Origin of the sequence: Pseudomonas sp. RGM2987, assembly GCF_022952855.1 — a bacterium.
Classification (GTDB): Bacteria; Pseudomonadota; Gammaproteobacteria; order Pseudomonadales; family Pseudomonadaceae; genus Aquipseudomonas.
Genome location: NZ_JALJDX010000220.1, coordinates 57,352 through 172,694, shown reverse-complemented (window position 1 = coordinate 172,694; position 115,343 = coordinate 57,352). Strand labels below are relative to the sequence as shown.

The 115,343-nt window shown below is 62.5% G+C and carries 92 protein-coding genes and 1 pseudogene (2 of these 93 only partly in view); 55 read left to right on the top strand and 38 right to left on the bottom strand.

The annotated features are described in order from the left end of the window. The 6 genes from RGM2987_RS25210 to RGM2987_RS25185 all read left to right on the top strand — a co-directional run. Nucleotides 1-617, top strand: partial view of a sugar ABC transporter permease gene (locus RGM2987_RS25210; RefSeq protein WP_245145569.1) — the 3' portion only. It extends 277 nt beyond the left edge of the window; 617 of the gene's 894 nt are visible here — the last part of the coding sequence; the start codon falls outside the window, past its left edge; the stop codon is at nucleotides 615-617. Nucleotides 618-627: 10 nt separating this feature from the next. After that, nucleotides 628-1,458, top strand: coding sequence for a carbohydrate ABC transporter permease (locus tag RGM2987_RS25205; RefSeq protein ID WP_245145563.1), 831 nt, complete (start codon nucleotides 628-630; stop codon nucleotides 1,456-1,458). 38 nt (nucleotides 1,459-1,496) lie between these two features. Then, nucleotides 1,497-2,600 (top strand): sn-glycerol-3-phosphate ABC transporter ATP-binding protein UgpC, encoded by a 1,104-nt coding sequence (ugpC, locus tag RGM2987_RS25200; RefSeq protein ID WP_245145562.1) that lies wholly within the window; start codon nucleotides 1,497-1,499, stop codon nucleotides 2,598-2,600. 15 nt (nucleotides 2,601-2,615) lie between these two features. Then, complete coding sequence (locus RGM2987_RS25195; RefSeq protein ID WP_245145561.1) at nucleotides 2,616-4,097, top strand: mannitol dehydrogenase family protein; 1,482 nt, start codon at nucleotides 2,616-2,618, stop codon at nucleotides 4,095-4,097. A 210-nt stretch (nucleotides 4,098-4,307) separates the two neighbouring features. Continuing rightward, on the top strand, nucleotides 4,308-5,795 hold the full coding sequence (xylB, locus tag RGM2987_RS25190; RefSeq protein ID WP_245145560.1) for a xylulokinase: 1,488 nt from the start codon (nucleotides 4,308-4,310) through the stop codon (nucleotides 5,793-5,795). Between the two features lie 12 nt (nucleotides 5,796-5,807). After that, nucleotides 5,808-6,746 (top strand): carbohydrate kinase, encoded by a 939-nt coding sequence (locus RGM2987_RS25185; protein WP_245145559.1) that lies wholly within the window; start codon nucleotides 5,808-5,810, stop codon nucleotides 6,744-6,746. A 79-nt stretch (nucleotides 6,747-6,825) separates the two neighbouring features. On the opposite strand, the gene RGM2987_RS25180 is transcribed toward RGM2987_RS25185, so the two are convergent. Beyond that, nucleotides 6,826-7,107: a DUF1652 domain-containing protein gene (locus RGM2987_RS25180; RefSeq protein ID WP_245145568.1), complete on the bottom strand. Its 282-nt coding sequence runs from the start codon at nucleotides 7,105-7,107 to the stop codon at nucleotides 6,826-6,828. A gap of 383 nt (nucleotides 7,108-7,490) precedes the next feature. Further along, on the bottom strand, nucleotides 7,491-8,498 hold the full coding sequence (ilvA, locus tag RGM2987_RS25175; RefSeq protein WP_245145558.1) for a threonine ammonia-lyase, biosynthetic: 1,008 nt from the start codon (nucleotides 8,496-8,498) through the stop codon (nucleotides 7,491-7,493). Between the two features lie 449 nt (nucleotides 8,499-8,947). On the opposite strand from ilvA, the gene RGM2987_RS25170 reads away from it, so the two are divergent. Next, a complete protein-coding gene (locus RGM2987_RS25170; protein WP_245145570.1) occupies nucleotides 8,948-9,349 on the top strand; it encodes a hypothetical protein in 402 nt (133 codons plus the stop codon). Nucleotide 9,350: 1 nt separating this feature from the next. On the opposite strand, the gene RGM2987_RS25165 is transcribed toward RGM2987_RS25170, so the two are convergent. Beyond that, complete coding sequence (locus tag RGM2987_RS25165) at nucleotides 9,351-10,496, bottom strand: PQQ-dependent sugar dehydrogenase (RefSeq protein ID WP_245145557.1); 1,146 nt, start codon at nucleotides 10,494-10,496, stop codon at nucleotides 9,351-9,353. Nucleotides 10,497-10,533: 37 nt separating this feature from the next. Further along, nucleotides 10,534-10,875 carry a hypothetical protein gene (locus RGM2987_RS25160; RefSeq protein WP_245145556.1) on the bottom strand — a complete coding sequence of 114 codons (342 nt, stop codon included), beginning with the start codon at nucleotides 10,873-10,875 and terminating at the stop codon, nucleotides 10,534-10,536. 202 nt (nucleotides 10,876-11,077) lie between these two features. Between RGM2987_RS25160 and RGM2987_RS25155 the strand changes: the two genes are divergently transcribed. Next, nucleotides 11,078-11,968, top strand: a complete 891-nt coding sequence (locus RGM2987_RS25155) for a Ku protein (RefSeq protein ID WP_245145555.1) — start codon at nucleotides 11,078-11,080, stop codon at nucleotides 11,966-11,968. A 33-nt stretch (nucleotides 11,969-12,001) separates the two neighbouring features. Next, nucleotides 12,002-13,972, top strand: coding sequence for a DNA ligase D (ligD, locus tag RGM2987_RS25150; protein WP_245145554.1), 1,971 nt, complete (start codon nucleotides 12,002-12,004; stop codon nucleotides 13,970-13,972). A gap of 151 nt (nucleotides 13,973-14,123) precedes the next feature. Here the strand turns inward: ligD and lpxO are convergent, their stop codons facing one another. Beyond that, nucleotides 14,124-15,023 carry a lipid A hydroxylase LpxO gene (gene lpxO, locus RGM2987_RS25145; protein WP_245145553.1) on the bottom strand — a complete coding sequence of 300 codons (900 nt, stop codon included), beginning with the start codon at nucleotides 15,021-15,023 and terminating at the stop codon, nucleotides 14,124-14,126. 403 nt (nucleotides 15,024-15,426) lie between these two features. Here lpxO and RGM2987_RS25140 point away from each other — a divergent pair, with 403 nt between their 5' ends. Continuing rightward, nucleotides 15,427-17,013: an ABC-F family ATPase gene (locus RGM2987_RS25140; protein ID WP_245145552.1), complete on the top strand. Its 1,587-nt coding sequence runs from the start codon at nucleotides 15,427-15,429 to the stop codon at nucleotides 17,011-17,013. Between the two features lie 485 nt (nucleotides 17,014-17,498). Further along, a complete protein-coding gene (locus RGM2987_RS25135) occupies nucleotides 17,499-18,692 on the top strand; it encodes an MFS transporter (protein WP_245145551.1) in 1,194 nt (397 codons plus the stop codon). Here RGM2987_RS25135 and RGM2987_RS25130 read toward each other — a convergent pair. Together RGM2987_RS25130 and RGM2987_RS25125 are read right to left on the bottom strand one after the other, a co-directional pair. Further along, nucleotides 18,686-19,723 carry a dienelactone hydrolase gene (locus RGM2987_RS25130; protein ID WP_245145550.1) on the bottom strand — a complete coding sequence of 346 codons (1,038 nt, stop codon included), beginning with the start codon at nucleotides 19,721-19,723 and terminating at the stop codon, nucleotides 18,686-18,688. The two genes, RGM2987_RS25135 and RGM2987_RS25130, sit on opposite strands and share 7 nt — an antisense overlap. Nucleotides 19,724-19,902: 179 nt before the next feature. Next, the gene (locus RGM2987_RS25125) at nucleotides 19,903-20,511 is read right to left on the bottom strand and encodes an FMN-dependent NADH-azoreductase (RefSeq protein WP_245145549.1); all 609 of its coding nucleotides are present in this window, start codon (nucleotides 20,509-20,511) and stop codon (nucleotides 19,903-19,905) included. Nucleotides 20,512-20,641: 130 nt separating this feature from the next. Between RGM2987_RS25125 and RGM2987_RS25120 the strand changes: the two genes are divergently transcribed. Both RGM2987_RS25120 and RGM2987_RS25115 read left to right on the top strand, forming a co-directional pair. After that, complete coding sequence (locus RGM2987_RS25120) at nucleotides 20,642-21,550, top strand: LysR substrate-binding domain-containing protein (RefSeq protein ID WP_245145548.1); 909 nt, start codon at nucleotides 20,642-20,644, stop codon at nucleotides 21,548-21,550. Continuing rightward, on the top strand, nucleotides 21,547-21,897 hold the full coding sequence (locus RGM2987_RS25115) for an MmcQ/YjbR family DNA-binding protein (protein WP_245145547.1): 351 nt from the start codon (nucleotides 21,547-21,549) through the stop codon (nucleotides 21,895-21,897). Before RGM2987_RS25120 ends, RGM2987_RS25115 begins: the two co-directional genes overlap by 4 nt. On the opposite strand, the gene RGM2987_RS25110 is transcribed toward RGM2987_RS25115, so the two are convergent. Continuing rightward, nucleotides 21,894-22,319, bottom strand: coding sequence for a DUF1294 domain-containing protein (locus RGM2987_RS25110; RefSeq protein ID WP_245145546.1), 426 nt, complete (start codon nucleotides 22,317-22,319; stop codon nucleotides 21,894-21,896). The two genes, RGM2987_RS25115 and RGM2987_RS25110, sit on opposite strands and share 4 nt — an antisense overlap. Beyond that, nucleotides 22,316-23,146: an undecaprenyl-diphosphate phosphatase gene (locus RGM2987_RS25105; RefSeq protein ID WP_245145545.1), complete on the bottom strand. Its 831-nt coding sequence runs from the start codon at nucleotides 23,144-23,146 to the stop codon at nucleotides 22,316-22,318. The genes RGM2987_RS25110 and RGM2987_RS25105 overlap by 4 nt, the downstream gene beginning before the upstream one ends. Nucleotides 23,147-23,418: 272 nt before the next feature. On the opposite strand from RGM2987_RS25105, the gene RGM2987_RS25100 reads away from it, so the two are divergent. From RGM2987_RS25100 to RGM2987_RS25060, 9 genes and pseudogenes are all read left to right on the top strand, one after another. Next, the gene (locus RGM2987_RS25100) at nucleotides 23,419-25,053 is read left to right on the top strand and encodes a methyl-accepting chemotaxis protein (protein WP_245145544.1); all 1,635 of its coding nucleotides are present in this window, start codon (nucleotides 23,419-23,421) and stop codon (nucleotides 25,051-25,053) included. 135 nt (nucleotides 25,054-25,188) lie between these two features. After that, nucleotides 25,189-25,284, top strand: a pseudogene (locus RGM2987_RS25095) (nicotinamide mononucleotide transporter); the annotation flags it as partial. A gap of 26 nt (nucleotides 25,285-25,310) precedes the next feature. Continuing rightward, on the top strand, nucleotides 25,311-25,835 hold the full coding sequence (locus RGM2987_RS25090) for an AAA family ATPase (RefSeq protein WP_245145543.1): 525 nt from the start codon (nucleotides 25,311-25,313) through the stop codon (nucleotides 25,833-25,835). 341 nt (nucleotides 25,836-26,176) lie between these two features. Beyond that, a complete protein-coding gene (locus RGM2987_RS25085) occupies nucleotides 26,177-26,629 on the top strand; it encodes a hypothetical protein (RefSeq protein ID WP_245145542.1) in 453 nt (150 codons plus the stop codon). A 1-nt stretch (nucleotide 26,630) separates the two neighbouring features. Further along, nucleotides 26,631-27,209, top strand: coding sequence for an adhesin (locus RGM2987_RS25080; RefSeq protein ID WP_245145541.1), 579 nt, complete (start codon nucleotides 26,631-26,633; stop codon nucleotides 27,207-27,209). A 62-nt stretch (nucleotides 27,210-27,271) separates the two neighbouring features. After that, nucleotides 27,272-28,246, top strand: coding sequence for a heme utilization protein (locus RGM2987_RS25075; RefSeq protein WP_245145540.1), 975 nt, complete (start codon nucleotides 27,272-27,274; stop codon nucleotides 28,244-28,246). Between the two features lie 66 nt (nucleotides 28,247-28,312). Further along, nucleotides 28,313-28,993, top strand: coding sequence for a C39 family peptidase (locus RGM2987_RS25070; RefSeq protein ID WP_245145539.1), 681 nt, complete (start codon nucleotides 28,313-28,315; stop codon nucleotides 28,991-28,993). A 57-nt stretch (nucleotides 28,994-29,050) separates the two neighbouring features. Continuing rightward, complete coding sequence (locus RGM2987_RS25065; protein ID WP_245145538.1) at nucleotides 29,051-29,797, top strand: hypothetical protein; 747 nt, start codon at nucleotides 29,051-29,053, stop codon at nucleotides 29,795-29,797. A 44-nt stretch (nucleotides 29,798-29,841) separates the two neighbouring features. Next, the gene (locus RGM2987_RS25060) at nucleotides 29,842-31,125 is read left to right on the top strand and encodes a hypothetical protein (protein WP_245145537.1); all 1,284 of its coding nucleotides are present in this window, start codon (nucleotides 29,842-29,844) and stop codon (nucleotides 31,123-31,125) included. Nucleotides 31,126-31,524: 399 nt separating this feature from the next. Here RGM2987_RS25060 and RGM2987_RS25055 read toward each other — a convergent pair whose 3' ends face one another. Continuing rightward, nucleotides 31,525-32,850 (bottom strand): sigma-54 dependent transcriptional regulator, encoded by a 1,326-nt coding sequence (locus RGM2987_RS25055; RefSeq protein WP_245145536.1) that lies wholly within the window; start codon nucleotides 32,848-32,850, stop codon nucleotides 31,525-31,527. 341 nt (nucleotides 32,851-33,191) lie between these two features. Here RGM2987_RS25055 and RGM2987_RS25050 point away from each other — a divergent pair, with 341 nt between their 5' ends. The 3 genes from RGM2987_RS25050 (at nucleotide 33,192) to nhaB (ending at nucleotide 36,530) form a co-directional block, all read left to right on the top strand. Next, nucleotides 33,192-33,458 carry a hypothetical protein gene (locus RGM2987_RS25050; protein WP_245145535.1) on the top strand — a complete coding sequence of 89 codons (267 nt, stop codon included), beginning with the start codon at nucleotides 33,192-33,194 and terminating at the stop codon, nucleotides 33,456-33,458. 185 nt (nucleotides 33,459-33,643) lie between these two features. Further along, nucleotides 33,644-34,933 carry a hypothetical protein gene (locus RGM2987_RS25045; protein ID WP_245145534.1) on the top strand — a complete coding sequence of 430 codons (1,290 nt, stop codon included), beginning with the start codon at nucleotides 33,644-33,646 and terminating at the stop codon, nucleotides 34,931-34,933. A gap of 94 nt (nucleotides 34,934-35,027) precedes the next feature. Further along, a complete protein-coding gene (nhaB, locus tag RGM2987_RS25040; protein WP_245145533.1) occupies nucleotides 35,028-36,530 on the top strand; it encodes a sodium/proton antiporter NhaB in 1,503 nt (500 codons plus the stop codon). Between the two features lie 202 nt (nucleotides 36,531-36,732). On the opposite strand, the gene RGM2987_RS25035 is transcribed toward nhaB, so the two are convergent. The 10 genes from RGM2987_RS25035 to pssA form a co-directional block, all read right to left on the bottom strand. Further along, on the bottom strand, nucleotides 36,733-37,506 hold the full coding sequence (locus RGM2987_RS25035) for an enoyl-CoA hydratase (RefSeq protein ID WP_245145532.1): 774 nt from the start codon (nucleotides 37,504-37,506) through the stop codon (nucleotides 36,733-36,735). Between the two features lie 11 nt (nucleotides 37,507-37,517). Beyond that, nucleotides 37,518-38,645 (bottom strand): acyl-CoA dehydrogenase, encoded by a 1,128-nt coding sequence (locus RGM2987_RS25030; protein WP_245145531.1) that lies wholly within the window; start codon nucleotides 38,643-38,645, stop codon nucleotides 37,518-37,520. Between the two features lie 9 nt (nucleotides 38,646-38,654). Next, nucleotides 38,655-39,842 (bottom strand): acetyl-CoA C-acyltransferase, encoded by a 1,188-nt coding sequence (locus RGM2987_RS25025; protein ID WP_245145530.1) that lies wholly within the window; start codon nucleotides 39,840-39,842, stop codon nucleotides 38,655-38,657. A 14-nt stretch (nucleotides 39,843-39,856) separates the two neighbouring features. Continuing rightward, a complete protein-coding gene (locus RGM2987_RS25020; protein ID WP_245145529.1) occupies nucleotides 39,857-40,618 on the bottom strand; it encodes an SDR family NAD(P)-dependent oxidoreductase in 762 nt (253 codons plus the stop codon). Between the two features lie 16 nt (nucleotides 40,619-40,634). Then, the gene (locus RGM2987_RS25015) at nucleotides 40,635-42,299 is read right to left on the bottom strand and encodes an AMP-binding protein (protein WP_245145528.1); all 1,665 of its coding nucleotides are present in this window, start codon (nucleotides 42,297-42,299) and stop codon (nucleotides 40,635-40,637) included. Between the two features lie 263 nt (nucleotides 42,300-42,562). Continuing rightward, the gene (locus RGM2987_RS25010) at nucleotides 42,563-44,023 is read right to left on the bottom strand and encodes a glycosyltransferase family 39 protein (protein ID WP_245145567.1); all 1,461 of its coding nucleotides are present in this window, start codon (nucleotides 44,021-44,023) and stop codon (nucleotides 42,563-42,565) included. Between the two features lie 67 nt (nucleotides 44,024-44,090). Then, nucleotides 44,091-44,384 (bottom strand): lipid-A-disaccharide synthase N-terminal domain-containing protein, encoded by a 294-nt coding sequence (locus tag RGM2987_RS25005; protein ID WP_245145527.1) that lies wholly within the window; start codon nucleotides 44,382-44,384, stop codon nucleotides 44,091-44,093. A gap of 1 nt (nucleotide 44,385) precedes the next feature. Continuing rightward, nucleotides 44,386-45,129 (bottom strand): glycosyltransferase family 2 protein, encoded by a 744-nt coding sequence (locus RGM2987_RS25000; RefSeq protein ID WP_245145526.1) that lies wholly within the window; start codon nucleotides 45,127-45,129, stop codon nucleotides 44,386-44,388. Nucleotides 45,130-45,356: 227 nt separating this feature from the next. Next, nucleotides 45,357-46,373, bottom strand: a complete 1,017-nt coding sequence (locus RGM2987_RS24995) for an AraC family transcriptional regulator (RefSeq protein ID WP_245145525.1) — start codon at nucleotides 46,371-46,373, stop codon at nucleotides 45,357-45,359. An 11-nt stretch (nucleotides 46,374-46,384) separates the two neighbouring features. Next, nucleotides 46,385-47,728, bottom strand: a complete 1,344-nt coding sequence (gene pssA / locus RGM2987_RS24990; RefSeq protein ID WP_245145524.1) for a CDP-diacylglycerol--serine O-phosphatidyltransferase — start codon at nucleotides 47,726-47,728, stop codon at nucleotides 46,385-46,387. A 219-nt stretch (nucleotides 47,729-47,947) separates the two neighbouring features. On the opposite strand from pssA, the gene RGM2987_RS24985 reads away from it, so the two are divergent. Next, entirely contained in the window at nucleotides 47,948-48,517 is a 570-nt protein-coding gene (locus RGM2987_RS24985) for a TetR/AcrR family transcriptional regulator (RefSeq protein WP_245145523.1), read from the top strand. Between the two features lie 56 nt (nucleotides 48,518-48,573). Beyond that, entirely contained in the window at nucleotides 48,574-49,053 is a 480-nt protein-coding gene (locus RGM2987_RS24980) for a nuclear transport factor 2 family protein (RefSeq protein WP_245145522.1), read from the top strand. Between the two features lie 279 nt (nucleotides 49,054-49,332). On the opposite strand, the gene RGM2987_RS24975 is transcribed toward RGM2987_RS24980, so the two are convergent. After that, nucleotides 49,333-50,403, bottom strand: coding sequence for a M42 family peptidase (locus RGM2987_RS24975; protein ID WP_245145521.1), 1,071 nt, complete (start codon nucleotides 50,401-50,403; stop codon nucleotides 49,333-49,335). Between the two features lie 224 nt (nucleotides 50,404-50,627). On the opposite strand from RGM2987_RS24975, the gene RGM2987_RS24970 reads away from it, so the two are divergent. After that, nucleotides 50,628-51,029 (top strand): hypothetical protein, encoded by a 402-nt coding sequence (locus RGM2987_RS24970; RefSeq protein WP_245145520.1) that lies wholly within the window; start codon nucleotides 50,628-50,630, stop codon nucleotides 51,027-51,029. A gap of 35 nt (nucleotides 51,030-51,064) precedes the next feature. On the opposite strand, the gene RGM2987_RS24965 is transcribed toward RGM2987_RS24970, so the two are convergent. From RGM2987_RS24965 to RGM2987_RS24950, 4 genes are all read right to left on the bottom strand, one after another. Beyond that, nucleotides 51,065-53,488 (bottom strand): TonB-dependent receptor, encoded by a 2,424-nt coding sequence (locus tag RGM2987_RS24965; protein ID WP_245145519.1) that lies wholly within the window; start codon nucleotides 53,486-53,488, stop codon nucleotides 51,065-51,067. Nucleotides 53,489-53,555: 67 nt separating this feature from the next. After that, nucleotides 53,556-54,503: a FecR domain-containing protein gene (locus tag RGM2987_RS24960; RefSeq protein WP_245145518.1), complete on the bottom strand. Its 948-nt coding sequence runs from the start codon at nucleotides 54,501-54,503 to the stop codon at nucleotides 53,556-53,558. After that, nucleotides 54,500-55,009, bottom strand: coding sequence for a sigma-70 family RNA polymerase sigma factor (locus tag RGM2987_RS24955; RefSeq protein WP_245145517.1), 510 nt, complete (start codon nucleotides 55,007-55,009; stop codon nucleotides 54,500-54,502). The genes RGM2987_RS24960 and RGM2987_RS24955 overlap by 4 nt, the downstream gene beginning before the upstream one ends. Nucleotides 55,010-55,283: 274 nt before the next feature. After that, nucleotides 55,284-55,805, bottom strand: a complete 522-nt coding sequence (locus RGM2987_RS24950; RefSeq protein WP_245145516.1) for an SgcJ/EcaC family oxidoreductase — start codon at nucleotides 55,803-55,805, stop codon at nucleotides 55,284-55,286. 213 nt (nucleotides 55,806-56,018) lie between these two features. On the opposite strand from RGM2987_RS24950, the gene RGM2987_RS24945 reads away from it, so the two are divergent. Genes RGM2987_RS24945 through RGM2987_RS24930 form a run of 4 tightly spaced genes read left to right on the top strand, consistent with a single transcriptional unit; the run spans nucleotide 56,019 to nucleotide 60,641 of the window. Continuing rightward, nucleotides 56,019-57,203, top strand: a complete 1,185-nt coding sequence (locus RGM2987_RS24945) for a sensor histidine kinase (protein WP_245145515.1) — start codon at nucleotides 56,019-56,021, stop codon at nucleotides 57,201-57,203. Next, on the top strand, nucleotides 57,200-57,868 hold the full coding sequence (locus RGM2987_RS24940) for a response regulator transcription factor (protein WP_245145514.1): 669 nt from the start codon (nucleotides 57,200-57,202) through the stop codon (nucleotides 57,866-57,868). Before RGM2987_RS24945 ends, RGM2987_RS24940 begins: the two co-directional genes overlap by 4 nt. Next, nucleotides 57,865-60,177, top strand: a complete 2,313-nt coding sequence (locus RGM2987_RS24935) for an ATP-binding protein (RefSeq protein WP_245145513.1) — start codon at nucleotides 57,865-57,867, stop codon at nucleotides 60,175-60,177. The genes RGM2987_RS24940 and RGM2987_RS24935 overlap by 4 nt, the downstream gene beginning before the upstream one ends. Further along, nucleotides 60,174-60,641, top strand: a complete 468-nt coding sequence (locus tag RGM2987_RS24930) for a response regulator (RefSeq protein WP_245145512.1) — start codon at nucleotides 60,174-60,176, stop codon at nucleotides 60,639-60,641. Before RGM2987_RS24935 ends, RGM2987_RS24930 begins: the two co-directional genes overlap by 4 nt. Before the next feature lie 189 nt (nucleotides 60,642-60,830). Here the strand turns inward: RGM2987_RS24930 and RGM2987_RS24925 are convergent, their stop codons facing one another. The 4 genes from RGM2987_RS24925 to RGM2987_RS24910 all read right to left on the bottom strand — a co-directional run bounded on the left by RGM2987_RS24925 (nucleotide 60,831) and on the right by RGM2987_RS24910 (nucleotide 66,751). Beyond that, on the bottom strand, nucleotides 60,831-61,271 hold the full coding sequence (locus tag RGM2987_RS24925; protein ID WP_245145511.1) for a CBS domain-containing protein: 441 nt from the start codon (nucleotides 61,269-61,271) through the stop codon (nucleotides 60,831-60,833). Nucleotides 61,272-61,454: 183 nt separating this feature from the next. Continuing rightward, nucleotides 61,455-61,841: a nitrite reductase small subunit NirD gene (gene nirD / locus RGM2987_RS24920; RefSeq protein WP_245145510.1), complete on the bottom strand. Its 387-nt coding sequence runs from the start codon at nucleotides 61,839-61,841 to the stop codon at nucleotides 61,455-61,457. After that, nucleotides 61,841-64,402 (bottom strand): nitrite reductase large subunit NirB, encoded by a 2,562-nt coding sequence (nirB, locus tag RGM2987_RS24915; RefSeq protein ID WP_245145509.1) that lies wholly within the window; start codon nucleotides 64,400-64,402, stop codon nucleotides 61,841-61,843. Before nirB ends, nirD begins: the two co-directional genes overlap by 1 nt. Before the next feature lie 786 nt (nucleotides 64,403-65,188). Next, nucleotides 65,189-66,751: a L,D-transpeptidase family protein gene (locus RGM2987_RS24910; RefSeq protein WP_245145508.1), complete on the bottom strand. Its 1,563-nt coding sequence runs from the start codon at nucleotides 66,749-66,751 to the stop codon at nucleotides 65,189-65,191. 129 nt (nucleotides 66,752-66,880) lie between these two features. On the opposite strand from RGM2987_RS24910, the gene RGM2987_RS24905 reads away from it, so the two are divergent. Together RGM2987_RS24905 and RGM2987_RS24900 are read left to right on the top strand one after the other, a co-directional pair. Beyond that, complete coding sequence (locus RGM2987_RS24905; RefSeq protein ID WP_245145566.1) at nucleotides 66,881-67,594, top strand: murein L,D-transpeptidase catalytic domain family protein; 714 nt, start codon at nucleotides 66,881-66,883, stop codon at nucleotides 67,592-67,594. A gap of 126 nt (nucleotides 67,595-67,720) precedes the next feature. Further along, nucleotides 67,721-68,677: a class I SAM-dependent methyltransferase gene (locus RGM2987_RS24900; RefSeq protein WP_245145507.1), complete on the top strand. Its 957-nt coding sequence runs from the start codon at nucleotides 67,721-67,723 to the stop codon at nucleotides 68,675-68,677. Here RGM2987_RS24900 and RGM2987_RS24895 read toward each other — a convergent pair. The 4 genes from RGM2987_RS24895 to RGM2987_RS24880 form a co-directional block, all read right to left on the bottom strand. Further along, on the bottom strand, nucleotides 68,646-73,769 hold the full coding sequence (locus tag RGM2987_RS24895; protein ID WP_245145506.1) for a DUF6543 domain-containing protein: 5,124 nt from the start codon (nucleotides 73,767-73,769) through the stop codon (nucleotides 68,646-68,648). The genes RGM2987_RS24900 and RGM2987_RS24895 overlap by 32 nt on opposite strands. Before the next feature lie 148 nt (nucleotides 73,770-73,917). Beyond that, nucleotides 73,918-74,520: a LysE family translocator gene (locus RGM2987_RS24890; RefSeq protein WP_245145505.1), complete on the bottom strand. Its 603-nt coding sequence runs from the start codon at nucleotides 74,518-74,520 to the stop codon at nucleotides 73,918-73,920. 54 nt (nucleotides 74,521-74,574) lie between these two features. Further along, entirely contained in the window at nucleotides 74,575-75,411 is an 837-nt protein-coding gene (locus RGM2987_RS24885) for an AraC family transcriptional regulator (RefSeq protein ID WP_245145504.1), read from the bottom strand. Nucleotides 75,412-75,566: 155 nt separating this feature from the next. Further along, nucleotides 75,567-75,992 carry a heme-binding protein gene (locus RGM2987_RS24880; RefSeq protein ID WP_245145503.1) on the bottom strand — a complete coding sequence of 142 codons (426 nt, stop codon included), beginning with the start codon at nucleotides 75,990-75,992 and terminating at the stop codon, nucleotides 75,567-75,569. A 242-nt stretch (nucleotides 75,993-76,234) separates the two neighbouring features. Here RGM2987_RS24880 and RGM2987_RS24875 point away from each other — a divergent pair, with 242 nt between their 5' ends. Both RGM2987_RS24875 and RGM2987_RS24870 read left to right on the top strand, forming a co-directional pair. Next, entirely contained in the window at nucleotides 76,235-77,320 is a 1,086-nt protein-coding gene (locus RGM2987_RS24875) for an aromatic ring-hydroxylating dioxygenase subunit alpha (protein WP_245145502.1), read from the top strand. Beyond that, on the top strand, nucleotides 77,317-78,267 hold the full coding sequence (locus RGM2987_RS24870) for a PDR/VanB family oxidoreductase (RefSeq protein WP_245145501.1): 951 nt from the start codon (nucleotides 77,317-77,319) through the stop codon (nucleotides 78,265-78,267). Before RGM2987_RS24875 ends, RGM2987_RS24870 begins: the two co-directional genes overlap by 4 nt. A 148-nt stretch (nucleotides 78,268-78,415) precedes the next feature. On the opposite strand, the gene RGM2987_RS24865 is transcribed toward RGM2987_RS24870, so the two are convergent. Further along, on the bottom strand, nucleotides 78,416-79,129 hold the full coding sequence (locus RGM2987_RS24865; RefSeq protein WP_245145500.1) for a GntR family transcriptional regulator: 714 nt from the start codon (nucleotides 79,127-79,129) through the stop codon (nucleotides 78,416-78,418). An 83-nt stretch (nucleotides 79,130-79,212) separates the two neighbouring features. After that, on the bottom strand, nucleotides 79,213-80,244 hold the full coding sequence (locus tag RGM2987_RS24860; protein WP_245145499.1) for an Ldh family oxidoreductase: 1,032 nt from the start codon (nucleotides 80,242-80,244) through the stop codon (nucleotides 79,213-79,215). A gap of 197 nt (nucleotides 80,245-80,441) precedes the next feature. Between RGM2987_RS24860 and RGM2987_RS24855 the strand changes: the two genes are divergently transcribed. Both RGM2987_RS24855 and RGM2987_RS24850 read left to right on the top strand, forming a co-directional pair. Further along, nucleotides 80,442-85,274, top strand: coding sequence for a DUF6543 domain-containing protein (locus RGM2987_RS24855; protein WP_245145498.1), 4,833 nt, complete (start codon nucleotides 80,442-80,444; stop codon nucleotides 85,272-85,274). 170 nt (nucleotides 85,275-85,444) lie between these two features. Continuing rightward, nucleotides 85,445-86,449, top strand: a complete 1,005-nt coding sequence (locus tag RGM2987_RS24850) for a FecR family protein (protein WP_245145497.1) — start codon at nucleotides 85,445-85,447, stop codon at nucleotides 86,447-86,449. A 50-nt stretch (nucleotides 86,450-86,499) separates the two neighbouring features. On the opposite strand, the gene RGM2987_RS24845 is transcribed toward RGM2987_RS24850, so the two are convergent. Further along, the gene (locus tag RGM2987_RS24845) at nucleotides 86,500-88,854 is read right to left on the bottom strand and encodes an acylase (protein ID WP_245145496.1); all 2,355 of its coding nucleotides are present in this window, start codon (nucleotides 88,852-88,854) and stop codon (nucleotides 86,500-86,502) included. A 240-nt stretch (nucleotides 88,855-89,094) separates the two neighbouring features. On the opposite strand from RGM2987_RS24845, the gene RGM2987_RS24840 reads away from it, so the two are divergent. After that, on the top strand, nucleotides 89,095-89,475 hold the full coding sequence (locus tag RGM2987_RS24840; protein ID WP_245145495.1) for a fe2+ zn2+ uptake regulation protein: 381 nt from the start codon (nucleotides 89,095-89,097) through the stop codon (nucleotides 89,473-89,475). Between the two features lie 9 nt (nucleotides 89,476-89,484). On the opposite strand, the gene RGM2987_RS24835 is transcribed toward RGM2987_RS24840, so the two are convergent. Next, nucleotides 89,485-89,673 carry a hypothetical protein gene (locus tag RGM2987_RS24835; protein ID WP_245145494.1) on the bottom strand — a complete coding sequence of 63 codons (189 nt, stop codon included), beginning with the start codon at nucleotides 89,671-89,673 and terminating at the stop codon, nucleotides 89,485-89,487. Between the two features lie 252 nt (nucleotides 89,674-89,925). Here RGM2987_RS24835 and RGM2987_RS24830 point away from each other — a divergent pair, with 252 nt between their 5' ends. The 15 genes from RGM2987_RS24830 to RGM2987_RS24760 all read left to right on the top strand — a co-directional run bounded on the left by RGM2987_RS24830 (nucleotide 89,926) and on the right by RGM2987_RS24760 (nucleotide 114,140). Beyond that, nucleotides 89,926-91,920, top strand: coding sequence for a methyl-accepting chemotaxis protein (locus RGM2987_RS24830; protein ID WP_245145493.1), 1,995 nt, complete (start codon nucleotides 89,926-89,928; stop codon nucleotides 91,918-91,920). 162 nt (nucleotides 91,921-92,082) lie between these two features. After that, on the top strand, nucleotides 92,083-92,529 hold the full coding sequence (locus RGM2987_RS24825) for a DUF411 domain-containing protein (RefSeq protein ID WP_245145492.1): 447 nt from the start codon (nucleotides 92,083-92,085) through the stop codon (nucleotides 92,527-92,529). A 99-nt stretch (nucleotides 92,530-92,628) separates the two neighbouring features. Then, a complete protein-coding gene (locus RGM2987_RS24820) occupies nucleotides 92,629-93,660 on the top strand; it encodes an alpha/beta hydrolase (RefSeq protein ID WP_245145491.1) in 1,032 nt (343 codons plus the stop codon). Between the two features lie 11 nt (nucleotides 93,661-93,671). After that, a complete protein-coding gene (locus RGM2987_RS24815) occupies nucleotides 93,672-94,634 on the top strand; it encodes a D-2-hydroxyacid dehydrogenase family protein (RefSeq protein ID WP_245145490.1) in 963 nt (320 codons plus the stop codon). A 646-nt stretch (nucleotides 94,635-95,280) separates the two neighbouring features. Then, complete coding sequence (gene glgA, locus RGM2987_RS24810; RefSeq protein WP_245145489.1) at nucleotides 95,281-96,852, top strand: glycogen synthase GlgA; 1,572 nt, start codon at nucleotides 95,281-95,283, stop codon at nucleotides 96,850-96,852. A 7-nt stretch (nucleotides 96,853-96,859) separates the two neighbouring features. Further along, nucleotides 96,860-98,662, top strand: a complete 1,803-nt coding sequence (gene treZ / locus RGM2987_RS24805) for a malto-oligosyltrehalose trehalohydrolase (protein WP_245145488.1) — start codon at nucleotides 96,860-96,862, stop codon at nucleotides 98,660-98,662. Next, entirely contained in the window at nucleotides 98,659-100,737 is a 2,079-nt protein-coding gene (gene malQ / locus RGM2987_RS24800; RefSeq protein WP_245145487.1) for a 4-alpha-glucanotransferase, read from the top strand. Before treZ ends, malQ begins: the two co-directional genes overlap by 4 nt. Further along, nucleotides 100,734-103,520 carry a malto-oligosyltrehalose synthase gene (locus RGM2987_RS24795; RefSeq protein WP_245145486.1) on the top strand — a complete coding sequence of 929 codons (2,787 nt, stop codon included), beginning with the start codon at nucleotides 100,734-100,736 and terminating at the stop codon, nucleotides 103,518-103,520. The genes malQ and RGM2987_RS24795 overlap by 4 nt, the downstream gene beginning before the upstream one ends. Nucleotides 103,521-103,539: 19 nt before the next feature. Next, a complete protein-coding gene (locus RGM2987_RS24790; protein WP_245145485.1) occupies nucleotides 103,540-103,893 on the top strand; it encodes a DUF2934 domain-containing protein in 354 nt (117 codons plus the stop codon). Between the two features lie 223 nt (nucleotides 103,894-104,116). Continuing rightward, a complete protein-coding gene (gene glgX / locus RGM2987_RS24785; protein WP_245145484.1) occupies nucleotides 104,117-106,276 on the top strand; it encodes a glycogen debranching protein GlgX in 2,160 nt (719 codons plus the stop codon). Nucleotides 106,277-106,524: 248 nt separating this feature from the next. Next, a complete protein-coding gene (locus RGM2987_RS24780; protein ID WP_245145483.1) occupies nucleotides 106,525-107,289 on the top strand; it encodes a PIG-L family deacetylase in 765 nt (254 codons plus the stop codon). Nucleotides 107,290-107,712: 423 nt separating this feature from the next. Beyond that, a complete protein-coding gene (locus RGM2987_RS24775) occupies nucleotides 107,713-108,513 on the top strand; it encodes an endonuclease/exonuclease/phosphatase family protein (RefSeq protein ID WP_245145482.1) in 801 nt (266 codons plus the stop codon). 179 nt (nucleotides 108,514-108,692) lie between these two features. Further along, nucleotides 108,693-111,146, top strand: a complete 2,454-nt coding sequence (locus tag RGM2987_RS24770) for an autotransporter outer membrane beta-barrel domain-containing protein (protein ID WP_245145481.1) — start codon at nucleotides 108,693-108,695, stop codon at nucleotides 111,144-111,146. Between the two features lie 274 nt (nucleotides 111,147-111,420). Then, on the top strand, nucleotides 111,421-112,329 hold the full coding sequence (locus tag RGM2987_RS24765; RefSeq protein ID WP_245145480.1) for an autotransporter outer membrane beta-barrel domain-containing protein: 909 nt from the start codon (nucleotides 111,421-111,423) through the stop codon (nucleotides 112,327-112,329). A 185-nt stretch (nucleotides 112,330-112,514) separates the two neighbouring features. Further along, a complete protein-coding gene (locus RGM2987_RS24760) occupies nucleotides 112,515-114,140 on the top strand; it encodes an NADP-dependent glyceraldehyde-3-phosphate dehydrogenase (protein ID WP_245145479.1) in 1,626 nt (541 codons plus the stop codon). Between the two features lie 7 nt (nucleotides 114,141-114,147). Here RGM2987_RS24760 and RGM2987_RS24755 read toward each other — a convergent pair whose 3' ends face one another. After that, complete coding sequence (locus tag RGM2987_RS24755) at nucleotides 114,148-115,041, bottom strand: DMT family transporter (protein WP_245145478.1); 894 nt, start codon at nucleotides 115,039-115,041, stop codon at nucleotides 114,148-114,150. A gap of 132 nt (nucleotides 115,042-115,173) precedes the next feature. Between RGM2987_RS24755 and RGM2987_RS24750 the strand changes: the two genes are divergently transcribed. Further along, a protein-coding gene (locus tag RGM2987_RS24750) for an Lrp/AsnC family transcriptional regulator (RefSeq protein WP_245145477.1) crosses the window boundary here: on the top strand, nucleotides 115,174-115,343 show its start. The gene runs 268 nt beyond the window's last position; the window shows 170 of its 438 coding nt (coding positions 1-170); its start codon is at nucleotides 115,174-115,176; its stop codon lies beyond the right edge, outside the window.

The window sequence follows — 115,343 nt, the reverse complement described above, 5'->3', positions numbered from 1 at the left end:
TGATCAGTGCGCTGCTGGAGGCCAGTGAGTTTTTTGGCCGCGGCATCGTTCGCGTGCTGCTGATTTCGCCGTTCTTCATCATGCCCACCGTGGGCGCGCTGATCTGGAAGAACCTGATTTTCCATCCGGTCTCGGGGATCCTCGCCGCGGTGTGGAAACTGTTCGGTGCCGAACCGGTGGACTGGCTGGCCCATTACCCGCTGCTGTCGATCATCATCATTGTCAGCTGGCAATGGCTGCCCTTCGCGATCCTGATCCTGATGACCGCCATGCAGTCCCTCGACCAGGAGCAGAAAGAAGCCGCACGCCTGGACGGCGCCGGGCCGATCGCGATTTTCTGGCACCTGACCCTGCCGCACCTGGCCCGGCCGATCGCCGTGGTGCTGATGATCGAGACGATTTTCCTGCTGTCGGTGTTCGCCGAGATCTTCACCACCACCAACGGTGGCCCCGGCTACGCCTCGACCAACCTGGCCTACCTGATCTACAACCAGGCGCTGGTGCAGTTCGACGTCGGCATGGCGTCGGCCGGTGGCCTGATCGCCGTGGTGATCGCCAACATCGCCGCCATCATCCTCGTGCGGATGATCGGCAAAAACCTCACCGACAAGCCTTGAGGCCGCAGCCATGACACTTCAACAATCCCGTCGCCTGCAAAGCCTGCTGCTGGGCACGCTGGCCTGGGCCATCGCGATCCTGATCTTCTTCCCGATCTTCTGGATGGTGCTGACCAGCTTCAAGACTGAAATCGATGCCTTCGCCACGCCGCCGCAGTTCATCTTCGCGCCGACGCTGGAGAACTACCTGCACATCAACGAACGCAGCGACTATTTCAGTTTTGCCTGGAACTCAGTGGTGATTTCCTTCAGCGCCACAGCCCTGTGCCTGCTGATCGCCGTGCCGGCGGCCTACTCCATGGCGTTCTACGAAACCCAGCGCACCAAGCGGACCCTGCTGTGGATGCTCTCCACCAAGATGCTGCCGCCGGTGGGCGTGCTGATGCCGATCTACCTGCTGGCCAAGAGTTTCGGCCTGCTGGACACGCGCCTGGCACTGATTGTCATCTACACGCTGATCAACCTGCCGATCGTGGTCTGGATGATTTACACCTACTTCAAGGACATCCCCCGCGACATCCTCGAAGCGGCGCGCCTGGATGGCGCCACGCTGTGGCAGGAAATGGTCCGGGTGCTGCTACCGATTGCCAAGGGCGGCCTGGCTTCCACGGTCCTGCTGTCGCTGATCCTGTGCTGGAACGAGGCCTTCTGGTCGCTGAACCTCACCTCCTCCAAAGCCGCACCACTGACCGCGCTGATCGCCTCCTACTCCAGCCCCGAAGGTCTGTTCTGGGCCAAATTGTCCGCCGTCTCGACCCTGGCCTGTGCGCCGATCCTGATTTTCGGCTGGATCAGCCAGAAACAGCTGGTGCGCGGTTTGTCCTTCGGCGCCGTGAAATAACGCGCCCTACACAATCATCAGAAGTGGAGCCCATCATCATGGCCAACCTGAAAATCAAGAATCTGCAGAAAGGCTTCGAAGGCTTCTCCATCATCAAGGGCATCGACCTTGAGGTGAACGACCGCGAGTTCGTGGTCTTCGTCGGTCCGTCGGGCTGTGGCAAATCCACGCTGCTGCGGTTGATCGCCGGCCTGGAAGAAGTCAGCGACGGCACTATCGAACTGGACGGCCGGGACATCACCGAAGTCAGCCCGGCCAAGCGCGACCTGGCGATGGTGTTCCAGACCTATGCGCTGTATCCGCACATGAGCGTGCGCAAGAACATGTCCTTCGCCTTGGACCTGGCGGGCGTGCCCAAGGCTGAGGTCGAGAAAAAGGTCAATGAGGCGGCGCGCATCCTCGAACTGGGGCCGATGCTGGAGCGCAAGCCCAAGCAACTGTCCGGCGGCCAGCGCCAACGGGTAGCGATCGGCCGGGCCATCGTGCGCAATCCGAAAATCTTCCTGTTCGATGAGCCGCTGTCCAACCTGGACGCCGCGCTGCGGGTGCAGATGCGCCTGGAACTGGCGCGCCTGCACAAGGAATTGCAGGCGACCATGATCTACGTGACCCACGATCAGGTCGAAGCCATGACCCTGGCCGACAAGGTGGTGGTGCTCAACGGCGGGCGCATCGAGCAGGTCGGCTCGCCGCTGGAGTTGTACCACCAGCCGGCCAACCTGTTTGTCGCCGGATTCCTCGGCACGCCGAAAATGGGCTTCCTCAAAGGCAAAGTCACCGCGCTGGACAGCCAGGGCTGTGAAGTCCTGCTGGATGCTGGCACCCGTATCCATCTGCCGTTGAACGGCGCCAACCTGAACGTCGGTGGCCCGGTGACCCTGGGGATCCGTCCGGAACACCTGAACCTGGCGCAAGCGGGCGATTGCACGCTGCAAGTCACCGCCGACGTCAGCGAGCGACTGGGTAGCGATACTTTCTGCCACGTCGTCACGGCGTCCGGCGAAGCCCTGACCATGCGCGTTCGTGGCGACCTGGCAAGCCGCTTCGGCGAACAGCTGAACCTGCACCTGGACGCTGAACACTGCCATTTATTCGATGCCGAGGGCGTAGCGGTCACCCGTGCGCTGCGCGCCGCCGCCTGATTGCCGAGACTTGCGATGAAACTCAACCGACAAAACCTGCACAACCTCACCCCGGGGATCGCCCTGCCCGCCTACCCGCTGGGCGATATTCGCCAGGGCATCGTCCACATCGGCGTCGGCGGCTTTCACCGGGCCCACCAGGCGTATTACACCGATGCGCTGATGAACACCGGCGAAGGTCTGGACTGGGCCATCTGTGGCGTCGGCCTGCGGGCCGAAGACCGTCGCGCCCGGGACGACCTGGCCGGTCAGGACTATCTGTTCACCCTGTATGAATTGGGCGATAGCGATGACACCGAAGTGCGAGTGATCGGCGCCATCAACGACATGCTGCTGGCTGAAGACGGCGCCCAGGCTTTGATCGACAAACTGGCCGACCCGCAGACCCGCATCGTCTCGCTGACGATCACCGAAGGCGGCTATTGCATCGACGACAGCACCGGCGAGTTCATGGCGCAACTGCCGCAGATCCAACACGACCTGGCCCACCCGGACGCGCCGAAGACCGTGTTCGGTTTCCTCTGCGCCGCCCTGGCCAAACGCCGGGCCATTGGCACCCGGGCGTTCACGTTGATGTCCTGCGATAACCTTCCCCATAACGGCGCGGTGACCCGCAAGGCGCTGCTGGCCTTCGCGACCTTGCGAGACGCCGACCTGGCGCACTGGATCGACCACAACGTCAGCTTCCCCAACGCCATGGTCGACCGCATCACCCCCATGACCAGCGTCGCCCATCGCCTGCAATTGCATGACGAACATGGCATCGACGACGCCTGGCCGGTGGTCTGCGAACCGTTCGTGCAATGGGTACTGGAAGACAAGTTCGTCAACGGTCGCCCGGCCTGGGAAAAGGTCGGCGTGCAGTTCACCGCCGACGTGACGCCCTACGAAGAGATGAAGATCAAACTGCTCAACGGCAGCCATCTGGCCCTGACCTACCTCGGTTTTCTCAAGGGCTACCGCTTCGTCCATGAAACGATGAATGACCCGCTGTTCGTGCGCTACATGCGTGCCTACATGGACCTGGACGTGACGCCGCAACTGGCGCCGGTGCCTGGCATCGACCTGACCGACTACAAGAACACCCTGGTGGAGCGTTTTTCCAACCAGGCGATTGCCGATCAGTTGGAGCGGGTTTGCTCGGACGGCTCGTCGAAATTTCCCAAGTTCACCGTACCGACCATCAACCGCCTGATTGCCGACGGCGCCGAAACGCGGCGCGCGGCGTTGGTGGTGGCGGCCTGGGCGGTGTACCTCAAGGGCGTGGACGAAAACGGCGTGAGCTACTCGATCCCTGACCCACGGGCAGCGTTCTGCCAGGCGCTGGTGGCCGACGATGCACTGGTGACCCAGCGGCTGCTGGAAGTGGAAGAGATTTTCGGCAGCGCCATCCCTCGCTCGCCGGAGTTCGTGGCAGCATTCGAATGGTGCTGCAACAGCTTGCGTGAGCATGGAGTCACGCGCACGCTGGAGCGGGTGTTGGCGGACGCAAGCTAGACTGCCAGCGTGCCGAGCTTTCTGTGGCGAGGGAGCTTGCTCCCGCTGGGCTGCGGCAGCAGCCCCCAAACCAAGCAACGCGGTGAGTCTGACAGACCGGGGGGTAGGCATTTGGGTCTGCTTCGCAGCCCAGCGGGAGCAAGCTCCCTCGCCACAAGGGCTCTATTCGACCGGTCATTGTGTACAGAAACCCATTTCCTGAGGATTTCCATGGCAAACCAACAACTGTTCCTGGGCATCGACTGCGGCACCCAAGGCACCAAGGCTCTGGTGCTGGATGCCGTCAGTGGTCAGGTCCTGGGCCTGGGCGCCGCCGCCCACACAATGATCAGCGGCCCCAACGGCTGCCGCGAACAAGACACCGCGCAGTGGCTTGACGCGTTCACCGAGTCGACCCGCCAGGCATTGGCAGCCGCCGGGGTCGATGGTCAGGCCATCCTCGGCATCGGCGTCTCTGGCCAGCAGCACGGCCTGGTGTTGCTCGACGAACAAGGGCTGGTCCTGCGCCCGGCCAAGCTCTGGTGCGACACCGAAACCACCCCGGAGAATGACCGGCTGCTGGCGCACCTGGGCGGCGAAAGCCGCTCCCTGGAGCGTCTGGGCGTGGTCATCGCGCCGGGCTATACAGTCTCCAAGCTGCTGTGGACCCGTGAACAGCATCCGCAACTGTTCGACCGCGTCGCCAGCGTCCTGTTGCCCCACGATTTTCTCAACCATTGGCTCACCGGACGCCACTGCACGGAGTTTGGGGACGCGTCGGGCACCGGCTATTTCAACGTCCGTACCCGCCAATGGGATACGCGGCTGCTGCAGCACATCGACCCCAGCGGCCGTCTGCACGCGGCGCTGCCGGAATTGATCGAAGCCCATCAACCGGTGGGGCGGATCCTGCCGGCCATCGCGGCGCACCTGGGCATCAACCCCAACGCGGTGGTGGCCAGTGGCGGTGGGGACAACATGATGGGCGCCATCGGCACCGGGAACATCCAGCCCGGCGTGATTACCATGAGCCTCGGTTCCTCCGGCACGGTCTACGCCTACTCCGCCGAGCCTGCGGTCAGCCCGCAACCGTCGGTGGCGACCTTCTGCTCCTCCAGCGGTGGCTGGCTGCCGCTGATCTGCACCATGAACCTGACCAACGCGACCGGAGCGATCCGCGAGCTGCTGGCGCTGGACATCGAAACCTTCAATACCTTGGTGGCCGAGGCCCCCATCGGCGCTGACGGCGTGAGCATGCTGCCATTTCTCAACGGCGAGCGCGTCCCCGCCCTGCCCCATGCCACGGGTAGCCTGCTGGGGCTGACCACCACCAACCTGACCCGGGCCAACCTGTGCCGTGCGGTGGTCGAAGGCACGACCTTCGGCTTGCGCTATGGCCTGGACCTGCTGCGGGCCAACGGGCTGCAAGCCCACAGCATCCGCCTGATCGGTGGCGGCTCGAAAAGCGCGGTGTGGCGACAGATTGTCGCCGATATCATGGATACCACGGTGATCTGTACCGAACAAAGCGAAGCGGCGGCCCTTGGGGCAGCGATTCAGGCGGCCTGGTGCCATTCAGGGTCGTCCCTCGGCCTGGCCGACCTGTGCGAGCGCTGCGTCAAGCTCGACCCGGCCAGCGAAACCCGGCCGTTGGCCCAAAATGTCGCGGCATCGCAAACCGCTTATGAACGTTATCGACAGCACGTCGCAACCCTGTGAGAGCAAGCAACTATGTATCTGGTGTGTGGTGAGGCACTGTTTGATTTTTTCAGCGAAAACGAAGCGCAGGGCCCGGCCTCGCAAGTGAACTTCAAGGCGATTGCCGGCGGCTCGCCGTTCAACGTCGCCGTGGGGCTGCGTCGCCTGGGCGTCGATTCGGCGTTGTTCGCCGGGCTGTCCACCGACTACCTTGGTCGGCGGCTACACAAGGTGCTACTTGATGAAGGTGTCAGTGACCGGTACTTGCTGGATTTCGAGGCGCCGACGACCCTGGCGATGGTGGCCGTTGGCGCCAATGGCTCGCCCCACTACAACTTTCGTGGCGAAGGTTGCGCTGACCGGCAACTGAGCCTGGAACATCTGCCGATACTGGGCCCGGAGGTACGCGGCCTGCATTTCGGCTCGTTCTCCCTGGTGGTGCAGCCGATTGCCGACACTTTGCTGGCCTTGGTTCAACGTGAAAGCGGCCGGCGCCTGATCAGCCTGGACCCCAACGTGCGGCTCAACCCGCAGCCGGACATCGAGCTATGGCGCTCGCGGATCGCGACACTGGTGCAATATGCCGACCTGATCAAGGTCAGCGACGAAGACCTGGGCCTGCTCTATCCCGAACTCGATCCCAAGGCGGTCATTGAGGGATGGTTGGAACACCGCTGCCAGCTGGTGTTCCTGACGCGGGGCGGCCAAGGGGCGACGGTATTCAGCCGCCAACACGGTAGCTGGTCGCTGGCGGCCCGTCCGGTGAAGATCGCCGACACCGTGGGTGCAGGCGACACCTTTCAGGCGGCATTGATTACCTGGCTGACGGAACAGGGACTCGATTCTGTCGAAGGGTTGCACACCCTGACCCGCGAACAGATCAGCGCCATGCTCGACTTCGCCATGGGCGCAGCGGCCCTGACGTGCGGAAAAACCGGGCCAGACCTGCCCTATCGGCAGCAATTGGACTGATTGGAGGCGAATCGAAAAACTGGACGCCGGGTTCGGACAATGACCGACCCAGCGTCAGGATACCCGGGCAAGGCCGCTATTAACGCCCGGTCATACGATGATGTTGCGGATGGAACTGGTGGCCTGTGGCGTGGCCATGATCAAGCTCGGTACGCAGCTCGGCGATCAGGTCGTTGATGGCCCGGCAACCGGTGAGCTTCTTGGCATCGATGTCGGTTTTGATCAAGGCCACGCGATCGGTTTCATGATCGTCGTAGATCTTGACCGTCATCGACAGGTCAGGTGACAAGGTGCATTGCGAGCGCTTGGGCAGCAAACTGCTTTCAATGATGTTTCGCATTTCGAGGGCAGATAAAAACATGGCAACTCTCTCCTGTTGAGGCGGCCAACTTATGTTTACGACGGCGGTATTTTCGTCCGTTTCTTCCCTGCGGACTGGGACTACGAATGCCATGCCGTTCGTTCGTTCTTGGCGTTTCGAATAATTGAGCCCCGTGAAGCGAACTCCCTAATCATCCCGCAAAAAATATGCCTGTAGCGTGGACATTATTGATTGATGCAAATCAATGACTTAGCTTCGTGGCGTGGCGAATCGCTCGTGCAAATTGCATGGAAGCGGTGGTTTTCTCATGCAATGTGCATGGACTTGAGCCGTCGCCGCCAACCTAGAGTAGTCCTTATTGCGTGCGGCGCACCGGGCACCCGTCGCCTGCCTCGAAAAAAGTGTGACGCACTGTAAAAAACTCACAAGGCCTCCACGGCTGCCCGTTCGGCTACATGGCGCAAACTCTCGAAGTTGATATTGGCGCCCGAATCAATCGCCACCAGTACCTGGCCGTGCACGCCGGTTCTCGCCACGTATTGTTTGATCCCGGCGACCGCCAGCGCGCCCGACGGCTCGGTGATCGAGCGCGTGTCATCGTAGATGTCCTTGATCGCCGCGCAGAGTTGATCGTCGCTCACGGTCAGCACCTCATCCACACAAAAGCGACAGACCTCGAAGCCATGGGCGCCGATCTGCGCCACCGCCACGCCGTCGGCAAAGGTACCGACCCCGGGCAAGGAGACCCGCTCACCAGCCACCAGCGCCGCTTGCAGGCAAGCGGAGTGTTGCGACTCGACGCCGATGATGCGTATTTCGGGACGCAGGTACTTCACATAGGCAGCGATTCCGGCGATCAGGCCACCACCACCCACCGGAACGAATATCGCGTCAAGTCGGCCCTGGTGCTGACGCAGGATTTCCATGGCAACGGTGCCCTGCCCGGCGATCACCTCGGGATCATCGAACGGCGAAACGAACTCCCGTCCGCTCCGTCGTGCCAGCTCCAGCGCGTATGCCAGGGCGAACGGGAAGCTCTCGCCGTGCAGCAGCGCTTCGGCGCCTCGGTTGCGCACGCCCAGCACCTTCAATTGCGGGGTGGTCGTGGGCATCACGATGCTCGCCGAGATCCCCAGTTCCCGCGCCGCCAGCGCTACGCCTTGAGCATGATTGCCGGCCGATGCGGTAATGACGCCCCGGGCCCGCTGCTCCGGCGTCAGCTGTACCAGTTTGTTGTAGGCGCCGCGGATCTTGAAAGAAAAGGTCGGTTGTAGGTCTTCGCGCTTGAGCAGGATCCGGTTGCCCAGGGTCTCGGACAGCGCGGGCGCCGCTTGCAGCGGTGTGCGCACGGCCAGTTCGTACACCGGCGCGGCGAGGATTTTCTTGACGTAGTGTTCCAGCAAGGCTTGTTCGGCGGGGGTAACGGTCATGGCAGTCTCCGGGTTTGGGCGGAGCCCGGGAGACAGAAAGAAAAAACCCGCCTCCAGGGCGGGTTGGGTGCAGCCGTCAGCTAGCCCGCCATATAAGGAATGGCGGTAATAATGCTTGGCTGGCTGCGCAATACGGTCAAAGTCATGGCTGGAAATTAGCTCGGGGTTGGGGGCAAGTCAATGGCATCGTGGTTGTGGGCTATGTGTCTTGGGGGAAGCCTGTGGGAGCAAAGCTTGCTCGCGATAGCGGCCTGGTAGTCGACCTGGATTTTCGTGTGTATATCCATTGCTGCGGTAACGGCCACTTAGGGTTCCGCCCTGACGGCGGCTTACTTTTGAGAAGCGCAAAAGTAAGCAAAACGCTCTTACCCCACCACTGGGCACCTCGCTTACGCTCGGTGTTCCCTCACTCCGGCATTGCTCCGTGGGCCCGCCGCGAAGGACCATCCATGGTCCAGCGCGGCTATCCCGGCATCCATGCCGGGATGCCCACTGCGCAATGCCTGCGTTCGGCCCTTGTGGTTAACGGGGCGCCCAAGATCAAGATCAAGATCAAGATCAAGATCAAGATCAAGATCAAGATCAAGATCAAGATCAGAAGCAAAGCAAAGCAAAGCAAGGCGGTCTCATGGCTGACCTGGCGCTTCCCGTTGTACTTGGTCCCTGTGGGAGCGGGCTTGCCCGCGAAGGCGGCCTGGCAGCCGACCAACTCTCTACGGTTGTACCCACCCCCATTGTGGGAGCCTGCTCGCGATAGGGCCGGCGCGACTTGCATCAATGTGCCTGATGCACCGCCATCGCGAGCAGGCTCGCTCCACAGGATTCGTAGGGATATCAGTGGCTATGGATAGATCATTTAAGCCCCACTTTGTACAACGCCCCGCTGTCCTCATCCGTCAGCACATACAGGTAACCATCCGGTCCCTGCCGCACGTCGCGCACTCGTTCGCCAAGTTCACCAAGCAGGCGTTCTTCATGGACGACCTTGTCGCCATCGAATTCCAGGCGGATCAGTTCCTTGGATGCCAACGCACCGATGAATACGTTGCGTTGCCAGGCCTTGAAGCGGTCGCTGTCATAGAACGCCATGCCGCTGAGCCCAGGCGACACTTGCCAGACATGCAGCGGGCCGACCGTGCCTTCGACGGTCTTGCCCTGGGCTTCGGGAATAGGGGCGCCGGAGTAGTTGTCGCCATGGGTCGCCAAGGGCCAGCCATAGTTCTGGCCGCGTTCGATGAGGTTCAACTCGTCGCCGCCCTTTGGCCCATGCTCGTTCTCCCATAACGTCCCGTTCCAGGGGTTGAGCGCCGCGCCCTGGGGGTTGCGGATGCCGTAGGACCAGATCTCGGACCGGACGTTTTTCTGCCCGACAAAGGGGTTGTCATCCGGCACCTTGCCGTCGGGGTAGATGCGCACGATCTTGCCTTGCAGCTTGTCCAGGTCCTGGGCGGTTGGCCGGTCGTTGTTTTCTCCCAGGGTGATGAACAGATAGCCGTCCCGGTCGAAAACCAGCCGCGAACCGAAGTGGTTGCCCGTCGACAGCTTGGGCTGCTGGCGGAAGATCACGTTGAAGTTGTTCAGGGTTTTCAAGTCTTCGGACAGTTGCCCGCGCCCCACAGCCGTGCCGGCCTTACCATCCGCGCCAGCCTCGGCGTACGACAGGTAAACGGTGCGGTCCTGCTTGAAGTCCGGTGACAACACCACGTCCAGTAGCCCGCCCTGGCCCTTGGCCCAAACCTGCGGTACGCCGCCCAACGGCTCGGACAGCTTCCCGCCGGGACTGACTACCCGCAGGTTGCCCGGCCGTTCGGTAACCAGCATGCCCTGCCCCGGCAGGAAGGCGATCGACCAAGGGTGTTCAAGCCCCTTGACCACGGTTGTCAGCTCGATGGTGCCTTCTTCGCTCTTGAGCTGTCGGGTTTGGGCGGCAGAGACCGGCGTGGCAAGGGTCAGGACAGCGCTGGCGCAAAAGGCGGCCAGGAGTGTTTTACGCAACATGCACACTTCCTTCTGTGGGGGTAAAAATAGAGAAAACCTAGCGGTTGTTGTTCTGTGGGCTCCTGGGCGGCGTCGGTGATTCGATGGTGGGCCGCGGCGAACCCGGCGCCGGGCCGGACCTTGGATAACCGTTGCCGATCCCGCCGTTTTCCAGGGTGGGTGGGCGTGGCACCGGCACCGTCGGGTTGTTGTGGATCATTGGCACGTTCGGCCGGGTGCCCTGCATGCTGTTGGGATTGGCCCGTCGCGTCGGGCTGTTGTAGGGATTACTGTTGCCCGGCAGGTTTTGCGCTATCTGCATCGGGGCGCCAGGCGGCGGAGCAGCCTGAACGGCTGCCGCCAGTAGTAACGTCGTGATGGCCAGCATCAGCCTGTACATTCGAGCACCTCTTGGTTTCAGGCATATCGAAAACACGCTACGCCGCAGGTTCGCCGTTGTTAAGAGAAATGTCCGGGCAAAGATGTAACGAAGGGTCTCTAAACGGCCGTTTAGGCAATGAGCCAACCGGCGCACGGCGGAAACTTTCTTCAAAGGCGGGAGGTCACCAGAGAGACACCCATCGGCAAGGAAAAACACCACCATGGCACGGGCAATCTGGAAAGGCGCAATCAGTTTCGGGCTGGTCCACATTCCCGTGGCGCTGGTATCGGCCACTTCTTCCCAAGGGGTGGATTTCGATTGGTTGGACAAGCGCAGCATGGACCCGGTGGGCTATAAGCGGGTCAACAAAGTGACCGGCAAGGAAGTGACCAAGGAAGACATCGTCAAGGGCGTCGAGTACCAGAAAGGCCAGTACGTACTGCTCAACGAAGAGGAAATCCGCTCCGCCCACCCTAAGTCCACCCAGACCATCGATATCTTTTCCTTCGTCGACAGCGAAAAGATCCCGCTGCAAAACATCGACACGCCCTACTTCCTGGCGCCCGACAAACGTGGCGGCAAAGTCTATGCCCTGCTGCGTGAAACCCTGGTCAAGACCAACAAGGTGGCGCTGGCCCTGGTGGTGCTGCATACCCGTCAGCACCTGGCGGCCCTCATGCCTTTGGAATCCGCGCTGGTGCTGGTGATGCTGCGCTGGCCGGCGGAAGTGCGTGAACTGGATATCCTCGAACTGGGCGATGAAGTCACCAACCCGACCCTTGCCAAGGGTGAGCTGGAAATGGCCAAACGTTTGGTACAGGACATGAGCGCCGATTGGTCGCCGGAGGAATATCGCGACAGTTTCCAGGAAAAGATCATGGAACTGGTGGAGAAGAAGGCCAACGAAGGCCGACTCGAAGCGGTGGAAACCGATCCGGGCGAAGACCAGCGCAAAACTGCCGATGTCATCGACCTTACCGAGTTGCTCAAACGCAGCCTGGGCAGTAAAGGCAAGGCATCGGGCAAGGCCGTCGAGAAAACCGCTGCAAAACCCGCGAAGACCAGCAAATCCACGCCCGCAAAAAAAGCCACCAAGGCCTCTCGGGGCTAAACTCAGGATGCCAGCAACACAAGGGAATCTGTCATGGCCAAGGCCGAGCATGAATCTGCCCGCGTTTCCAATGCTGTTCAGGATGAAAAACCAAACCACAGCCGTAAAAGTCAAAAAAACCGGCTCCCCGAGCGCCTGCTGCCACAACTGGCGACGCCGGTGGAGCAGCCGCCCAGCGGCGAGTGGCGCTATGAGGTGAAATTCGACGGTTACCGCTTGCTCGCCCGCATCGAGCAAGGCGACGTGCGCTTGTTCAGCAGCGAGCATCAGGATTGGACCGAACGCCTGCCACTGCACGCCGACGCCCTGGCCGAACTGGGCCTGGGCGACAGTTGGCTGGACGGCGACCTGATCCTGCTGGATGACGCCGGCCAGTCCGACCCGGTTGCCCTGCGCGACGAATTCGAGATCGGTCGCACCGTGGACATGGTCTATGTGCTGTTCGATGCGCCGTTTCTCAACGGTGTGGATTTGCGGCAGACGCCGGTGGAGGAGCGTCGCGCGGCGCTGAAAAAGGTCCTGAGGAATAATGCCAGCAAGCGGCTGAGGTATTCCGAAGCGTTCTGCGCCAGCGAAGACGAGATCCTCGAAAGTGCCAGCGCCCTGGCCCTGGACGGCGTGGTGGGCAAACGCCTGGGCAGTCCTTATGTGTCGCAGCGCAGCAGCGATTGGGTCGATCTCAAGTGTCGGCTGCGCCAGGCTTTCGTCATCGTCGGGTTTACCCGGCCCGCGAGCAGGCGCAACGGCTTCGGCGCGTTACTGTTGGCGGTCAACGCGCCGTCGGGTCTGGAATATGCCGGCAGGGTCAGCGCAGGTTTCACTCAGGCTCAGATCAAGGCGCTGCACGCGCAACTGAGCGCGCAGCTGCGCGTCAACTCACCGCTGGTCAAACCCCTCAGCGGTGCCCAGGAGCGAGATGTGCAGTGGGTTGAGCCTGCCCAGGTCTGTGAGGTGGAGTTCACCGAATGGAGCAGCAGCGGCCTGGTACGTCAGGCGAGCTTCATAGAGCTGCTGGCCGATATGCCGGCAGCGAAAGTGGTGCACGAGCATCCCGTGCCGACCAGGACCCTGAAGTCGAGCGCCAGGCGCATCAGGAAAAAAACCGTAGGGATCGCAGGCGTGACGATTACCCATCCCGAGCGCGTGATCGACAGCGTCAGCGGCGTGCAGAAAGTCGAGCTGGCCCAGTATTACGCCGACATCGCGCCGTGGATCCTGCCCTATCTGCACCAACGGCCCGTTGCCTTGTTGCGCGCACCGGACGGGATCGGCGAGGAGCAATTTTTCCAGAAGCACGCTGACCGCCTGGACATTCCCCACATCAAGCAATTGAGCCCACAACTGGACCCGGGGCATGCCGCGCTGATGGAAATCGACAGTGTGCAATCGCTGGTCAGCGCCGCACAGATGGGCAGCGTCGAACTGCACACCTGGACCGCCACCCATGAGCGGATCGAAACGCCGGACCTGTTTGTCCTGGACCTCGACCCCGATCCCTCGCTGCCTTGGAGTGCCATGCTCGAAGCGACTCGCATGACCTTGTCACTGCTCGACGAACTGGGGTTACAGGGTTTCCTCAAGACCAGCGGCGGCAAAGGCATGCATGTGATCGTACCGCTGGCGCGCAGTGAACACTGGGACACGACCAAGGCATTCGCCAAGGCCATCTCGCAGTTCCTGGCCCGCCAGATGCCCCAACAGATTACTGCCACCATGGGGCCGAAGAACCGGGTCGGGAAAATCTTCGTCGATTACCTGCGCAATGCCCGCGGCGCCAGCACCGTGACCGCCTACTCGGTCCGCGCCCGGCCTGGCCTGCCGGTCTCGGTCCCGATTGCCCGGGCCGAACTGGATGGCCTGCGTAATGCCCAGCAGTGGGACATCAACACCGCGTTGGAACGGGCCAGGGGGTTGAAAGCCGATCCATGGGAGGGCTACAGCCACCGTCAGCGGATCACGACCAGGATGTGGGAGCAGTTGGGGGCGCAAGCGCCTAAAGGATAAGCACCGATCACCTGGCAGTAGCCAAACCTGTGGCGAGGGAGCTTGCTCCCGCTCGAGTGCGCAGCGCTCGCAAGCTTTTTTGGGGCCGCTTCGCAGCCCAGCGGGAGCAAGCTCCCTCGCCACAAGGGTCTGTGTTGTAGAAAGATCGTGCTCAGATCCAGACAAAAATCGCCAGCAACCCACCGAAGAACGCCCATTTCTGCACGTAGTACAGCTTGCGATTACGCTTTTTCAGGGCCTTGCCTTGCAAGCGGATCTTGTACAGGCGGGAAAACGCCCGGTTCAAGCCACCGGTCTTGTCACCGGCATCGTTGGGCGCGCCGGCGGCGGCCATCACGGTACGGCTGAACCAGCGGTTGAACGCGGTGGCCCAGCGATACTTCATCGGGCGCTCGATGTCGCAGAACAAAATGATGCGGTTATGCGGCGTCTTGTTTTCGGCGTAGTGAATGAATGTCTCGTCAAACACCACCGCCTCGCCATCGCGCCAATGGTATTGCTCACCGTCGACATTGATGTAGCAGCCGGCGTCGTTGGGCGTCTCCAGGCCCAGGTGATAGCGATAGGACCCGGCATAGGGGTCGCGGTGGCGCACCAGTTTCGATCCCGACGGCAACTCGGCGAACATCGCCGCCTTGATCGAACCGATGCTCTGCACCAGCTCCGTAGTGCGCGGGCACAACTTCATGGCCGATGGATGGCTGTCGCCGTACCACTTCAGGTAGAAACGCTTCCAACCGGTCTTGAAGAACGAGTTGAAGCCCACGTCGTCGTACTGATTGGAGCGTTTGATCTCCCCTGCCCGCAGCAGATCCTGGCCTTCGGCACGGATTTCTTCCCAGTGCGCCTGCAACGGGCTCAGGTCGGGGAAATCCTCCGGACGCAGGAACGCCCGGTTGGGCAGTTTCGAGCACAGGTACAGCAGGCAGTTGATCGGCGCGAGAAACGAGGAGTGATCGCTCAACTGGCGACCGAGCTTATGCCGCACGCGACCGCGCAGGTGCACATAAGCAATGGAAACGATGTAGAGCGCGACAATGATGAGTTTCACGGAGTCCGTCACCAAGCAGGAGTGAACAGGCTGCCCTCTTCGGCCAACCCAGCGGCAAGGAAGATGGCATCGGGTGAGATGGCAATTTAGCCACATTTTGTAACCGAGGGTTATCCCAGACTTGTGAAAAACTGTCTTGCGCGGGCAACACCCTATCGTTAAGGCGGCCAGATCAGTACAATCGCCGCCAAACTTTGCGCGCCCCCTTTGGCCGACACCGCTCACCCGGTTTCGGCGCACGTCTACCCGGACCAGGCGCTCCGTATGCAGCTGTCCTCTTATGCCGGATGGACCCTTGCGCTTGCGACCGCGACGCCTTTGCACGGCCGGTAGTTGCGCAAACAGGTACTGAACAGGTACTGCCGCACCCTTAGCTACTCTGAATGTTCCGCAGGATAAACCTTTGATCTCTACAGCTAACATCACGATGCAGTTCGGCGCCAAGCCGCTGTTCGAAAACGTCTCGGTCAAGTTTGGCGCGGGCAACCGCTATGGCCTGATCGGCGCCAACGGTTGCGGCAAGTCGACCTTCATGAAAATCCTCGGCGGCGACCTCGAGCCATCCGGCGGCCAGGTGATGCTCGAGCCGAACGTGCGCCTGGGCAAGCTGCGCCAGGATCAGTTCGCCTACGAGCAGTTCACCGTGATCGACACCGTCATCATGGGTCATGAAGAGCTGTGGAAGGTCAAGGCCGAGCGAGATCGCATCTACTCGTTGCCGGAAATGACCGAAGAAGACGGCATGGCCGTCGCCGAGCTGGAAACCGAGTTCGCCGAGATGGACGGCTACACCGCCGAATCCCGTGCCGGCGAGTTGCTGCTGGGCCTGGGTATTCCCCTGGAGCAACATTTCGGCCCGATGACCGAAGTCGCTCCAGGCTGGAAACTGCGGGTATTGCTGGCCCAGGCACTGTTCTCCAATCCGGAAGTGCTGTTGCTCGACGAACCGACCAACCACCTGGACATCAACACCATTCGCTGGCTGGAAAACATTCTCACGGCGCGTAACAGCACCATGATCATCATTTCCCACGACCGGCACTTCCTCAACAGTGTCTGCACCCACATGGCCGACCTGGACTACGGCGAGCTGCGCCTGTTCCCGGGCAACTACGACGAATACATGATCGCGGCCACCCAATCCCGCGAGCAGTTGCTGTCGGACAACGCCAAGAAAAAGGCCCAGATCGCCGAACTGCAGACCTTCGTCAGCCGCTTCTCGGCCAACGCCTCCAAAGCCAAGCAGGCGACATCCCGTGCCAAGCAGATCGACAAGATCCAGCTGGCCGAGGTCAAGCCGTCGAGCCGCGTTAGCCCGTTCATCCGCTTCGAACAGACCAAGAAGCTGCATCGCCAGGCGGTGACCATCGAGCGCATGTCCAAGGGCTTCGACGGCAAGACCCTGTTCAAGAACTTCAGCTTCACCGTCGAGGCCGGCGAGCGCGTGGCGATCATCGGCCCCAACGGCATCGGCAAGACCACTCTGCTGCGCACCCTGATGGGCGAGCTAACCCCGGACGCAGGTTCGGTGAAGTGGACCGAAAGCGCGGAGCTGGGCTACTACGCCCAGGACCATGCCCATGACTTCGAAGACGACGTCAGCCTGTTCGACTGGATGGGCCAATGGACCCAAGGCGAACAGATGATCCGTGGCACCCTGGGTCGCATGCTGTTTTCCAACGACGAGATCCTCAAGTCGGTCAAGGTCATCTCCGGTGGTGAACAGGGACGCATGCTGTTTGGCAAACTGATCCTGCAGAAGCCGAACGTCCTGGTGATGGACGAACCGACCAACCACCTGGACATGGAATCCATCGAGGCCTTGAACCTGGCGCTGGAAAACTACCCCGGCACCCTGATCTTCGTCAGCCACGACCGTGAGTTCGTATCGTCCCTGGCCACCCGCATCATCGAATTGAGCGCCGATGGCGTGGTGGACTTCAGCGGCACCTATGATGACTACCTGCGCAGTCAGGGTGTGATGTTTTAAAGCGGCAAGCTGCAAGTTAAAGCCCTGTCCCTGGTGACGGGGCTTTTTGCATTCATATGTCTACAGAACCGTAGATGTGGGAGCAAAGCTTGCTCGCGATGGGGTTGTGCCAGTCGACATCCCCACCACTGACCCACCGCTATCGCGAGCAGGCTCGCTCCCACAGGGGTTTGTGGTGCACCGGACCTTGTAGACGCCACCTTAACCAATGTGGGAGCGGGCTTGCGCGAAGGGGCCCGGTCAGCCGACATCTCCTTTTCTGACTTACAGCATTCGCGAGCAAGCCCGCTCCCACAGGATTCTGTGGTGTACCGAGAACTTGTAGCCCCCTCGCCCACCGTGGGAGCGAGCCTGCTCGCGATGAGACCCTGACATCCAGCACAAATTGAAACCACTTACGCATACCCATTTAGTTAGCCTGCTTTCTTTTATCCCCGCCTCGCGCCATGATGAAGCTCTCTTACCGCCGCCCGCGAACGAGCCTCATGCCCACGCAGCCTGCCGCCCCCAGTTCACTGTCGATCACCTTGCAGATCGTCTCCATCGTCTTCTACACCTTTATCGCGTTTCTCTGCATCGGCCTGCCGATTGCCGTACTGCCGGGCTATGTGCATGAGCAGCTGGGCTTCAGCGCGGTGGTGGCCGGGTTGACCATCGGTTCGCAATACCTGGCCACACTGCTCAGCCGCCCCATGGCCGGGCGGCTGTCAGACAGCGTCGGCACCAAGCGGGCGATTGTCTATGGCTTGTCGGGGATTGTGCTCAGCGGCGCGCTGACGTTGCTCTCTACGCTATTACAGAGCCTGCCATTGACCAGCCTGTTGATTCTGATTGCCGGGCGCTTGCTGCTGGGTGTGGCCCAGGGGCTGATTGGCGTGGGCACCATCAGTTGGTGCATGGGCCAAGTTGGGGTGGAACATACGGCGCGCTCGATTTCCTGGAATGGCATCGCCTCGTACGGCGCCATCGCCATTGGCGCCCCGCTGGGAGTGGTGATGGTGCAAGCGCTGGGGTTCGCCAGCCTGGGCATTGTCTTGTCATTGCTGGGCGGCGCGGCGCTGTTGCTGATCCGCAACAAGCCATCGGTACCGGTCATCCGCGGTGAGCGGCTGCCCTTCTGGGCGGTGTTCGGGCGCATTGCACCGTACGGAGCCGGCCTGAGCCTGGCCTCGATCGGCTACGGCACGCTCACGACATTCATCACCCTGTTTTATGCCAGCCGCGGCTGGACCGGCGCCGCCTGGTGCCTGACGGTCTTCGGCATCTGCTTCATCCTGGCGCGGCTAGCGTTCATTTCCAGCATTGCCCGCTTCGGCGGATTCAACTCGGCCATCGCCTGCATGAGCATCGAAACCCTGGGGCTGGTGTTGCTCTGGGTTGCACCGAGCACCGCCTTCGCCCTGGTCGGGGCCGGGCTGGCCGGCTTCGGGCTGTCCCTGGTGTACCCGGCGCTTGGCGTCGAAGCCATCAAGCAGGTGCCAAACACCAGCCAAGGCGCAGGCTTGAGCGCCTATGCGGTGTTCTTCGACCTGGCGCTGGCGATAGCCGGCCCCCTGATGGGCGCGGTTGCCTTGAACATGGGCTATTCGTCGATCTTTTTCTGCGCCGCATTGCTGTCCATTACCGGACTGGGCCTGACCCTGCTGCTGCGTCGCCGCGCGGTAAAAGCCGATTACTGATCGGCGGTCCTCATCCCGGCCCGGCTTGGCTTGCCCAAGGCCTGAGTGAAGAAACGGTCGGCCTCGGTGATCATCGTGCGGTGGATGTCCTTGCGATCGACCCCGTCGGCATCGGTGCACAGCGCCGGCATCGCGGCGATCTGCTCGTCGGTGCACGGCGCCAGGAATACAAAGTGCCCGGCGCCGACCAGGGTCTTGAAGTCCGGAGCAATGGGCAGCTTGCGGGCCAATGCCGCGGCGTTCTTGTCGAAAGCCACCAGCTTGTCACCGTCGCCGCTGTAGAGCAGCACCGGCACATGCACATCGGCCAGGGTATGACGGCCGAACTTCAGGCTCAACGGTGCCATCAGCAACAAGGCCCGGACCCTGGGATCGGCCTCAGGTTGCAGGTCGTCGCGGTCGGCGATCAGCTCGCCCTGGGTGTTGCAGGCATCACGGTCGTCCGGCCGCTCCTGGCAATAACGCCGCAGCCGATTGAGATCCGGCGTGGCTCCGGACAGAATCAGCGCAGTCTCGCCACCGGCGGAATAGCCAATCACCCCGACCTGCCCGGCATCGACGAACGGCGCCAGCATCGGGTCGTTCAGCGTCGCGGTGATCGCCTGGGAAATCTGGATCGGTCGCCCATACAGGTTGCTAAGAGTGCCGAGCCGGCTGTGATCCTGGGCGTTATCGCCGGGATGAATCACCGCCACCACCACGAAACCCTTGCGCGCCAGTGACGTGGCCAGGTCATGCAGGGCCAGTGGGGTACCGGTGTTGCCATGGGACAGCATCAGCAGGGGGAAGCGGCCGATGGCGATCCTGGCGTCGGGCGCAGCGTCGATCTGGTAGCCACCCAGCGGGCTGGATTGCTCCGCATCGGTGGAAGGATAGAAAGCGATGGCGTGCATCGGCTGTTGATCCAGCGGATCGAGAAAAACCAGCTCATGGAAACCCGCGCTCCAATGCGCACGCAACCCAGGCGCGGCCTGCACCGAAGCCAGGCTGCCGAACAGGCAAAGCAGTATGGCTGCACCAAGACGTATCATCGCACTTTCCACTTTCACCGCTTGGCGGCACGCCAGCGACTCACAGCCCTGGCCTGCATAACCTGCGCCAGAAGCCCAACGCCAGACGCAGAAAAACCCTGCACCCTGACCATCCAATGACGATCAGAGTACAGGGTTTTGCGAAGGTTGCCCCCAGCGCGTGTTTTTTTACCCAAGCCTTACGCAGCGGCGAACTGTTCGCCGATCTGCGCCTTGGCTTCGTTCATGCCTTTGGCGCGCATTTCGTCACCCTTGGCCAGCCCTTCGGCGCGGACGAACTCAATGTCAGTGATGCCGAGAAAACCGAACATCACCTTCAGGTAATCCTCATGGCCCACGCCGCTCGGCTGGCCGGCATGCAGGCCGCCGGCGGTGGAGACGATCACCAGCTTCTTGCCACCGCACAAGCCTTCAAAGCCGGCTTCGGTGTAGCGAAAGGTCTGGCCGGCCACCGCGATGCGGTCAATCCATGCCTTGAGCTGGGTCGGAATGCTGAAGTTGTACATGGGTGCGGCGATGACAATCGCGTCGGCGGCCTGGAATTCGGCCATCGTCGCGGTGCTGAGCTCAGCCTCGTGTTGCAGGGCAGCGTCGCGCAGTTCCGCACGGGTGCCGGCGGCAACCAGGGTCTGGGCGGAGAAATGGCTGATGGCGTCGGCGGCTAGGTCGCGGTAGGTCACCACGGTTTGTGGCTCGGCGGCTTTCCAGGCTTCCACCACTTCACGGCTCAATTGGCGGGAAGCGGAGTTGTCGCCAAGGATGCTGGAATCGATGTGCAAGAGTTTCATAAAAGTGCTCTCCAAGTGAGGATCGCAACCAGGCGATCAATTGCGGACAATCCTATCGATGAAACCAATGGCCGATAAGTCGGTAAAAATGCGATAGTTCGTCCCACTGACAGGACAATCGAGCCCAGCCATGCAAGACCTCAACGATCTGTACTACTTCGCCAAAGTCGTCGAGGCCGGCGGTTTCGCGGCGGCCGGGCGTGCGCTGGGCATTCCCAAGTCGCGGCTGTCGCGGCGCATCGCCGAGCTGGAAGAACGCCTGGACGCCCGCCTGCTGCAACGCACCACCCGGCAGTTGAAACTGACTGCAGTGGGCGAACGTTATTTGCGCCATTGCCAGGCGATGTTGCTGGAGGCGGACATGGCTGCCGAGGCGGTGGCGAGCATGTCCAGCGCGCCGCGCGGCCGGCTTCGGGTCTCAAGCCCGGTAGGCCTGGCCCATGAAGTGTTGGCCGGGTTGGTCGCCAGTTTCCTGGAGAAATATCCCCAGGTTCAGTTGGAGATGATCCTGCTCAATCGCCGCGTGGACCTGATCAGCGAGGGCATCGATGTCGCGTTGCGGGTGCGCGACGTCGGCGATGAAGACCCACTGCTGATGACCCGGCGCCTGCGCCAGGCACGGCTGATCATGGTGGCCAGCCCGGCATTCGTCGAAGGGCGACGGATCGAAACGCCCGCGGATCTCAGGCAGCTACCGGTACTCGGAGCACTGGAAGCTGATCGCCTGGTGCACTTGCGGCTGCTCCAAGGCGATGGGCAAAGTGTCGAGATGGCGCTGGAAGCACGCCTGGGCATCGACGATTTCATCGTTCGCCGCGCCTGCGCCCTCGCCGGCCTGGGCTTCACGCTGCTGCCAACCATGTACTGTGAGCAGCAATTGCAGGACGGCACGTTAGTGGAGTTATTGCCAGGGTGGGCATTGCCCGATGGCTGGCTGCAAGCGGTATATCCGCACCGTCGAGGCGTGTTGCCGGCGGTCAGGGCATGGATCGACCATCTGGTGGCAGCATTCAATCACTGTGGAGACAGGACGTTATGAGTTTGAGCGAAGAGCAGGTCGCGCAGTTTTGCCTGGCCTTGCCCGGGGCCCGGGAAGATTACAAGTGGGGTGGCGTGCGGGTGTTTTCCATCGCCGGCAACAAGATGTTTGCCCTTCAGGGCCTGCGCGGGGACTCACTGGCGTTCAAGGTCGACAAGGATCTGTTTCTCGGCCATTGCGACCGTCCCGGCATTCATCCGGCGCCTTATCTGGCGCGGGCCCAATGGATCATCATGCAGGTGCCCTATCCGCTGGGCGCCGAGGAGCTGCGTGGCCTGCTGCAACGCTCCCACCAACTGGTGGTGAGCAAATTGCCCAAGCGCACGCAGGTCGGCCTGCTGATCTAGAACAAGGCCAGCAGGCGTCCGAGGAACAACTGGTCGATCCAGAACACTTGGTGCAGCAGCACAATGAACCAGAACACCATCTGAAACGACACCTTGCGGGTCTTGTGGCGAAACACTTGCTGGGCCAGCAGTGCCCCAGGCCAGCCGCCCGCCAGCTCCACCGCGTGCAAGACGTTCTCCGGGGTGCGCCAAGCGTCGGCACGGGCCTTACGCTTGTCATTCCAGTACAGCAGGAACGCCACCGCGCTGACGATGCCATAAGCCACCATCGGCACCCACGATACTGCCCGTAGACCGAGCAACAGCGAACCGGTCAGTGGCAAGGCACACAACAGCACAAACACCATCAGCTTCAGCCGCGGGTTCTGCACAGTGCCGTCGGTGTTGCGCACGGTGCCTCTGCGCCGGCCTGAATCGTTCATGGCTTGGCGGCGGTCCAGTCGACCCAGCCAAATTGCCAGGTCGCCAGGATCAGCAGGCCGAAAGCGATCCGGTACCAGGCAAACACTGCGTAGCTGTGACTGGCGATGAAACGCAACAGGCCCTTGACCGCGATCATCGCGAAAATGAACGCGGTGACGAAGCCGATGGCGAATACCGGGAAGTCCGCCGGGACGAACAGCTCGCGGTACTTGTAGCCGGAATAGACCGCAGCGCCGACCATGGTCGGCATTGCCAGGAAGAACGAAAACTCGGTCGCGGTCTTGCGCGACAGCCCGAACAGCAAGCCGCCGATAATCGTCGAGCCGGAACGGGAGGTGCCGGGGATCATCGCCAGGCACTGGGCCAGGCCGACCTTCAGGGCTTCTTTCCAGGTGATGTCGTCCACCGTTTCGGCGTGCACCTGATGCTGGCGTTTTTCCGCCCAGAGCATCACGAAGCCACCGATCACCAGCGCCGCGGCCACGGTGATCGGGTTGAACAGGTAATGGTGAATCCAGTCGGCCAGCAATACGCCCAGTACCACCGCAGGCAGGAAGGCGATCAACAGATTGACGGTGAAGCGCCGGGCGCTGGGTTGAGTGGGCAAGCCCAGTACCACGTCAAAGATCTTGCGCCGAAACTCCCAGATCACCGCCAGAATGGCGCCCAACTGAATGATGATATTGAATGCCATCGCGCGCTCGCCACCGAACCCAAGCAAGTCGGCGACGATGATCTGGTGCCCTGTGCTTGAAATCGGCAGAAACTCCGTCAAGCCCTCTACCACGCCAAGAATCAGTGCCTGAAAGGCCGTCCACAAATCCATTCATCCCCCAAAAACGAGCTTTCTATGCAGGTCTCGTCATGTTCAAGTATTTTGCAAGTGCACGCAGCGGGCCGCACGATAACTGTGACGGGTCTAAAAAAACCAATGAAACAATCAACTTGCGCTCAGGTTTTGCGCTGCGGGGCCGAAATCCTATCAGACAAGCCCTGATAACGCTGCCGCGTTATGCCTGAGGTGGGTCGGGCGCGCCAGCAGGATGCAACAGCGCCCATGGCGGTCGATGACAAGAATAAAAACCGGAGTAATAGCGTATGAATAGCTTGCGCAGTGTGTCGATCAGCCGACGCTTGTGGCTCATCCTGGTCGTAGCCATCGTGATGTTGTTCACGCTGGGCGCCTTGATGCTCAAACAGATCCACAATGACCTTTATCAGGCCAAAGTGCAGAAAACCCAGCATGTGGTGCAGACCGCCAGTGGTGTGCTGACTTACTACCATGGCCTGGAAACGGCCGGCACCCTGACCCGCGATGCCGCGCAGAAACAAGCGCTCAGTGCCGTGCGCGGCCTGCGCTACAACGACACCGACTATTTCTGGATCAACGACCTGACACCCGTCATGGTCATGCACCCGACCAACCCGAAACTGGAAGGCCAGAACCTCTCGGCGATCCGCGACCCGAACGGTTTTGCGCTGTTCAACGAGATGGTTGCCATTGCCAAGTCCAAGGGCGCGGGGATGGTGGACTACCTCTGGCCCAAGCCAGGCGCCGAGGCGCCGGTGGGCAAGACCTCCTACGTCAAATTGTTTGAGCCATGGGGCTGGGTCATTGGCTCAGGGGTCTACATAGATGACGTGCAGGCTGAATTCCAGACCCAATTGATCAAGGCTTCGCTGATTGGCCTGGCGATCACCCTGGTCATGGCCCTGCTGCTGACGCTGATCGTGCGCAGTATCGTGCGGCCATTGCAGGAGACCGTTAACGCCATGGCCAACATCGCCAGCGGCGAAAGCGACCTGACCCGCACCCTCGACACCCACGGCCAGGACGAAGTCACCCAGTTGGCGCGGCACTTCAACGCTTTCACCGCCAAGCTGCGCCAGGTGGTCGGCCAGTTGCAGGACTCGGCCAGTGCGCTGGGGCAGTCCTCCAACGAATTGGGCAACGACGCCACCCAGGCCCAGGAACGCAGCCAGCAGCAGTCGCAACAGATGGAACTGGTCGCTACGGCCATCAACGAAGTGACCTATGGCGTACAGGATGTAGCGAAGAACGCCGAGCACGCCGCCAGCGAAATGCGCGACGCCGAATCCCAGGCCCAACAGGGCCAGGTCAACATCGATGGCAGCTTGCAGCAGATCGACCGACTCTCCCAGACCATCGACCAGGCAGTGGAAGTGATCCGCACCCTGGCGAGCGAAAGCACGCAGATCGGCAGCGTCCTGGAGGTGATCCGCTCGATTGCCGAGCAGACCAACCTGCTGGCCCTGAACGCCGCGATCGAAGCGGCCCGTGCCGGGGAACAGGGCCGTGGCTTTGCGGTGGTGGCCGATGAAGTACGGCTGCTGGCCCAGCGCACCCAGAAGTCCACCGCTGAAATCCAGGCGATGATCGAACGCCTGCAAAACCATTCCGAAGCCGCGGTGAAAGTCATCAGCGACAGCAGCCGTGCTTCGCAACTGACCATCGAGCAGGCCGGCCTGGCAGGCGCCAGCCTCAACGCCATCGGCCAGGCCCTGCGCAACCTCAACAGCCTGAACGCGTCCATTGCCAGCGCCACCCTGCAACAGGCCCACGTGGTGGAAGACATCAACCAGAACGTCACCCAGGCCGCCGGCCTGTCCCACAGCACGGCCCTGGCGGCCGAGCAATCGAGCCTGGCGAGCACTCGTCTCAAGGCGCTGAGCGAACAGTTGAATGGGTTGCTCAAGCAGTTTCGGGTTTGAGTGATGCCTCTCTGTCGGCGCTGACTCCCACAGAGGGTTGGTATGCTTCAGCAGCACATCCGAACATTGAAGTTGGAGCTGCCCCCGCCAACCCGTTTACAATCGCCGCCCTCTCCCACTTCCCAAGGAACCACCATGTCCGGGCTTGAACTGTTTGCCGCAGCCCTCGGCGTGATCGCTGTCTGGTTGACCGTCAAGCAGAACCCCTGGGGCTGGCCGATCGGGCTGGTATGGCGCCTCGATCCGGCCCTGGGCTCATGAAAGTGCTGGTATTGACCGGCCCCGAATCCAGCGGCAAGAGTTGGCTGGCAGCGCAGTTGCAGGCGCACTTTGGTGGTTTGCGGGTCGATGAATACGTTCGCCATTTCATGGAACAGAACCTGCGCGATACCTGCCTGGCTGACATCACCGACATCGCAACCGGGCAACTGGCCTGGGAAGACACGGCCCGTGCCCGCCGGCCGGGCCTGCTGATCCTCGACACTCACCTGCTGAGCAACATCCTCTGGAGCCAGACCCTGTTCGGCGACTGCCCGAGCTGGCTCGAACCGGCCTTGTTGTCGCGCCATTACGACTTGCATCTGCTGCTGAGCCCCGAGCAAGTGGAGTGGACGGGCGATGGTTTGCGCTGCCAACCGGACCTGGCGCAACGCAAAGTGTTTTTCGACGCCATCGAGGCTTGGCTGGCCCATCACGGGCAGCCCTACGAGGTCATCGAAGGTAACTGGACGCAACGCCGGGACCGGGTGTTTGTCGCTGTTTCCCAACTGTTGGATACCTGACCCCGACGCGGAACTTCATCTCCCGAATCCCGGGCATCTGTTTCATGCCTGAAACAGCCTTTAGGCGCAGACCCCGGATCCAAAGCGGCTTCAACCGATTGTCAGCAAGACTGTAAGGCAGCTGAAACACCCTCCCAAAGCATGGATCCAGAGCCCTCGACCGCAGCCGTCTCGCTTGCCATCGAGCGCCTTGTCTCAGCGATGAAACAGATTCCCCGTGCAAGGCCACCTACCTAAATACAACCCCATGAATCTAAAAGGATTTATTAAAGCGGCACGGCACCTGCTCTACACCTTCGCGACGCTGACTAGGGCCAGCGGTAAAAGAAGGAATAGATGCCATGGGGATTTTCGATACAGGCGTGACCTGCCTGCTGCTGATCGGCTGCGCCGCTGGCGTCTCGTTCAGCTTGCCGGTACAGGCCGAGGGCAACGGCGTGATTGTATTAAGCCGGGATGTCCAACCCATCGCCATCGGTCGTAACGGTGGCAAAGACCCCTACCCGACCACCGTCAATGCCAATCCATCGGCGCGAATCAACCAGGCGACCACCAGCACCGAGCTGAGCGATGGCGAATTCGCCAGTGTTGCCAGCGGCTCTTCGATCCGCAATTCCATGAGCAGCAATACCAATACCGGCGTGCAGGGTTTGAACGTGGTCACCAACCCCAACGGCATGCCCGGCATGGGCGCCGGTCACGGGGGCGGCAGCGGCGGCGCGATCTCCGGCACCATCAACCGCTCGCTGAGTTCCGGCCTGGCGCCCCTGGGCCGGCTGGCGGGAGGCCAGTGACATGAAGCCAGTCCTGTTCCTGCTTGCCCTGCTCGGCTCTTCCATCGCCCTTGCCGATCCGGGCGTGGCGCGGGTCAACAACGCCAACCTGCAGGATTCCGGCGGCCATTACAGCGGCAACTTCAACGTCAACCAGGCGGCCGGCGACCAGACCCAACAGACCAACGCCCGGGCGATCGCGATCGGCACCGGCGCACAGGCCACCACCAGCGTGCAGCAACGCCTCGACACGCCGGCCGACCCTTCCATGAACGCCACCGCCCGCATCGGCGGCAACTCTTTCACCAATGGCAACGGGGTGCTGGGCGTCAACCAGTCCGCCGGGGCCAACAACCAGATGGCCAATGTCATGCGAGTGGGCATCAGTGCCCATCCGCAGAGCATTGACGACAGCGCCCTTTCTCAACAGAACGTGGCGTTGCTACCGAACTCAGGAGCAACTGGCGCCCCAACCGGCAGCCGCCAGGTCGTCACCAGCGACCAGGCCTTCACCGGCAGCCGAGGGGTTATCCAGGTGAACCAGAGTGCCGGGGTGGGGAACCGCATGGCTAACACCCTGAGCATCCGGGTCGCTGACTGATCCGGCGCAGTGCGCATTAGAAAGTACTGACACTTAACCAACGACAAGCAAGGAGAAACACCATGAAACCTACAATGGCGCTCAAACCATTGGTTTTCGCTCTCGCCGCTGTCATGGCAATGGCTGCACAGGCCGGAGGAAACGATAACAACGGGCACGGCCATGGCAACCATGGTCCAAAAGGCCCAACGTGGCAGGAACAACTGTCCATCACCGCCGGTGCTGCGGCCTCGGTAATGGATGAGCAGAACAGCGACGGCAACGTGGTCACCAACCAGGCCACCAAAAACACCGCAGAAGCCAAAGACTCGCTCAATGGCAGCAACGGCAACATGGGCGCCAACGTTGCTGGCGGCGACGGCAACCAACAAGACAACGCCGCAGCCCTGGCCACCGCTGATGAGAGCTTCATCTTCGGCTCGGCTGTCGCCATGTCCAGCGCAACTCAAGTCAATACCAACAACTACGTCAAAAACAACTCGACCCAAAACAATGCCTCGCTCACCAATGCGGGCAACAACGGCTCCGGCAACATCGGCATCAACGTGACCGCCGGCAACTTCAACCAACAGAAAAACAACCTGGCCATCGCCGTATCCGGAGGCCGTGTTGCAACAGCCGCTGCTGCGGCCGACCAGACCTCCACCGGCCTGGAAGTCGACAACAAAGGCGTGCGGACCTACAAAACCGACACCCTCACCAGCACCTACAAAGCCAACGGCACGTTCAAGGCCAAAGGCGAAGGCACTGCCGAAAGCGACAACCATGGCGGCTGGGACAACAAAGGCGGCTACGGTGGTGGTCACGATGACGACAAGTTCAAGTTCACCGCGGTGGGGACTTTCGAACTGGCCGGCAGCAACACTCAGCAAGTGCTGACCCGCGATGGCTGGAAAAACCCTGTGATCAACAACGCCACCATGAGCAACTCGATGAACGGCTTCTCCGGCAACGGCGGCGCCAACGTCTCGGCTGGCGTGGGTAACCAGCAGAGCAACTCGCTGTCTATTGCTGCTGGCTGCAAATCCTGCATGTAAGCGCGCATGAAACGAAGCCCCGGAAACGGGGCTTCTTTTCCAGGACTCTCAAAAGGCGTATCAGTCATGCGTGCGACTGCCCTTTCCCTGCTGCTGTGCATGGCCTGCGTTGCTGAAGCTGCGCAGATGCCCGTCGCCGCCTTGCCTGGCGGCATGCTGGTTTACAAACCGGTACAAAGCCTGCGTGAGCGCAAGTTCAGCGACATTGTCGAGCAGAAAACCGATTTCAGTTGCGGCGCCGCCGCGCTGGCCACGGTGCTGCGCCAGGCCTATTGGCTGGATGTCGATGAAGAACACGTCATCAAGGGCATGCTGGTCAATGCCAATCAGGACCTGGTTCGTACCCAAGGCTTCTCCATGCTCGACATGAAGCGTTATGTCGAAACCATCGGCATGCGCGCCCGAGGCTATCGGATACCGCCCGAAAAAATCGAAGCGGTGACGATTCCGGTAGTGGTCCTGATGGATATACGCGGCTACAAGCACTTCGTGGTGTTGCAGCGCGCCGACAAGCAATTTGTGTACATCGCCGACCCGGTTCTGGGACACAAGCGCTACGCCCATGACGATTTCGTCAAAGGCTGGAACGGCATCGTCTTTGCCATTGTCGGTCCCGGTTATGACAAGACCAACGCACTGCGCAGCCCACCGCAACCGCTGACGGCACGTAACAAGCTGGACGGTTTCAACCCGGTCCGGGATGCAGAACTGATGGATTTCGGCTTCATACAGAGCGACTTTTTCTAGTCGACGACCTACTGCCAAAATAAATACAAGAGGAGCAGGACGCTCCGGGAGCTACACATGAAAACGTCACATTGGCTGACGTTGGCCTGCCTGGCCGCGACTGCCTCGGGCTATGCCCATGCTGGATTCAAACCGATCGAAATCAAGGACCAGGAGCTTTCCGAGCTGCGCGGTCGTTACGTCATGCCGGGTCGAGTCATCAGCTTCGGCATCGTCATGAGCAGTACCTGGCGCAACGCCAGCGGCGACCTGATCGGCGCCACCAGCGCCATGCAGATCCAGGCCGCGACGGTCAAACCTCAATTCTATGTGTCCACCATCACGCAGACCGGCAATGGCAGCGTCCCGGAACAGGGCAGCGGCAACATCACCGGTGGCGCAGGCCTGGGAACCAGCCAGGGCGTGACCCAGAGCGTACGTGCCGCCGGCGACGGCAACACGGCTTATAACAATGTCAGCATCAACGTCAGAGAAAGCAACCAGGCGCCGGCGCTGGTGCCTTCTCAGGGCCAGCTGCTGACCAGCGGCCAGACTATCAGCGGCAGTAATGCCGCTGGCAGCGTCGCGGTCACCGCCACCGGCAACGGCGTACAGATGGCGATCCAGGCCAGCCAGAACCAGGGCAGCGCTCTGCAACAAGTGGCCCAGGGTGGCCTGCTGCAAAACACCCGCCTGCTGGGCAACAGCAACCTGGTGAACAACCTGACCCAACTCAACGTGGTACTGAACAATAACGGCCCCAGCGCCGGAGCGTTGGACTGCAATCTGACCCAATTACGTGGGCTACGCACCCTTGGATATTGAACTACGCTGCTGACGACCATTGGGCAAATAGGGACGGCACCTTCATGTATCGATCCGTATCGTTGCGCGCTGTCATGTGCTTTAGCACGCTGTTGCCGGCGACCGTGTTGCACGCGGCGCCGGACGCGGATATCGAAGCTCTGAAGCAGGAGCTCCTGGAGTTGAAACAGCGATACGAGGTCCAGCAAAAAGCCTTGGCAGTGCTCGAGCAGCGGGTCCGTCAGGTTGAAGATCAACCCGCTGCACCACCCCCTAAACGCCTGGCCAAGTCCCCTGCCGACATGAAGGGCAACCAGACCGTGGCCGACGGTGGCGCGCCTACCGCCGGCGGTAGCGGCTACGGACAATCCCTGGCCGACGATTCGCAACCGGCCCAGAGCGTTTCCAACCTCTACGACGAGGCCAGCGGCTTCTTCGGTGGCGGCAAGTTCAGTTTCGAAACCGGCGTGACCTATTCGCGCTACGACACGCGGCAATTGATCCTCAACGGTTTCCTGGCCCTGGATTCGATTTTCCTGGGCAACATCAACCTGGACCGGATCAAGGCCGACACCTGGACACTGGATCTGACCGGCCGCTACAACTTTGACAATCGCTGGCAGTTCGACCTTAACGTGCCGGTGATCTACCGCGAGTCGACGTATCAGTCCGGCGGTGCCAACAACGGTGCTGCGGGCGTCACCAGCGAAGAAACCGTGACCCGCGACCCGACCATCGGCGACGTTAACTTCGGCATTGCCTACAAGTTCATGGATGAGTCGGTCGACACACCGGATGCGGTGGTTACCCTGCGGGTCAAGGCCCCGACTGGCAAGGACCCGTTCGGCATCAAGCTGCGCCAGTCCCAGGCCAATACCAACCTGTTCGTGCCTGAAGATCTGCCCACCGGCAACGGCGTGTGGTCAATCACGCCGGGGCTCTCGCTGGTCAAGACCTTCGACCCGGCCGTGCTGTTCGGCACCCTGTCCTATACCCATAACCTGGAAGAGTCGTTTGACGACATCAGCTCCACCGTCAACCAGAAGATTCCCGGTAAGGTGCGGATCGGCGACAGCTTCCAGATCGGCGCGGGCATCGCCTTTGCGTTGAATGAGAAGATGAGTATGTCGTTCTCGGTCTCCGACCTCATCCAGAAGAAAAGCAAGCTCAAGCAGGACGGAGGGGATTGGGAATCAGTGGTCTCCAGCGACGCCAACGCCGGCTACTTCAACATCGGCATGACCGTCGCCGCCACCGACAACCTGACCATCGTGCCCAACCTGTCCATCGGCCTGACGGACGATGCGCCGGACTTCACCTTCAGCCTGAAATTCCCGTATTACTTCTGACATACCGCTCCCCCCACCCTGTGGGAGCCAAGCTTGCTCGCGATGGCGGTAGATCAGTTGCATATTCGTGGCGGACCCGACGCCATCGCGAGCAAGCTCGCTCCCACAGGGGGCTGTGTCGTTTGCAAAATTGATGGTCAGCGCAAATCCATTGTGGGAGCGGGCTTGCTCGCGAAGGCGGTGAGCCTGTCCCCTGATTCTTGACTGACACACTGCAATCGCGAGCAGGCTCGCTCCCACAGGGGGCTGTGTCGTTTGCAAAATTGATGGTCAGCGCAAATCCAATGTGGAGCGGGCTTGCTCACGATGGCGTCGGGTCAGCAGCCTTGATGTTGACTGACACACTGCAATCGCGAGCAAGCCCGCTCCCACAGGGTTACCTTCCACCTTCGGGTTGGGTCAACGAATCTGGTGCTTGTGCAACAACCGATAGAACGTCGGCCGTGATACGCCCAGGACCCTGGCGGCCACGCTCAGGTTGTCGCTGTGGCGGTTGAGCACGTCACTCAGCGCCTGGCGCTCGGCGCGGGTCTTGTAGTCTTCCAGCGTGCCCATCGGGGCGACAACGCCATGGTGACTGGCCAGGCCGAGATCCCGGGCCTCGATCTGCCGCCCCTCCGCCAGCACCAGTCCACGACGGACACGGTTGGCCAGTTCCCGGACGTTGCCAGGCCAGTCGTGCATGCCCATCGCCACCAGTGCGTCCTCGCTGAAGCTGCGGGGTCGACGGCCGGTTTCCTGGCTGTAGAAATGCGAGAAGTGACTGGCGAGCATCGCCAAGTCACCATGACGGTCACGCAACGGCGCCATGACCACCTGCAAGACATTCAGGCGATAGTACAAATCCTCGCGAAAGCGCTTGAGCTCAATGGCCGCTTCAAGGTCAACGTGGGTCGCTGCCAGCACGCGCACATCGACCGCAATCGGCTGGCTGCCTCCGACCCGCTCAATGTGTTTTTCCTGCAGGAAACGCAGCAAGTTGGCCTGCAACTCCAACGGCAGGTCACCCACTTCATCCAGAAACAGCGTGCCGCCGTGGGCCGCCTCGATCCGCCCGATCTTGCGCTGGTGGGCGCCGGTGAAAGCGCCTTTCTCGTGGCCGAACAACTCAGACTGGATCAGATGCTCCGGAATGGCACCGCAGTTGATGGCAATGAACGGTTTGTTACGCCGGTGTGACTGAAAATGCAGCGTACGAGCGACCAACTCCTTGCCGGTGCCGCTCTCTCCGCGAATCAATACCGGTGACTCGGTGGGCGCCAGTTTGCCGAGCAATTTGCGCAGCTCACGGATCGGTCGGCTGTCACCCAGCAATTCATGTTCAGGCTGGTCGACATGAACCGAACCCTGCCCGCGCAGGCGCGCCATGCCGAACGCCCGGCCCAGCGTCACCTGGACCCGGGAAACGTCAAACGGCAAGGTATGGAAATCGAAAAACCATTCGCAGACAAAATCACCGACATTCTGCAGGCGCAACACCTCCTGGTTGAGCACCGCAATCCATTCGGCGCCGCTGCGGCTGATCAATTCCTTGACCGCTTCAGGGCGCTCCAGATGAAACGGCTGCAAGCGTAGAAGGCCGACGTCACACGCCCGATCACCGGCGTGTTCCAGAGCACAGCTATCCACATTCCACCCTACGCTGCGAAGACCGGGCAGCAGGCGATGGCAATCATCGCAGGGATCAACCACGAGCAGACGACGCGACGTACTGGCTTCGATCATGACTGATCCTTGGCGCCAAAATAAGGAAATGTGATTAGAAACAGTCGTTTGGCAAACCTGCATGTAACAGTAGCAAGAAGTTGACACCCCCTTGTATCGATTGATTATTGAGTGGGCATGAAAGTGGTTATAAGACGGCGTTTCGTTAGTTATCCCTTATGGATTTCTTTCACCTTCCTTTCAAACAAAAGCCTTTAAGCCAGGTCTGAAAGAAATTCGAAATTTATTCAAAGATTGTGTGACCCGCCCCCGGGTTCGGGACATCAGTACAAGTAACCTGCCGCACGGCACGCCCAACCGACGGCACATCATTTGATTGGGCATATTGAAGAGAAAACGCCATGAACGCCCCGCTCCGTATCAACGAAGCTCTTTTGATAGCCGACCGCGCCTTTCGTCCTTTCCAATGCGTGGCCTGGGCTCCACAAGACGGTAACGGTGAACTCAGCCTGACCGTCATCGACCGCACCAATACCCATATTGGTCGCAAGCAGATTCCGAGCAGCGCCTATACCGATCCGGCTCAACTGGCCGATCTGTTGAAGCAGGCCCGTGCCGAACTGAGCCAGGAAGGCTACAAGTTGCAATCCTGGTCGATGCCAGAATAAAGCCGCCGATTCAGCCTGTTACAGATGGCAGGCTGGACGTTGGGTCGCAAAGCCATTGTTATGGCACGAATCGCCCATGCTTCTGTACGACCTGACAGTTGTGCGTAGTCGCGTTCAGGGATTGAATGTTGCCCTCATGCAGTCGTCGCCCTTCCGGGTCGGTCGACGCGCAAGGAGAGGCATGCATGCACGATCGATCCGCGTTTGCGCTGGCACCGGCCGAGATCCAGGCGGGGCAATTTGACCCAGGCTTTGCCGACAACGGTAAAGCCTGGATTGATTTTGAAGGCAGCACATCGAGCCTGACCACCGGGTTGGCCCTCGACCATGCCGGGCGGGCGCTGGTGGCGGCCCGGATCAACACCGCCCAAGGCAGCCGGTTCGGGCTGGCGCGACTCAACCATGACGGATCGACCGATACGAGTTTCGGAACCGACGGCTGTGTGATCGGAGCCTTTGAACACGGCTTTGAAGCGACGGCGGGCAAGGTCATTGAATTGTCCAACGGACAAATCCTGCTGTCGGGGCTGCACTACGAAGACAACGATCACACCCTTCCCGCCCTCGCGCTGTTCGATCGACAAGGCCGCCCGGTACGCAGTTTCGGCAATGCCGGCCGGCGGATCATCAAGCTCTGCGGCAACCTGTCCCAAGGCCTGCGTGACCCCTGGCTGCCGCCCGGCGTACCCGGCCTTGAAGCCTGTGACATGCAGGTACAAGCCGATGGCCGGATCCTGCTGTTGGCCAACCATCACTTTCAACTGTCCGATCACGTCGGCGTGCTGATCCGGCTCCTGCCGGACGGAGAATTGGACAGCTCATTCAATGGCCGTGGCTTTGTGATGGTCCGGCGCCTGTTGAAAAATACCTGGCTGGGCTGCCTGGCACTCCAGGCCGACGGCAATATTGTCGTCGGCGGTGCGATCGACATGCCCCAGCAAGGCCTGATCGCGCGCTACGATCCCAGCGGCCGGCTCGATGAAACCTTCGGCGAGGCAGGTTTCATGTCCATCAAGGCACAAGACCACAGCGTGATGGTCAGCCAGATCGTCCAACATGCCAACGGTGACTTGCAGGCGTTCGGCAGCAGCCGTGACCCGATGCACAGCCTGTCGCTGAAAGTGCGCCAGGACGGCGAGCCGGACCGCCACTGCAACCAGGGTCAGTGCCAGCTCCTACAGGTTGGACGCAGCCCCAGCCAATGGACCGCCGCCCAGGTTCAACCGGACGGGAAACTGGTAACGGCCGGAGCGACCATCGGCGGTATCGAGGCTGACTTCCTGCTGGCCCGGCATCTGCCGGACGCCAGTCTTGACCCGGATTTCGGCCAGGGCGAAGGCTGGGTTCGCACGCGACTGGGCTACAGCCTGGACACCGCCACCGCCCTGGCGGTACAGGCCGATGGAAAGATCCTGGTAGGGGGTTACTCCCTCAACGGCAGTTATCGAGCAGTGGTAGCACGGTACTGGGCCTGAGGCGCAATGGGGTGGCGACCGGTATTTATTCCTACCCTTGATATTCCCCATTTCTTACGGCAAGTTGCGCGCTTCTAATTAAAAGGAGCAGCCGATGTCCGGTTCAATGGCTCAGGCTTTCGCGCATAACTTTCTGGGGCACTCGCCGCGCTGGTACAAGGCGTGCATCGTCACTTTCCTGATCCTCAATGCCGTGGTGCTGTGGACGCTGGGGCCGGTCGCGGCAGGCTGGATGCTGGTCATCGAGTTCATCTTCACCCTGGCCATGGCCCTCAAATGCTACCCGCTGATGCCCGGCGGGCTGTTGCTGGTAGAGGCCCTGGTGCTGGGCATGACCACGCCCCAGGCGCTGTACGAAGAATTGCTGCACAACTTCCCGGTGATCCTGCTGCTGATGTTCATGGTGGCCGGGATTTACTTCATGAAGGACCTGCTGCTGTTCCTGTTTTCGCGGCTGTTGCTGGGGGTGCGCTCCAAGGCGCTGCTGGCGTTGATGTTCTGCTTTCTCTCGGCGTTTCTCTCGGCGTTCCTTGATGCGCTGACCGTCACGGCGGTGATCATCAGCGCCGCCGTAGGGTTCTATTCGGTGTATCACCGTGTGGCGTCAGGTAACGATCCGCGCCAGGACAGCAGCGTTGATGAAGACCATGCGCTGCCCTCGCTGCACCATGGCGACCTGGAGCAATTCCGGGCGTTCCTGCGCAGCCTGCTGATGCACGGCGCCGTGGGCACGGCACTGGGCGGCGTCTGCACCCTGGTGGGCGAGCCGCAGAACCTTTTGATCGGCCATGAGATGGGCTGGCATTTCGCCGATTTCTTCGTGAAGGTTGCGCCGGTGTCGCTGCCGGTGTTGGTGGCGGGCCTGGTGACCTGCGTGGTGCTGGAAAAACTGCGCGGGTTCGGCTACGGCACACTGCTGCCGGACAACGTCCGCGCCGTGCTGGCCGACTACGCCGAACAGGACAATCGTGAGCGTACTCCACGCCAGCGCGCGGCCTTGATCGTTCAGGGTATCGCCGCGCTGATCCTGATCGTCGGCCTGGCGCTGCACATTGCCGAGGTCGGCCTGATTGGCTTGATGGTGATTGTGTTGATTACCGCGTTCACCGGTATCACCGACGAGCACCGACTCGGCAACGCCTTCAAGGACGCCATGCCGTTCACTGCGCTGCTGGTCGTGTTCTTTGCGGTGGTGGCGGTCATTCATGACCAGCAATTGTTCACGCCGCTGATCCAATGGGTCCTCGCCCTGCCCGCCGATCAGCAACCGGGCATGCTGTTTATCGCCAACGGTTTGTTGTCAGCCATCAGCGACAACGTGTTCGTGGCGACCATCTACATCACCGAGGTGAAACAGGCCTTTGTGTCCGGTCATATGAGCCGCGAACAGTTCGAGACCCTGGCCGTGGCGATCAACACCGGCACCAACCTGCCCAGCGTCGCCACCCCTAACGGCCAGGCCGCGTTCCTGTTCCTGCTGACCTCGGCGATTGCCCCGTTGATTCGCCTGTCCTATGGCCGGATGGTCTGGATGGCCTTGCCATACACCGTGGTGATGGGTGGCCTGGGCTGGTTTGCGGTCACTTACTGGCTCTGAGCCGTCGCCCTGTGGGAGCGAGCTTGCTCGCGAAAGCGGTGTATCTGACGCCTGGATGTTGAATGTACCGACGTCTTCGCGGGCAAGCCCGCTCCCACAGGGTTTTGTGTCGGGCACAAATGTAGCGTGCGCCACAGGTCCAATGTGGGAGCGAGCCTGCTCCGGGCGGCGATCCGACGATGGCGCTAGCCGGGGCGCCGGGTTATTTGTCCTGGAACTCAGGCGAACGCTTGGCGACGAATGCGGCCATGCCTTCTTTCTGATCCTGTGTGGCAAACGCCGCATGGAACACTCGGCGTTCGAAACGCACGCCTTCGGACAGGCTGACTTCGAAGGCACGGTTGACGCTTTCCTTGACCATCATGCTGATCGGCACTGACTTGGAGGCAATCAGCGCGGCGGTTTTCAGTGCGTCGTCCAACAACTCATCCGCCGGGACAATCCGCGCCACGATGCCACAACGCTCAGCCTCCACCGCATCGATGAAGCGCCCGGTCAGGCACAGTTCCATGGCCTTGGCCTTGCCCACCGCCCGCGTCAGGCGCTGGGTGCCGCCCATGCCCGGGAGGACACCGAGGTTGATTTCCGGCTGGCCGAACTTGGCGTTGTCGCCGGCCAGAATGAAGTCGCACATCAACGCCAGCTCACAACCACCGCCCAACGCAAAGCCATTCACCGCCGCAATAATCGGCTTGCGCCGGTTGGCGACGCGGTCGCTGTCGCTGAACAAATCATCCAGGTAAATCTGCGGATAGGTCAGCTCGGCCATTTCCTTGATGTCGGCACCGGCCGCAAACGCCTTCTTCGAGCCGGTCAGCACGATGCAGCCGATTTTCGGATCAGCCTCCAGGCTGTCCAGTGCCTGGTTCAACTCGCTGACGATCTGCGCATTCAAGGCATTCAACGCCTGGGGACGGTTCAGGGTGATCAGGCCGACGCGGTCCTTGATCTCCAATAAAATCGTTTCATAGCTCATAAGGGCTCCGTTCAAAGATTGCGTGAGATGACCATGCGCTGGATATCGCTGGTGCCTTCGTAGATCTGGCAGACCCGCACGTCGCGGTAAATGCGCTCCAGTGGGAAATCGTTGAGGTAACCGTATCCGCCGAGGGTTTGCAACGCCATGGAGCAGACTTTTTCGGCCATTTCCGAGGCGAACAATTTCGCCATGGAGGCTTCTACCAACGCCGGCTGGCCGTTGTCCCGCAGGGCGGCAGCGTAATGCACCATTTGCCGGGCCACGGCAATCTGGGTCGCCATGTCCGCCAGGCGGAACGCCACGGCCTGGTGCTCGATGATGGCCTTGCCGAAACTTTCCCGCTCGCGCGCGTAGTCCCGGGCCGCCTCGAACGCCGCACGAGCCATGCCTACCGATTGCGCCGCGATCCCGACTCGCCCGCCTTCCAGGTTCGCCAGGGCGATTTTGTAGCCTTCGCCCTCCTCCCCCAATCGGTTGGCCACCGGCACCTGTACATCCTCGAAGAGAATCTGGCAGGTGTCGGAAGCGTGCTGGCCGAGCTTGTCCTCGACCCGCGCCACACTGTAGCCCGGCGAATCGGTCGGCACGATGAACGCACTGATGCCACGCTTGCCGGCATTCGGATCGGTTACGGCGAACACAATCACTACCCCGGCGTTCTGCCCGGAGGTGATGAACTGCTTGCAGCCGTTGAGCACGTAATGGTCGCCCGAAAGCTTGGCCCGAGTCTTGAGGCTGCTGGCGTCCGAACCGGCCTGGGGCTCGGTCAGGGCGAAGGCACCGAGCATCGTGCCGCTGGCCAGGGGCGTGAGGAACCGGGCCTTTTGCTCATCGTTGCCGAACTTGAGGATCGGCACGCAGCCCACCGAGTTGTGCACGCTCATGATGGTCGAGCATGCCCCATCACCGGCGGCGATTTCTTCCAGCGCCATGGCGTAGGCCAGGTAACCCGTATCGCAACCGCCCCACTGCTCCGGCACAAGCATGCCAAAGAAACCCAACTCGCCCATTTCGGCGATGGCTTCCCTGGGGAAGCGGTGCTCGCGGTCCCACTCGGCAGCGAATGGTTTCAAGCGTTCCTGGGCAAGCTGCCGGGCCGCTTCGCTGATTTGCGTCTGTTCTTCAGTCGGGAGCATGGTGTGTCCTTAATACAGGCATTCGACGGCCATCGCCGTGGCTTCGCCGCCGCCGATGCAGATCGCCGCGACGCCGCGCTTGAGGCCTTTGTGGCGCAGGGCCGAAAGCAGCGTGACCAGAATCCGTGCGCCGGATGCACCAATCGGGTGGCCCAAGGCACAAGCGCCGCCGTGGACGTTGACCTTGTCGTGGGGGATTTCCAGCTTGCCCATGGTCACCAGGCCCACCACGGCGAAGGCTTCGTTGACTTCGAACAGATCGACTTCAGCCAACGACCAGCCGGTCTTTTGCATGAGTTTTTTCACGGCGCCAACCGGTGCGGTGGGGAACAGGCTCGGCGTGTCGGCAAACGCCGCGTGACCGTGGATCACCGCCAGCGGTTTCAAACCACGCTCGACGGCCTGGCTCTGGCGCATCAGCACCAGCGCAGCCGCGCCATCGGAAATCGAACTGGAGTTGGCCGCCGTCACCGTCCCGCCTTCCCGGAACGCCGGTTTGAGCGAGGCGATCTTGTCGATCCGCGCCTTTGGTGGTTGCTCATCGTGACGCACCGTCACCTGTTCCTTGCCGACCATGACCTGCACCGGCACGATCTCGGCGTCGAAACTGCCGTCCTTGATCGCCTGCTGGGCGCGGGTGGTGGAAGCGATGGCGAAGGCATCCTGGGCTTCGCGGCTGAAGCCATTGGCCTCGGCGCAATCCTCGGCAAACGTGCCCATCAGGCGGCCCTTGTCGTAGGCGTCTTCGAGACCGTCGAGGAACATATGGTCGAGCACCTTGCCATGGCCCATGCGCAAGCCGCTGCGGGCGCGATCAAGCAGGTACGGCGCGTTGGACATGCTTTCCATACCGCCGGCCACCACCACCTCGGCGCTGCCGGCAACCAGCATGTCATGGGCCAGGATCGCCGCTTCCATGCCCGAGCCGCACATCTTGTTCAACGTGGTGCAGCGGGTCGACTTGTCCAGCCCGGCGCCCAGCGCGGCCTGGCGCGCCGGGGCCTGGCCCTGCCCGGCCGCGAGCACGCAGCCGAACAGGACTTCTTCCACGGAATCAGTCGCTATGCCCGCACGCTCTACCGCAGCCTTGATGGCGGCGGCGCCCAGCTGCGGGGCGGTGAGGCTCTTGAGTTCGCCCTGGAAACCGCCCATGGGGGTACGAACGGCACTGACGATGACAATCGGATCGTGGGACATGGATAAGTCCTCCTTCATTTGGCGGCCATGCGCAAGGCACCGTCGAGACGGATCACCTCGCCGTTGAGCATGCTGTTCTCAATGATATGCCGGACCAGCGCCGCGTACTCGTCGGGCTTGCCCAGGCGTGGCGGAAATGGCACGCCGGCCGCCAGGGATTCCCGTACTTCGGGGGTCATGCCGGCCATCATCGGGGTTTCGAAAATACCGGGGGCAATGGTCATCACGCGGATGCCGTAGCGAGCCAGCTCCCGGGCCGCCGGCAGAGTCAGGCTGGCAATGGCGCCCTTGGACGCCGAATAGGCTGCCTGGCCGATCTGGCCGTCGAATGCCGCCACCGAGGCGGTGTTGATGATCACGCCGCGTTCTCCGTCGGCGTTGGCCTCGGTCTCGGCGATGGCGGCCGCCGCCAGACGCAACAGGTTGAAGCTGCCGATCAGGTTGACGTTGATTACCTGGCTGAAGCTGGCCAGCGCATGAGGGCCGTTTTTACCGAGAATCTTCTCGCCGCGCACGATACCGGCGCAGTTCACCAGGCCATTCAAGCCGCCGAACGCCTCGACCGTGGCCTTGACCGCCGCGTCGGCGGCCGCCTCGTTGCTGATGTCCGCCACCACGCTCTGGCAGCCGAGGCGCTGCGCCTGGGCGGCCACGGCTTCGGCGTTGAGGTCCAGGAGCATCACCTTGGCGCCGGACTTGACCAGCATTTCACCGGTGGCCGCACCGAGGCCTGAAGCGCCGCCGCTGACGAGGAAAATCTTGTTGTCGATCTGCATGAGGGTTTCCTTGGGTTCAAGCTGAAGCTTTGTAAGCCACGGCCTCTTGAGCCTTGGCGATTTCCTGGTTGCGCAAGATGAAGCGCTGCAATTTGCCGCTTGGGGTTTTCGGCAACTCACTGACGAATTCAATTTCCCGAGGGTAGGCATGGGCGGCCAGGCGCTTGCGCACGTGCAAACGCAGCTCTTCGGCCAGCTCAGGCGCGGCGCGGTATTGGGCACTGAGGACCACAAACGCTTTCACCAGCTCGGTGCGCTCCGGATCGGGCTTGCCGATCACCGCCGCCTCAACAACGGCCGGATGTTCGATCAGCGCGCTTTCCACGTCGAAGGGGCCGACGCGGTAGCCTGAGGTGGTGATCACGTCGTCGCTGCGGCCGACGAAACTGATACTGCCGTCGGGGTTCCACTCCACGGTGTCGCCGCTCAGGTAGTAATCGCCGACGAACGCCTTCGTCGGCCCGCCCTCATAGCCGGCAAACCAGCACATCGGTGACTGGTTGCGATCCACCGCGAGAATGCCCGGCTGGCCGACGCCCAGCTCCTTATGGTTTTCGTCCAGCACCACGATCCGGTGGCCTGGCGAAGCGAAACCGGCCGCCCCCAGGTGCACCGGGTGTTCCAGCCCATGGTGGTTGCACAGGACCATGCCCAGCTCGGTCTGGCCGTAGTGGTCGTGAATCACCACATTGAGGTTGTCGGCGAACCAGCGAATCACTTCCGGGTTCAACGGCTCACCGGCGCTGCTGACGATGCGCAGCTTGCCCTTGATCGAGCGGGCGAACTGCTCGCCCCCGGCAATCAGCAAGCGATAGGCCGTAGGTGAGCCGGTGAGGTTGGTGATGCCGTACTTATTGATCACCCGACAGGTGCTTTCCAGGGTGAACGGGCCATCGTAGAAGGTAATGGGATGCCCCATCGCCAGCGGCCCGGCAACGCCAAAATAGATGCCGTAGGCCCAGCCCGGGTCGGCAAGGTTCCAGAACGCGTCCTCGGGACGCAGGTCCACGGCGTCCCGGATGTAACTCTGGAACGCAACGATGGCCTTGAGCGGCACCGACAGGGCCTTGGCAGGTCCGGTGGTGCCGGAGGTGAACATCAGCAGGAACGGATCCTCGCCCGTGAGCATCAGCGGTTCGCAACGGGCTTCGTGGTTCGCCACTTCGGCCCAGAAACTGTAGTCACCGCGCACGATGCCCTGGCCTTTTTCACCAGCGACCGTCACAACGGTCGGGCAACCGGTCACTTCGTTGAGTTTGGAGCGGTTGACCGCATCGGTGACCACCACCCGCGCGCCCGAACTGCCCAGGCGGTGCTCGATGGCCTTGGGGCCGAAGGCGGTGAACAGCGGCTGATAGACCGCGCCGATGCGCCAGGTGGCGAGCACCACGATCAGTAATTCTGCGGTGCGTGGCAGGAGACCGGCGACCCTGTCGCCCTTGCCTACGCCCTGGGCGCGCAGGAAATTGGCGAAGCGCGCGGCGTTGTCCTGCAAGTCACGGAAGGTCCAGGTCGCGTCGCTACCGTCACGGCCCTCCCAGAACAACGCGATACGCCCCGGCAGCGCATGCCGGTCACAACATTCGACGCAGGCGTTCAACGCTTCGAGCGAGCCGTGCAATGCGGCATTGACGGTGTTCAGGTAATCGAACTGCGAGGTGACGGACGAATAGTCGCGCATGACCAGAATCCCTTTTACTTTTTATTGGTTGGGGGAACCGTAAACAGCAGGGAAATACTCGCGCCGAAGGCCTCGGGCGGCAATGGTCAAAGCCATCAAGTTGCTTGACTGGTTTGGCCATGGTCTAGAGAGATTTTGCCAGTGAGGACGCTATCGCGAGCAGGCTCGCTCCCACAGGGCCTGGGTGATCACAACATCCAGTAGCACCGCAGCCCCCCCTTGTGGGGGCGAGCCTGCTCGCGATGGCCGCAGGCCAATGTCGGCTAGGGCAACGGTTGCTTCCAGGCAAACGAATAGACCTTCTGCGGCGCCGCAGGCTGGCAAGCCCGGTTATCCGCATCGGCCCCGACCAAAAACCATTCGGCCCGTGAAGTACTGCCGACCGAGCGTGCTTTCTGCGGGTCGTAACAGCGGGCCAGTTCCCGCGCCGGCACCAGGGCATAGGCCTCGGGGTGGCTGCGCAACCAAAGCGCCGATTGTTCCAGGGATTGGCGGCTGTAGAAGCCAAAGTGCACCAGCGGTTGCTGCGCGAATAACCAGTGCCCCTCACGCCAGCCAACCAGCACCAACGGCGAATTTGCAGTCAGCCGCGCCACATCGCTCATCAGGGTCTGGTGGGGGTTGATGCCCTCTTTGTGCGGCTCGATGAAGCCCCGGACGAACCAGGCGCTCAACCACAGCACCGTCAACAGCGAAAATATCGCCCTCCCCCCCGTCCACTGGCGGAACCAACGGCGCAGCATCCATGGGACCAGCGGCGCCACAACCAGCACCAGGGCCGGTACCGCCGGGAAAATATACAACTTGCGCTTGCCGCTGCTCAGGCTGAAAAACAACAACACCAGCAGCACCCAGCCAAGCAGCACCAACACTCGCCCGTCATGCTTGAGCAACTGCTTGCGCCAGGCCGGAACCAGCCATGGCAACATGAACAGCATCGGCAACCAGTACTTGGGAATCACCTGGACGAGGAAATACCAGAAGGGTTCGCGATGCTCCCAGGCATTGGCATAACGCCCAGCCGTCTGCTTGAACAGGATTTCCTGGACGTAAGCGAGGCTGTCAGGGCTGCCCTGCCCGACGATCAGCAGCAACGGCCCCAACCATAGCGCAATGGCGGCCAACGCCACGGCCAACCCCAACCACCAGGCGCAGGCCTTGCCCGGCATGGCCACCACGCCTTTCCAGCCTTTGCGCACCGCATACGCATAGGGAATCAGCATCAGCACCGGCAAAAAACCTACGCCCTTGCTGATAACGCCCAATCCCATCGCCCCACAGGCGACGTAATACCAACGCCAATCCGGGCCCAGCAAGAGGTGCCGGCACAGGCCGTAGATGCCGAGGATGGTCCAGAGCGCGAGGAAGCCGTCGATCTGTCCGGTGCGCAGGATGCTGTAGGTCTGATAGGTCGCCAGGAACAACAGCGCCGCGATCACCCCGACTCGGCGCCCCCACAAGCGGCGCCCCAGGTCATACAGACAGGCGGTGGTGACGGCGCCTGCGATCAAGGCGGGCAAGTACAGGGCGACTTTGGGCAACTGGGTCAGTTGTACGAACAACGCCACGGTCCACATGAACAACGGCGGTTTGTCCGCATAGATCTCCCCGGCACGATGGGGAATGAACCACGAACCGTTCTGCAGCATTTCCAGGGCAACGCCCAGGAAGCGCTCCTCATCGACATTCATCGGCTGGCGCCAGCCGAGACCGGCTCCCACCATGACCAACGCCAATAGCACCAGCGCCAGCAGTTCCAGCCGTGGGGAAGACAATCGTATCCGCACAGAGTCAGCCCTTGTTTTCCGGTTCGCCGCTTTCGCGCTGATGATGCTTGGCAATCAATTGCAAATTGCGCAGATAAACGATGAAACCAAAGGACTGGCCGACGATGAACACCGGGTCTTCACGGTAAATGGCGTAGGCCAGCAACAGCGCGCTGCCAACGATACTCAGGTACCAGAAGCCGACCGGGATCAGGCTGCGTTTCTTGTATTCGCTGTACAGCCATTGCAGGGCGAAACGCCCGGTAAAGGCCAACTGGCCGCCGAACCCGACCACCAGCCATAACGATTCTCTGCCCATGTCAGACCTCGGTTTCCTGCGCGTTGACGTCCAGGCGGGTGCGTTTGATCAGCCACCACACCCCAAACAGATCGAGAATGCCCACCAGCGCCCGGTCGAGATTCCCGTAGTTGGAAACCCCGGCGCCGCGCTCACGGTGGTTCACCGGTTGAACCAGCATCCGCCCGTTGTGCCGGCGGATCAGTGCAGGGATGAAGCGGTGCATGTGGTCGAAGTACGGCAGGCGCAAGAATGCTTCGCGCTCGATCAGTTTGATTCCGCAACCGGTGTCGGGCGTCTGGTCTTGAAGCAGGCTGGCGCGCAGCTTGTTGGCGAACCGCGAGGCCCAACGCTTGCTCGCCGTGTCCCGGCGGTTGACGCGATGCCCCGCCACCAGTTTGACGCCGCCGGGCTGACCTTCGGAACCGCGCACCAGCTCGAGCATTTTCGGCAGGTCGGCCGGATCGTTCTGACCGTCGCCGTCAAGCGTCGCCAGCCAGTGCCCGCGTGCCACTTCGGCGGCGTGGTAGATCGAAGTGCTTTGCCCCAGTGAGCGGGCATGACTGAGCACCCGCAGTTGTCCGTAGCCGCTGCCTTGCAAGGCGCGCAGCTCAGCGGCGGTGGCATCGGTGCTGCCATCGTCGACCACGATGACTTCAAAGGCCTCGCCGGCTAGCGCGGCACGCACTTCCTCCAGCAGAGGGACAAGATTGCCGGCTTCGTTTTTTGCCGGAATCAGCACCGACACATAGAGGTTTTCCTGCATGACATTCCCGATTGGAAACTGAAGTGTAAGGTCAAGCACTGGAGTGATCGCAATACCGAACAGCGGGCGAATCCAGGCCCAAGTGCATCCGGTAGCGCAGGTGCGACCTCTGATCAACGGCCCGGTTTTTCCAGGCGCTGCAGAGGCTTTTATCAAAGAAAAATGACGGTTTTATGAGCGACCAGGACGGCTGCGTGTGAAGGGCCCTGCGATGTGCTTCGCAGGGTTCAGTTCAGTTCATTGAGAATCAGGCTGCGATAATGCCCCGGGTTGGAGCCGGACCATTTGCGAAACGCCTTGTAGAACGAGCTGGCATCGGCAAAGCCCAGGCGCGCGGCAATCTCGACGAAGCTGATGGAGGGTTCGGCCAGCCAGGCGATTGCCAGTTCCTTGCGCACGCTGTCCTTGAGGCCTTGGTAAGTCTGGCCCTCCTCCGCCAGGCGTCGGCGCAGGGTCGAAGCGGAGACGCACAACTGTTGCGCCAGTGCTTCGGTTTCCGGCCATTGTTCGGCAGGCAGCTGCCGCAGGTCGTGACGGATACGGCTGGCGAGGCTTTGCGGGTTGCGGTATTTGACCAGGATATTGGCCGGGGCCTGGGCCAGGAAGCGCTTGAGCTCGTCCGCATTGCGCCGGATCGGCAGGTCGAGGAAGTCGGCTGCCAGGATCATCCGGGTACGGGGCCGGCCAAAGCGCAGGTTCTGGGAAAACATCACCCGGTAGTCGTCACAGAAATCCGGCTCGGCACAGCGCAGTTCGACGGACAGAATCGGAATGCGCCGCCCGGCCAGCCAGCACGCCACGCCGTGCACGATCATCCAATAGGTGAAATAGGTGAAGGCCCGGCGCGGCTCCTGGTCATCCTCCAGCAGGACGATTTCCGCCAGGCTCTGCTGGCGAGTGCACTGGGCCGGCAGGTGTTCAAGCATCAGCGACAGGAAGCCCAGCCCTGCGGTCAATCCTGCCGCCAGCGTCGGCTGGGCCATGGCGCACTGGCAGAGAAATGCCAGGCTGCCGGACTTGAGCTTGCGTGGGTCCATGCCGAAGAATTCGTCATCGGTACGCCGGGCCAACAGACGCCAGAGCCGCGCATAGGCATGGGCCGGAACCCGCGCCTGGGGATCGGCGAGCAATGCCGGGTCGATGCCAACCTTGCTCAGCACCTCTTCGGTGGCCGCGCCGGCGGCGCAACTTTGCAGCAGCGCCTCGCGCACCAACTGCACGGAGATGGTGTCTTTTTTCGCCATCGCCTGAGTGTTCACAGGATCCGGTAAAGCAACCGCTCGATCCGTACCCGGCTGACCCGCTTGAGGAACTTGGCCACGGCCGCAGGATAGTCCGGCAGGGTTTCCAGGTCCAGGTAACGCTCGATCCGATGGGTGTGACTAAAGATCTGCTCAAGCTCGGTCCGACGCGGCTCCAGCAGCTCGCCCTTGGGATCGTCCAGCAACAAGGCGTTTTCCAGGTCGAGGCGAAAGGCCCGCGGGTTGAGGTTGTTGCCGGTCAGCAAGGTGTAGCGCTCATCGACCCACATGCCCTTGAGGTGGTAGCTGTTATCGCCGTCACGCCACAGGTGCAGGTTCAACTGCCCGCTGTCGATATAGCGCTGGTGCCGCTTGGCGAAGCGTCGCAGGCTGATCTCGTAGAGGTACGGCAGCGCCGCGATGATCTTGAACGGCTCGCTCGGTGGAATGAAGAAGTCGTTGGCGGTCTTGTCGCCGACGATGATGTCGATCTTCACCCCCCGCGCCAGGGCGCGATTCAGCTCGCGGGTCACGGCCAGGGGCAGGTTGAAATACGGCGTGCAAATGGTCAGTTGCTGGCGACTGCTGGCGATCAATTCGCCGATCACCCGGCTCAACGGGTTGTTCTTGCCGACGCCCAGCAACGGGCTTACCGACAAGCCGCTCTTGTCGAGGCTACCGGCCGTGGTGTCGTAGGCCGCGTATTTGAGGCGACTGCGCAGGTCACCGATGTCCTTGCGCAAGCTGCGGGTGGTCGGCAGGTTCGGCAGGTCCAGGCGATGCACGGCCTTGGACGCCACCAGCCCGTGTTGCACCAAGTGGTGCATGGAATCGGCCAGCGCAGTGTTTTGCAGCAGGTGATAACGGTCGTAGCGGTATTTCTCGAACTTGTGCAGGTACACATTGTTCAGGCTGGCGCCGCTGTAGAGCACACAGTCGTCGATCACGAAGCCTTTCAGATGCAGCACGCCGAACAGTTCGCGGGTCTGCACCGGCACGCCGTAGATCGGCACTTCGCTGGCGTGCAGGCGCGTCTGCTCCTGATACCACGCCGAGTTGCCCGGCTGTTTCTTGGCACCGATCAGCCCGCGCTGGGCGCGCAGCCAATCCACCACCACGACCACGTCCAGTTCCGGGCGCGCGGCTTTGGCAGCATGCAGGGCATCGAGAATTTCCTGGCCCGCCTCATCCTGTTGCAGGTAGAGGGCGACGATGTAGATGCGCTGGGTGGCCTGGGCGATTTTCTCCAGCAGGCAACGGCGAAATTCAGCAGCGCCATCGAGGATGGTCACCGCCTCGGCGGTCAGTGCAAAGCTGCGCAGCTTGGGCAGCAGGGAGCGTTTGAAAAGCGACGGCATAGGGCTCGCAGTAGGTCGATTCCGAAGAACGGATGAGCTTACACCATGGCGGGCGGGTTTTGGACAACTTGCACTCTCTCTGTGGGAGCACAGCTTGCTGGCGATGGCACCTTCGAGGTCGCCATCGCGGGCAAGCCATGCTCCCACAGGAAAGCAATCAGGGAATTAAAGAGAAAATTGAACTTGACCAAGGAGAACGATCATTCTACTGTCGAACCCATGAACGAAATCACTGGTAATGAAACCCGAGATATCATCCTCGATGTCGCCGAGAAGTTGATCTATCGAAGCGGCATCGCCGCCACGGGCATGGATCTTCTGGTAAAGACCGCCGGCGTCTCGAGGAAAAGTGTCTATCGCTACTTTGCCAATAAGGACGAGCTGATCGTGGCCGCCCTTATGCGGCGGGACCAACGCTGGATGCACTGGTTCAGCACCGAAGTCGACAAGGCGCCAACGCCCAGGGCCCGCTTGTTCAACCTGTTCACGGTGCTCAAGGGCTGGTTCGAGAGCGAAGGGTTTCGCGGCTGTGCGTTTATCAATACCAGCGGCGAGACCGGTGATCCCCAGGATCCGGTGCGCCAATTGGCAAAGCTGCATAAACAGAAGTTGCTCGACTACGTGGGTCGGCTGTGCCTCGAACAAGGTGTCGAGAACCCGGACGCGTTGGCCCGGCAACTGCTGGTGCTGATCGACGGCGCGATTACCGTGGCCTTGGTGATGGGTGACCACAGCGCAGCCGACCACGCCCGGGACATGCTTGAAATACTGTTGCCAGCGGATAAGTAACGCGCAGGACCGCCGAATCGCTGTGTCATTGTTCAATGCCTCACTGGAGATTTGCCATGTCTGCCGCTTCTGACGCTCGCCCGCCTTTACCGCCGTTCACCCACGAATCCGCCACCCTGAAAGTTCGCCTGGCCGAGGACGGCTGGAACTCTCGCGATCCGCAAAAAGTATCCCTGGCCTACACATTGGACACGCAATGGCGCAACCGCGCCGAGTTCGCCCACAGTCGTGAAGAGGCCAAGGCGTTCCTGACCCGCAAATGGGCCAAGGAGCTGGATTACCGGCTGATCAAGGAACTCTGGGCCTTCACCGACAACCGCATCGCGGTGCGCTATGCCTATGAATGGCACGACGACTCAGGCAACTGGTTCCGCTCCTATGGCAATGAGAACTGGGAATTCGACGAGCAAGGCCTGATGCACCACCGCTACGCCTGCATCAACGACATGCCGATCAAGGAAAGCGAACGCAAATTCCACTGGCCCCTGGGCCGCCGGCCGGATGATCATCCAGGGCTGTCCGAGTTGGGGTTGTAAACACCAAACCAGAAACCAACACAGCCCCATTGTGGGAGCGGGCTTGCTCGCAAAAGCGGTGCACCTGTCAATGAGGTGTTGAATGTTCCGCCGTCTTCGCGAGCAAGCCCGCTCCCACATGGATTGTGGTGTATGCAAATCCTGAGTCCACCCAAAACCAATGTGGGAGCGAGCTTGCTCGTGATGACGCCAGCCCGAACAACGCGCCCCCCGTGGCGAGGGAGCTTGCTCCCGCTGGGGTGCGAAGCGACCCTTTTTTTGACAGATCACACCGCCCTCTCAACCTCCGTCCCGATTAATCAGAAACTCCAGCAACGTCTGGGCGCAAGCCTCGATGCTGCCTTCCAGGATCAGCTCATACCCATGGGTATTCTCGGTCGGGATCGCAATGCAACCGCCTTTGGCCGAAATCCCGCTGCCCATGACCGCGCTGGCGTCGCTGGCGAAGTCCACCAGCAACGCAAATTGCGGGGACAGTCCGCAACGTTCGCCGGCGCGGTACAACTGGTCGACGATTTCACGGCTGTAGCAACCGTCCTGGTCACCCGTGTTGATGATCGGGTCCACACACAACCGGGTGCCGTATTCCTGGACGACCGGCCCGACCTCGACGGCGACAGTCACTTCGCCCGGCAGGTGTCCCGCCGCATACAGGGCGCCGGCGTTGGACTCCTCTTCCTGAGTGGTAAAGACGAAATACACTTCACCCTCCAGTTCCGCCCGCCGTTCGGCCAACAATGCGGCGGCCTGCAACGTGGCGACCATCGGTGCGCGATCATCCAGGAAGTGCGCGGCAATCGCGTCGTTGACCCGGAACGGCCGACGCCAGTGCTGGCTCAACACCACCCGCGTTCCGGGCCGCACGCCATGCTGATGCAACTGCTCGGCAGAACAGCGCGTGATGACATGGACGTCTTCCCAGTGCACATTCCCGGACAGCACATCCGCGCCCTGATGGGTTTCACCCGTGCTGTGCATGGAGCCGAACGACAGCACACCGGGGATGAAATCCCGATCTCCCAGGATGTCCACCGGGCACACGCCAAAATTCACCGGGTTGGCCCCACCCAGCGCGACGACTCGCAACGTGCCGTCGGGCTCGACGCGCTTGACCAGCATGGCGATTTCATCGAGGTGAGCCATGACCCTGACGGGGCCAGTGGATTTGCCCACATTGCCTGAGCCCTTGATCAGGCCAATGACATTGCCGGCCGGATCAATCCAGGTCTCATCACAATGGGGTTCAAGTTCGCGCCGGCAAAGCGTGCGCACTTCATCTTCCTGCCCGCCCGGCCCGCGGGCCATCAGCAGTTCTTCCAACAGCGGCAAGGTAGAGGGATTGACTGGCATTGAGGCTCCTCTGGTTTGTCGGGCACACGTCCCGCTTGCCCTATTGAGCCGGCCTGTCACCCAAAAATTTGATCGGATCGCCGGATAAGCGGACGAGCGGACCGCACCGGCGGCAGACCGCTGACCCTCGGACGGGGTTGACCGGCGTGCCGCCAGGCATCACATTGCCCGGACCGGCGTGCCGCTCAGCGCCAGTTGCGTAGTGTTGCAGACTTGTGGAGCCCATGACCGCGTCGATCCCGATCCGCCCCCCCTGCCCGCCCGGCGTCTGCGATTGCCGGCGTGACGAGTTGCTGCAAACCCCGGGCAGCGACCTGCGTATCCTTTGCCTGAATCGCCAGGAAGAAAAGCGCCTGCTCGAACGGCTGGAGAACATCCAGAGCCTGGATGAGCTCCAACGGCTACAGCAACGCCTCTACGAAAACCTGGGCATCCGCCTGAGCATCGAGCCCGGCTACAACGAAGTCCGGACCATGCGCGGCATCGCCATCGAGTTCCAGGAGCAGCCTGGCCTGTGCCGCAAAATCCGCCAGTCGATCCCCGGCGCTATCCGGCGCGGGCTGGAAAAGCGCCCGGAAATCGCCTGGCGCCTGCTGGACGCCCACGACCTGTTCCGCGACGCCTGAACCCAGGCGGCTGCGCCCCTGGAGCTCGCCTGCGACTAGAAGTCGACGGTGGCTGAAAGCAGGTAGGTGCGTGGCGTCGACAATGTCAGGCCCGGCTCGCTGTCATCCGATGCGCCGGCCGAACTCCAATAACGCTTGTCCGCGACGTTCTCGACGTTGGCCCGCAGGGTGACGGTCTTTTCGTCAACCTTGAAGGCGTAGCGCGCCCCCACGTCCAGGCGCACCCAGGAGTCGATTTCCTTGTCATTGGATTGATCCAGGTACTGCGAGCTGGAATAGATGCCTCGACTGGTCAGGGTTACACCTTGCAGATTGGGCACGTCCCATTCGGCGCCAAGGTTGACGTTGTACTTCGGCGTGGCCGGCGCCCGGTTGCCATCGAAGGCGCCGTCGGTGGTGTCGCTCAGCTCACTGTCAATGAACATCACGCCGCCAAGCAAGCGTGTGCCCTTGAGCGGTTCGCCAAACACGCTCAGTTCCACGCCGGTGTTCTCACGCTTGCCGTTCGGGCCGAAGACCCGGGTGGTCGCATCGGTCGCATAGGCCGGCTGCTTGATCCGGAACACCGCCGCAGTCACCGCGAACGGACCGGCATCATACTTGGCCCCTACCTCCACCTGACGGCTGATGAATGGCGGGAAGATTTCATCCTCGTTCACCGAGGTCGATGGCGCGATCTTGCCCTGGCTCAGGCCCTCCATATAGTTGGCGTACAGCGACAGTTTGTCGGTGGCCTTGAACAGGATGCCGCCCGATGGCGAAACCTTTTCTTCATCGTAAGCCGTGTCGCCTTTGACGTTGTTGGTCCAGTCGTCGACCTTTACCCGCTGCCAGCGCGCACCGAGGGTCAGCAACAGCCGGTCCTCGAACAGGCCCAGGGTGTCGGATAGCGCGACGCCGCTGAAGCGGTTCTCGGTATACACCTTGTCATCCTGTCGCGTCGGGTTGCTTGGCGTCGGCGTCTGCACCGGGTCATACACATTGCTGCGGCCGTTGGCATAACGGGCCCCGCCGTTCTCGAAATCCATATAGAAATAACTGGCCGCCAGGTTCACCTCGTGGCTCACCGGACCGGTGTGGAACCAGTTGCGCACGCCAGCCGTGGCCGTGCGGACATTCTCCTCCCGGGTGAAGTCACGGGGTTGCACAGTGAAGTCACCGGCATTGTTGGTGACCGAAACGTTGTGCCGCAGGAAATCGTGGTCGCTTTTACGCGCCCCCACGCCACCGTAGAGCATGACCGAGTCACTGACGTCGAATTCGGCATTGAGCGTGCCGAAGGTGTCCTTGGTCCGCGCCTTGCTCCAGGACTGCGCGTAGTTGCGGCGCACATCGCTGGCATGGGGGACTTGCGCGCTGGCGCCGACCTGCACCCGTTCCTGGGGTGCGTCGGTGTCGCGTTCGGTGTGGCCGATGTCGGTCGAAAGCCGCAGGCGTTCACCGCGAAAATCCAGGCCCAGCACCGCCATGTCGCGGTCCACGCTCTGATGGTCCCACTCGGTGTCGCCGGATTGCTTCACGCCGTTGAAGCGGATACCAAACTGGTCCCCTTCACCGAAGCGCCGGCCCACATCCAGCGCGCCACCCAACTGGTTGTTGGAGGCATAGCTGCCGGTGAACGAGGTGATGGGCTTGTCGGTGGCGCGCTTGGGCACCACGTTGATCCCGCCGCCGACGCTGCCCCGTGGCGAGATGCCGTTGATGAGCTGGGTCGGCCCCTTGAGGATGTCGACGCGCTCGGCCATCTCCATGTCGATCGTGTAAGTCGGCAGGATGCCGTAGAGACCGTTGTAGGCGACATCGCTGTTGAACAGGCTGAAACCGCGGATGGTGAATTGCTCATAACGTCCGCCCGCCGGGTTGGTGGCGCGCACCGAAGGATCGCTCGCGATCAGGTCGCCCAGGGTGCGCGCCTGTTGGTTCTTGACCGTTTCGCGGGTGTAGGTGGTCATGCTGAACGGCGTTTCCATGAAATCCCGGGAGCCGAGCAGGCCTTGCGAGCCGCGGCGGGCAACCTGGCCGCCGGCGTACGTTTCGCTGTCCGTCGAGCCGGTGGCGCCGACAATCGAGGTCGGCGCCAGTTGCAGGCTGCCGCGCTCCGGCACCGGGGTCAGGATGTACGCCTGCTCCCCCACGACTTGCAATTGCAGGCCGGAACCCTGCAACAGCCGGGCAAAGCCCTCCTCCACGCCATACTCCCCCGACAGCCCGGCACTGCTGCGACCGCTTACCAGGGCAGGGTCCACCGACAGGTTGACACCTGCCAGGCCGGCAAAGCGGGTCAGCGCCGCGCCGAGATTACCGGACGGCACCTGATAGCTGCGCCGGGCACTCTCGTCGGCCTGGCTGGCGGAAATGAACCACGGGCTGGCACTCAGGCCCAGCACAAGACTCAGGTTCAACAGCGGACGCCAGCCGGCCAGGGCTGGGCGCAAACGCAAAGGTATTGCTGCGGACATTGAAAGGCGCTCTCGTTTTTGTGCAGTTGCCTTGAATGACCGGCGAGACGAAAAAAGGGGACAGCGCTCAGGCGAAATTTTTGCGCAGGGTCAACGTGACCCAGTACGGGGTGCGCATGTGCACCTCCAACGGCAGGCTGGCCGACAGCAGCGCGAGGATGCGATCGGTGTTTTCCAATCGAAAACTGCCGGTGACGCGCAGGGACTCCAGGGCTTCGTCCCAGCGCAGCACGCCCCTGCGATAACGGCCCAGTTCCCGCAGGAAAGCCCCCAGCGGCTGGTCCTGCGCCACCAGCACGCCGTCCCGCCAGCCCAACTGCGCGACATCAAAGCTGACAAGCACGCCGGCGCCCGAGGCTTGCACATTGACCTGCTGGCCTGCTTCCAGTCCCAGCACCGGCCCACGCAAAGGTTGCAACTGCGCCGAGCCGTTGATCACCGAGATCCGGCAATCCCGTTCGCCCAGGCGCAGACAGACCTCGCCACGACTGACCGTGACCAGCCCGTACGGCATTTGAATGGACAGCGGCGCGGCGCCAGCGACGTTGAGGGCCATTTCTCCTTGCACCAGCACCAGGCGCCGGGCCTTGAGGTCCAGGTCCAGCGCACTGTCGGTGTTGAGTTGCACCGCACTGCCGTCGGGCAACGTCAACCGGCGTTGTTCACCGGTGGCGGTGTGCAGGTCGGCGCGCCAGGCCTCCAGGGGCAGCTCCCGGCCCACGAGCCAGGCGGTCGGCATCGCTGCGGCGATGCCCAATGCGCGCTTGAGCACCGTGCGCCGCGCCAGCGCCGGGCGATCCAGCGTCGCCATGCCCAACGAGACGGGAATACCGACGAATCGCTGGCGCAACTGCTGGGCCTTTTGCCAGGCAGCCTCGTGGTGCGCATGACTGTCGCGCCAGCGCTGCAAGGCCGCCACGTCGAATTCATCGCCGCCGGACTCCATCAACGTCAACCAGCGGGCTGCCGCTCTGGCCGCATCGCGGGCTTCGGGGGTGGGTGCCGCACGCGTCATAGGTCCACCAGCAGACAATGCTCGTAGGCCTGGGCCATGTAGCGCTTGATGGTGCGTTCGCTGACCTGCATGCGCTCGGCGATCTCGCGGTACCCCAGGCCCTCGAGCTGGCTCCACAGGAAGGCCCGTCGCACCAGGGGCGGCAGGCCATCGAGGAGTTCGTCCAGCGCGTGCAGGGTTTCCAGGAGCAACCAACGTTGCTCGGGCGATGGCATGCACGCCTCGGGCAGACTCGCCAGGGCATCGAGATAGGCCTGCTCCAGGTTGCGCCGGGTGTAGAAGTTGCTCAGCAGTCGCTTGCCAATGGTCAGCAGGTAGGCCCGGGGCTCTTGCAGGTCGGCCAGGGTCTGGGAGCTGGCGAGCACTCGCAGGAAGGTATCCTGGCGCAGGTCGGCTGCATCCCAGGCGTTGCCTATGCGCCGACGCAACCAACCTTCCAGCCAACCGCCGTGGTCACGGTACAACGCATCGAGGGAGTGCTCCGTTGGCGTAGCTGCATCACTCATGTCTGGAGGCCTGCGCAAGGTCTTTAATGAGAGTGATTCTAATTAATACTTGCGAGGGGTTCCAGAGGCTTGGCGTCGGATGCGGCGTTTTTGCGGATTGAGGGAAGATTGCGAGGGGCCTGCTTCGCAGTCCAGCGGGAGCAAGCTCCCTCGCCACCGTAGAAATGAGTCACCTCGAAAGCGCTACAACACAGCGCTCTGTGGGAGCTGAGCTTGCTCCGGGCGGCGATCCGACGATGGCGTCAGGCCAGACAAACTCAGACCCCGCCGTAGATCAGTGGCTGGCGTGCAGGACCTTCGGCACTTCCGGCATCGCCGAAGAGTGATGGTTGAGGATCTTCCACTGGCCGTTCAGACGCTCGTAGAGGAAGGTGTAGCGCGCCTGCACGTCTCTTTTGCTGCCATCGGCGTTGGTCAGGGTGAAGGTATACACCCCGCTGTCCATCGCCGCATCGGGGCCCATATGACGGATTTCGCGGAAGTTGATCGTGCCGACCGGCTTGTTCATCAGGAAATGGTCAAAATAATCCTGGATCTCTGCCGGTGTGGTGCGCACCTTGTTGGAAACAGTCGGTTGCAACATCGCATCCGGCGCGTAAAGGCTGGTCACGGCACTGGCGCTGCCAGTCTTCAGGGTGGCGTTCCACTTATCGAACAGCCCCGCAATTTCCTGGTCATTCACATTCTTGGGCTGTTCGGCCACGGTGCGATACACATAAGGCGTGGCATCGGCGGCGTGGACGAAGGGCGTGGTCAGTACAAAAAAAGCGGCAAGGGCGAGGGTTTTCATTTTCATCGAAGCGTTCCTTTGGGTTTCAATGCAGGGGTTTCAATGCAGAGGTTTCAATGCACGGTGTTGAGTGGCCCCACTTTGCCGGCACTCGCCGCCTGCGCCATCGGCCAACCGGTGTGTATCGCCTATGCCATTCGGCAGATAGGCCCGGTGCCAGTGACAGGTTTTAATGACTTACCGCAAACCCGAGCACTCCCTTCATGCTGGAGCTTCCCGATGCAAAGCCCACCGCTGGACCCCGGTAGCGCCCTGGCGATCCGTACGCAATACCGCCAATCGCAAAGCCGTGCCGCGCGCCTGGGCCTGCTGCTGGGCACCGGCCATGAGCTGACTCAACTGCCATTGGCGCAAATGCGCCAACGGGTCGTGCAGCGGGCGTGTGCGTTCATGGCGATGGACCATGGCCTGCTGTTGGAGTGGGCGTCTGATCAGCCGCCGCATGCCCTCGCCAGCCATGGCAGCAGCGAACGGATCGAGCTGCTCGCCAGCCTGGCCCAGCAGCCTTCACCCACACCGCAATGGCAAGGGCACCCTGGCAGCGCCCTGCCCCAGGTCTTGCGTGTGCCATTGCGTGGCTCTGACGGTGCCCAGTTCGGGGCGTTGATGCTGGGCAACAGCGTGGCCCTGGGCGCGCCGGACAACGAAGACATCGAGTCGCTGCAATTACTGGCGACATTACTGGCGGCCCATCTGGAAAACAGTCGCCTGCTCGAAGCGCTCCAGGCCCGGGAGCGCACCATGTCCGAACTGGTCCATCGCTTGTTCAGCGCCCAGGAGGATGAGCGCAAGCGCGTGGCCTACGACCTGCACGACGGGCTGGCGCAGAACCTGGCCGGGCTGCATCAACGCTTGCAGGGGTTCGCCGGACGCTGCCCATCCTTGCCATCGGAACTGGCTCATGAGCTGCGCGGCATCCTCGACCTGGCCCAAGGCTGCGTCGGCGAAGGCCGGCAATTGATCGGCGGCCTGCGCCCCCATGTGCTGGATGATTTCGGCCTGTATAAAGCCGTCGACAAGGAGGCGGACCGCTTGCGCGACGTCGGCCTGACGGTGGAGTGGGCCGAACACAGCGGCGCTCGCCTGCCGGGCCACACGGAGATCGCCCTGTTTCGCATCGCCCAGGAAGGCATCAACAATATTCTCAAGCACGCCCACGCCAGTCACGTACGCCTGGGACTTTCGATAGCGGACGGCCGCGCCGCGCTGCGGGTGCAGGACGACGGTCGCGGCTTTGCCCTGGAGCAACCCATCGAGACCAACGGCACCTGTCATCTGGGGCTGGCGGCGATGCAGGAGCGCGCCAACCTGCTCGGCGGACATTTCAATTGCAGCAGTCAACCCGGCGCCGGCACCCGCCTGCTCGCCAGCGTGCCGCTGCCGGCCCACGGAGTACAACCATGAATCGCCCTCTGCGCCTGCTGTTGGCCGACGATCACGAGGTGACCCGCACCGGCTTCGTCAGCATGCTCGCCGGGATTCCCGGGTTCGAAGTAGTCGGCCAGGCCCGCGATGGCCAGGAAGCCCTCGATCTGTGCGAACGCCTGGCGCCGGACATCGCAATTCTCGACATCCGCATGCCGGTCCTTAACGGCCTCGGCGCGGCGCGCATCCTGCAAAAGCGCCAGCCGGCAATCAAAGTGGTGATCTTCACCATGGACGACAGCCCCGATCACCTCGAAGCCGCCATCAGCGCCGGCGCCGTGGGTTATTTGCTCAAGGATGCCAGCCGCGATGAAGTGCTGGCCGCCCTCCAGCGGGTTGCCCAGGGCGAGGAGGCCTTGAACAGTTCCGTCAGCGCCCGCCTGCTGCGGCGCATGGCCGAACGCGGTGCCGGCGGTGCGACACCGGTCCAGGCGCTGACCGCACGTGAGCGCCAGGTCCTGGGGCTGGTGGCGGGCGGATTCAGTAATCGCGAAATCGGCGAGAAACTCGGCATCGCCCCGGGTACCGCCAAGGCCCATGTGGAGCGGGTGATCGGCAAGCTGGGGGCCGCCGACCGGACCCAGGCTGCGGTGCGCGGCGTCGCCCTGGGGCTGGTGGCGCAACCTGCCGGGCAATGGCCATGAGGTTTCTTGCAGCCCGCCGTTGGGCCGACCTGCCATTACGTGGCAAGGCACTGGTGGTGATTTCCTTGCCGCTGGTGGTCCTGTTGCTGTCGCTGGTGCTGATCTACATCACCGAACGCCAGACCGCGCGGGCCGAAGAGGACGTGCGCCGGGTATTGCTGGTCCAGGGTGATATCCAGACCGTGCATACCCTGCTGGCCGAGGCGGCGGCCAGCGTGCGCGGTTATCTGTTGACCCGGCGCGAGGATTTCCTGCCCAGCTACGAACAGGCAACGCCGCTGATCCAGGCTGCGTTGCAGCGCCTGGACCACAACATCCGCGACCCCAGGATGCGCGAGCACCTGCAGACCATCACCCCGCTGATCGCCGACAAACTCGACGGCCTGCTGGCCTTGCGCAACGGCCGGCGCGACGACCCGGAGGCAATCACTGCGATCCTGATCGAGAACAAACAGGTGCTGGACGTGCTGCGCGAGCAGATCAGCGCCATGCGCATACGCGAGGATGGCCTGCTCGCCGAGCGCAGCGCCGCGGCCTCGGCGACCCGCATGCGGCTGTTGTTCGCCACTCTGCTCGCGGCCATGTGCGGGCTGCTGGGGGCCATCGTCGCGGTGCTGTTTCTGTCCAAGGGGATTGTCGCCCGGGTTCAGCAGGTGCAAGGCAATGCCCAGCGCCTGGCATTGGGCCAACCCTTGTTGCCGCAACCGCCGGAGCAGGACGAAATCGGCCAGCTCGGCACCCGGCTGGTGGAAGCCGGGCAACTGCTTGCCGAACGCGAGCGAGCCCTGCGCGATAACGAAGAGCGCCTGCGGCTGATCATCGACGGGGTCAAGGACTACGGGATCTTCGCCCTCGACGCCCGAGGCTACGTCACCACCTGGAATGCCGGCGCCGAACGGATCAAGGGCTACACCGAGCAGGAAATCCTCGGTCGACATTTCTCGCTGTTCTATCTGCCTGAAGAATGCCCGGCGCACCCGGACCTGGCCCTGCGCGAAGCCACCCGCGACGGTCATTACATGGAGGAAGGCTGGCGCTGTCGCAAGGACGGCAGCCGCTTCTGGGCCAGCGTCGTGATCACCGCCCAGTACGACAGCACCGGCGCCCTGCGCGGTTTTTCCAAGATCACCCGCGACATCACCGACCGGCGCGCCGCCGAGATCGCCCTGCGCACCGCCCGCGAAGAAGCCGAAAGCGCCAGTCGGGCCAAGAGCGAATTCCTGTCGCGCATGAGCCACGAACTGCGCACGCCGCTCAACGCCATCCTCGGTTTTGCCCAACTGCTGGACATGGATTCCAGCGCCGGCCAGCGGCCCCAGGTCAGCCATATCCTGCGCGCCGGCCAGCATTTGCTCGGGTTGATCAACGAGGTGCTGGACATCGCCCGGATCGAAGCCGGTCGCCTGCCGCTGAACATCGAGCCGATTGCGCTTGCCAGCGTGCTGCATGAAGCCCTGACGCTGGTTTCACCGATGGCGGCCGATGCCGGGATCCAGCTGGCCGAGCTGCCCCTGCTGCCGGATGACAACGGCGTGCTTGCCGACCGCCAGCGTCTGGTACAGGTGTTGCTCAACCTGTTGTCCAACGCCATCAAGTACAACCGACCCGGCGGCGAAGTGCGCATTGAGGTCAGCGTCCGGGACCGCCAGGTGAGCATTGCGGTCAGTGACACCGGCCATGGCATTGCGGCTGAACAGCTGGACCGATTGTTCAAGCCGTTCGAGCGCCTCGGTGCCGATCCGCAGGTCGAAGGCACCGGCCTGGGCCTGTCCTTGAGCAAAAGCCTGCTGGAGATGATGCAGGGCAGCCTTCAAGTCCGCAGTGAACCGGGACAGGGTTGCTGCTTTACGCTGCAATTGCCGGGCGCCCATGTGGTGAGCCCGCATTTGCCGCCGATCGCCGCGCTGGCGGTGGCACGCCCACCGGTGGAGTACCACGGCAAAGTCCTGTGCATCGAAGACAACCTGTCGAGCCTGGCGCTGATCGAGACGCTGATGCAGCGTCGGCCGGGCATCCAGTTGCTGTCGAGCATGCAAGGCCAGATGGGCCTGGACCTGGCTCGCCAGCACGCGCCGCAACTGATCCTGCTGGACGTCACCCTGCCCGACCTGGAGGGCCTGGAGGTGCTGCGGCGTCTGCGCCTATCCCGGGCTACGGCGTCCACGCCGGTACTGATGCTCACCGCCGATGCCAACGACCTGACTCACCGGGCGCTGCGTGATGCCGGCGCCACCGCGATCCTGACCAAACCGATTCATATCCAGGCCTTCCTGGGCCATCTAGAGCACTACTTACCGGAGCCCGCATGAATCGTGACTTGCGCATCCTGATCGTCGACGACCAGCGTCCCAACCTGGATCTGATGGAACAATTACTCGCCCGCGAAGGCCTGCATAACGTGCTCAGCAGCACTGAACCCTTGCGCGCCCTCGACCTGTTCAACAGCTTCGAGCCGGACCTGGTCATCCTCGACCTGCACATGCCGGCGTTCGATGGCTTCGCCGTGCTCGAACAGCTGAACCGGCGCATCCCGGCCAACGACTACCTGCCGATCCTGGTGCTCACCGCCGACGCCACCCGCGACACTCGCCTGCGCGCCCTGGCCCTCGGCGCCCGGGACTTCATCAGCAAACCCCTGGATGCGCTGGAAACCATGCTGCGGGTCTGGAACCTGCTGGAAACCCGCGCGCTCTACAAGGCGTTGCGCGAGCGGGTGCCTTCGGCGGACATCGAGCTGCTGCGCCAGCATCGGCCAGCCGCCGATCCGGTCTGAAAAACACTCAGCCCCTGTGCACGCAAATACCTTGTGGCGAGGGGATTTATCCCCGCTGGGGTGCGAAGCGCCCCCACACGGTTCATAGGGCTCACCTTTTGGGTCGACCGACTGTTTTGGGGCTGCTACGCAGCCCAGCGGGGATAAATCCCCTCGCCACGGAAAAGCAGTACTCAGGCGCCTCGGCACTCAATGCCCGCGAATGTAATGCTCAAGCTGGCGAATCAGGTCGGCCTGTTCGACGATGGCTTGTTTCACCAGGTCGCCAATGGACAGCAATCCGATCAGTTGCCCGTTGTCCAGCACCGGCAAATGCCGCAGGTGGCTGTCGGTCATGACTTCCATGCAGCGCTCGATACTTTGCTGGCTGTCGGCGGTAATCACTGGCGTGCTCATGATCGTGCGAACCGGCGTGCCCACCGATGAGCGTCCGTGCAGCACCATCTTGCGCGCATAATCGCGCTCGCTGAATACACCGACCACCTGGCCGTCTTCGATCACCGGCAGCGCGCCGACGTTTTTCTCGGCCATGATCTGCAAGGCCTCCAGCACCGTCTGCTGCGGCGCGATGCTGTGGACCTGCTGGTTCTGCACACTTTTGAGTTTCACCAGTTGAGCGGCGGTTTTCATTGCTAATCCCCAGCTTCAGTTAACAGAACAACAGGACTCGAACCACATACGCTCCCTGTGGCGAGGGAGCTTGCTCCCGCTTGGCCGGGCTGGCGCACCAGTGCGCAGCGCCCGCAGGATTTTGGGGCCGCTTCGCAGCCCAGCGGGAGCAAGCTCCCTCGCCACAAAAGCGCCGACTCCGGATCAGTCTTCGCCGATTTCCACCACATTCCCATTCAACCGCACCGGCCAGACCCGCAGGCTCTGCTCCGGATACTCCAGGCAATGACCGTCTTCGAGACGGAAATGCTGCTTGTACATCGGCGAGGCAATCACCAGCTCACCCTTGATGTTGCCCAACAGGCCGCGACCGATCACGTTCGCGCCGGACTTGGGGTCGCGGTTGTCGATGGCGTATAGCGGCTTGTCCTGTTGTTCTGGCAGGTACAGCAGCGCGACCTGACTGCCGTCGTGCCAGGCGACCACGCCGGAGTTGGGGACCAGGTCCTCGCGGGTGCACAGGGCGCGCCACTGGAGCGGTTCCCGGGCTGCATCGCGGGTGGGCATGCGAACGACGTTTGACTGGCTCATCAGAGCACCTCCTCGGTAACGGGAATCAGGTGGAGTTCGCCGGCGTGTACCGGCCGACGCTGGCCGCGCTCGCGAACAAAGTGAACATCGGGGTCACCGCGCCCATCGTTGACGAAGGTGCGGAAACGCTTGAGTTTTTCCGGATCCTTGAGGGCGTTGGCCCACTCGCATTCGTAGCGATCGACCACCAACTGCATCTGGGCTTCGAGCTCTGCCCCCAGGCCCAGGCTGTCGTCGATGATCACCTCCTTGAGGTAATCCAGGCCGCCTTCCAGGCTTTCGCGCCAGACCGAGGTGCGCTGCAACTTGTCGGCGGTGCGGATGTAGAACATCAGGAAGCGGTCGATGTAGCGGATCAGGGTTTCGTCATCCAGGTCGGTGGCGAACAGCTCGGCGTGACGTGGACGCATGCCGCCGTTGCCAGCGATGTAGAGGTTCCAGCCCTTCTCGGTGGCAATCACGCCGACGTCCTTGCTCTGGGCCTCGGCGCACTCACGGGTGCAACCGGAGACCGCAAACTTGAGCTTGTGCGGCGAGCGCAGGCCTTTGTAGCGATCCTCGATGGTCAGGGCCATTTGCACACTGTCCTGCACGCCATAACGGCACCAGGTGCTGCCGACGCAGGACTTCACGGTACGGGTGGACTTGCCATAGGCGTGGCCCGTTTCGAATCCGGCCTCGATCAGCTCGGACCAGATGTCCGGCAACTGATGCAACTGGGCGCCGAACAGGTCGATGCGTTGACCGCCGGTGATCTTGGTGTACAGGTCATATTTCTTCGCGACCACGCCGATGGCGATCAGCTTGTCGGCGGTGATTTCGCCGCCGGCGATACGCGGCACCACCGAATAGGTGCCGTTTTTCTGCATGTTCGCCATGAACGTGTCGTTGGTGTCCTGCAACGGCACCAGGGACGGGTCCATGATCGGCTGGTTCCAGCACGACGCGAGGATCGAACCCACCGCCGGTTTGCACAAATCGCAGCCGGTGTGTCCGCGACCGTGCTTGGCCAGCAGCTCCTCAAAACTGATGATGCCTTCCACACGTACCAGGGCGTACAACTCCTGACGGGTGTAGGCGAAGTGTTCGCACAGGCTTTTATCGACCGTCACGCCACGGGCAATCAACTCATGCTCGAACACCTGCTTGACCAGCGCCGCGCATCCGCCGCAACCGGTGCCGGCCTTGGTGTCGCACTTGAGCTGGCCGAGATCGGTACAGCCGCTGTCGATGGCCGAGCAGATCGAGCCTTTGGTGACGTTGTGGCAGGAGCAGATGGTGGCTGCGGCCGGCAGCGCAGCCGGGCCCAGGGTCGGCGCGCCTTCGGAAGACGGCAGGATCAGACTGGCGGCGTCCTTGGGCAAGGTGATTGCGTTCTGCATGTATTGCAGCAAGGTGTCGTAGTAGCTGTTATCGCCCACCAGCACCGCGCCGATCACGCGCTTGCCGTCAGCGTCCACCACCAGCCGTCGGTAACTGGCACTGGTTTCATCGATGAATTGGAAGCTGCGCGAGCCCGGTGTGTTGCCATGGGCGTCGCCGATGGAGCCTACGTCCACGCCGAGCAACTTGAGTTTGGTGGACATGTCGGCGCCGGTGAACGCTTCGCCTGGCTCGCCACACAGGCGCGCCGCGACGTTGCGGGCCATCTGGTAACCCGGTGCGACCAGGCCGAAGACGCTGCCATTCCAGGCCGCGCATTCGCCGATGGCGTAGATGTCCGGGTCGCTGGTCTGGCAATGGTCATCGATGACCACCCCGCCCCGTGGGCCGATCTGCAGCTCGCTCTGACGAGCCAAGGCGTCCTGGGCGCGGATACCGGCGGAGAAAACGATGAGGTCGGTTTCGAGGAAGTCGTCGCTGCCGAAATTCATCCGGTAGCGGTACTCCTCGCCGGCGGTGATGGACTGGGTGCCCTTGGACAAATGCACGCCGACACCGAGCTTCTCGATGCGCGCCTTGAGGGCCAGGCCGCCCTGAACATCCAATTGCACCGGCATCAGCCGTGGGGCGAATTCCACCACATGGGCTTCCAGGCCGAGGGACTTGAGGGCGTTGGCCGCCTCCAGGCCCAACAGGCCACCGCCGACTACTACCCCACGACGCGCATGGCAGGACGCGGCACGGATGGCATCGAGGTCTTCAAGGGTGCGGTAGACCAGGCACGAATCACCCTCGGCGCCTTCAATCGGCGGCACGAATGGATAAGAGCCGGTGGCGAGCACCAGTTTGTCGTAGCCGATGCGATCGCCTTCGATGACCACCTGCCGCGCCTGTCGGTCGATCTCCAACACGGGCACGCCCAGATGCAGGGTGAGGCCCGGGGTCTGGTACAACGATGCTTCGCCGAGGGCCAGGGATTCGGCATCGCGCCCGGAGAAGTACTCGGAAAGGTGCACGCGATCGTAGGCACGCATCGGCTCTTCGCTGAACACATGCAGGCGGTAGTGGTTAAGGGCTCCGCGCTCGATCAATTGCTCGACGCAATGATGGCCGACCATGCCATTGCCGATCACGATCAGCGTTTGCAGCTTGTTCAGAGAAGCAACGTTGGAATTCATAAAAGCACCCGACAAAAGCCCATCACGATTTTTGAAAGCAAAAAAAAGACGCCTGAAACCTTGCGGTTCCAGGCGTCTTTGCCTGTTCTGTGCGGTAACGATCCGGCGACTGCGCCCTGATCTACCGATGTCCCCGGCCTTCTGGCACTCGATCTTCGTTGACCGACGGGCTGCCCACACGACTGCGTTCACGGTGGGCCTGCACAGGCTCTTGCAGCGAGCGTGCCAAGCCAGCACTACACCCTGGCCGCCCGCCTCTTCATTATCATCGGGATCCCTGTGGGAGCGGGCTCGCCCGCGAAGACGCCCGCCCAAACACCGCCGCAACAACGCCCGTGCCTGCGACTTCCAAGCGCCGACAATTGCCTTCCCATGGTGCGATCCCCTGCCCCGGGCTTCATAAAAGTGCAGCCTGGTGGATCAGCGCAAGATTCGCAGCCAAGCCGGTCTCCTTGTGGGAGCCGAGCTTGCTCACGATAGCGGTGAGTCAGTTTGCAGAAGTGTTGAGTGTGCGAACGCTTTCGCGAGCAAGCCCGCTCCCACACTGGATCTCGGGTGGCCGAGAAATTCCCATCCACTACAGGACCCTGTGGGAGCCGAGCTTGCTCGCGATAGCGGTGAGTCAGTTTGCAGAAGTGTTGAGTGTGCAAACGCTTTCGCGAGCAAGCTCGCTCCCACAGTGGATCTCGGGTGGCCGCGAGACTCCCCTTCGACCAAAAGACCCTGTGGGAGCGAGCTTGCTCGCGATAGCGGTGGATCAGTTTGCAGAGGTGTTGGATGCCGACCTCACAGCGCCCGGCCCCGAGCAGCGGCCAATGTCCCATCGCGCCCATAGATGTCCGGGATGTACACCGCCTGGCCGTGGTCATCCGCCTGCACGGTCCAGTAGCCGAGCAGGATCGGCACCGGCTTGCCCAGCCTGAACTCATGGGTCGCTTCGGACGCCAGCAGCGTGTCGGTGCGCGCACGCTCGGCCGGGCTCACCAGCAGGTCGCGCAAGTGCATGACCTGTTCGATCCGCACGCAGCCTGAACTGAACGCCCGCGGGCCTTTGCTGAACAGTGCCTGGCTCGGCGTGTCGTGCAGGTACACCGAGAACGGGTTGGGAAAGCGGATCGCCATTTTGCCCAACGGGTTCTTCGGCCCTGGGTCCTGACGCAACATCAGGTCGCCCGGGTGCTCCCAATCGATATCCGCCGCAGCCAGCGGCAGGCCGTCGCGGTCGAGGATCCTCAGGTTCTGCCGGGCGAGAAACTCCGGATCGCGGCGAATCTCCGGCAGTTTGTCTTCGCGCATGATGGTCGGAGGGATGGTCCAGGTGGGGTTGAGGGTCAGCCGCGTGACCTGGGATTTGAGCAAGGGCGTCTGCCGCTGCGCACGGCCCACCTGGGTGCGGGTCTGCCAGACCGGCGCGCCGCTCTGGTAGACCGTGAGTTGCGCCGCGGCCACATTAACCAGGACGCTGTCCGGCTCCAGGTCCTGGGCCAGCCAGCGCATGCGCTCCAGGTTGATGCGCAACTGCTCGCGGCGCGTGGCCGGGGTGACGTTCAGTTCAGTGACGGTCCATGGCCCCACCACGCCATCGGCCTGCAACGAATGCTGGAGCTGGAAACTCTTCATCGCCTCCACCAGCATCGGGCTGTAGTGCTCGTCGGTGACCGTCGGCGCTGCGCTCAGGTAACCCTCGCTGAACAGACGCTGGGCCAGGGCCGGCACGCGGGCGTCCTGTTTGTCCGGTTGCAACAACGGCCCGCCCGGCACTGGCTGCCAGTCGGAAAGAGGTTGCTGTCGCAGGCTGGCATAGAGGCTGCGCAAATTGCGATACAGCGCCAGCTGCGGCCTGGCCTGCTCAAAGGCTGCCGCAATGTCTTGCACACCCGGCGCGGCGATCGCCAACACCTCGGACTGGCGGTCCCGGGGTTGGGGATTGGCCTTCCACACCGGTTCCAGACGATCCTGGGGCAAGTACCCGAAACGCAGCTCGTACAAGGCTTGCAGGTAGCGCTGGCTGATCGCGATGTCGACGCAATGGGCGGCTTGACCGTTGCCTTCGACAGGCAAGCGGTAGCGCGTCGGATCCAGTCCGTCATCGGCCAGTTGCTGCAGCTGGGTTTTCAACGCGGTAAGTCGTTCGTCGTCCGACCAAATGTCCTGGCCTGCGTTTTGCTCATAGAACGCCTGCAAGTTGATCATCGTCGGAAAGTCGACGCCCGCCGCGACTTCCGGGCATGCGACCGACAATTGCCCCAGCGTGGTTTGCACCAGCGCCGGGTCGCCTTCCTCGGCTGTTGCGACCAATGGCGCAGTGAGCAATAAAAGGCTCAGGTAACATGCGGACTTTTTGAACAACTGCTTTACTCCAATCCATGGCCGTCTCGTTGACGGGCAACTTAGCGACAGGTACGACCCGCCATCATGCAAACGAACTACACCGGACGGGATGCCGCTAACCAACACCGCCGTGGGAATCTTTCATCCGTGCTGAGGGCCTTGCGCCAGTTCTGCCTGGTCATGACCGGGCTGGGCGCGGTGTGCAGCCCGGCACTGGCCGACAAGGCCAATTCTCAGCTTCTCTACAACAGCCTCGCCCACGCGGCGCCGGAACTCAATCCCCTGGCGCTCAAAAGTGCCTTGAGCGCCATGCAATGTGCGGTCGCCAATGGCGCGACCCAGGCCCGCCACCTCGCGGTCATCGACTACTCGCAACCGTCCACGGCCCGCCGGCTATGGATCTTCGACCTGCGCCAGAAAAAACTGGTCCTGCGCGACCTGGTGGCCCACGGGCAGAAGTCCGGGGAGAATTTCGCCACGCAGTTTTCCAATCAGCTGGGCAGCTACCAGTCCAGCCTGGGCCTGTTTCGCACCCAGGAAAGCTACCAGGGCACCCACGGCTATTCGTTGCGCATGGACGGCCTGGAACCGGGTTTCAATGACCAGGCCCGGGATCGCGCCATCGTGATCCATGCCGCCGATTATGTGAACCCGTTGTGGAGCGCGCGCCAGGGCCGGATCGGGCGCAGCCAGGGTTGCCCGGCTGTGCGTCCTCAGGTGGCGCGTCAGGTCATCGACAAGCTCAAGGGCGGTCAGTTCATGTTTTCCTGGTACCCGGACCCGGGCTGGCTCAAGCGCTCGGCCTATCTGAACTGCCGGCCGCAGCAGGTGGCGAGCATTCTGGCTAGCAGTGGTGGTTAATCGTCGGGCAGCTCCGCTGCAGCGGGGATGAATCCCCTCGCCACAGGGACTGCACCTGACCGTAAGGATTGCACCTGATCGGGCAGTGGTTAAAATGCCGGCCTTTCGAATCGCCGGCCTTGCCTGATGAACCCTCTAGCACTCCAGACCCTGCAGACTCATTTGCTCACAGCCCTGGCGTCCCCGCCGCAGGAGACCCGCCGCCTGTTTCATGGACGTGGCCGCTGCTGGCCGGGGCTGGAGCAAATCACCGTCGACTGGCTGCAAGGCATTGTGCTGGTCTCGCTGTTCAAGGAACCGGAACAGGCGCAGTTGGACGATTTATTCGCGACACTGCTCGCGCTTGCCGCTTCATCCGCCTGGAAGAACAGCGGCGCCCAAACTCTCGCCGTGCAGCACCGCTACCTGCCTCAGAGCCTCACCCAATGGTTGGTGGGCGAGCCCATCGACGAATGGACCCTGACCGAAGGTGGCCTGCGCTACCGGATCGACCTGGGCAAGAAGCAGAACAACGGTTTGTTCCTGGATATGCGCTATGGCCGCGACTGGGTGCGCGCCAACGCCGACGGCAAACGCGTGCTGAATCTGTTTGCCTACACCTGCGGCTTTTCAGTGGCAGCCATCGCCGGCGGTGCACGGCACGTGGTCAACCTGGACATGTCCCGCGCTGCCCTGAGCCGAGGCCGCGACAATCATCGGCTCAACGACCACGACCTGAGCCAGGTGAGTTTCCTCGGCCACGACCTGTTCAAGTCCTGGGGCAAAGTGATCAACAGCGGTCCCTACGACCTGGTGATCATCGACCCGCCGACCTTCCAGAAAGGCAGCTTCCTGCTGACCAAGGATTACCAGCGGGTGCTGCGCCGGCTGCCGGAACTGCTGACGGCCCAGGGAACGCTCCTGGCCTGCAGCAATGACCCGGCGACCGGCTCGGACTTCCTCATCGAGGGCGTCACCCGTGAAGCCCCGGGGCTGGCCTTCGTGGAACGCTTGGCCAACCCACCGGAATTTCCGGACATCGACCCTCAATGTGGCTTGAAGGCGCTGGTATTCAAAGCGGCAGGGCCGGCCACCAGGCATTGACCAGGCTTGCGGTCACCCGACGCACCAACGCCTCGGTCTCCCGGCTCTTGACCGAACGATAGATGACCATGGTCCGGCGCAACTGATCTTCGGTGAGGGTCACTGGCTGGCCCGCGGTCCAATCCACGTCCGCCACGGCTTCGAGCCCGACACGACGCCAGACCGTTTGCCCGTCCTCCAGGAGTGACTCCCAGGCACTGGGCAAGTCAGCGTCCGGGTGCGCCAGGTTGTCCAGCATGACCCGGGGCCATCGCGAGGGATCCACGGGCCCGCTGAAGGCATCCACCAGATCGTCATCGGCGGTCTCCCAGAGCGCCAGGCCTTCGGACCAGTCCTGGGACATCAATCCCAAGTAGGGTCGCCAGGTCATTTCGCCAATGCGCGGGTCCTGATCGTTGCTGTTGAAGGTGTCCTGAGCGTCGCTGAGCCAGTCGGTGAACGCGTCGCGGGTCATATATCCTCGGCGCTGCACGACGTCCGGATACCGCCCCGTCAGTGCCCGCCCCCACAGGGTGTGGTGAGCATTCAGAAAGGAGGCGAACGGCGCGCCATTGCGGGCCAGGCGCGCATGCATGGCCGCCTCGAACATCATGAAATGCATTTCCAGCTCGCTCAGGTCGGGCGGCTGCCGGTCCAGGCTGCGCACCTGCAGGCGTGCGCGCAGTTGCTGCAGTTGCTGGTCGAAATCGCCCAGCTGCATCGGCAAGGGCGCGTAAACGTCGCGATAGTTGACGTACCGGCGCATTACGCTCGCCGCTCTCTCTCGATCAGCGAAGGTCAACCCGACCGCCGAACGGCCGTCGGCGGCCTGGATACCGGAGGAGAACCAGTCGATGAACCGGCGCATCGCGGGATCATCGCGGGCCACTTCAAGGGCCCTTTGCAAGGGAGGCGAAATGTACAGCCAGTCATCGACGCTGTAGCGGAAAGCGTCGGGCATCAATTGGCGAAGCGCCACGATCTGCGGGCTGGGTAACGGATTGTCGTCGAGCCAGACCCCCAGCGTGTCCTCATCGGCCAGGCGGCGCAGCGCAGGAAGCAGGTCATCCTCGATATGGGTGATCCGGTTGTCCCGCAGATCGACGACGAACATGTCGGGAAAGCTCCGCTCGGTATGCCTGGACAACACCGACAGCACCAGCGGCGGTACCCGGTCCAGCCTGGACCTCGCCACTTCCAGTTCCATCAGGTTCGCAAGCTCGGGCAACGCTGGCAAATCCCGGCAATTGTTTTCGCTCAGGCGCAGCTCCCGCAGCGCCGTGGCGGTGCGCAGGAAGGCACTGCCCTGCTCATCCAGGCGCAGGCCGCAGCGCATCAGGTTCAGGGTCCGCAATCCCGGTACTGCGGTGGTCAGGGCTTGTAGCTGTTCGGGCGTGAAACTCAGGTTGTCGGTCCATACAATCTCGCGCAGGGGCGATACGGCGGACAGGCTGTTGATGGCGGCAAGCACCTCGGTGCTGGTCCCCGCCTCGGCACCGCTGCTGATTCCTGACAGGTTCAGGGTCCATAGAGGGATGGGCATTTCGCTGCTCGCCAGTGGCGCGAACACATTCGCGTTCAGGTGCAGCGGATTGCGCCCCAATGACAGATCGACCAGCGTAGACAACTCAGCCACCGCCGCCGGAATGGTGGTGAGGTGATTGCCATGCAGATTCAGCGTGTCGATCAGGGGGAACATACGCAGGAAGTCCGAGGGGTCTTCGATCAGGCCCGCGTTGCTCAGGATCAGCGCTTCGATATGCTCGAATCGAACACTGACCGGCGGCAGCCGGCCCAGGGTGACGTTTTCTATCCGCAGCACCAGCTCGCTGCCTTCGCGGCCCGGATCCGGTGCGCGCTGCCACGCACGGCGGATTCTCCTGGCAATCAGTCGCCGTTGCGCCACCAGCGTCTCGCGGTCCAGGGCCTGCTCGACCGGGTGATGGAAGCCTTCATGATCCGCCCACTGGCGCAGCTCCTGATCCAGTGTGGCCCAGTCGCTTTCCAGGCGACTGACCAGTTCGCTGACGCTGATACCCTGGGTTTCAGCCTGGACGGTCAGGCCAGACCGCAGTCGTTCGAGGCCATCCCCCGCATGCGCGGGATACAGCCGCTCCAGACGCTGATTCAAGCTATCGACCCATTCCAGCAGCCCGAGCCGACCGCGGCCACTGAGCGGATACACCAGATGTCCGTTCATCCACTGCGGCTCGGAGCCGATGCTGCCCAGGCGGCGCATCAACAGGTAGGGGCGCAGGGCCTGGCGGTCCATCAGGGCCTGCATCAGCAATTGGCTGCGAAGCCTGGCCGCCTCCCAGATATTCAAGCCCAGTGCGCTGCGAGCATCGTCCGGCAGGGCCCTCAGCAGCGCCTCCTCCAGGCTCAAGGCGCTCGCCAGCTCTTCGCCGGTTTCGTCGAAGGGACGATACAGGTCGCCCTCCTGGCGGATCACTTTCAACGGCCCGGAGTCCCCCAGTTCGAGCGGGCCTGGCAGCTCGCGCAGCCACAGGCGCAGATGCAGCCGGCCCTGCAACCCAGGTGCCTTGGCGAGCAGGCCGATGACGATACGATCCCGGTCGAGCGTACTTTCGTCGCGCTCCAGCGCCCGCAGGGCCCGGCTCAGGCGCAGCTCACGCAGGGCTTCGGCACACTGGGTGCCGAGGCTTTCAGGGACCCTTCCCTCGAGCAGGCGCAGCCGATCATTGCCGGCCACTTCGTAGACCAGCTCGTTGGCGATGGACTCCGGCAGGCCCGGGAACGCCCGGGTCAGGGGCACGGCCATGGGATCGAGCTCGACAGATCGGGCCATCGCCAGGGTCACCCGGCGGGCGCTTCGCTCCAGGCGCGCAGCCCATCGCCCGGCTAACAGGCGACTGCGCTCCAACGGCAGCAACCCTAGACTGTTCTGCCCCAGCAGCGCGCTTTGTTCATCGACACTCAAACTCTCCAGGATTCGCGCGGCCCACGCGTCGCTGGCGAGGTCCACTTTGCTCAGCAGGACAGACCGCGTGTCGCTCATGCTGCCCACGGGGTAAAGCGTGACGCCGTCGTGATAGCGCAGCGTGGTGTTCTGCGGCCAGCCGGGCAGCTCCGCGAGGGTCTGGACGATGCGAAAATGCCTGCCGTGAGGCGCTTCGCCACGGCGCAGGCGCTCGATGGTGTGGCGCACCCATTGCCAGTTCCGCGCTTCATCCAACGCGTCGGCCAATATCGCCGGCATCGGTCGCGCCTCGACTTGCAGGTAGCGCAGATGCGCCTCGCTGACGCCAACCCGACGTTGCACCGCGAGGATCGTCGGATTGTCCAGTTCGGCGGGCGTCTCGGCAAAAGTGCGCAGCAGCGCCAGGTTGTCGCGCTGCATCGGGTTGCGATGGGCCCACTGCCAGCCACGGCTGCGGCTCCATTCCAGCGGCGGCCTCACGCCCCGATGTCCGGACGGCAGGCGCAGGCTGAGGTTGTCCCGGGCTCCCTGCACCTCGAAGTAGCGATCCTCGATGCGCACCCAGGCCTCGTCCGTGGTGCGCCAGACACCCCAGGCGTCCTGTTCGGCCTCCAGGGGTGGCAAGCGCTGCGCTTCGAAAGCGCGCACGTCGCCATTCCACAAGCGGGTGGTGCCGTCAGCCACCGGCATCGGCTCGACGGCGCCGCCGATGAAACCCAGGTACGCACCTTGGGCAATCCCGAACAGCACGTTGAAGATATGTTCGATGCCTTCCTGCGCATGGCCCTCGTTGAAAGCCTGGATACCTTCGAAGATCTCATACACCAGCCGCACCCCACCCACCGCCGCTGCCACCATGCCGACGGGCGCGCAGAACGGGAAAAAGGTCGCGGCGAGCATCAGCGAACGCTCCACCAGGCCCTCCCAGTATTCGATACGCGCCAACAGCGCCCGCCAATCCTGGTCCCGGGTCGGGACCATCAGCGCCGAAGCATTGCCCAGGGTGTGCCCGCGCCACTCGTGATAGGCGGCGTGCCAGTGGTTCTCGCGTATGTCATTCAGACCCCAGGCCACCTTGGGCGTGGGGATGCGGATGCGCCGGTGATTGTCGTCCTCGCCCCGCTCGCCCTCGCGCCAACCCGTGATACGTGCATGGATCTCCTGGAACAGATTGAGGTTATCGACAACTTTCCACTCCACCTGATCGTGCAGGGCCGGCCCGAGGCTGGCCTGCAAACGCAGCGGCAGGTAACGCATCAGGCTCTGGCGATAACTGCGCTTACGGACTCGCTCGGTCAACTCCGCCGACAGTGCCTGCAAACTCGGGAACTGCTTGAGCGGCGCCACGGTATCGTGGGGCATGTGCAGGACGATCGGACGAACGCCGTTGGCGTCCCCCGCCAGCCCCCAGTACACCCGGGCGCCGAACAATGGCGCACCAAGCAGCTCCAGGGCCTTCACCTCACAGGCCAAGGGCGCCGCAGGCTGCGCTTCGAGATCGACGCCGACGTAGGCCAGCAACCGTTCGCCCGTAGTGTCCAGGCGTCCGTCCAGCTTGGCCTCGTAGGCATCGTGGAGTAATTGGCTGTGTGCATAGGCGATGTAGGCCTTCGCTACCCCGGGGATTTCGCCGGTGATGCGTGGCAGCTTGCGTTCAATTATCTGCCGGTAGGCCCCGCCAACGTCCAGGCGCCGGCAAAGGCTGGCGAAACTGGCCGGGGTCATGCTCAGTGACGCGGTACTCGATGGCGTATCCCCTTGCTGGAACTCGCCCCGCCGGCCCTGGATGAACAGCTCGCCCCGGGTGTCGAAATCCCCACCGGCGATGCCATCGGCGGGAGGGTAATTGCGCATGGCCGCTTCGATCACCGACAGCGAAGGATCGGTCACGGATGGACCGCGCCGGACCCTGGCGCGGCTTATCGCGTCCGCCACACTGGCGCCGCCGTTCACCTGGTTCCAGCCGTGCAATTGCGGTTGCACCTTGAGCCGGTCGAGGGTGAAGGCATAAGGCGCCGGCAGGTCGCCGAGCAAGGTATTGAGGGCATCGCTGTCGCGCTGCAGTTGCTGGGTCAGCACCTTGAAGCGTTCCTGCCGGGGACGTGTGGCCCGTTTCAGCCAGATGGGCAGCCTGGCCTGGATGAAATCGATATGGGTAACGAGAGTTGACATGATGGACCTCCTTCCTTGGGGTCGATAGAGCATCTGCAACGTGAAGTACGCTGAGTTCTGGCGGGGTCGATGCTCCTCAAATCAATCGTTCTTTGAAACCCTGCGACTGTTGCAAGCGGTTGCCACAGGGCATCCACGGAGGAAGGCCTCACACCACCAACGTCAGCCACGCCGACACCAGCAACATCACTGCCATGACCCGATTGAACCGCCCCATCGCCACGGCGGAACGGCAGAACCGGGCAGCGCCACGCCCCAGATAAGCCCAGACGGTCATACACGGTATGGCAATCGCGAAGAACGCCAGGGACAGCCACAGCACCCGTACGGTGCGGTCGGCCTCGGCGCCAGCGAAAACACTGACTACCGCCAGGGCCATCATCCAGGTCTTCGGATTCACCAGTTGCAAGCCAGCCGCCCCGAGCAGGCCGAGGCTCGGGCCTTCAACGGGCTGGTCGGGGTCGATGGCCTGGGCCGGGGCGCTGAAAATCTGCCAGGCCATCCAGCTCAGCCAAGCGATGCCGGCCCACGACAACGCCGTTTGAATGGTCGTGTGACGGGCCAGCAGGTCCCCCAGCCCGGTGCCCACCAACAGCACCAGCAAGGCCGCTGCCGCGCAGGCGCCGAGGATGATCGGGACGGTGGTCGCCAGGCCAAAGCGCGAGCTGTGGCTCAGCACCAGGATGTTGGTCGGCCCGGGAGTGATGGAGGCGACAAACGCGAACAAGGCAAACGGCAGTAACTGGTCCATGGAGCGGCTTCTCGGTAAAGGATCGTAGGCTGATCCTCCCCTGTGCAGCTGTGCTCAGTCTGGAACAATTGAGCAGCGTTTGCGGTAGTCCACCGGACTCAGGCGATAGGCACGCTGGAACCAGCGGCCCAGGTGACTCTGGTCGGCAAACCCCAGCAGTGCGGCCACCGCCACGGCACTCTCGCCGCTGGCGAGCAGACGCCGCGCCCGGGCCAGTCGCAACTGGATCAGGTACGCGTGGGGCGCGAGGCCGAATGCGGCCTTGAACGCCCGGGTCAGGCGAAAGCGGTCAACCCCGGTAACTCGCGCCAGATCATCCAGCCCGATGTCTTCGCTCAGATGACTGTGCAGGTAATCCCGGGCCTGCTGCGCGACCAATGGCAGCCGGGGGTCCGGGTTGATCCGCGTGCGCCAGTGCAAGTGTTGCGTGAGGTTGGCGAGCAGTTGGTCCAGAGCCGTCTGGCGCACGATGCGGATTTCCTGCTGGTGCAAGCTCTGGAACGCAGCGGCGGTGGCGCTCGCCAGTTGCGCATCATCGGTCAGGGTCGCGGCGAAGCCCAACTGGGCGTTGTCCGGCGCCACGTCGAACAGGGACCGCAGCTCACGCTCCAGCCAGTGCGGTTCCAGGTACAACGTGCGGTAGGTAAACCCCTTTTCATGGGGGGCATTGCCGTCATGCAGTTCGCCGGGTTCGAGCAGGAACACCTTGCCCGGCGTGCTGTTGTGTTGCTGGCGGCGGCAATGAAACTGCTGCACACCCTGCTCCGTCACGCCTACCAGATAACTGTCGTGCCAGTGGGGATCATAGGCATGCCCCTCGAAATGCGCGCGCACGGTCTCGATGCCGGACGTGGCGTCCTGCTTGAGATCGATCCAGTTGCGCGAAGTCATGGGCGGCCCTGTTCGGTGGATTGGCTTGGGCAGATTAACCGCTGTGGCCGGTGGCGTCTGGAAGATTTGTGCACATCTGCGGCGGGCGTCGTCGCCTGCCCCACCGCTATCGCGAGCAGGCTCGCTCCCACAGGTTGAGTGCCATCAACTGACCATCAGGCATCCGGCGTGATGATCGGCAGCACCGTTTCCACAGCCAGCCGCGCCAGTTCGGCATCCTGCTCGGCCTTTACCCCCGAGACCCCGATTGCGCCAATGCACCGCCCGTCATGGCGGATGGTAACCCCGCCTTCAAGCATGCCGTGCAAGTGCGGTGCGCTGAGGAAGGCGTGGCGACCGCCGTTGATCATGTCTTCGAAGAACTTGCTGTCGCGCCGGCCCATGGCAGCCGTGCGGGCTTTTTCGGTGGCGATGTAGGCCGACAGCGGCGAGGCATCGTCCAGGCGCAACAGGCCAAGCGGATGGCCTCCATCGTCCACCACGCAGACCGACACCGCCCACTGGCGTTGATGGGCCAGTTCCTTGGCCGCCACCAGCAATTGGGCAACGTCTTGTTCCGTGAGTAACGCTTTGGTTTTCATGAATGACTCCGGGCTGAGCGACAGGTAGGCCGTGGCGAGTATTGTTCTTTGAGAAAGCTCGAGCCAATTAATTCCGATGCATTACCTCCGGTCATAGCGATGCGACGTGCCGTAGAGATCAACCAATGGATCCATTGAAAACAACCAGCCATCCGCAAGATCAGTAAAAACATTGACAAACAAATTAGTTAAGAGAGTTAATGGATCCACAAACAAGAAAAACATCCGCCTGGAGATCCGTCATGTACCCCAAAAATGCCTGGTACGTTGCCTGCACCCCCGATGAAATCGCCGACAAGCCCCTGGGGCGACAGATCTGTGGCGAGAAAATGGTTTTTTACCGTGGGCAGGCAAGCCAGGTCGTGGCCGTGGAGGACTTCTGCCCTCATCGTGGCGCCCCGCTTTCCCTGGGCTATGTCGAAAACGGCCACCTGGTCTGCGGCTATCACGGCTTGGTAATGGGCGCTGACGGCAAGACGGTCGAGATGCCGGGGCAACGGGTCCGTGGCTTTCCCTGCAACAAAACCTTTGCCGTGCAGGAGCGGCATGGCTTCATCTGGGTCTGGCCCGGCGACCAGGCGCTGGCGGACCCGACGCTGATCCATCATCTGGAATGGGCGGAGAATGAGGAATGGGCGTACGGCGGCGGCCTGTTCCACATCCAGTGCGACTATCGATTGATGATCGATAACCTGATGGACCTGACCCACGAGACCTACGTCCACGCCTCGAGCATCGGCCAGAAGGAAATCGACGAGGCGCCGCCGGTGACCACCGTCGAGGGTGATGAAGTGATCACCGCCCGGCACATGGAAAACATCATGGCACCGCCGTTCTGGCGCATGGCCCTGCGGGGCAACAACCTGGCCGACGTCGTACCCGTGGACCGCTGGCAGATCTGCCGTTTCACCCCGCCCAGCCACGTGCTGATCGAAGTCGGCGTGGCCCACGCCGGCAACGGTGGTTATCACGCCGCGCCGCAGTTCAAGGCATCAAGCATCGTGGTGGACTTCATCACGCCGGAAACCGAGACCTCGATCTGGTACTTCTGGGGCATGGCCCGGCACTTCCAGCCACAGGATGAGGCGCTCACCGCAAGTATCCGCGAAGGCCAGGGCAAGATTTTCAGCGAAGACCTGGAAATGCTCGAACGCCAGCAGCGCAACCTGCTGGAACATCCCCATCGCAACCTGCTCAAGCTCAATATTGACGCTGGCGGCGTGCAGTCGCGCAAGGTGCTGGAGCGCTGGATTGCGCGGGAGCGGGAGCCGCAGGCCGGATTGATCGCCAGCTCCCACCAGCCGCAACAGGTGGAGCAACGGCCATGATCGAAGTCCAGGTCGCGGCTCGACATGACGAAGCCCTGGATATCTGCAGCTACGAGCTGATCCGGGTCGACGGCCAGCCCCTGCCGGCCTTCAGCGCCGGCTCGCACATCGACATGCACTTGCCTGGCGGCCTGATTCGCCAGTACTCGCTGTGCAATCATCCCGAGGAGCGCCATCGCTACCTCATTGGCGTGCTCAAGGATTCGGCATCGCGTGGCGGTTCGCGCAGTCTGCATGAACAGATCCTGCCGGGCATGCGTTTGTACATCAGCGAACCGCGTAATCTGTTTCCGCTTGCGCCACAGGCTCGACGCAGCCTGCTGTTTGCCGGCGGCATCGGCATCACCCCGATCCTGTGCATGGCCGACCATCTGGCCCAGAGTGGCGCGGCGTTCCAATTGCACTACTGCGCCCGATCCCGGGAACGGGCAGCTTTTGTCGAGCGCTTGCGCCGGTCACCGTACGCCGACCGGGTGTTCCTGCATTTCGATGAGGAACCACAAACCGCGCTGGACGCCGCCGCACTGCTGGCGGTTCCGAGCGAGGACTTGCACCTTTACGTCTGCGGTCCCGGCGGCTTCATGCAACACATCCTCGAGACCGCCCAGGCCCGGGGCTGGACCCAGGACTGTCTGCACCGTGAGTACTTCGCCGCCGCCCCTACCGATACCCGCGCCGACGGGAGCTTTTCAGTGAAGCTCGCCAGCAGCGGCCAGGTGTTCGAAATCCCAGCGGACCGCAGCGTGGTACAGGTCCTGGAAAGCCATGGCATCGACGTTCCGGTCTCTTGCGAGCAAGGCGTCTGCGGTACCTGCCTGACCCGCGTGCTGGACGGCGTGCCGGAGCATCGCGACCTGTTCCTGACCGAGGCCGAACAGGCCTGCAACGACCAGTTCACGCCTTGCTGCTCCCGGTCGAAAACGCCGATGCTGGTGCTGGATCTCTGACCTCCTCCTGTGGGAACCAGAGGGTAACCTTGTGGCCACCACCGATCCCCTGTGGGAGCGGGCTTGCTCGCGAAAGCGGCGTATCAGCTTACATCGATGTTGGATGTGCCGCCGCATTCGCGAGCAAGCCCGCACACAGTGGCCATTCTTATTCCGAACGAAGGATCACCTTCATCCGCTCATCCGCCAGTGTCGAGCCGAACACCTCGGCGTAGCGCAAGGTGGCGTTGGCGTGTTCGCGCATGATCGCTTCGGCGCGGCCGGCCTGGCGGTGGATCAGGGCGTCGAACACCGAATGGTGCTGCATGTGGGCGTAGTTGAAGCGGCGGAATTCGCTGGCCATGTTCTGGCGATCCACCGCCAGGGCCGTGACTGAAGCGAACGGCAGATGATCGTTGCGCGCCAGGGCATCGGCAATCGCCGGGTTGTGACTGCCTTCGACGATCACCTGATGAAAGCGCATGTTGAGGTCGTGATAGATCTCCAGGTCGTCTTCGGTCACATAACCCTTGGCGAATAGCTCATCACCTCGCAGCAGGCATTGCTCGAGGGTGGCACGAGCCGCTTCGGACAATCCGCGTTCGGCGGTCTGCCGCGCAGCCAGGCCTTCCAGCACGCCACGCACCTCCACCGCGCCGGCGATTTCCTCGGGGCTGACCGAGCGCACCTGGAAACCCCGGCCGCCGAAGCGCACCAGCAACCCTTCCTGCTCCAGGGTACGGAACGCCATGCGCACCGGCATGCGTGAAACGCCGAACAGCTCTGCCGTGGGTATTTCCATCAACCGCTCACCGGCCGCGAGCTCGCCCGAGGCGATCATCTTACGCAGGGCAATCAGCACCGTTTGGCCGGGCTTACTCATCCAGACGACTTCCAGGAAATAAGAGAGTCGCCATAGTAGGAGGCTCGGGACTTCGTGTCACGGCGCACGGCCGGTCGATGCTTTCAGATCCCCGCCAGTTCACGCAGTTGCGCCAGCGTCTGTTCATCCAGGGCGATCCCCCGCTCATTGGATTTGCTGCGTTCGCGATGCCGACGATCCCCCGGCAGGCGCCGCAAGCCCACGCCGTGCATCTGCCGGACCAGCTCCTGGCTGCGTTCGGCGAAGCCCTGCCCGGCGGCCTTGCTTGGGTCGATCACGATCAACAACTGGCCGGTCCAGGGTGTCTTGGCGCCAGGGTGATTGCTCCAATCGAACTCGAAGGAAAAATGCCCCCCGGTCAGGGCTGCCGCCAGCAACTCGACCATCATCGACAAGGCCGAGCCCTTATGTCCGCCAAACGGCAGCAGCGCCCCGCCTTCGAGAATCGCCTTGGGGTCGCGGGTCGGCTGGCCGAGGCTGTCCACGCCCATGCCTGGGGGCAACAGCTCGCCCTTGCGCGCGGCAATCTGCACGTCGCCATGGGCGATGGCGCTGGTGGCGAGATCGAAGACAATGGGCTCACCGTCGGCCCGAGGCGCAGCGAAGGCAATCGGGTTGGTGCCGAACAACGGGCGGTCCGCGCCATGAGGCACCACGCACGTCATGCTGTTGACCACACTCAGCGCCACCAGGCCTTCGTAGGCAAACGGCTCGACATCCGGCCACAGGGCGGCAAAGTGGTGGGAATTACGGATCGCCAGCACCGCAATCCCGGCGCTGCGTGCCTTTGCCACCAGTAACGGACGCGCCGCCGCCAGGGCCGGCTGAGCAAAACCATTGGCAGCGTCCACCCGCACGAAACCGGAAGCGACGTCCTCGACCACCGGCACCGCCTGTCCATTGACCCAGCCGCTCTTGAGCGTCGAGACATAGCCGGGAATGCGAAATACCCCGTGGCTGTGGGCACCGTCGCGCTGGGCGCAGGCGCAGTTCTGCGCCAGGGTCCGGGCAACCTTGGCGGACGTGCCATGGCGCAGGAAAATCTGCTCCAGCAGGCTCACCAACTCATCAAGGGACAGCGTGCAAGAATCAGCATGATCGGATAGCGCAGACATCTGAAGCTCCAGAATGATTGTTGGAGGTAGCGACAGCGTTAGGAGAAACCACTGCGCCGATTAACACTGCTTCGCCTGCACTGTGTCAATCCTTGTCCGGGGCGGTAACTATGTACCGCCCTTGCCCGCTCCCGGGTCACTAGTGTGGCAGCTTCATCCACGGGCTCGCCCTCTCGCGGCGCCCTGATAGAGAAGCCATGATGACCACTGAGAGCACGCCCCTGTTATTTCCCCAAGTGCTGGGCGCCAAGCACCTGGGCCAGTTGACCAACGCCCATGACCTGACGCAGGCCGACCTCGATTGGCTGCACCATGTCGCCCTGCCGAGCCACGCCCAGCGCCGTGCGCAGACGCCACCGATGTGGGCCGAAACGATCACGCTGCAAGCCGGCGACGACACGCCGATTCCACTGGCCGGCTGCTTTACCCTCTGCGCCTTGCCCTACACCGACCAGTCAGACACTGACGAGGCGGACCTGCGGCCCGCATTCCTCTATACGCCGTATGGGGGCCTGAAAAAATTCGCCACCCTGCAAGCGCTGGACAACCACCTGGATGACCTGCTGGACGACTCGACGGCGCGTGCCGACCTGTTCCGGTTCCTGGCGATTTCCCAGCGTGCCGAACTGAACGGCACCAGCCCCCTCGAAAAAAGCCGCCGGATCATCAACGACGATGTCTTCAGGTGCGCGATCGACTCCGTTGAGCACGCGCAGGACCTCAATGCCCTGACCATGGTGGATGAACTGCTCAAGTTACCTTCGCTGCGCGTCATGCTCGAAGAGATGTTGAGCGAGGCCGTGGTGAGTTTCGATCATCAGCAGACCCGCGTAGCCCTGAGCACCGGTGCCAGCCCGGCGGATCCGCAATCGAACCAGGTGACCCGCCACCTGTCGCTGGCCGAAGCGGTGCTCGTCTATTTCCACCATCAGGGGCGGCCTGCCGGGCACGACGTGGATTTCATCCATCCCCGGATCACCGCTTCATCCGAGAACACCCGGCAGTGGGAAAGCGCCTTGAAGGGTACCGCCAGGAACCTGATCCCCAGCCTCACACGCATCATCGACCGCTACTGGGACGCCAGCGGCCCCTTCCATGCCTCACGTCGCGCGTTGCTGTCCCAGGTGCTCGAAAGCGCATTACGGGCGAGCATCCTGCTCCAACGGGACAGCAAGCAACTGACCCACGAGCAGGACCATGAACTGCTGCGACTGTTCAGACCGTCGCGCAGCGAGGAGCCACTACTGTTCATCGAAACCGTGCGCCTTTGGGAGTACGAACCGCGTTACGTGGAACTCGCCGGCGCCTTGATGATTAGCGGCAAGGGCCACTACCTCTACACCCCCAACCGCGGCGTGCAGAAAGTCGACAACTACCTGGGGTTCAAGGATGTGCTCCTGGACAAACCAACCCCCGCCGCCGGCAAAGAAGCACTGTACAGCCTGCTGAGCCTGGACGAACGTAACCGTTTCCTGCGCTTCGACACACCACAGGTGTCAGGCAAGGCAGTGGATCTGCCGGTGTCCGAGTCGCTGGCCGGCGCCATCGTCGGCAAGCAGCTGAACAACCTCAGCTACGCATTGGAGATGTCCCGCCAGAGTGAGATGGACATTCACGCACTCATCGACAAGGCACTCGACATACGCTCGTTGATCAGCCCCAGCCTGATGCGCATGCAAACCCACGGACACTGGGGCACGCAACCGGCTTTCTATGGGGACTTGCGCCCCTCCAACTATCTGGCCGATACCCTGGAACGAAAGATCAAGAGCTATGCCACGGTCGAAGACGCCTTCAACAGCCAGTTGACACGCCTGCCAGCCACCCACCCGAATTCACTGCGCACCCAACTGCGCGGACTGCTACCCAACCTGACCCACGTATTTTCCCTGGGCTTATGCGCGGAGGCCGAACTGCGCGAACTCAATGAGACATTACCCGCGGCCGCGCACGATCTCATCAGCAGCGTTTTCGCCGCCGATTCACAATACCCGGACCGCAAGCAACGGATCGGGGTAAAAGGCTTTCGGCCCGATGTCTACTCGCTGAGAGTGGCGTATCGCGCAGAAGGCGAAATGGCCTCCATGCCCCTGGCCACTTGTTTTTTCCTGACCGAGCGCGGGGGGCTGGATACACCGCACTCAGGCATGGGCATCCTCTGGACGCCTGCCGACGGCTTACAAGCTTTCAGCTGCGTGGACCTTGCAACCAGGCATCTGAACCGACAACTGCTCGATCCGCAACGGCGCTTCGCCCTGCTCGCCAACCTCACCCCCTCCCAGCGCAAACCCCACGGTCGCTACCAATTCGAAACCTTTGAGCTCATTGAAGACAATGTGCTGCTCAACCGAATGCAGTCATTCATCGAACACTTGGAGGCCGAGCACAGTTACCTGAACGCCCTGAAAGTCGGCGATTGGCGGCTGGCCGGCACGGCGTTGCGAAAAAGCCTGGAAGCCCGGCTCAAGGCAGGCGCCCCGACCAACCTGCCCCGGGCGGCACGTATCGCCCAGGCCATCCGCTGGCAACAGAAACTCCCCGCCTGGCTCGGCACCGCCTCGGTGGAAGACCAGCGCCTGCACATCGACCTGCTTGAGCAATACAAGAACAGCGCGAGCGACGGCAAGGACTACCTGGACGGTATCGAGCCACTGCACAGCTTCGTGAACCGTACCTTGACGACACTGCTGGGCACGCGCTTCGCCACCAATAACCTGGACCCCGCCACGCTCCTGATCACGCCGAAACTCGCCATTGCCGGGCCGGCCAGCCTGTTGACCGACTTTGCCCTGAACCATAATGACGTCATCCAGATGACGGGTTTCAAGGTGTCATCGACTACCCGCAAGAAGTTGCCCGAAGGCCTGAACGAGACGGCGGTCAGTCAGATGCTGCTGTCCCTGGAAATTCCCACGGTGTACCAACGCACCGTCGTGCAGAAGCTTTCCGGCAACAGCCTGGAGGCCCGGCAACGCAAACAGCGATTTCGCGCCCAACTGCCCTGGCAACTGCTGCAATACGCCCATGTCCTGCATTTGCAGCAACACCTTTCATCGACCGCCTTCGACCTGATTCGCCAGGTGCTGGACATGCCGGACGCCGTTGCGCGCCAGGCCGTAGAAGGCGCCAACGCATTGATTCGGCCCCTGGAACTGATCAAGACCGAAGGCACGTCCGCGATCAAGGCCCTGGGGCTGTACCTGATCGGTTCGGCCAGCGACACTACGGCGCCCCAGGTGCTCTACTCGCCCTACCAGGCCGGCCACCAGTTTTCCGAGTTCAAGGATGAAGCCAGCGTATTGGCGGCACTCAATGTGCCGGGCGCGCTCCAGGACCTGTTGATTCGCCGGCTTCCAGAGCACCAACAGGCGACGTTTACCAACCTGTTTGCCTCGACGGTCGGCACGCTGTCGGAGATCACCCTGGCTTCAAACCCCATCCGGACCAACCTGCTCGACACGCTGTTCGACGACAACGTCAGGTTGGTGGCGGACATGCTGACCACGCAAACCGACACAAAGCGTCAGTTCGACTGGGAAACCGTCCGCCATCTGTTCAAGACGGGTGTCAAGCTGGCGGGCAGGCAGTTGCAGGGCAAACTGACATTCATCGAAACGCTTTGGGAGAGTTACCAGGACTTCAAGGCCTCCGCCGAATCCCTGCAACAGCATGACTGGAAAGCCGGGCTGCACGACTTCATCGCCGGAGCAGCAGAGATGGCCTCCCTGGGTGTACTGAACCCTGACGATACGTTCGGCCTGCTTGCCCCGATCGGTCCGGGCGCGTCCGGCACCCCCGCCGTGCCGGCAACATCGTGGAAGAACATCGCGTCCACTGCACCGGCGCGCACCCACCTGCAACCTTTCGAAGCCACCGGGGTAAGTCTCCAGGCCCTGCAAAAAAATGCCGCCCACGGCACCTATAAATCCATGGAAACCGGCAAGCTCTATGTCCCTGTCGCCGGTAAAGTGTTTCAAGTGGCGAAGGTCAGTCAGGCCTGGCGCGTGATCCATGAAAACGCCGAGGGGCCGATCCTCCACAGTACGCCTGATGGCCGGCAATGGACGATCGATCCGCAGCGCCAGACGATTCGCTACGGCAAGGTGATATCGACGCTGGCCAACGCCTACAGCGACCACACCGCCGGGGGCTCGATGAATATCGAAGCCCGGGGCATGGCGCAGATACGCAGGAAGTATCCCCACTACGCGACCGCGATTGTGCAGGCCCTGGAAACGGCGCGGCATTATTGCGCCAATGCCCTGCACAACCTTGATCAGATCAAACGCCAAGTGCCGCCAGGCTCACGGTTGGAGGTGTTCCTGAAGGCCTTTTTCGGGGTTCATGAGGTCGATGCCAGCCTGGTCAAAAAGATTCACACGGCCATTGCACCGATCTGCCAGGCCCTGGCGGACCCGTCCTGGGAATTGCAGAACGGCAAGCGCATCGTCATCGGCAATCTCAAGGACGCCAACGATGCGGCCACCGCCTTCGTACTCGAACCCAATGCCGTTGGCAGAATTTATCTGACCCAGTTTTTCTTCCATGTGGGGCTGGATGAATACAAGGAACTGGTACCGCCATTCTTCAATGTCGACGCCCATGCCCAAGGGGCGACGCTGATCCATGAAATCTCCCACCAGCTGTTCGACACCTACGACATCGCTTATCTGGACGCGGTATTGCCGTTCCTGGACTTGGTTTCGAGAGCGACGCTGTTGGGCAAGGAGAAATACAACTCACAGAAAAAACAGCAGTCCAGTGCACTGTCGTTAAACACCCCAAGGCACAAACTGTTCATGAGTTGGGACGCCGGCGTACTCAAGAGCCTGGAACAGGTGCCGCAGTTGCAGGACATTGCCACAGAGATTCTTAAGGTCACCGGCGCCGGGTCCATGGACGAGGCACGGGATATTTTCCTCGATCCGCACCTGCCCGATAAACGTATCGACCTGATACTGCGCAACGCCGACTCCGTGACACTGTTGATCTGTGAGTTGGGCCGCCAACTCGACCCACCGTTTTCATAACCCGAGCGTTGATCTTTTTTTCACGGCGTTTATGAGAGGCTATGCCCATCACATGCCGGTGCTTGAGCCTTTGGGCGGAAAAAACCGGCAAAATTGATGGTTAAACGCCATGACGGCGGTTCTCGGCGGCTTACGCTGAAGGTTAGAATGCGGCAAACCAGGAAGAGTCCATGACCGAACGTACCCTCTCGGAAGCCGAATACGACGCCATCACCGATGCGGCCGCCCATTGGTGCATGCGCTTGCATGCCGTCGATTGCACCGATGCCGAACGGCAGGCATTCCAGCAGTGGCACGATGCGGATCCGCTGCACGCATTCGAATATCAAGCCATGCTGGAGATCTGGGTGGTCGCCGATCATCTGCCTCGGGTTGAACCGGCGCCTCTCGCGGCCCAGGCATACCGCCGGCCCTCGCGCTGGAATCGGTTGGCGGTCGCCGCCGCAGTGCTTGCTCTAGGCTTGCCCCTGGCGGCTTTCTCCGGCTGGAATCTGGGCTGGTTGCCTGACGCCTATCAGCGCTTCGAAGCCGGCACCACGGTGCGCCACGTCACCCTGAGCGACGGCAGCCAAGTGGATCTCAACCTGAACAGCGCGCTGGTATTCGCCAACTACAAGAACGAGCGTCGGGTCACGCTGGAAAAAGGCGAAGCGTTTTTCGACGTCAGCCATGACCGGCAACACCCGTTCATCGTTCGGGCGGACCAGGGCCAGGTGCGCGTCACCGGCACTCGCTTCAATGTCTGGATGTACCAGGATCAGGTACGGGTCACGCTGGTGGAAGGCTCCGTACAGGTCAGCAGCAACCCGGCGTCCACTGGTGGCAGCTCGCAGCTTGCCCCTGGCATGCAGGCGAGCTACAAGGCCGGTGACTACCTGCCGCAGGTGCGTGAAATCGATGCCAATGACAGCTCGCTGGCCTGGCGCAACGGCAAGCTGGTGCTGGACAACCTGGCCCTCAGCGAGGCGCTGCCGCTGATCAACCGCTATCTGGACCGCCCGGTCATGCTCGCCGATAACAGCACCGGCGCCCTGCGTATCGGTGGCGTCTACGACCTCAGCGAAGTGAAGAACCTGGTGCCTTCCCTGCCCAAAGTCCTACCGGTCTATCTGACCCGGAACCAGGACGGTAACCCGGTACTCAATCCCATCGCGCCCCGCCCCGCCAATAACTGAAAAAGCCGCGCCCCTTTTGGAGCGCGGCTTTCGTGCAGAACGATGACGTCCTATTGCGTAGCCACCCTGGCCGCCTCATCACCTTCTCGGATAATCAGCGCCTGATAGTGCGGATCGGCCTTGATCTGCTGTTCCGTGAAGGGCAACACACTCCACTGCTTCTGCGAAAACACCTGGGTCTGGTCTGCCGAATACGGTGACGCCGGGTCGCTGGAAATGGAGAACGCCAGCAGGCCCTCGGCTCTGGGGCCATTGCCATCAAACGTCACCACTTGCAGGTAGCTGGTGCCGCTGACCACTTCACGCTTGCCGTTCGCCGCCGGCAGGCTTTGGATGGCGTTGTAGATGCCCAGTTCCCCGGGCCCACCGTGGATCGGCGTCTGCCGGCCACCGCTGCTGGCGACCTGAATGTCCTGCCATTGGCTGTCCTTCGACACGCCGGCGGCCCTGGCCATTTCCACCGAGGCCGCCATGGCTTCGCGCACGGCCTTGAGCACGGGCGCTCGCTCGATCGCCAGGCCCCGAGGCGTATGTTGCGGGTCTTTCGGATCGAACGCGACACGCCACGAATCGGGCATCGCCTGCAACCGCGCCATGATCTGCTGGAAGTGCACGAAGCCCGGTCCGCTGGTCAGGCTGGCGGTGCGATCCCAGGCCTTGAGCGCCGTGCAGGCCTCGGCCACCGCCCCGGCGTCGGGCCCCGGCTCAGCCGTACAAGCGTTCAGAAGGTCCGGCATCAGCTGGTCGGCCAGATAGACCCGGTCGTCCATGACCATGCCTTGCAGATCATCCACGTTCACCGGTCCGTTCTTCGCCAGCCGACCGAGCTGCTCCAGGGCAAACCGCGCCCGCAGGCCCAGCGGCTGGCCTTGCTGGCTGATCAACGGCGAGTAGCCGGACAAGGGCTGTGCCGGGTTGATCATCCAGGCCGAGTCGTTGGAATTCTGCACAAAATCGCGGCGCAGCAACTGGGGAAGCTTGCCGGCGGCATAAATGCCTTTCTGCGCAGCCTTGGGATCGACGTCCCAGGCGCATTCACTGCGCGAGCCATCCAGTACGATCAATTGCAGGCCGGCTCGGGGATCGCTACAGCGCGCCAGTTTCTCGGCTCCCACGTTCGGCACCACCGACAGGTTCATGTAGAGGCTTTGTCCCTGATCGTCCACCGCCAGGGTATTGACCCAGGGGATGCCCTGGATGCGGTGCACCGCATCCTGCAAGTCCTTGAGGCTGACCGCCCTGTTCATCGCGTACCACTGGGCCAGGACGCGGTCGTTTTCCAGGTTCGCGTCCCGCAGGCTGTAGGCGAACCGGTTATCCCAGTCCAGCCGTCCCGGCCATTGCACGATCGGGCCAAACTGCGAGCCATAGACCACGCGGGAAACCGTGCCGATCTGCCCGTCGGCTTGCTTGACCTGGACCGTGACTGTCTGGCGGCTCATCGGCATGGACTTGCCATCGAGCAGATAGCGGGTCGGGTCTTTCGGGTCGAGTTGCAGGCGGTACAGCGTGAAATGCTTGGACGTGTCGACGGTATGGGTCCAGGCCAGGTGCTGGCTGAAACCGATGTTGATCACTGGCAGGCCTGGCAGGGCCGCGCCCATGACGTCCAGCTTGCCAGGGATGGTCAGGTGCATCTGATAGAAGCGCATGCCACCCACCCACGGGAAATGCGGGTTCGCCAGCAGCATCCCACGGCCGTTGAAAGAACGTTCGCTGCCGATGGCCAGCGCATTGCTGCCGCGTTCCAGGGCAAAGCGCTGTTGTCGGTCAGCCGCGCCGGCGAAGGCTGATGCATGGCTGGCTTGCTGGACCGTCGCCTGAGGCGGCTGCGCGCCGGCCAGGGCTTCGGCGAACTGGCCGACGCCACCTTCTACCAATAGGCGGCGGGTCAGCTTGACCAGGTCGAACGCGGTAAGCGGGCGCACCCAGTCGCCTGCGCATTGCTCGGGCAGCCCCTTGGCCTTGCGCTCGGCCAGAGCGCGGTTGTAGCCCGCCACGTAGCCTTCGACCAGCTGTTGCACCTCCGGCGTCTGGGCCTGCCAGAATCCGGAAACCGCCTGCGGGGTGTTGAGCCAACTGAAGAACAGGTCGCTGGCACGGTTATCCCGCTGCTCCACCGTGAGCTGCTCTGGACCGAAAAAGCGTGAGCGCTGGGCGTTGACCGTGATCACCTCGTTCGCCAGCAGGCAGAGGTTGTCCTGGGCGTAGGCGTAGCCGATGCCATAGCCCAGGCCGCGCTCGTTCTCGGCCCGGATATGCGGCACGCCGAACTGGGTGCGGCGGATCTCGGCGCTGGCCTGCTCTTCACTGCCTTGCGCCTGGATCGTCGCGCTGAGCCCCAGCGCCGTCCCCAACAATGCGCCTGCAAGGCCAATCCTCGATAACTGCCCGGATATCGTCACGTTCACTCCTGGTGCAAATTTTTAGGAAGTTCACATGCCGCGTGCTGACCGGAATGTGCCTTGCCATAAAACGAACCGGATGAAAAAAAATTAATCGCCCGACGCCCGTTTGGCTACAAGGGTTTGACAAAGCCAGGGCATTTTTTTCACATCCGGGCCTTCATGATTGCCCGCCCTCGTTCGTCCTATTGAGGAGAGTATTGGTGACCTTTTCTGAACAGGCTGGTAAGGAGTTTTTGCATGCGTAACGCGCTATCGCCCATGGACGGCAAGCCACGACTGACCAGCGTTTCGCTGGCGGCCACCCACCCGGTGTTTGGCAATTCGCCGGAGCGAGGCGGCAATGAGCAGATCAGGCGCCTGCTCAAGAGCTTCGGCCTGCGGACCAGCCTGATCCGCCTCAAAGTCATCGATGCGTTGCTCAAGGCCGCCGACGACAACCGCTGCCTGGGCGTGCGGGGGGTCCATAGCGAACTGCTGGAGCTGGACATTCCCTTGTCCTTCCTGAGCGTGCGCGAGGTGTTGAAGCGCCTGTACAGCGAGGGGGTCGTCAGCCTCAACCCGGATAAAAGCTACAGCCTGCATCCCAAGGCCCTGGCTGTCCTCCACGCCGGCGAATGAAACCAGCGCTCAGGGCTTGACCTTGCGCCGCATCACGCCGTTGATCACGACAACGGCGACCGCCACGGCAATGGCGATGTACTGAAACAGCTGCTCGCTGATCATGCCCCTGCCCTGCATCCAGGACAGCCCCAGCATGATCGCCAGGACGACGAGCACGATCAGAATCGAGTATTTCAAACGTTGCGAATGAGTCATTGCCTATTTCCTGAATGTTTCAGTTCTATACCCACAGGCTGCCTCTTTTTGGAATGCCAGGCAGCCAGCGGAGCCCCATGTTACAGCTGTAGCCTTGCTTCCACCTATTGGCGATGATCCATTTGCTGAATCCAGTGCTATCACCGCCGATGTACGGTGTTAAAGCTCCATGAGCAAAGGTCGATACAAATTGGTACGCCCATACCAACTTCATCTGCCTTCGAAAGTCGCCTTCGTGCAAGGACCTGCCATATGCCCGCATTTCGCACCATTCAGGCTCGCTACACACTGTTTCTGATTCTGTTCATCCTGGTGTTGTCGATCCTGACGGTCGTAGGCATCAGTTACCTGGTCGCGCCCAAGTTGCGCCATACCGAAGAACAGGTGGCGCTTAACCGCATCGGCGAGGTCGCCGAGCAGATCAAGGGTGAACTGAACAAGGTGCAGGCCCAGCAGCGTAGCATCACCCAGACCATCCCCCTGCTCGACAGCGATGCCATCGACAAGGTCCTGCCGGGGCTGGTGGATCAATATGGCGAACTGAAAGTCTTCGGCGGCGGGATCTGGCCGTTGCCCAACCAGCGAGCCGAAGGCCGCAGCAAGTTCAGCACCTTCTGGCACCGCGATGCCTCGGGCAAGTTGGTGGTCAACACCTTCTGGAACAGCGATGCGGCGCCGAACTATTTCGATCAGCCCTGGCACAAGGGCGGCATGGCCACCCCGGCCGGCAAATGCGCCTGGGCCGCGGCTTATAAAGATGACGCCAGCGCCGAACCGCGCACCAACTGCGCCATGGCCATCCAGAAGAACGGCGTGCCGTATGGCGTTTCCACCATTGACGTGACCCTGGGCTTCTTCAACGAGCTGATCGCGCGCAAAGAGACGGACCTGAGCGCCGAGATGCTGATCGTCGAAGGCGACGGCAAGATCATCAGCAACAGCTCGCGCATCAGCGGGCCGATCGTGCTGAAGAACATCAGCGAACTGGCGGCTACCTCGCCGTTCGCCGCCCAGGTCAAGGCCGGCCTGGCCAAGCGCGACCAGCCGCTGCAACGGGTCGAATTCGACAACAATGGCCAAGCCAGTACGTTCTTCATGCGCCCCATCGAAGGTTCGCCGTGGTTCCTGGCGACGGCCTTGCCGACTCGCCTGATTACCGCCCAGCGTGACGATGTCCTCAGCACCCTGAGCCTGCTGCAAATCCCGATGGTGATCCTGCTGGTGCTGATGCAGTTGTATGCGATCCGTCAGTTGACCCACCGCATGAAAATCCTCAAGGGCAACATCGACGCCCTGTCCACTGGCGACGCCGACCTGACCCGACGCATCACCATCCGCGCCGAGGATGAGTTGGGCGCCATTGGCCATTCGGTCAACGGCTTCATCGCCTATCTGCAAGGCATGATCGGCGAAGTGACCCAGGCCACCGGCGCCATGGCCTCGAGCCTGGACAGCCTGCAACGGACCTCGGCCCACACCAGTGAAATCCTGATGCGCCACGCTTCGGAAACCGACCAGACCGTGACCGCGATCACCGAGATGAGCTCCACGGCTGAAAGCGTGGCGCAGAATGCCGCTGAAACGGCGGCGTTCACCCAGCGCGCCAACGAGCACGCCGATCGCTCCCGTGTGGTGGTTGGCGAAGCTTCCAACAGCGTGGTGGCGTTGATCGACGAAGTGTCCAGCGCCACTCGCAAGGTCGAGAGCATGCAACAGGACGCCCAGCGCATCACCGAGATTCTCGGGGTCATCGGCGCCATCGCCGGGCAGACCAACCTGCTGGCCCTCAACGCCGCCATCGAAGCCGCCCGGGCCGGTGAACAGGGCCGTGGTTTTGCGGTAGTGGCCGACGAGGTCCGCGCCCTCGCCGCCCGCACCCAGGCCAGCACCTCGGAAATCAACGAAATGCTGACCCGCCTGACCCAGGGCGTGAGCTCGTCGGTGGCAGCCATGGAAAACACCCAGGCCAGCTGTCAATCGGCGGCCGACGCCACCGCACGCGTCAACTCGGGCCTGGACGAAATGGCCGGCTCCGTCAGCCAGATCAACAGCCTGAGCACCCAGATCGCCACCGCTGCCGAGCAACAGAGCGCCGTCACCGAGGAAATCAACCGCAGCATGGTGCAGATCCGCCACATGGTGGAAGAACTGGTGGAAAGCGGCCTGGCCAGCGAAAACAATACGCGTCAGCTGCTGGACGCCAACAGCCGGGTGAATGCGATCATGGGGCGGTTCAAGGTTCGCTGATCCGCGGTATGTGCCCTCGCCACAGGGAAATCCAGCTTGCTCCTGTGTGGGTTTGCAAAACAATTTGACAACTCTGTAATCCCTCCCTCAGCCTCCTGTCAGCTTCCCTGGCTACCTTGTCTGCTATCCTTGCGCCCATTCGTTCGCCAAGAGACTGCTTCCATGGCAAAGCCCCTGCACCTGCTCGCCCTGAGCGCGCTGTTTATCACCACGCTGGCCCAAGCCTTGGAGCCTGTCACCATCGACGTGCACCGCGACGCCAATTGCGGCTGCTGCAAAAAGTGGATATCGCACCTGCAACAGAACGGCTTCAAGGTGAACGACCATGTCGAGACCGACATGAGTTCGGTCAAGCAACGCCTGGGGGTCGCGCCGAACCTGCGTTCGTGTCACACCGCCGAGACCAACGGCAAGTTCGTCGAGGGTCACGTCCCGGCAGAGCAAGTGTTGGCCCTGAGCAAGCGCGACGACTTGCTCGGCGTGGCCGCGCCGGGCATGCCCATGGGCTCGCCCGGCATGGAAATGGACGGCATGAGCGACGCTTATCAAGTCATCGGCTTGAAAAAGGACGGGACTCAGACTGTGGTAGCGGATTACCCGGCCCACTGACTCAATCGGTGGAACGTTCAGGCGGTGCGGTTGCCTGTGGTTAATGTCGCCATAATCGGGTCGCCCCAGGCTCGGCGGTTGACCAAAAGGAGACTGACCATGTCGCGTCACACCGCCCGCTGGCTGCCCGGCCTGTTCCTGAGCGCCACCCTGCCCCTGCTCGCCCACGCCGCCAATCCGCCTGGAGGCCCGGCCTATGGTCCGCAACTCGAAGGCTTTGACTACCCCTATACCCTCAAGCACTACGCCATCCAGACCCAGGGCCAGTCGTTGCAGATGGGCTATATGGATGTCCCCGCCCAGCACAAGGTCAACGGCCGCACCGTGGTCCTGATGCATGGCAAGAATTTCTGCGCCGCCACCTGGGGCGATTCGATCAAGGCCCTCAGCGAAGCCGGATACCGGGTGATCGCGGTGGACCAGATCGGCTTCTGCACATCGAGCAAACCCGAACACTATCAGTACAGCTTCCAGCAGCTGGCGAGTAATACGCAGGCGCTGCTCAAAGCCCTCGGCGTGCAGAAATCCATCGTCCTCGGCCACTCCACCGGCGGCATGCTCGCCACCCGTTACGCCTTGCAGTACCCCGACCAGGTCGAGCGCCTGGCGATGGTCAATCCCATTGGCCTGGAAGACTGGAAAGCCCTGGGCGTGCCCTACCGCAGCGTTGACCAGTGGTACGAGCGTGAGCTGAAGCTCAACGCCGATGGCATCCGCAACTACGAACGCACCACCTACTACGCGGGTCGCTGGAAGCCGGAATTCGAGCGCTGGGTAGACATGCTGGCCGGCTTGAACAAGGGACCTGGGCGTCAGCAAGTGGCATGGAACTCGGCGCTGATCTACGACATGATCTTCACCCAGCCGGTCTATTACGAGTTCAAGAACCTGAGCATGCCGACCCTGCTGCTGATCGGCAACGCCGACACCACGGCCATCGGCAGCGACATCGCGCCACCGGCACTGAAAGCCAGGCTGGGCCGTTATGAAGTGCTGGGCAAGCAGGTCGCAGGGCTGATTCCACGTTCGACCCTGGTGGAGTTCCCCAATCTGGGGCACGCACCGCAAATGGAAGAGCCGGAGCGTTTCCACAAGGCGCTGCTGGACTGGCTGGACAAACCCATTCCCTGACGAGGTGCTCCATGGCGGTGCAAATAGCGGTCATCGACGATTGGCAAGACGTGGCGCGAGACGTGGCCGACTGGTCGGCGCTGGATGGCGTCGGCCAAGTGACCTTCCTGCATGACTACCCCGCCGCCCCCGACACCCTCGCTGCGCGCCTGCAGCGCTTCGAGGTGATCTGCGTGATGCGTGAACGCACCGCGTTCGACGCGGCCCTGCTGCGGCGCCTGCCCAATCTCAAGCTTTTGCTCACCGGCGGCATGCGCAACGCTGCCCTGGACCTCAAGACCGCCGCCGAACTGGGTATCCAGGTTTGCGGCACCGAGAGCTACAAGCACGCCGCCCCGGAGCTGACCTGGGCGCTGATCATGGCCCTGAGCCGTAATTTGGTGCAGGAAGCCAACGCTCTGCGCGCCGGGTTGTGGCAGCAAGGCCTGGGGGGCGACCTGCACGGCAAGACGCTGGCGGTGCTCGGCCTGGGCAGCATCGGTACCCGCGTCGCGCAGTTCGGCCAGGTGTTCGGCATGCGGGTGATTGCCTGGAGCGAAAACCTCACGGCCGAGCGCGCGGCCCAGGTCGGCGTGACCTATGTGAGCAAGCAGGCACTGTTCGAGCAGGCTGACATCCTTTCAGTCCACCTGGTGCTCAGCGAGCGCAGCCGCGGCCTGGTGGATGCCCAGGCGCTGGGCTGGATGAAACCCACGGCGCTGCTGGTCAACACCGCCCGCGGCCCGATCGTCGACGAAGCAGCGCTGATCGACGCCCTGCGGCACAAACGCCTGGCCGGCGCCGCCCTGGACGTCTTCGCCCAGGAACCGCTGCCCACCGATCACCCGTTCCGAACCCTGGACAACGTCCTGGCCACGCCCCACGTGGGTTATGTCAGCCGACAGAACTACCAGCAGTTCTATGCCCAGATGATCGAAGACCTCCTGGCCTGGGCGGCGGGCAAGCCAATCCGGCTGATGACGGCGGCGGGTTGAGATCAACGCAACATTTGCATCACACACCTATCCCTGTGGGAGCAGGCTTGCTCGCGAAGGCGTCAGGTCAGCAGCATCAAAGTTGCCTGACCCACCGCAATCGCGAGCAAGCCCGCTCCCACAGGATTCAAGTTGAACCTACAGAAAACGCCATCAAAAGGCCGCCATTCAGGGCGCCCCACAGTGGTGCGGCGCGCTGCCCCATCGCTCACATTCACCAAACCGCGCCAGCCCATACACCATTTAAGTTTCCAACAACTGCACTTCGTCGGGTGGGTATTACCACACTGCATGTAAGACATTGCCGACAAAAAACGTGATTGTCCGACAATTCGACGAACCGTCCCGCACCGCTCTAAGTTCTGCCCTAGACTCCCGATCCAGCGGGGAAACCGGCCAGTCATCCGAACGAAAAAAAGTCGAAACTTTTCGCAACGGCGACAGGTCAGGGTAAAGGTAGGGCAACAACGACTGGTGCAGTCCTTGCAATAGTCCTTGCAGCAGCTCCTTCACCTGATTCGCTTCGCCGCAAGGGCAGTGCTTTGCTTTCCTTGCGTAGCGCTTGTGCGCCTGGCCGCAGGATTCGGCCAATGAAACAACAGCTCTGGCGCTTGCCGGAAACAGATCGAAAACATGGGAGATATTTATGATCAGTGCTGCCTTGGAACCACAACAGGTCCGTTCACAACTACCGCCGGCGGCTGAATCGCCGACGGCTCCGGTGCTGGCCACCGGCGGCAAGGCACTGCTCCCCGTCGTTCGACAGAATCCCAATCGCAAGAAGGTCTTGTTCGTAACGTCGGAAATCGCCGACCTGGTCAAAACCGGCGGCCTGGGCGACGTGTCTTCCGCGCTGCCCCGGGCGATGGCCGGGCTACATGATGTCCGGATCCTGATTCCCGGGTATCCGCAAGTGATGCACAGCGGTAATCCGATCCACATCATCGGCGAGCTGGGCGGCCACGCCGCGCTGCCACCCTGCAAGATCGGGCGCATGGACATGGCCGACGGCCTGGTGATCTATGTGTTGATCTGCCCGGAACTGTACGAGCGTGAAGGCTCGCCTTACGGGGCCAACAATGGCCGCGACTGGCCCGACAACCACATTCGCTTCGCCCGCCTGGGCCTGGCCGCCGCGGACATCGCCGCCAACCTGGCGCAGATCCACTGGTGCCCCGACCTGGTCCACGCCCATGACTGGCCTGCCGGCCTGGCGCCGGCCTATATGCACTGGCGCGGCCAACGCACCCCGACGCTGTTCACCATCCACAACCTGGCCTACCAGGGCGTGGTGAGCCTGGCGTGCTGCCCGGAACTGGGCATCCCCGAACATGCGCTGCAACAGGAAGGCATGGAGTTCTACGGCAAATTGTCGTTCCTCAAGGCCGGCATGGCCTACTCCAGCCACATCACCACGGTCAGCGCCACCTACGCCCAGGAAATCACCACCCCGACCTTCGGTTGTGGGCTCGACGGCTTCCTGGCGTCCAAGACCCAACAAGGCCTGCTCAGTGGCATCCCCAACGGCATCGATGAAAGCTGGGACGCCGCTACCGACAGCCACCTGTTCCGCCAATTCGCCGTTGGTGACTGGGAAGGCAAGGCCGTCAACGCCGCCCATGTACGTGAGCTTTTCGGGCTCGACGATTCCACCGGCCCGCTGTTCGCCGTGGTCTCGCGCCTGGTCTACCAGAAAGGGCTGGACCTGACCGAGGCGGTTTCTGAGTTCATCGTCGAGTCCGGCGGCCAGATCGCGATCATCGGTCGCGGCGAACCCGAGGAAGAACAAGCCATGCGAGAACTGGCGCTGCGCTTTCCCGGGCGCATCGGCGTACGCATCGGCTTCAACGAAACCGATGCACGACGGATGTTCGCCGGCAGCGATTTCCTGCTGATGCCTTCGCGCTATGAGCCGTGCGGCTTGAGCCAGATGTACGCCCAGCGCTTCGGCTCGCTGCCAGTGGCACGCAATACCGGCGGACTGGCAGACACCATCGAGGATGGCGTCACCGGTTTCCTGTTCGATGAGTCCACGGTGGACAGCTACAAACAAGCCTTGAGCCGGGCGTTCAAGATCTTCCAATACCCTGACCTGCTCAACGCGATGCGCTGCCGGGCCATGTCGGCACCTTTCAACTGGAGCAAAGCCGTGGAGCCCTACGCCGAACTCTACGAACAGCTGGTGGCGAAGTCACTGGGTAAATCGGCCAGACAATGAGGTAACAATGTCGTCAAGGACGCCTGATACATGGACCCATGGTGCGGTCATGCTCGATGCCGAGCACACCCGCTTCGCCCTCTGGGCCCCGGATGCATTTTTTGTCAGTGTCGAACTCGACACTGGAGATTCAATACCGCTACTGCCCCAGGCCGACGGCTGGTTCATGATCCAGACCCGTTGCCCGGCCGGCACCCGCTACCGCTTCAACATCGATGGCGAGCTGGAGGTGCCGGACCCCGCCTCCCGCGCCCAAGCCGGCGACATTGACCGCCACAGCGTAGTGGTCGACCCGCATGCCTATCAATGGCGGCACACCCACTGGTCCGGCCGGCCCTGGTACGAGGCGGTGATCTACGAGCTGCACGTCGGCGCACTCGGCGGTTTCGAAGGCGTCGAGCAGCAACTGGCGCGCCTGGCCGGGCTCGGGGTCACCGCCATCGAGCTGATGCCGTTGGCGCAATTTCCCGGTGATCGTAACTGGGGCTATGACGGGGTCCTGCCCTACGCGCCCCAAGCCTCCTACGGAACCCCGGACCAGCTCAAGCACCTGATCGACAGCGCCCACGGTCATGGCATCGCGGTCATCCTGGACGTGGTCTACAACCACTTCGGACCCGACGGCAATTACCTGCACCGCTATGCCAAAAGCTTCTTCCGCGAAGACAAGCACACCCCATGGGGCGCGGCGATTGATTTTCGCCGCCGCGAAGTGCGGGACTTCTTCATCGACAATGCGCTCATGTGGTTGCTGGAATACCGTTTCGACGGCCTGCGCCTGGACGCCGTGCACGCCATCGAAAGCCCGGACTTCCTCCAGGAACTGGCGACCAGGGTCCGCGAACAGGTAGACCCGACCCGCCACGTCTGGCTCACCGTCGAGAACGAACACAACCAGGCGAGCCTGCTGGAACAGGGCTACGACGCCCAGTGGAACGACGACGGCCACAACGCCCTGCACGTGCTGCTCACTGGCGAGACGGATGCTTATTACGCCGACTATGCCGAGCAACCAACGGAACAACTGGCCCGCTGCCTGAGCCAGGGTTTCGTGTTCCAAGGGCACACCAACCGTCACGGCGAATCCCGGGGCGAGCCCAGCGGCCACCTGCCGCCCAGCGCGTTCGTGCTGTTCCTGCAAAACCATGACCAGATCGGCAACCGCGCCCTGGGCGAGCGTCTGCATCAACTGGCGCCGCCCCAAGCCCTGCAAGCGGCGACCGCCCTGTTGCTGCTTTCGCCGATGATTCCGCTGATGTTCATGGGCGATGAAGTCACGGCGCCACAACCGTTCCTGTTCTTTACCAGTCACCATGGTGAACTGGCGGAACTGGTGCGCGAAGGTCGACGCAACGAGTTCAAGGCCTTCAGCGCCTTTGCCGACCCGCAAAAACGCGAACGGATCCCCGATCCCAACGCCGCCCCGACCTTCGAGGCCTCGCGGCCGAACCTGGAGGCCCACGAACCGGAGCAACTGGCTAACGAGACGCTGTACCGCAGCCTGTTGAAAATCCGCCGCGAAGAGATCGTTCCGCGCCTGCCCGGGGCGCATGCCCTGGATACCGTCGTGCTGGGCTTCGGCGCGGTCAGTGCACGCTGGCAATTGGGCGATGGCAGCGTGTTGCGCATCGACCTCAACCTCAGCGACCGACCGGTGGCCCATACCGCTGCCGAAGATGCCCGCATTCTTTTCGAACATCCTGAGCAGGCCATGGGTCAGTTGCAACAGGGCGTCCTTGCGCCCCACAGCGCGTTGGTCACCCTGACACACGCAACAACCCTGCCCAACCTGACTGGAGAGCGTCAATGAGTGATGCGCAACTGGAAATCCTCGCCGGCCGCGCAGGCCTGGCGGTGGACTGGATCGACGCCAACGGCCGGGCACAGAAAGTCTCGCCGGCGGTGTTGCGTTCTGTCCTCACCGCCCTTGGCCATCCAGCCGGCACTGCCCAGGAAATCGACGCCAGCCTGCTGCAACTGCAACAAGATCAACAGAACCACCAACTGCCACCGCTGCTCACTGTCGACGTCGGCGCCAGCCTGGATCTGAGCCGCTATTTCGACGCCGAGACCGCCTGCGAAATCCAATGCGAGGACGGCTCGACGCTGAACCTCAAGCTCGACGCCAACGCCAGGCTTCCGGGGATGATCCCGGTGGGTTACCAGCATGTGCGCATCCAGGACCAGCATTTCACCCTCGCGGTCGCGCCTGCCCGTTGCTACAGCGTGGCCGACGCGGTGGATGACCGGACACCACGGGCCTGGGGCCTGAGCGCGCAGCTGTATGCGCTGCGCCGACCCGGCGACGGCGGCTTCGGGGACACCCAGGCCCTGGAAGAACTGGCGCGGGTGGCCGGTGAGCGCGGCGCCGATGCGATCGCCATCAGCCCGATGCATGCGATGTTCAGCAGCGACACCGGGCGCTACAGCCCTTATTCGCCGTCCAGTCGCCTGTTTCTCAACAGCCTGTACGCCGCCCCCGGCACCATCCTTGGCGAACGGGCCCTGCGCACCGCCATCGACGCCACGGGCCTGACCAATCAACTGCGCACCCTGGAAGAACAGCCACTGGTGGACTGGCCGGTTGCCGCCCAGGCCAAGCAGAAAGTGCTGCGGGCCCTGTATGACGGTTTCAGCCAGGGCGAGCATCCACTGCATGAAGACTTCAGCAGCTTTCGCCACACCAGCGGCGAAGCCCTGGAAAACCACTGCCGCTTCGAAGCGTTGCAGGCCGAACGCGCAGCCCGGGGTGAAAGCCTCGACTGGCGCCAGTGGCCGGAAGAATGGCGCAACCCGCGCAGTGCGCTGTTGGCGCGTTTTGCCGAAGAGAATGCCGACGAAATCGGCTTCTATGCCTTTTGCCAGTGGCTGATCGCCCGCTGCCTGGAACGCGCCCAGAGCGCCGCCAGGTCCAGCGGCATGGGCATCGGCCTGATCGCGGACCTGGCGGTGGGCGCCGACGGAGCCGGCAGCCAGGCCTGGAGCCGACAGGATGAGCTGCTCGCTTCGCTGACCGTGGGTGCGCCGCCGGACATCCTCAACCGGTCCGGCCAGGGTTGGGGGATCTCGGCGTTTTCCCCCGAAGGCCTGGTGCGTAACGGTTTTCGGGCATTCATCGAAATGCTGCGGGCCAACTTTGCCCATGCCGGTGGTTTGCGCATCGATCACGTCATGGGCCTGCAACGGCTCTGGGTCATCCCTAACGATGCCCCGCCCTCCGACGGCGCCTATCTGTATTACCCTTTCGATGATCTGCTACGCCTGCTGGCACTCGAATCCCACCGCCACCAGGCCATCGTCCTCGGCGAAGACCTCGGTACGGTGCCCGATGGCCTGCGGGAAAAGCTCAGCGCCCGCTCGATCCTCGGCATGCGCGTGCTGTTGTTCGAACAGGACAACACCCGCTTCAAGCCGATCCTCGACTGGCCGGACGACGCCCTGGCAACCACCAGCACCCATGACCTGCCGACGCTCAACGGTTGGTGGCACGGGCACGATATCGACTGGAACGCCCGGCTCGACCTGGTCGACTCCCATGGCGAGATGGAATGGCGCAAACACCGCGAGCGGGAGCGCGAAGGCCTGCGCGGTGCACTGAACCAGGATCCGCAGAACTTTCGCGAGGAACACCGCGAGACCGACCAGGTGCTCGACGCCAGTGTGCGCTTCCTCGGCCACACCCGTGCGCCGCTGGTACTGCTGCCGCTCGAAGATGCCCTGGGCATCGAGGAACAGGCCAACCTGCCCGGCACCATTGACACCCACCCCAATTGGCGGCGCCGCCTGGCTCATGAAAGCCAGGCGCTGCTCGATCACCCGGACGCTGCCCGGCGTCTGGAAATACTCGCCTGCGCGAGACTTCAGGCGAACGAGCGTGACCGATGAAAGACACATCAATCCAACCGCTGCGGGCGACGTTGCGCCTGCAATTTCATAAAGGCTTCACCCTCGACGATGCCATTGCACAGGTGCCGTACTTTGCTTCGCTGGGCATCAGCCACCTCTACGCCTCGCCACTGCTCAAGGCCCGGGCCGGCTCGATGCACGGCTACGATGTGGTCGACCCGACGCTGGTCAATCCGGAGCTGGGCGGTGAAGCGGCGCTCAAGCGTCTGGTCGCCACTTTGCGTGAGCATCGGATGGGCCTGATCCTCGACATCGTGTCCAATCACATGGCCGTCGGCGGCAATGACAACCCCTGGTGGCTGGACCTGCTGGAGTGGGGACGACTGAGCCCCTACGGCGAGTTCTTCGACATCCAGTGGCACTCTCCCGATCCGCTGATGGAAGGCCAGTTGCTGCTACCCTTCCTGGGCAGTGACTACGGGGTCGCCTTGCAGGAAGGCACCTTGCAACTGCGCCTCGACGCCACCCAGGGCAGTTTCTATGTCGAGCACTACGAACATCGCTTCCCGATTTGTCCGATGCAGTATGGCGAGCTGCTGCGGCCCAGTGAATCCGTGCCGCTTGAGCAGGCCGAAGCGCTCAAGGCCCTGGCCGAGCGCTTCACCACGCTGAACTACCAGACCGACGCCCATACCCTCGCCCGTCCGCTGCAAGCAGAGCTGCGCGAGTTGGTGACCCAACCGCAGATTCTCGCGGCCGTCGAGGATAACCTGCGCGGCTACGATTCGAAGCAGCCCGAGGGTTTCGAGCGCCTGCATCAGTTGTTGGAACGCCAGAGCTACCGGCTTGCCAGTTGGCGCACGGCGGCGGACGACATCAACTGGCGGCGGTTTTTCGATGTCAATGAACTGGGTGGGCTGCGGGTCGAACGTCCGGCAGTGTTCGAAGCCACTCACGCCAAGATCTTTGAATTGGTCGAGCAAGGCCTGGTGGACGGATTGCGCATCGATCATGTCGACGGTCTTGCCGACCCGCGCGGCTACTGCCGCAAATTACGCAGGCGCCTGGATTCGATCTCACCGTCGCGCCACCTGCCGATCTTCATCGAGAAGATCCTCGGCGATGGCGAGACCCTGCGCCGGGACTGGAACGTCGACGGCAGCACCGGCTACGAGTTCATGAACCAGATCTCGCTGTTGCAGCATGATCCGGCCGGCGCCGCCCCGCTCGCCGAGTTCTGGAGCCGCCACAGCGAACGACCGGCGCAATTCATCGACGAGGCCCGGCTGGCGCGCCAGCAGATTCTCAACGGTTCACTGGCCGGGGATTTCGAAAGCGTCGCCCAGGCCCTGCTGCAGGTGGCCCGCGACGACGTGATGACCCGCGACCTGACGCTGGGGGCGATTCGGCGGGCCTTGCAGGAACTGATCGTGCACTTCCCGGTGTACCGCACCTACATCAACCCACTGGGCCGCTCCGCCGAAGACCAGGTGTTTTTCAATCAGGCGCTCGAAGGTGCCCGGCAGACCCTCAGCGAAGCCGATTGGCCCGTGCTCGATTGCCTGGCCGGCTGGCTCGGCGGCATGCCCTGGCGCCAACGTCCGCGTGGCAGCCAGCGCAAACGCCTGCGCCATGCTTGCGTGCGTTTCCAGCAACTGACCTCGCCGGCCGCCGCCAAGGCCGTGGAAGACACCGCGCTGTATCGCTCGGCAGTGCTGCTGTCGCGCAATGACGTGGGTTACAACACCGAGCGTTTCAGCGCCCCGCCAGAGGAGTTCCATAACGCCTGTATCGAGCGCCTGGAGCACTTCCCCGATAACCTGATGACCACCGCGACCCACGACCACAAGCGTGGCGAAGACACTCGCGCGCGGCTCGCGGTGCTCAGCGAGCGCGCCGATTGGTACACCGCCTGCGTCGAGCAGTGGCGCATCCTTTCGCCTTCGCTGCACAGCGATCCGGCGGCCCCCTCGGCCGGTGACGAGCTGATCCTTTACCAGGCGCTGCTCGGCAGCTGGCCGCTGGACCTGGACTTGCAAAATCACCAGGCGCTGGCCGAGTACAACGAACGCCTGTGGCAATGGCAGCGCAAGGCCTTGCGCGAAGCCAAGCTGCAAAGCAGCTGGGCGGCGGTCAACGATAGTTATGAGCAGGCCACCCAGATGTTCCTCGAGCGCTTGTTGCTGGGAGACGAGGGGCTGCCGTTGCGCAGCGCCATCGCCGAGGCCGTCCAGGCCATTGCGCCGGCAGGCGCGCTCAACAGTCTGGCGCAGACTTTGCTGCGCATGACCGTACCCGGTGTTCCAGACCTGTACCAGGGCAACGAATTCTGGGATTTCAGCCTGGTGGATCCGGACAACCGCCGCCCGGTGGACTTTACCGCACGCCGCGAGGCGATACAGGCAGACAGCGAACCGGCGGCATTGATCAACGACTGGCGTGACGGACGGGTCAAGCAGGCGTTGATCGCCAGGACGCTGGCGGTGCGGGCCCACTACCCGCAGCTGTTCCGCCTGGGCAGCTACCAGCCATTGGAGGTGGTCGGCGAGCAGGCCCAACGGGTCCTGGCGTTCATGCGTGAGTACGAGCAACAACGGGCGATCATCGTGGTGCCGATCCACGCCGCCCGGCTGCTCGAAAATGCAGCGGCTCCGCAGGTGGCCGCCTCGGACTGGGGCGATACCCGCGTGCAGTTACCGTTTGCCAGTGGGGACGAAAAACTGAAGGGACTTTTTGCAAGCGCAGCAGTCACACCCCAAGGGGGGCTGATGATCAGCGCCGCGCTGGGGGATTTCCCGGTCAATGTCTTTATCCAATCTTGAGTTAGTCAGGAGCACAGCGATGAGTACCGACGATAAACGCATCCGCGAATTCGCCTATCAGATCTGGGAGTCCGAGGGTAAGCCCACCGGGCAGGAAAAACGCCACTGGGAGATGGCGCGCAAGCTGGCAGAGGCCGAAGCCCTGGCGCCGAGCAAACCGGCCAAGGCCGCGAGCAAACCAGCGGCGGCCAAGGCTGACGGCATCAAGCCGGTAGCCAGCAAACCGGCCGCAGCCAAGCCGGCCGTCAAGGCTGCCGCGCCCAAGGCTAAACCTGCGGCCAAGCCTGCTGCGAACGCCCCCTCAGCGTCATCGGTGAGCAAGCCTGCTGCCGAGAAAAAGCCGCGGGCACCACGCAAGCCTCCCGCGGTCTGACTCTCTCCCAGACCGAGAACAGCCCTTTGTGGCGAGGGGATTTATCCCCACCGGGCTGCACCGCAGCCCCACCATCAGGCCCAGGGCGACCAGCTGATCCGAGCCGGTCCTTTTGGGCGCGCTGCGCACGCCAGCGGGGATAAATCCCCTCGCCACAGGTGCAGCGCATGTCACCCGTCCTACGTGAATTGAACTGCCGTATCTGTCTTTTGCAGGAGCAACTATGACCCGTCCAAAAAAAACCACGCCGCCGCCGGTTATCGAGGCTTCGCGGATTCGTGAAGGGCTGCCTTTTCCGCTCGGTGCGACCTGGGATGGCCTCGGGGTCAATTTCGCGCTGTTCTCTGCCAACGCCACCAAGGTGGAGTTGTGCATTTTCGATGACTCCGGCGAAGTCGAGCTCGAACGCATCGAACTGCCGGAATACACCGACGAGATTTACCACGGCTATCTGCCCGATGCCCATCCGGGACTGATCTATGGCTACCGGGTCTATGGCCCATACGACCCGGAGAACGGCCATCGTTTCAACCCGAACAAACTGCTGATCGACCCCTATGCCAAGCAATTGGTCGGTGAGTTGAAATGGTCCGAGGCACTGTTCGGCTACACCATTGGCCATCCTGACGGTGACCTCAGCTTCGACGAGCGCGACAGCGCGCCGTTCGTGCCCAAATGCAAGGTCATCGACCCCGCGCACACCTGGGGCCACGACCATCGCGTCAGCGTGCCCTGGGACAAGACCATCCTGTATGAAACCCATGTCCGTGGTATCAGCATGCGTCACCCCGCCGTGCCGGAAAACCTGCGCGGCACGTTCGCCGGGCTGATGGTCGACGATGTGCTGGAGCACATCCGCAAACTGGGTGTTTCTTCGGTAGAACTGTTGCCGATCCACGCCTTCGTCAACGACCAGCACCTGTTGCACAAGGGCATGACCAACTACTGGGGCTACAACAGCATCGCCTTCTTCGCCCCGGACCCGCGCTACCTGGCCAGCGGCAAGATCGCCGAGTTCAAGGAACTGGTCGCGCACATGCACGAGGCCAACCTGGAAGTCATCCTCGACGTGGTCTACAACCACACAGCCGAAGGCAACGAGCAAGGCCCGACCCTGTCCATGCGCGGCATCGACAACGCCTCGTACTACCGGCTGATGCCCGATGACAAACGCTACTACATCAACGATTCGGGCACCGGCAACACCCTGGACCTGAGTCACCCCTGCGTCCTGCAAATGGTCACCGACTCCCTGCGCTACTGGGCCACGGAAATGCACGTCGATGGTTTCCGGTTCGACCTGGCAACCATCCTGGGGCGTTACCATGACGGGTTCGACGAGCGTCACAGCTTCCTCGTGGCCTGTCGGCAGGACCCGGTGCTGCGCCAGGTGAAGATGATCGCCGAGCCGTGGGACTGCGGTCCCGGTGGCTATCAGGTCGGCGGTTTCCCGCCCGGCTGGGTGGAGTGGAACGACAAGTTCCGCGACACCGTCCGCGCATTCTGGAAAGGCGACGACGGCCAGCTGGCCGATTTTGCCAGCCGCATGACCGCCTCCGGTGAGATGTTCAACCAGCGGGGCCGGCGCCCTTACGCCTCGGTGAACTTCGTCACTGCCCATGACGGTTTCACCCTCAATGACCTGGTGTCGTACAACGACAAGCACAACGAGGCCAACGACGAGAACAACCAGGACGGCAGCAATAACAACCTGTCCTGGAACCATGGCGTCGAAGGCCCGACCGATGATCCTGAAATCAATGCGCTGCGTCACCGGCAGATGCGCAATTTCTTCGCCACCCTGCTGTTGGCCCAGGGCACGCCCATGATCGTGGCCGGGGACGAATTCGCCCGGACCCAGCATGGCAACAACAACGCCTATTGCCAGGACAGCGAGATCGGCTGGGTCAACTGGGACCTGAGCGAGGACGGCGCGGCGCTGCTCAAGTTCGTCAAGCGCCTGATCAAGTTGCGCCTGGCCTACCCGATCCTGCGCCGCGGACGGTTCCTGGTGGGCAACTACAACGAGGACATCGGCGTCAAGGACGTGACCTGGCTGGCCCCGGATGGCAGCGAGATGACCACCGAGCAGTGGCAGGACGGCCACGGGCGCTGCCTGGGGATGCTGATGGACGGGCGCGCCCAGGAAACCGGGATTCGCCGCAAGGGCGGCGACGCGACGCTGTTGCTGGTGGTCAACGCGCATCATGACATCGTCAACTTCCGCTTGCCGCAAGTGCCTGAAGGCAGTTTCTGGACCTGCATGATCGACACCAACCAGCCAACGATCCGCGGTGAAGAACGCTTCGACTTCGACGCCGAGTATGCCGTCACGGGGCGCTCGCTGCTGCTGTTCGAACTGCAGCGCGAAGCAGAGGACTGAAGCGCGCTATCGGAAGCCCTCTATAACGAACCGCAAGGACGCGGTTCTCGATACCTGCATCCCAGTTTGTAGAAAAAAAACCGGTTCAGACACACATGTGACGCGACGAATCGACCGTCATGGTCAATACTTCGGCTGCGGGAGTTTCCAGGATTCGGAGCACCGCAAATCGCAACCGTGCCCTTTCGGGCGCCATCGGGCAGAGGCCCGTTGCAGGTTGCAAGATTGAATACAACAAGGACGTCCCGATGAAACCCGCCTCTCGCTTGCATGGCCGGCAGCACCCGCAAATCTGGAACAGTGCTGCGCAATTGGCCGACATCCCCATCATCAGTACCCAGACACTCATTCCCGCCGGTGCTCGTCCCGTCATCCTTGCCCCGCATCCTGGGGATGAGATCGGAGCCTGTGGTGGATTGCTCCAGTTGCTGAACAACCTGAACCGGCCCGTGTTGCTGATTTCGGTGACCGACGGCGCCCTCAGCCACCCCGGTTCACCCTTGTGGGCCGACGAACGCCTGCGCACGCAACGCCCTCATCCCCAGGAAAGCGTGGATGCCCTGGGTCGCCTGGGCATAGCGACCCATGGCCTGCAATGGGTTCGTGGCGGTTTCCCGGAGAAAGCCCTGGCCGAACACGAAGTTGAACTGGCGGCTTTTATCGGCCGCCATCTGCGTCCCGGTGACGTGGTGTTCGGCACCTGGCGCAAGGACGGTGACAGCGACCACGACACGGTCGGCCGCGCCGGGGCATTGGCGGCGGACGAGATCGGAGCGGCGTTCAACGAGCTGCCGGTGTGGGCCTGGCACTGGCCGGTCCGCGAGCAGAACAAAATCCCCTGGCACCGCGCCCGCAAACTGCGCCTCGACGTCTGGACCACCGCCCGCAAACGCCACGCCATGTACGCCTACGCCAGTCAACTGAACGGCGAACCCGCCAACGGCATCGCCCCGCTGGTGCCCCGGGTCATCCTCGATCGCATGGGCATGCCGTATGAGATTGTGTTCATCTGAAAGCCCACATCTGCCAAACACAACCTGTGGGAGCCGAGCTTGCTCGCGATAGCGGTGGGTCAGCTTGAGTCGATGTTGAATGCACCGCCGTCTTCGCGGGCAAGCCCGCTCCCACAGTGGATCTTCGGTGCCCTGGGAATCCAGGCCTGACACGAATCCGGTGGGAGCGGGCTTGCTCGCGAAAGCGGTGGGTCAGCTTGAGACGATGTTGAATGTGCCGCCGTCTTCGCGGGCAAGCCCGCTCCCACAGTGGATCTTCGGTGCCCCTGGAACCCAGGCCTGACACGAGTCCGGTGGGAGCGGGCTTGCTCGCGATAGCGGTGGCTCAGGCTGTGACGTGCTCGGCAGTCACCATGAAAAATCCGGAACTGCCGCAGCCTCTCGCAAGTCGCATGAACAGGTACGTCTGATTCAGGAGCGAACGTGACTCAAGATCCCGATTGGCAGGCCCTGGAAACCATGCCATTGGACACCCCCGCCGCGGTTCATCGGTTGCGGGTTCTGACGGTCAATACCCATAAGGGCTTCACCGCCCTCAACCGTCGTTTCATCCTGCCCGAATTGCGTGAGGCGGTGCGCAGTACCGGTGCCGACCTGGTGTTCCTGCAAGAAGTACTGGGCGAACACGACCGCCACGCCTCACGCTACGACAACTGGCCCCAGACCTCGCAGTACGAATTTCTCGCCGACAGCATGTGGAACGACTTTGCCTATGGCCGCAACGCGGTGTACCCCGACGGCCACCATGGTAATGCACTGCTATCCAAATACCCGATCCGTCAGTTCCGTAACCTCGATGTCTCCATCACCGGCCCAGAGCGACGCGGGCTGCTGCATTGCGTACTGGAGGTACCCGGCCACGCCGAAGTCCATGGCATCTGCGTGCACCTGAGTCTTTTGGAAAGCCATCGCCAGCTTCAACTCAAGCTGTTGTGCCAATTGCTCGACTCACTGCCCGAGGACGCCCCGGTGATCATTGCCGGTGACTTCAATGACTGGCAATTGCGCGGCAACATCGCCCTTGCCCGCCGTGGTTACCTGCACGAAGCTTTCGAGCATCATCACGGCCGCCCCGCGCGCACCTACCCGGCGCGTTTCCCGCTGCTGCGCCTGGACCGCATCTACTTGCGCAACGCTTCCAGCCACGCTCCACAGATCCTCGGCAACAAGCCCTGGACACACCTGAGCGACCACCTGCCGTTGTCGGTGGAAGTGCATTTGTAACGCCCTCGCTGTCCCTTTCCACGGCGCGCCGACCTGTAAGTTCTGACAGTAGCGGCGCCGGTTTTTCGTTGCTACGGTGCCATCCCATACAGCGAGCGTTGCCAGGCCCTTGTGTGCCATCCGTTGTGCAACCGATGCTGAAACCGGCGTCCAGGGATGCCGACGCAGAGGGATAGCACATGAGCTTGCACGATCAAGGATTCAATCGGCTGTTCAACGCTGTGTGGGTTTTGCTCCTGTTCCAGTTCAATGCCCCGAGCGCCATGGCAGCCTGTACCCTGACGCCAACGGCGGGCGACGATGCCTATGTCTGCGACAGCGGCACCAGCGCCGGGCTGACGGACCTCTCGGGCAATAACACCTTGACCCTGCCGGCCAATGGCAGTGGCGTCATCCAGGGCGATGTCACCTTTGGCGCCGGCACCGATCACATCCAGATCAACCCCAACGGGGTCATCGCCGGTGACGTGGAACAGGGTTCAGGCATCGATGATTTCGTGATGAACGGCGGCAGCATCCAGTCCCTGGCCCAGGGCGATGGCCTGGATACCTTCCTGATGACCGGCGGCACCATCGTCGGTGCGTTCGAGGACGGCGATGAGGCTCGCATGACCGGGGGCACCATCGGCCGGGTCGACATGAAGCTCGACGACAACATTTTCGACATGTCGGGCGGCGAAATTCTCGGCAACCTGGTGACCGGGTTCGGCCAGGACACGATTATCCTGTCCGCCGGACGCATCGGCGGCAACGTCAGTGTCAGCGGCGGCAACGATAGCATTACCGTAAGCGGTGGAGAGATCGTCGGCCAGGTCCGGACCAGTTTCGGCGATGACCAACTGCAATGGAGTGGCGGTCTCATCCGTTCGGCGATCCTGATGGGCGACGGCACCGATACGGCGCTGTTGCGCAATCTGGATGAAGCCCTGCTCGCAACGACCCCCAGCCTGGATGGCGGCCTGGGTCAGGACAGCCTGACCTTTGAAGCCACGACCTCTGGCACCGGTGCCCGCTACGTCAACTGGGAGACGGTCAACCTGTCCCAGGGATCGCGCCTGGACCTCAATGACACGCTGGTACTGGGCGACTCTGCCACGGCTACGGGCGTGCTGAACATCGACAGCAGCAGCGTTCTGACGTCGACCCAGGGCAGCGTCAATCCGTTCACTGCCGGCCAACTGGTCACCCTCAATAACAGCGGCACGATCGACCTGACTCGCGACAATACCCGCACCAATGACAGCCTCACCGTGCAGGGTAACTATGTTGGCAGCAACGGCCAGTTGCGCCTGCAGACGGTGCTCGGCGCTGATGGTTCGCCCAGCGACAAACTGGTGGTCAATGGCGGAACGCTCACTGGTAATACCGCCATAGCCGTCACGAATGTCGGCGGTGCCGGTGGGTTGACAAGCCAGGACGGGATTGAAGTGGTCCAGGCCCAGGGCGGCGCGGTCAGCGACAACGGTGCGTTTTCCCTGGCGCAGTCGGTCTCGGCCGGTGCGTTCGACTATCGCTTGTTCAAGGGCGGCGTGACGGGCAATGCAAACAACTGGTACCTGCGCTCGACGGTAGTGGCCGGACCACTCGCGGCGCCCCCCGCTCCGTCACTGCCGAACGCCCCCGCCTCGCCGCCATTGCCGCCGCTGCCGGTGCCCGTCGCAGGTGCTGCGCCAATCCCGTTGTATCGTCCGGAAGTGCCCACCTGGTCCGCCATGCCTCCGGTCGCGGCGCAACTGACCCTGATGGCCTTGGGCACCTTCCATGACCGCCAGGGCGATCAGCGCCTGCTGACCGAGACCGGCGCATTCGGGGCCGGCTGGGGTCGTGTCTATGGCAAGGACCTGGACCAGACTTGGGCCGGCACGGTCACGCCGCGCTTCGACGGGTCCATCAAGGGTTTCCAGGTGGGCAGTGACCTGTACAGCGCACCAACGTCCGGCGGCCAGACCCAGCGCATCGGTTTCTTCGTGGGGCATACCGAATTGAACGGCAACGTCGATGGCTTCAACCTCGGCTTCGAAGGCCGGCGCGCAGGTAAAGTGGATCTCGATGGCGACAGCTACGGCCTCTATTGGACGCTCATCGACCCTAGCGGCGGCTATGTCGATGCGGTGGTGATGGGCACGCGACTCGATGGCGACAGCCGTTCCGAGCGCGGCCTCAAGATCGATAACCGCGGCCATGCCTTGACCCTCTCGGCGGAGGCCGGTTACCCCTTCGCCGTGGCGAGCAACTGGGTGCTCGAGCCCCAGGTCCAGATCATCCATCAGAAGGTCTCCCTGGACACCCAGGACGATGGAATCTCCCGGGTCGAATTCGATTCCGACAGTGCCTGGACCGGCCGTCTCGGTGCCCGGCTCAAGGGCCGCTACCAGGTCAGCGGCATGCCGGTGGAACCGTACCTGCGTGCCAACCTCTGGCACACGTTTTCCGGCACCGACACTGTGACGTTCGACAACACCGACCGGGTCCAGACCCAGCAGCGTTCCTCCACGGCCGACCTGGGTATCGGAGTCATCGTGAGCCTGGCGCCAGCGGTCAGTCTTTACGCAGGCGCCGACTACAGCAACAACCTGGACAGCAACCAACAACGCAGTGTAGCGGGCAATCTCGGGGTGCGAATCAGCTGGTAGGCCGGCGACGATCCGTTGACAGAAAATATGCCAGAGTAATCACTCCGTTAGATTGGCTAATCGAGAGTTTCTATACATTGGCGGTTTTCTTGACGCAGCCGCATCGGTCTTCTTGACTACAGCGTACTACCCCCGGAAACACAGTCAGGGGCAGCCTCTGGAACCCGTAGCGACGGGCCGCCAGCGGCTTGCCCTATCAATTCGGTCGCCCCTCATTCGGGGTAGGAGAGACGCCAGAAAGCGAGAAACGCATGCGATTGCAAGGCAGGCCCCCATGAAAACTTCCTTCCGCCCCCAAGAGATCACCACGACCTTCTACACCGTCTCGACTTCATTGCTGCTGCTTTCATCCATGGAAGTACAGGCCTGGCCCGCTGAAGAACTCACCAAGCCCTGGTATGGCTCACCTGCACCCGACAGCCTGAACGCCGGCCCTGGCCGGGACGCGTCGAACCGAAGCCCCGCACTGTTCACGTTGCGCAACGACAGCGGCCACACCCAGCGCATGGGCCTGGTCAGCGGACAGAATCAAATCATTACCACCGCCGGCGGCGTGCTGGTGACGCCCGTCATGGCCCAGTCGGAAACTGACGCGCTGAACCTGCACGGTCCAAGCCTCGGCGCCTACTGGAGCCTGACCGGCCCGACGGGCTGGCATGTGGACCTCAGTGCCAGTGGTGGCCGGGTCAACGGCTACAGTCGGACCGAACAAGGCCAACGCCAGGCGGCCGAAGGCAGCGCGGTGACGCTGTCGGTCGAAGGTGGCTTTGCGATCGGCATCTCCACCAATTGGGTGGTCGAACCCCAGGCGCAATTGATCAACCAGCGCGTCTCCCTCGACACACCGAACGCTGAGAACGGCAGCCGTAACGAAATGAGCGCCTGGAGCGGGCGTGTCGGCGCGCGACTCAAAGGCCGCTACCAGCTCAACGGCCTGGGCGTGGAGCCCTATGTGCGGACCAACCTGTGGCACACCGTGCAGAACACCGAGACCTTGAGCCTGGACAAGGTCGACAAGATCAGCAGCAGTCGCAAGTCGTCCACCGTGGAAGTCGGCCTGGGCCTGGTGGCCCGGGTCACGCCGGCGGTGAGCCTGTATGTCAGTGCCGACTACAGCAGCGATGTCGACGACAACGACCTGAACGGCATCATCACCAGCATGGGCGTGCGGATGCGCTGGTAAATTCCGCGAGACAGGGCCGGCGCAGCCAGTCGCCGGCCCGCTGCATTAGCCCAGGTCGAGAACGATCAGAAAAACCATCGCTGGCCCATCCCACTTAAAAACCACCTCCATTAAGGCGTATAACCCTAAAAGCGATCTACGCCTGCAAGCCTGCCCATGGCTCATTTCATTGATGGAGTAACGACATGACCAAAGCCCCCTTCCTCGCCGACCTGTTCCCCGACGCTGCCGATATCCCGGACGCTTATCGCCTCGAAGGCCCGACAGAGCAGCGCGAGTACCTGGTCGACGGCGTGCTGCGTACCTGGCAGGGGCCACTGGCCGTGGTCCGCAGCCCGGTCTACTTGACACGTGCCGATGGCGATGAGCAAGTGATTCTCGGCAGCACGCCGCTGCTGGATGCCGACACGGCCCTCACCGCCCTTGACGCTGCCGTGCGTGCCTACGATCGAGGCCAGGGCCAGTGGCCGACGATGCGCGTGGCCGAACGCATCGCTCATGTCGAAGCGTTCCTGGCGCGCATGCGTGAACAACGGGAGGCGGTGGTCAAGCTGCTGATGTGGGAAATCGGCAAGAACCTCAAGGACTCGCAGAAGGAGTTCGACCGCACCTGTGACTACATCGTCGACACCATCAACGCCCTCAAGGAACTGGACCGGCGCTCCAGCCGCTTCGAGCTGGAACAGGACACCCTCGGGCAAATCCGTCGCGTGCCGCTGGGCGTGGCGCTGTGCATGGGCCCTTACAACTATCCGCTGAACGAGACCTTCACCACTCTGATTCCTGCGCTGATCATGGGCAACACCGTGGTGTTCAAGCCGGCCAAGCTTGGCGTACTGCTGATACGCCCCTTGCTCGAAGCCTTCCGCGACAGCTTCCCGGCCGGGGTGATCAATGTGATCTACGGCAGCGGCCGGGAAACTGTCAGTGCGCTGATGGCCAGCGGCAAGATCGACATCTTCGCGTTCATCGGCACCAACAAGGCCGCCAGTGACCTGAAGAAACTTCATCCGCGTCCGCACCGCTTGCGTGCCGCCCTCGGGCTGGACGCGAAGAACCCTGGCCTGGTGCTGCCGGACGTGGACCTGGACAACGCCGTCAGCGAGGCCCTGACCGGCTCACTGTCTTTCAATGGCCAGCGCTGCACGGCGTTGAAGATCCTGTTTGTCCATGAAGACGTGGCGCCGGCCTTCATCGAGAAATTCAATGCCCGGCTTGCCGCCTTGAAACCCGGCATGCCGTGGGAAGATGGTGTGGCGCTGACGCCGCTGCCCGAAGCGGGCAAGGTCGATTACCTGCACTCATTGGTGGCCGATGCGGTCGCCAAAGGCGCAGCCGTGCAGAATGCTCACGGTGGCGAATCGCGCAGCTCGTTCTTCTACCCCGCGGTGCTCTATCCGGTGAATACCGCCATGCGCGTCTATCACGAAGAACAGTTCGGCCCGGTGGTGCCCATCGTGCCTTATCGTGACCTCAACACCGTGGTCGATTACGTGCTTGAGTCCGACTTCGGCCAGCAACTGAGCATTTTCGGCACCGATCCGGCACAAGTCGGCAAGCTGGTGGACACCTTTGCCAACCAGGTCGGCCGTATCAACATCAACGCCCAGTGCCAGCGTGGTCCGGACACATTTCCCTTCAATGGCCGGAAAAACTCGGCTGAGGGCACCTTGTCCGTCCACGATGCGCTGCGTACGTTTTCCATCCGCACCCTCGTTGCGACCAAGTTCCAGGACAGCAACAAAGCGTTGATCAGCGACATCATCCGGGAGCGGGATTCAAACTTCCTGACCACCGATTACATCTTCTGACGGTGCATTACGACAGGGCTGGGCGACGTAGCTTGATGCCCCAGCCCTGTTGCATGCCGGCAGCCGCCAGCAGGATCGCCGCTACGCCGAGCCATTGCAGCGACTCCAGTCGATGGCCGAAGGCAAACCAGTCGACGAAGATCGCCGCGATGGGATAGATGAACGACAGCGCGCCGGTAATCGCGGTGGGCAAGCGTTGGATTGCGCTGTACAGCAACACATACATCACGCCGGTGTGAACGATGCCGACGGTGATGAGGCTGGCCCAACCTTCAGGCTGTTGCGGCAAGGCCGAGAAATTCGCCCAGGGTGCCAGCAACAGCACACCTGTGCTGACCTGCACCAGCGCAATCAAGTGCGGTGGCGTGCCGGTCAGGCGCTTGACGATCAACGCCGCGATCGCATACAGCAACGCTGCACCCAGCGCCAATGCAATGCCCACCAGATAGTCGCCGCCGCCCTGCCCCTGCTCGCCATGCGCGCTGACGATGGCCAGCATTCCGAGAAACGAGACCGCGAGCCAGAACAGTTTCTGCGCGGTGATCTTTTCCCCCAGGAACAGCGCCGCCAACCCGACCAGCATGAACGGCTGGACGTTGTAGACCGCAGTACCAATGGCAATCGACGCCCGAGAGTAGGAAGCGAACAACAACACCCAGTTGCCCACGATCGCCACCCCGCTGAGCACCGCCAGCATAAAGGTGGTACGCGTCAGAATGCCCGGGCGCAGGAAGCCGAAACCGGCGCAGATCAACAGCAGGGTCACGGCGCCGAATACGCAGCGCCAAAACACCACATCCGGCACCGGCAGGCCCGAGACCAGCACGAACCAGCCTATGGTTCCGGAAATCAGCATGGCGGCCGTCATTTCCAGCGAACCACGGCGTAGGGACTTATCCATCTTCAGGCTCCTTCACAAGTGAGCCCAGTATGCCGAGCCAGCACGGGGCTGCTCCATAGCTTGAAAAAGGCTAGACTGCGCCTTGACCTTTTTTATCAAGGCAATTTTGCTGATTCGCCTAATGGAGTCACGATGACTGACGATATCGACCAGATTCTCATCAGCGCCCTGATGGAAGACTCGCGCCGCTCCCTCAAGGCCCTGGCGAACCTGAGCGGCCTGTCCTCGCCCAGCGTTGCCGAGCGCCTGCGAAGGCTTGAGGAACGTGGTGTGCTCAGGGCTTATACCGTCGAGGTGGACCC

Bases quoted from the DNA above. Each gene is read 5' to 3' on its own strand.
- RGM2987_RS25205 (WP_245145563.1), top strand. From the start codon at position 628: ATGACACTTCAACAATCCCGTCGCCTGCAAAGCCTGCTGCTGGGCACG.
- ugpC (WP_245145562.1), top strand. From the start codon at position 1,497: ATGGCCAACCTGAAAATCAAGAATCTGCAGAAAGGCTTCGAAGGCTTC.
- RGM2987_RS25195 (WP_245145561.1), top strand. From the start codon at position 2,616: ATGAAACTCAACCGACAAAACCTGCACAACCTCACCCCGGGGATCGCC.
- xylB (WP_245145560.1), top strand. From the start codon at position 4,308: ATGGCAAACCAACAACTGTTCCTGGGCATCGACTGCGGCACCCAAGGC.
- RGM2987_RS25185 (WP_245145559.1), top strand. From the start codon at position 5,808: ATGTATCTGGTGTGTGGTGAGGCACTGTTTGATTTTTTCAGCGAAAAC.
- RGM2987_RS25180 (WP_245145568.1), bottom strand. From the start codon at position 7,107: ATGTTTTTATCTGCCCTCGAAATGCGAAACATCATTGAAAGCAGTTTG.
- ilvA (WP_245145558.1), bottom strand. From the start codon at position 8,498: ATGACCGTTACCCCCGCCGAACAAGCCTTGCTGGAACACTACGTCAAG.
- RGM2987_RS25170 (WP_245145570.1), top strand. From the start codon at position 8,948: ATGGTCCAGCGCGGCTATCCCGGCATCCATGCCGGGATGCCCACTGCG.
- RGM2987_RS25165 (WP_245145557.1), bottom strand. From the start codon at position 10,496: ATGTTGCGTAAAACACTCCTGGCCGCCTTTTGCGCCAGCGCTGTCCTG.
- RGM2987_RS25160 (WP_245145556.1), bottom strand. From the start codon at position 10,875: ATGTACAGGCTGATGCTGGCCATCACGACGTTACTACTGGCGGCAGCC.
- RGM2987_RS25155 (WP_245145555.1), top strand. From the start codon at position 11,078: ATGGCACGGGCAATCTGGAAAGGCGCAATCAGTTTCGGGCTGGTCCAC.
- ligD (WP_245145554.1), top strand. From the start codon at position 12,002: ATGGCCAAGGCCGAGCATGAATCTGCCCGCGTTTCCAATGCTGTTCAG.
- RGM2987_RS25135 (WP_245145551.1), top strand. From the start codon at position 17,499: ATGCCCACGCAGCCTGCCGCCCCCAGTTCACTGTCGATCACCTTGCAG.
- RGM2987_RS25130 (WP_245145550.1), bottom strand. From the start codon at position 19,723: ATGATACGTCTTGGTGCAGCCATACTGCTTTGCCTGTTCGGCAGCCTG.
- RGM2987_RS25125 (WP_245145549.1), bottom strand. From the start codon at position 20,511: ATGAAACTCTTGCACATCGATTCCAGCATCCTTGGCGACAACTCCGCT.
- RGM2987_RS25120 (WP_245145548.1), top strand. From the start codon at position 20,642: ATGCAAGACCTCAACGATCTGTACTACTTCGCCAAAGTCGTCGAGGCC.
- RGM2987_RS25115 (WP_245145547.1), top strand. From the start codon at position 21,547: ATGAGTTTGAGCGAAGAGCAGGTCGCGCAGTTTTGCCTGGCCTTGCCC.
- RGM2987_RS25110 (WP_245145546.1), bottom strand. From the start codon at position 22,319: ATGAACGATTCAGGCCGGCGCAGAGGCACCGTGCGCAACACCGACGGC.
- RGM2987_RS25105 (WP_245145545.1), bottom strand. From the start codon at position 23,146: ATGGATTTGTGGACGGCCTTTCAGGCACTGATTCTTGGCGTGGTAGAG.
- RGM2987_RS25100 (WP_245145544.1), top strand. From the start codon at position 23,419: ATGAATAGCTTGCGCAGTGTGTCGATCAGCCGACGCTTGTGGCTCATC.
- RGM2987_RS25090 (WP_245145543.1), top strand. From the start codon at position 25,311: ATGAAAGTGCTGGTATTGACCGGCCCCGAATCCAGCGGCAAGAGTTGG.
- RGM2987_RS25085 (WP_245145542.1), top strand. From the start codon at position 26,177: ATGGGGATTTTCGATACAGGCGTGACCTGCCTGCTGCTGATCGGCTGC.
- RGM2987_RS25080 (WP_245145541.1), top strand. From the start codon at position 26,631: ATGAAGCCAGTCCTGTTCCTGCTTGCCCTGCTCGGCTCTTCCATCGCC.
- RGM2987_RS25075 (WP_245145540.1), top strand. From the start codon at position 27,272: ATGAAACCTACAATGGCGCTCAAACCATTGGTTTTCGCTCTCGCCGCT.
- RGM2987_RS25070 (WP_245145539.1), top strand. From the start codon at position 28,313: ATGCGTGCGACTGCCCTTTCCCTGCTGCTGTGCATGGCCTGCGTTGCT.
- RGM2987_RS25065 (WP_245145538.1), top strand. From the start codon at position 29,051: ATGAAAACGTCACATTGGCTGACGTTGGCCTGCCTGGCCGCGACTGCC.
- RGM2987_RS25060 (WP_245145537.1), top strand. From the start codon at position 29,842: ATGTATCGATCCGTATCGTTGCGCGCTGTCATGTGCTTTAGCACGCTG.
- RGM2987_RS25055 (WP_245145536.1), bottom strand. From the start codon at position 32,850: ATGATCGAAGCCAGTACGTCGCGTCGTCTGCTCGTGGTTGATCCCTGC.
- RGM2987_RS25050 (WP_245145535.1), top strand. From the start codon at position 33,192: ATGAACGCCCCGCTCCGTATCAACGAAGCTCTTTTGATAGCCGACCGC.
- RGM2987_RS25045 (WP_245145534.1), top strand. From the start codon at position 33,644: ATGCACGATCGATCCGCGTTTGCGCTGGCACCGGCCGAGATCCAGGCG.
- nhaB (WP_245145533.1), top strand. From the start codon at position 35,028: ATGTCCGGTTCAATGGCTCAGGCTTTCGCGCATAACTTTCTGGGGCAC.
- RGM2987_RS25035 (WP_245145532.1), bottom strand. From the start codon at position 37,506: ATGAGCTATGAAACGATTTTATTGGAGATCAAGGACCGCGTCGGCCTG.
- RGM2987_RS25030 (WP_245145531.1), bottom strand. From the start codon at position 38,645: ATGCTCCCGACTGAAGAACAGACGCAAATCAGCGAAGCGGCCCGGCAG.
- RGM2987_RS25025 (WP_245145530.1), bottom strand. From the start codon at position 39,842: ATGTCCCACGATCCGATTGTCATCGTCAGTGCCGTTCGTACCCCCATG.
- RGM2987_RS25020 (WP_245145529.1), bottom strand. From the start codon at position 40,618: ATGCAGATCGACAACAAGATTTTCCTCGTCAGCGGCGGCGCTTCAGGC.
- RGM2987_RS25015 (WP_245145528.1), bottom strand. From the start codon at position 42,299: ATGCGCGACTATTCGTCCGTCACCTCGCAGTTCGATTACCTGAACACC.
- RGM2987_RS25010 (WP_245145567.1), bottom strand. From the start codon at position 44,023: ATGGTGGGAGCCGGTCTCGGCTGGCGCCAGCCGATGAATGTCGATGAG.
- RGM2987_RS25005 (WP_245145527.1), bottom strand. From the start codon at position 44,384: ATGGGCAGAGAATCGTTATGGCTGGTGGTCGGGTTCGGCGGCCAGTTG.
- RGM2987_RS25000 (WP_245145526.1), bottom strand. From the start codon at position 45,129: ATGCAGGAAAACCTCTATGTGTCGGTGCTGATTCCGGCAAAAAACGAA.
- RGM2987_RS24995 (WP_245145525.1), bottom strand. From the start codon at position 46,373: ATGGCGAAAAAAGACACCATCTCCGTGCAGTTGGTGCGCGAGGCGCTG.
- pssA (WP_245145524.1), bottom strand. From the start codon at position 47,728: ATGCCGTCGCTTTTCAAACGCTCCCTGCTGCCCAAGCTGCGCAGCTTT.
- RGM2987_RS24985 (WP_245145523.1), top strand. From the start codon at position 47,948: ATGAACGAAATCACTGGTAATGAAACCCGAGATATCATCCTCGATGTC.
- RGM2987_RS24980 (WP_245145522.1), top strand. From the start codon at position 48,574: ATGTCTGCCGCTTCTGACGCTCGCCCGCCTTTACCGCCGTTCACCCAC.
- RGM2987_RS24975 (WP_245145521.1), bottom strand. From the start codon at position 50,403: ATGCCAGTCAATCCCTCTACCTTGCCGCTGTTGGAAGAACTGCTGATG.
- RGM2987_RS24970 (WP_245145520.1), top strand. From the start codon at position 50,628: ATGACCGCGTCGATCCCGATCCGCCCCCCCTGCCCGCCCGGCGTCTGC.
- RGM2987_RS24965 (WP_245145519.1), bottom strand. From the start codon at position 53,488: ATGTCCGCAGCAATACCTTTGCGTTTGCGCCCAGCCCTGGCCGGCTGG.
- RGM2987_RS24960 (WP_245145518.1), bottom strand. From the start codon at position 54,503: ATGACGCGTGCGGCACCCACCCCCGAAGCCCGCGATGCGGCCAGAGCG.
- RGM2987_RS24955 (WP_245145517.1), bottom strand. From the start codon at position 55,009: ATGAGTGATGCAGCTACGCCAACGGAGCACTCCCTCGATGCGTTGTAC.
- RGM2987_RS24950 (WP_245145516.1), bottom strand. From the start codon at position 55,805: ATGAAAATGAAAACCCTCGCCCTTGCCGCTTTTTTTGTACTGACCACG.
- RGM2987_RS24945 (WP_245145515.1), top strand. From the start codon at position 56,019: ATGCAAAGCCCACCGCTGGACCCCGGTAGCGCCCTGGCGATCCGTACG.
- RGM2987_RS24940 (WP_245145514.1), top strand. From the start codon at position 57,200: ATGAATCGCCCTCTGCGCCTGCTGTTGGCCGACGATCACGAGGTGACC.
- RGM2987_RS24935 (WP_245145513.1), top strand. From the start codon at position 57,865: ATGAGGTTTCTTGCAGCCCGCCGTTGGGCCGACCTGCCATTACGTGGC.
- RGM2987_RS24930 (WP_245145512.1), top strand. From the start codon at position 60,174: ATGAATCGTGACTTGCGCATCCTGATCGTCGACGACCAGCGTCCCAAC.
- RGM2987_RS24925 (WP_245145511.1), bottom strand. From the start codon at position 61,271: ATGAAAACCGCCGCTCAACTGGTGAAACTCAAAAGTGTGCAGAACCAG.
- nirD (WP_245145510.1), bottom strand. From the start codon at position 61,841: ATGAGCCAGTCAAACGTCGTTCGCATGCCCACCCGCGATGCAGCCCGG.
- nirB (WP_245145509.1), bottom strand. From the start codon at position 64,402: ATGAATTCCAACGTTGCTTCTCTGAACAAGCTGCAAACGCTGATCGTG.
- RGM2987_RS24900 (WP_245145507.1), top strand. From the start codon at position 67,721: ATGAACCCTCTAGCACTCCAGACCCTGCAGACTCATTTGCTCACAGCC.
- RGM2987_RS24895 (WP_245145506.1), bottom strand. From the start codon at position 73,769: ATGTCAACTCTCGTTACCCATATCGATTTCATCCAGGCCAGGCTGCCC.
- RGM2987_RS24890 (WP_245145505.1), bottom strand. From the start codon at position 74,520: ATGGACCAGTTACTGCCGTTTGCCTTGTTCGCGTTTGTCGCCTCCATC.
- RGM2987_RS24885 (WP_245145504.1), bottom strand. From the start codon at position 75,411: ATGACTTCGCGCAACTGGATCGATCTCAAGCAGGACGCCACGTCCGGC.
- RGM2987_RS24880 (WP_245145503.1), bottom strand. From the start codon at position 75,992: ATGAAAACCAAAGCGTTACTCACGGAACAAGACGTTGCCCAATTGCTG.
- RGM2987_RS24875 (WP_245145502.1), top strand. From the start codon at position 76,235: ATGTACCCCAAAAATGCCTGGTACGTTGCCTGCACCCCCGATGAAATC.
- RGM2987_RS24870 (WP_245145501.1), top strand. From the start codon at position 77,317: ATGATCGAAGTCCAGGTCGCGGCTCGACATGACGAAGCCCTGGATATC.
- RGM2987_RS24865 (WP_245145500.1), bottom strand. From the start codon at position 79,129: ATGAGTAAGCCCGGCCAAACGGTGCTGATTGCCCTGCGTAAGATGATC.
- RGM2987_RS24860 (WP_245145499.1), bottom strand. From the start codon at position 80,244: ATGTCTGCGCTATCCGATCATGCTGATTCTTGCACGCTGTCCCTTGAT.
- RGM2987_RS24855 (WP_245145498.1), top strand. From the start codon at position 80,442: ATGATGACCACTGAGAGCACGCCCCTGTTATTTCCCCAAGTGCTGGGC.
- RGM2987_RS24850 (WP_245145497.1), top strand. From the start codon at position 85,445: ATGACCGAACGTACCCTCTCGGAAGCCGAATACGACGCCATCACCGAT.
- RGM2987_RS24840 (WP_245145495.1), top strand. From the start codon at position 89,095: ATGCGTAACGCGCTATCGCCCATGGACGGCAAGCCACGACTGACCAGC.
- RGM2987_RS24835 (WP_245145494.1), bottom strand. From the start codon at position 89,673: ATGACTCATTCGCAACGTTTGAAATACTCGATTCTGATCGTGCTCGTC.
- RGM2987_RS24830 (WP_245145493.1), top strand. From the start codon at position 89,926: ATGCCCGCATTTCGCACCATTCAGGCTCGCTACACACTGTTTCTGATT.
- RGM2987_RS24825 (WP_245145492.1), top strand. From the start codon at position 92,083: ATGGCAAAGCCCCTGCACCTGCTCGCCCTGAGCGCGCTGTTTATCACC.
- RGM2987_RS24820 (WP_245145491.1), top strand. From the start codon at position 92,629: ATGTCGCGTCACACCGCCCGCTGGCTGCCCGGCCTGTTCCTGAGCGCC.
- RGM2987_RS24815 (WP_245145490.1), top strand. From the start codon at position 93,672: ATGGCGGTGCAAATAGCGGTCATCGACGATTGGCAAGACGTGGCGCGA.
- glgA (WP_245145489.1), top strand. From the start codon at position 95,281: ATGATCAGTGCTGCCTTGGAACCACAACAGGTCCGTTCACAACTACCG.
- treZ (WP_245145488.1), top strand. From the start codon at position 96,860: ATGTCGTCAAGGACGCCTGATACATGGACCCATGGTGCGGTCATGCTC.
- malQ (WP_245145487.1), top strand. From the start codon at position 98,659: ATGAGTGATGCGCAACTGGAAATCCTCGCCGGCCGCGCAGGCCTGGCG.
- RGM2987_RS24795 (WP_245145486.1), top strand. From the start codon at position 100,734: ATGAAAGACACATCAATCCAACCGCTGCGGGCGACGTTGCGCCTGCAA.
- RGM2987_RS24790 (WP_245145485.1), top strand. From the start codon at position 103,540: ATGAGTACCGACGATAAACGCATCCGCGAATTCGCCTATCAGATCTGG.
- glgX (WP_245145484.1), top strand. From the start codon at position 104,117: ATGACCCGTCCAAAAAAAACCACGCCGCCGCCGGTTATCGAGGCTTCG.
- RGM2987_RS24780 (WP_245145483.1), top strand. From the start codon at position 106,525: ATGAAACCCGCCTCTCGCTTGCATGGCCGGCAGCACCCGCAAATCTGG.
- RGM2987_RS24770 (WP_245145481.1), top strand. From the start codon at position 108,693: ATGAGCTTGCACGATCAAGGATTCAATCGGCTGTTCAACGCTGTGTGG.
- RGM2987_RS24765 (WP_245145480.1), top strand. From the start codon at position 111,421: ATGAAAACTTCCTTCCGCCCCCAAGAGATCACCACGACCTTCTACACC.
- RGM2987_RS24760 (WP_245145479.1), top strand. From the start codon at position 112,515: ATGACCAAAGCCCCCTTCCTCGCCGACCTGTTCCCCGACGCTGCCGAT.
- RGM2987_RS24755 (WP_245145478.1), bottom strand. From the start codon at position 115,041: ATGGATAAGTCCCTACGCCGTGGTTCGCTGGAAATGACGGCCGCCATG.